This is a genomic window from Novosphingobium sp. HR1a, from assembly GCF_015594425.1.
GTDB classification, from domain to species: Bacteria; Pseudomonadota; Alphaproteobacteria; order Sphingomonadales; family Sphingomonadaceae; genus Novosphingobium; species Novosphingobium resinovorum_A.
The window spans coordinates 1-111656 of sequence record NZ_JABXWS010000058.1; the positions used below are offsets into that span (position 1 = coordinate 1).

Annotated in this window: 103 protein-coding genes, 1 tRNA gene and 1 pseudogene (1 of these 105 running past the window's edge); 34 read left to right on the forward strand and 71 right to left on the reverse strand. The window is 66.7% G+C overall.

Translation table 11 applies throughout. From position 1 onward, the window contains the following. The 3 genes from flgA to HWN72_RS15325 all read left to right on the forward strand — a co-directional run. Positions 1–280 (forward strand): flagellar basal body P-ring formation chaperone FlgA (gene flgA, locus HWN72_RS15315; protein ID WP_211150620.1); only part of this gene is annotated, 280 nt, incomplete at its 5' end. An 8-nt stretch (positions 281–288) separates the two neighbouring features. Next, on the forward strand, positions 289–1065 hold the full coding sequence (gene flgH, locus HWN72_RS15320; protein ID WP_036527348.1) for a flagellar basal body L-ring protein FlgH: 777 nt from the start codon (positions 289–291) through the stop codon (positions 1063–1065). Between the two features lie 338 nt (positions 1066–1403). Further along, positions 1404–2288, forward strand: a complete 885-nt coding sequence (locus HWN72_RS15325; RefSeq protein ID WP_211150621.1) for a flagellin — start codon at positions 1404–1406, stop codon at positions 2286–2288. 131 nt (positions 2289–2419) lie between these two features. Here the strand turns inward: HWN72_RS15325 and HWN72_RS15330 are convergent, their stop codons facing one another. The 6 genes from HWN72_RS15330 to HWN72_RS15355 form a co-directional block, all read right to left on the reverse strand. Further along, a complete protein-coding gene (locus HWN72_RS15330) occupies positions 2420–3541 on the reverse strand; it encodes a nucleoside hydrolase (protein ID WP_211150622.1) in 1122 nt (373 codons plus the stop codon). A 221-nt stretch (positions 3542–3762) separates the two neighbouring features. Beyond that, complete coding sequence (locus HWN72_RS15335) at positions 3763–6027, reverse strand: TonB-dependent receptor (RefSeq protein ID WP_375154523.1); 2265 nt, start codon at positions 6025–6027, stop codon at positions 3763–3765. Between the two features lie 606 nt (positions 6028–6633). Beyond that, entirely contained in the window at positions 6634–7101 is a 468-nt protein-coding gene (locus tag HWN72_RS15340; RefSeq protein WP_211150624.1) for a MaoC family dehydratase, read from the reverse strand. 1 nt (position 7102) lies between these two features. Then, positions 7103–8953, reverse strand: coding sequence for an acetyl/propionyl/methylcrotonyl-CoA carboxylase subunit alpha (locus tag HWN72_RS15345; RefSeq protein ID WP_211150625.1), 1851 nt, complete (start codon positions 8951–8953; stop codon positions 7103–7105). Then, the gene (locus tag HWN72_RS15350) at positions 8950–9258 is read right to left on the reverse strand and encodes a DUF3088 family protein (RefSeq protein ID WP_271182394.1); all 309 of its coding nucleotides are present in this window, start codon (positions 9256–9258) and stop codon (positions 8950–8952) included. The genes HWN72_RS15345 and HWN72_RS15350 overlap by 4 nt, the downstream gene beginning before the upstream one ends. Next, a complete protein-coding gene (locus tag HWN72_RS15355) occupies positions 9255–10856 on the reverse strand; it encodes a carboxyl transferase domain-containing protein (RefSeq protein WP_211150626.1) in 1602 nt (533 codons plus the stop codon). The genes HWN72_RS15350 and HWN72_RS15355 overlap by 4 nt, the downstream gene beginning before the upstream one ends. 129 nt (positions 10857–10985) lie before the next feature. Here HWN72_RS15355 and HWN72_RS15360 point away from each other — a divergent pair, with 129 nt between their 5' ends. After that, a complete protein-coding gene (locus HWN72_RS15360) occupies positions 10986–11876 on the forward strand; it encodes a LysR family transcriptional regulator (protein ID WP_211150627.1) in 891 nt (296 codons plus the stop codon). 98 nt (positions 11877–11974) lie between these two features. Here HWN72_RS15360 and HWN72_RS15365 read toward each other — a convergent pair whose 3' ends face one another. The 4 genes from HWN72_RS15365 to HWN72_RS15380 are packed head-to-tail and all read right to left on the reverse strand — an operon-like array spanning position 11975 to position 15337. Beyond that, positions 11975–13015, reverse strand: a complete 1041-nt coding sequence (locus tag HWN72_RS15365; RefSeq protein ID WP_211150628.1) for a zinc-binding dehydrogenase — start codon at positions 13013–13015, stop codon at positions 11975–11977. Beyond that, on the reverse strand, positions 13012–14025 hold the full coding sequence (locus HWN72_RS15370) for an LLM class flavin-dependent oxidoreductase (RefSeq protein WP_211150629.1): 1014 nt from the start codon (positions 14023–14025) through the stop codon (positions 13012–13014). Before HWN72_RS15370 ends, HWN72_RS15365 begins: the two co-directional genes overlap by 4 nt. Further along, positions 14025–14528, reverse strand: a complete 504-nt coding sequence (locus HWN72_RS15375; RefSeq protein WP_248006049.1) for a nuclear transport factor 2 family protein — start codon at positions 14526–14528, stop codon at positions 14025–14027. The genes HWN72_RS15370 and HWN72_RS15375 overlap by 1 nt, the downstream gene beginning before the upstream one ends. 5 nt (positions 14529–14533) lie before the next feature. Further along, positions 14534–15337 carry an SDR family oxidoreductase gene (locus tag HWN72_RS15380; protein ID WP_211150631.1) on the reverse strand — a complete coding sequence of 268 codons (804 nt, stop codon included), beginning with the start codon at positions 15335–15337 and terminating at the stop codon, positions 14534–14536. Positions 15338–15409: 72 nt separating this feature from the next. Between HWN72_RS15380 and HWN72_RS15385 the strand changes: the two genes are divergently transcribed. Then, positions 15410–15892: a GbsR/MarR family transcriptional regulator gene (locus HWN72_RS15385; RefSeq protein WP_211150632.1), complete on the forward strand. Its 483-nt coding sequence runs from the start codon at positions 15410–15412 to the stop codon at positions 15890–15892. A gap of 10 nt (positions 15893–15902) precedes the next feature. Here the strand turns inward: HWN72_RS15385 and HWN72_RS15390 are convergent, their stop codons facing one another. Genes HWN72_RS15390 through HWN72_RS15405 form a run of 4 tightly spaced genes read right to left on the reverse strand, consistent with a single transcriptional unit; the run spans position 15903 to position 20329 of the window. Next, positions 15903–16946: a DUF2889 domain-containing protein gene (locus HWN72_RS15390; RefSeq protein ID WP_211150633.1), complete on the reverse strand. Its 1044-nt coding sequence runs from the start codon at positions 16944–16946 to the stop codon at positions 15903–15905. 33 nt (positions 16947–16979) lie between these two features. Further along, positions 16980–18029 carry an NADP-dependent oxidoreductase gene (locus HWN72_RS15395; protein ID WP_211150634.1) on the reverse strand — a complete coding sequence of 350 codons (1050 nt, stop codon included), beginning with the start codon at positions 18027–18029 and terminating at the stop codon, positions 16980–16982. A 1-nt stretch (position 18030) separates the two neighbouring features. Then, entirely contained in the window at positions 18031–18846 is an 816-nt protein-coding gene (locus tag HWN72_RS15400; protein ID WP_211150635.1) for an SDR family NAD(P)-dependent oxidoreductase, read from the reverse strand. Positions 18847–18865: 19 nt separating this feature from the next. Further along, positions 18866–20329: an aldehyde dehydrogenase family protein gene (locus HWN72_RS15405; RefSeq protein WP_375154524.1), complete on the reverse strand. Its 1464-nt coding sequence runs from the start codon at positions 20327–20329 to the stop codon at positions 18866–18868. Between the two features lie 206 nt (positions 20330–20535). Between HWN72_RS15405 and HWN72_RS15410 the strand changes: the two genes are divergently transcribed. Then, positions 20536–21987: an NAD-dependent succinate-semialdehyde dehydrogenase gene (locus HWN72_RS15410; RefSeq protein ID WP_211150637.1), complete on the forward strand. Its 1452-nt coding sequence runs from the start codon at positions 20536–20538 to the stop codon at positions 21985–21987. Between the two features lie 87 nt (positions 21988–22074). Here HWN72_RS15410 and HWN72_RS15415 read toward each other — a convergent pair whose 3' ends face one another. Next, a complete protein-coding gene (locus HWN72_RS15415) occupies positions 22075–22521 on the reverse strand; it encodes a hypothetical protein (protein ID WP_211150638.1) in 447 nt (148 codons plus the stop codon). A 377-nt stretch (positions 22522–22898) separates the two neighbouring features. Between HWN72_RS15415 and HWN72_RS15420 the strand changes: the two genes are divergently transcribed. Continuing rightward, positions 22899–23573 carry a fumarylacetoacetate hydrolase family protein gene (locus HWN72_RS15420; protein ID WP_211150639.1) on the forward strand — a complete coding sequence of 225 codons (675 nt, stop codon included), beginning with the start codon at positions 22899–22901 and terminating at the stop codon, positions 23571–23573. 10 nt (positions 23574–23583) lie between these two features. On the opposite strand, the gene HWN72_RS15425 is transcribed toward HWN72_RS15420, so the two are convergent. The 7 genes from HWN72_RS15425 to hisS form a co-directional block, all read right to left on the reverse strand. Then, complete coding sequence (locus HWN72_RS15425; RefSeq protein ID WP_211150640.1) at positions 23584–25455, reverse strand: M3 family oligoendopeptidase; 1872 nt, start codon at positions 25453–25455, stop codon at positions 23584–23586. 272 nt (positions 25456–25727) lie between these two features. Then, positions 25728–26942, reverse strand: coding sequence for a methionine adenosyltransferase (gene metK / locus HWN72_RS15430; protein ID WP_211150641.1), 1215 nt, complete (start codon positions 26940–26942; stop codon positions 25728–25730). Positions 26943–26986: 44 nt separating this feature from the next. Continuing rightward, complete coding sequence (gene lnt / locus HWN72_RS15435; protein WP_211150642.1) at positions 26987–28636, reverse strand: apolipoprotein N-acyltransferase; 1650 nt, start codon at positions 28634–28636, stop codon at positions 26987–26989. A gap of 73 nt (positions 28637–28709) precedes the next feature. Continuing rightward, complete coding sequence (locus HWN72_RS31720; RefSeq protein WP_008831906.1) at positions 28710–29561, reverse strand: DUF4167 domain-containing protein; 852 nt, start codon at positions 29559–29561, stop codon at positions 28710–28712. A gap of 253 nt (positions 29562–29814) precedes the next feature. Then, positions 29815–30669 (reverse strand): peptide chain release factor N(5)-glutamine methyltransferase, encoded by an 855-nt coding sequence (prmC, locus tag HWN72_RS15445; protein WP_211150643.1) that lies wholly within the window; start codon positions 30667–30669, stop codon positions 29815–29817. Further along, positions 30662–31732 (reverse strand): peptide chain release factor 1, encoded by a 1071-nt coding sequence (prfA, locus tag HWN72_RS15450; RefSeq protein ID WP_008831904.1) that lies wholly within the window; start codon positions 31730–31732, stop codon positions 30662–30664. Before prfA ends, prmC begins: the two co-directional genes overlap by 8 nt. A gap of 139 nt (positions 31733–31871) precedes the next feature. Beyond that, the gene (hisS, locus tag HWN72_RS15455; RefSeq protein ID WP_211150644.1) at positions 31872–33116 is read right to left on the reverse strand and encodes a histidine--tRNA ligase; all 1245 of its coding nucleotides are present in this window, start codon (positions 33114–33116) and stop codon (positions 31872–31874) included. A 116-nt stretch (positions 33117–33232) separates the two neighbouring features. Here hisS and HWN72_RS15460 point away from each other — a divergent pair, with 116 nt between their 5' ends. Together HWN72_RS15460 and ppa are read left to right on the forward strand one after the other, a co-directional pair. Beyond that, positions 33233–35173: a M61 family metallopeptidase gene (locus HWN72_RS15460; protein WP_211150645.1), complete on the forward strand. Its 1941-nt coding sequence runs from the start codon at positions 33233–33235 to the stop codon at positions 35171–35173. 286 nt (positions 35174–35459) lie between these two features. Continuing rightward, the gene (ppa, locus tag HWN72_RS15465; protein WP_008832446.1) at positions 35460–36002 is read left to right on the forward strand and encodes an inorganic diphosphatase; all 543 of its coding nucleotides are present in this window, start codon (positions 35460–35462) and stop codon (positions 36000–36002) included. A 245-nt stretch (positions 36003–36247) separates the two neighbouring features. Here the strand turns inward: ppa and HWN72_RS15470 are convergent, their stop codons facing one another. Then, entirely contained in the window at positions 36248–36997 is a 750-nt protein-coding gene (locus tag HWN72_RS15470) for an SDR family NAD(P)-dependent oxidoreductase (RefSeq protein ID WP_036531055.1), read from the reverse strand. A gap of 334 nt (positions 36998–37331) precedes the next feature. On the opposite strand from HWN72_RS15470, the gene HWN72_RS15475 reads away from it, so the two are divergent. Next, entirely contained in the window at positions 37332–38183 is an 852-nt protein-coding gene (locus tag HWN72_RS15475) for a sulfurtransferase (protein WP_211150646.1), read from the forward strand. Positions 38184–38358: 175 nt separating this feature from the next. Further along, positions 38359–41247, forward strand: coding sequence for a CHAT domain-containing protein (locus tag HWN72_RS15480; RefSeq protein ID WP_289357479.1), 2889 nt, complete (start codon positions 38359–38361; stop codon positions 41245–41247). Between the two features lie 168 nt (positions 41248–41415). Here the strand turns inward: HWN72_RS15480 and HWN72_RS15485 are convergent, their stop codons facing one another. The 5 genes from HWN72_RS15485 to HWN72_RS15505 all read right to left on the reverse strand — a co-directional run bounded on the left by HWN72_RS15485 (position 41416) and on the right by HWN72_RS15505 (position 45190). Next, positions 41416–41961 (reverse strand): glutathione peroxidase, encoded by a 546-nt coding sequence (locus HWN72_RS15485; protein ID WP_211150648.1) that lies wholly within the window; start codon positions 41959–41961, stop codon positions 41416–41418. Positions 41962–42022: 61 nt separating this feature from the next. Then, positions 42023–42982, reverse strand: a complete 960-nt coding sequence (locus HWN72_RS15490) for an NAD(P)-dependent oxidoreductase (protein ID WP_211150649.1) — start codon at positions 42980–42982, stop codon at positions 42023–42025. 4 nt (positions 42983–42986) lie between these two features. Then, positions 42987–43673, reverse strand: coding sequence for a glutathione S-transferase family protein (locus HWN72_RS15495; RefSeq protein WP_036531048.1), 687 nt, complete (start codon positions 43671–43673; stop codon positions 42987–42989). 174 nt (positions 43674–43847) lie between these two features. Continuing rightward, the gene (locus tag HWN72_RS15500; RefSeq protein ID WP_036531046.1) at positions 43848–44483 is read right to left on the reverse strand and encodes a CoA transferase subunit B; all 636 of its coding nucleotides are present in this window, start codon (positions 44481–44483) and stop codon (positions 43848–43850) included. Then, positions 44483–45190, reverse strand: a complete 708-nt coding sequence (locus HWN72_RS15505) for a CoA transferase subunit A (RefSeq protein WP_211150650.1) — start codon at positions 45188–45190, stop codon at positions 44483–44485. The genes HWN72_RS15500 and HWN72_RS15505 overlap by 1 nt, the downstream gene beginning before the upstream one ends. A 196-nt stretch (positions 45191–45386) precedes the next feature. On the opposite strand from HWN72_RS15505, the gene HWN72_RS15510 reads away from it, so the two are divergent. Next, positions 45387–46277, forward strand: coding sequence for a LysR family transcriptional regulator (locus HWN72_RS15510; RefSeq protein ID WP_211150651.1), 891 nt, complete (start codon positions 45387–45389; stop codon positions 46275–46277). 7 nt (positions 46278–46284) lie between these two features. On the opposite strand, the gene HWN72_RS15515 is transcribed toward HWN72_RS15510, so the two are convergent. Beyond that, the gene (locus HWN72_RS15515) at positions 46285–46794 is read right to left on the reverse strand and encodes a DUF2141 domain-containing protein (protein ID WP_211150652.1); all 510 of its coding nucleotides are present in this window, start codon (positions 46792–46794) and stop codon (positions 46285–46287) included. Positions 46795–47039: 245 nt separating this feature from the next. On the opposite strand from HWN72_RS15515, the gene rpe reads away from it, so the two are divergent. The 6 genes from rpe (at position 47040) to HWN72_RS15545 (ending at position 52689) form a co-directional block, all read left to right on the forward strand. Further along, positions 47040–47702: a ribulose-phosphate 3-epimerase gene (rpe, locus tag HWN72_RS15520; protein ID WP_036525820.1), complete on the forward strand. Its 663-nt coding sequence runs from the start codon at positions 47040–47042 to the stop codon at positions 47700–47702. A gap of 3 nt (positions 47703–47705) precedes the next feature. After that, positions 47706–49580 (forward strand): heparinase II/III family protein, encoded by a 1875-nt coding sequence (locus tag HWN72_RS15525; protein ID WP_211150653.1) that lies wholly within the window; start codon positions 47706–47708, stop codon positions 49578–49580. A 453-nt stretch (positions 49581–50033) separates the two neighbouring features. Beyond that, positions 50034–51626 (forward strand): bifunctional phosphoribosylaminoimidazolecarboxamide formyltransferase/IMP cyclohydrolase, encoded by a 1593-nt coding sequence (purH, locus tag HWN72_RS15530; protein WP_211150654.1) that lies wholly within the window; start codon positions 50034–50036, stop codon positions 51624–51626. A gap of 36 nt (positions 51627–51662) precedes the next feature. Further along, the gene (locus tag HWN72_RS15535; RefSeq protein WP_211150655.1) at positions 51663–51860 is read left to right on the forward strand and encodes a hypothetical protein; all 198 of its coding nucleotides are present in this window, start codon (positions 51663–51665) and stop codon (positions 51858–51860) included. 171 nt (positions 51861–52031) lie between these two features. Next, positions 52032–52181, forward strand: coding sequence for a hypothetical protein (locus tag HWN72_RS15540; protein ID WP_197524372.1), 150 nt, complete (start codon positions 52032–52034; stop codon positions 52179–52181). 46 nt (positions 52182–52227) lie between these two features. Beyond that, entirely contained in the window at positions 52228–52689 is a 462-nt protein-coding gene (locus HWN72_RS15545; RefSeq protein ID WP_036525896.1) for a Fur family transcriptional regulator, read from the forward strand. Between the two features lie 11 nt (positions 52690–52700). Here HWN72_RS15545 and HWN72_RS15550 read toward each other — a convergent pair whose 3' ends face one another. Further along, on the reverse strand, positions 52701–53087 hold the full coding sequence (locus HWN72_RS15550) for a VOC family protein (RefSeq protein ID WP_069708517.1): 387 nt from the start codon (positions 53085–53087) through the stop codon (positions 52701–52703). Positions 53088–53181: 94 nt separating this feature from the next. On the opposite strand from HWN72_RS15550, the gene dxs reads away from it, so the two are divergent. Then, entirely contained in the window at positions 53182–55104 is a 1923-nt protein-coding gene (dxs, locus tag HWN72_RS15555) for a 1-deoxy-D-xylulose-5-phosphate synthase (protein ID WP_036525815.1), read from the forward strand. Positions 55105–55355: 251 nt separating this feature from the next. Here the strand turns inward: dxs and HWN72_RS15560 are convergent, their stop codons facing one another. From HWN72_RS15560 to HWN72_RS15575, 4 genes are all read right to left on the reverse strand, one after another. Next, positions 55356–55616, reverse strand: a complete 261-nt coding sequence (locus tag HWN72_RS15560) for a hypothetical protein (RefSeq protein WP_036525814.1) — start codon at positions 55614–55616, stop codon at positions 55356–55358. 166 nt (positions 55617–55782) lie between these two features. Then, positions 55783–57075, reverse strand: coding sequence for an amidohydrolase family protein (locus HWN72_RS15565; RefSeq protein ID WP_069708518.1), 1293 nt, complete (start codon positions 57073–57075; stop codon positions 55783–55785). Next, positions 57072–58454, reverse strand: a complete 1383-nt coding sequence (locus tag HWN72_RS15570) for an amidohydrolase (protein WP_211150656.1) — start codon at positions 58452–58454, stop codon at positions 57072–57074. The genes HWN72_RS15565 and HWN72_RS15570 overlap by 4 nt, the downstream gene beginning before the upstream one ends. 64 nt (positions 58455–58518) lie before the next feature. Beyond that, entirely contained in the window at positions 58519–60171 is a 1653-nt protein-coding gene (locus tag HWN72_RS15575) for a peptide MFS transporter (protein ID WP_211150657.1), read from the reverse strand. Between the two features lie 317 nt (positions 60172–60488). On the opposite strand from HWN72_RS15575, the gene HWN72_RS15580 reads away from it, so the two are divergent. From HWN72_RS15580 to HWN72_RS15590, 3 genes are all read left to right on the forward strand, one after another. Continuing rightward, positions 60489–60773, forward strand: a complete 285-nt coding sequence (locus tag HWN72_RS15580; protein ID WP_036525893.1) for an integration host factor subunit beta — start codon at positions 60489–60491, stop codon at positions 60771–60773. 69 nt (positions 60774–60842) lie between these two features. Further along, positions 60843–60926 (forward strand) — tRNA-Leu (locus HWN72_RS15585). Positions 60927–61092: 166 nt separating this feature from the next. Next, positions 61093–61707, forward strand: coding sequence for a PilZ domain-containing protein (locus HWN72_RS15590; RefSeq protein WP_211150658.1), 615 nt, complete (start codon positions 61093–61095; stop codon positions 61705–61707). On the opposite strand, the gene HWN72_RS15595 is transcribed toward HWN72_RS15590, so the two are convergent. Together HWN72_RS15595 and HWN72_RS15600 are read right to left on the reverse strand one after the other, a co-directional pair. Continuing rightward, positions 61704–62948, reverse strand: a complete 1245-nt coding sequence (locus HWN72_RS15595; protein WP_211150659.1) for an ABC transporter permease — start codon at positions 62946–62948, stop codon at positions 61704–61706. The genes HWN72_RS15590 and HWN72_RS15595 overlap by 4 nt on opposite strands. Next, positions 62945–63937 (reverse strand): ABC transporter ATP-binding protein, encoded by a 993-nt coding sequence (locus tag HWN72_RS15600; protein WP_051586835.1) that lies wholly within the window; start codon positions 63935–63937, stop codon positions 62945–62947. Before HWN72_RS15600 ends, HWN72_RS15595 begins: the two co-directional genes overlap by 4 nt. 79 nt (positions 63938–64016) lie before the next feature. On the opposite strand from HWN72_RS15600, the gene queG reads away from it, so the two are divergent. Then, positions 64017–65057, forward strand: coding sequence for a tRNA epoxyqueuosine(34) reductase QueG (gene queG / locus HWN72_RS15605; RefSeq protein WP_211150660.1), 1041 nt, complete (start codon positions 64017–64019; stop codon positions 65055–65057). Between the two features lie 109 nt (positions 65058–65166). On the opposite strand, the gene HWN72_RS15610 is transcribed toward queG, so the two are convergent. The 4 genes from HWN72_RS15610 to HWN72_RS15625 form a co-directional block, all read right to left on the reverse strand. Further along, positions 65167–66393, reverse strand: a complete 1227-nt coding sequence (locus HWN72_RS15610; RefSeq protein WP_211150661.1) for an NAD(P)/FAD-dependent oxidoreductase — start codon at positions 66391–66393, stop codon at positions 65167–65169. 93 nt (positions 66394–66486) lie between these two features. After that, positions 66487–67479: an LLM class flavin-dependent oxidoreductase gene (locus HWN72_RS15615; protein ID WP_211150662.1), complete on the reverse strand. Its 993-nt coding sequence runs from the start codon at positions 67477–67479 to the stop codon at positions 66487–66489. 10 nt (positions 67480–67489) lie between these two features. Further along, positions 67490–68371: a tetratricopeptide repeat protein gene (locus HWN72_RS15620; protein WP_211150663.1), complete on the reverse strand. Its 882-nt coding sequence runs from the start codon at positions 68369–68371 to the stop codon at positions 67490–67492. 5 nt (positions 68372–68376) lie between these two features. After that, positions 68377–69153, reverse strand: coding sequence for a carboxylesterase (locus HWN72_RS15625; protein WP_211150664.1), 777 nt, complete (start codon positions 69151–69153; stop codon positions 68377–68379). Positions 69154–69400: 247 nt separating this feature from the next. On the opposite strand from HWN72_RS15625, the gene HWN72_RS15630 reads away from it, so the two are divergent. After that, positions 69401–70738, forward strand: a complete 1338-nt coding sequence (locus HWN72_RS15630; protein WP_211150665.1) for a glycosyltransferase family 39 protein — start codon at positions 69401–69403, stop codon at positions 70736–70738. A gap of 152 nt (positions 70739–70890) precedes the next feature. Here HWN72_RS15630 and HWN72_RS15635 read toward each other — a convergent pair whose 3' ends face one another. From HWN72_RS15635 to HWN72_RS15645, 3 genes are read right to left on the reverse strand one after another with little or no spacing between them, the layout of a single operon-like run. Then, positions 70891–71073, reverse strand: coding sequence for a hypothetical protein (locus HWN72_RS15635; protein WP_156799861.1), 183 nt, complete (start codon positions 71071–71073; stop codon positions 70891–70893). Between the two features lie 14 nt (positions 71074–71087). Next, positions 71088–71282 carry a helix-turn-helix transcriptional regulator gene (locus tag HWN72_RS15640; RefSeq protein WP_036525793.1) on the reverse strand — a complete coding sequence of 65 codons (195 nt, stop codon included), beginning with the start codon at positions 71280–71282 and terminating at the stop codon, positions 71088–71090. Next, positions 71279–71863 carry a hypothetical protein gene (locus tag HWN72_RS15645; RefSeq protein ID WP_211150666.1) on the reverse strand — a complete coding sequence of 195 codons (585 nt, stop codon included), beginning with the start codon at positions 71861–71863 and terminating at the stop codon, positions 71279–71281. Before HWN72_RS15645 ends, HWN72_RS15640 begins: the two co-directional genes overlap by 4 nt. 402 nt (positions 71864–72265) lie before the next feature. Between HWN72_RS15645 and thrS the strand changes: the two genes are divergently transcribed. Together thrS and HWN72_RS15655 are read left to right on the forward strand one after the other, a co-directional pair. Further along, entirely contained in the window at positions 72266–74260 is a 1995-nt protein-coding gene (gene thrS / locus HWN72_RS15650) for a threonine--tRNA ligase (RefSeq protein ID WP_211150667.1), read from the forward strand. Beyond that, a complete protein-coding gene (locus tag HWN72_RS15655; protein WP_069708529.1) occupies positions 74257–74934 on the forward strand; it encodes a spermidine synthase in 678 nt (225 codons plus the stop codon). Before thrS ends, HWN72_RS15655 begins: the two co-directional genes overlap by 4 nt. Positions 74935–75167: 233 nt before the next feature. On the opposite strand, the gene HWN72_RS15660 is transcribed toward HWN72_RS15655, so the two are convergent. From HWN72_RS15660 to HWN72_RS15680, 6 genes are all read right to left on the reverse strand, one after another. After that, complete coding sequence (locus HWN72_RS15660; protein WP_036525786.1) at positions 75168–75392, reverse strand: hypothetical protein; 225 nt, start codon at positions 75390–75392, stop codon at positions 75168–75170. A gap of 10 nt (positions 75393–75402) precedes the next feature. Then, positions 75403–76290, reverse strand: coding sequence for a bestrophin family protein (locus HWN72_RS15665; RefSeq protein WP_036525784.1), 888 nt, complete (start codon positions 76288–76290; stop codon positions 75403–75405). A 22-nt stretch (positions 76291–76312) separates the two neighbouring features. Beyond that, positions 76313–76543: a hypothetical protein gene (locus HWN72_RS15670; protein ID WP_051586844.1), complete on the reverse strand. Its 231-nt coding sequence runs from the start codon at positions 76541–76543 to the stop codon at positions 76313–76315. Positions 76544–76738: 195 nt separating this feature from the next. Beyond that, positions 76739–76864 (reverse strand): hypothetical protein, encoded by a 126-nt coding sequence (locus tag HWN72_RS31590; RefSeq protein ID WP_256434585.1) that lies wholly within the window; start codon positions 76862–76864, stop codon positions 76739–76741. Positions 76865–76913: 49 nt separating this feature from the next. After that, a complete protein-coding gene (locus tag HWN72_RS15675) occupies positions 76914–77906 on the reverse strand; it encodes an agmatine deiminase family protein (RefSeq protein WP_211150668.1) in 993 nt (330 codons plus the stop codon). Beyond that, complete coding sequence (locus tag HWN72_RS15680; RefSeq protein WP_211150669.1) at positions 77891–79618, reverse strand: M28 family metallopeptidase; 1728 nt, start codon at positions 79616–79618, stop codon at positions 77891–77893. The genes HWN72_RS15675 and HWN72_RS15680 overlap by 16 nt, the downstream gene beginning before the upstream one ends. A gap of 228 nt (positions 79619–79846) precedes the next feature. On the opposite strand from HWN72_RS15680, the gene HWN72_RS15685 reads away from it, so the two are divergent. The 5 genes from HWN72_RS15685 to HWN72_RS15705 all read left to right on the forward strand — a co-directional run bounded on the left by HWN72_RS15685 (position 79847) and on the right by HWN72_RS15705 (position 85326). Then, on the forward strand, positions 79847–82561 hold the full coding sequence (locus HWN72_RS15685; protein ID WP_211150670.1) for a bifunctional [glutamine synthetase] adenylyltransferase/[glutamine synthetase]-adenylyl-L-tyrosine phosphorylase: 2715 nt from the start codon (positions 79847–79849) through the stop codon (positions 82559–82561). Next, positions 82558–83028, forward strand: coding sequence for a peroxiredoxin (locus HWN72_RS15690; protein ID WP_211150671.1), 471 nt, complete (start codon positions 82558–82560; stop codon positions 83026–83028). Before HWN72_RS15685 ends, HWN72_RS15690 begins: the two co-directional genes overlap by 4 nt. 104 nt (positions 83029–83132) lie before the next feature. Then, positions 83133–83921 (forward strand): ferritin-like domain-containing protein, encoded by a 789-nt coding sequence (locus tag HWN72_RS15695; protein WP_211150672.1) that lies wholly within the window; start codon positions 83133–83135, stop codon positions 83919–83921. A gap of 229 nt (positions 83922–84150) precedes the next feature. Next, on the forward strand, positions 84151–84753 hold the full coding sequence (locus tag HWN72_RS15700) for a M23 family metallopeptidase (RefSeq protein ID WP_051211578.1): 603 nt from the start codon (positions 84151–84153) through the stop codon (positions 84751–84753). Positions 84754–85053: 300 nt separating this feature from the next. Beyond that, positions 85054–85326: a PilZ domain-containing protein gene (locus HWN72_RS15705; protein WP_211150673.1), complete on the forward strand. Its 273-nt coding sequence runs from the start codon at positions 85054–85056 to the stop codon at positions 85324–85326. A 3-nt stretch (positions 85327–85329) separates the two neighbouring features. On the opposite strand, the gene hemN is transcribed toward HWN72_RS15705, so the two are convergent. The 10 genes from hemN to ccoN form a co-directional block, all read right to left on the reverse strand. Further along, a complete protein-coding gene (gene hemN, locus HWN72_RS15710; protein WP_211150674.1) occupies positions 85330–86643 on the reverse strand; it encodes an oxygen-independent coproporphyrinogen III oxidase in 1314 nt (437 codons plus the stop codon). Between the two features lie 31 nt (positions 86644–86674). Further along, complete coding sequence (locus tag HWN72_RS15715) at positions 86675–86893, reverse strand: hypothetical protein (protein ID WP_211150675.1); 219 nt, start codon at positions 86891–86893, stop codon at positions 86675–86677. Then, entirely contained in the window at positions 86890–87036 is a 147-nt protein-coding gene (gene ccoS / locus HWN72_RS15720; protein ID WP_008832429.1) for a cbb3-type cytochrome oxidase assembly protein CcoS, read from the reverse strand. The genes HWN72_RS15715 and ccoS overlap by 4 nt, the downstream gene beginning before the upstream one ends. Then, positions 87033–89189, reverse strand: a complete 2157-nt coding sequence (locus HWN72_RS15725) for a heavy metal translocating P-type ATPase (RefSeq protein WP_211150676.1) — start codon at positions 89187–89189, stop codon at positions 87033–87035. The genes ccoS and HWN72_RS15725 overlap by 4 nt, the downstream gene beginning before the upstream one ends. Further along, positions 89186–89773: a FixH family protein gene (locus HWN72_RS15730; RefSeq protein ID WP_036525764.1), complete on the reverse strand. Its 588-nt coding sequence runs from the start codon at positions 89771–89773 to the stop codon at positions 89186–89188. Before HWN72_RS15730 ends, HWN72_RS15725 begins: the two co-directional genes overlap by 4 nt. Continuing rightward, positions 89770–91221, reverse strand: coding sequence for a cytochrome c oxidase accessory protein CcoG (gene ccoG / locus HWN72_RS15735; RefSeq protein WP_036525762.1), 1452 nt, complete (start codon positions 91219–91221; stop codon positions 89770–89772). The genes HWN72_RS15730 and ccoG overlap by 4 nt, the downstream gene beginning before the upstream one ends. Positions 91222–91346: 125 nt before the next feature. Further along, positions 91347–92258, reverse strand: coding sequence for a cytochrome-c oxidase, cbb3-type subunit III (gene ccoP, locus HWN72_RS15740; protein WP_036525760.1), 912 nt, complete (start codon positions 92256–92258; stop codon positions 91347–91349). Next, on the reverse strand, positions 92251–92433 hold the full coding sequence (locus tag HWN72_RS15745; protein WP_008828422.1) for a cbb3-type cytochrome c oxidase subunit 3: 183 nt from the start codon (positions 92431–92433) through the stop codon (positions 92251–92253). The genes ccoP and HWN72_RS15745 overlap by 8 nt, the downstream gene beginning before the upstream one ends. After that, positions 92430–93179, reverse strand: a complete 750-nt coding sequence (gene ccoO / locus HWN72_RS15750; RefSeq protein WP_008828423.1) for a cytochrome-c oxidase, cbb3-type subunit II — start codon at positions 93177–93179, stop codon at positions 92430–92432. Before ccoO ends, HWN72_RS15745 begins: the two co-directional genes overlap by 4 nt. A 21-nt stretch (positions 93180–93200) precedes the next feature. Beyond that, a complete protein-coding gene (ccoN, locus tag HWN72_RS15755; protein WP_211150677.1) occupies positions 93201–94859 on the reverse strand; it encodes a cytochrome-c oxidase, cbb3-type subunit I in 1659 nt (552 codons plus the stop codon). A 423-nt stretch (positions 94860–95282) separates the two neighbouring features. On the opposite strand from ccoN, the gene HWN72_RS15760 reads away from it, so the two are divergent. Then, on the forward strand, positions 95283–95981 hold the full coding sequence (locus HWN72_RS15760) for an OmpW family protein (protein ID WP_008828425.1): 699 nt from the start codon (positions 95283–95285) through the stop codon (positions 95979–95981). A 638-nt stretch (positions 95982–96619) separates the two neighbouring features. Here the strand turns inward: HWN72_RS15760 and HWN72_RS15765 are convergent. The 9 genes from HWN72_RS15765 to cyoA all read right to left on the reverse strand — a co-directional run bounded on the left by HWN72_RS15765 (position 96620) and on the right by cyoA (position 104964). Further along, positions 96620–97066 carry a GtrA family protein gene (locus tag HWN72_RS15765; RefSeq protein WP_008831368.1) on the reverse strand — a complete coding sequence of 149 codons (447 nt, stop codon included), beginning with the start codon at positions 97064–97066 and terminating at the stop codon, positions 96620–96622. Positions 97067–97127: 61 nt separating this feature from the next. After that, entirely contained in the window at positions 97128–97829 is a 702-nt protein-coding gene (locus HWN72_RS15770; RefSeq protein WP_008831369.1) for a Crp/Fnr family transcriptional regulator, read from the reverse strand. A gap of 141 nt (positions 97830–97970) precedes the next feature. Next, on the reverse strand, positions 97971–98525 hold the full coding sequence (locus HWN72_RS15775) for a response regulator transcription factor (RefSeq protein ID WP_069708543.1): 555 nt from the start codon (positions 98523–98525) through the stop codon (positions 97971–97973). Continuing rightward, the gene (locus tag HWN72_RS15780; protein WP_008831371.1) at positions 98522–99871 is read right to left on the reverse strand and encodes an ATP-binding protein; all 1350 of its coding nucleotides are present in this window, start codon (positions 99869–99871) and stop codon (positions 98522–98524) included. The genes HWN72_RS15775 and HWN72_RS15780 overlap by 4 nt, the downstream gene beginning before the upstream one ends. Continuing rightward, a complete protein-coding gene (locus tag HWN72_RS15785; RefSeq protein WP_309141574.1) occupies positions 99856–100509 on the reverse strand; it encodes an SURF1 family protein in 654 nt (217 codons plus the stop codon). The genes HWN72_RS15780 and HWN72_RS15785 overlap by 16 nt, the downstream gene beginning before the upstream one ends. A 65-nt stretch (positions 100510–100574) precedes the next feature. After that, complete coding sequence (cyoD, locus tag HWN72_RS15790; RefSeq protein WP_008831373.1) at positions 100575–100967, reverse strand: cytochrome o ubiquinol oxidase subunit IV; 393 nt, start codon at positions 100965–100967, stop codon at positions 100575–100577. Further along, positions 100967–101608: a cytochrome o ubiquinol oxidase subunit III gene (gene cyoC / locus HWN72_RS15795; RefSeq protein WP_069708545.1), complete on the reverse strand. Its 642-nt coding sequence runs from the start codon at positions 101606–101608 to the stop codon at positions 100967–100969. Before cyoC ends, cyoD begins: the two co-directional genes overlap by 1 nt. Positions 101609–101611: 3 nt before the next feature. Beyond that, positions 101612–103624, reverse strand: a complete 2013-nt coding sequence (cyoB, locus tag HWN72_RS15800) for a cytochrome o ubiquinol oxidase subunit I (protein WP_211150678.1) — start codon at positions 103622–103624, stop codon at positions 101612–101614. 5 nt (positions 103625–103629) lie between these two features. Then, entirely contained in the window at positions 103630–104964 is a 1335-nt protein-coding gene (cyoA, locus tag HWN72_RS15805) for a ubiquinol oxidase subunit II (RefSeq protein WP_211150679.1), read from the reverse strand. Positions 104965–105152: 188 nt separating this feature from the next. On the opposite strand from cyoA, the gene HWN72_RS15810 reads away from it, so the two are divergent. After that, complete coding sequence (locus tag HWN72_RS15810; protein WP_069708547.1) at positions 105153–106466, forward strand: MFS transporter; 1314 nt, start codon at positions 105153–105155, stop codon at positions 106464–106466. Between the two features lie 131 nt (positions 106467–106597). Continuing rightward, a pseudogene (locus HWN72_RS15815) lies at positions 106598–107881 on the forward strand (MFS transporter); the annotation flags it as partial. Between the two features lie 56 nt (positions 107882–107937). On the opposite strand, the gene HWN72_RS31130 reads toward HWN72_RS15815, so the two are convergent. The 3 genes in view from HWN72_RS31130 to HWN72_RS15825 are tightly spaced (at most 15 nt apart) and all read right to left on the reverse strand, a layout consistent with a single transcriptional unit that may run on beyond the window. Then, on the reverse strand, positions 107938–108921 hold the full coding sequence (locus HWN72_RS31130) for a nuclease (protein ID WP_248006047.1): 984 nt from the start codon (positions 108919–108921) through the stop codon (positions 107938–107940). 15 nt (positions 108922–108936) lie between these two features. Beyond that, positions 108937–110100 carry a YdcF family protein gene (locus tag HWN72_RS15820; RefSeq protein ID WP_211150681.1) on the reverse strand — a complete coding sequence of 388 codons (1164 nt, stop codon included), beginning with the start codon at positions 110098–110100 and terminating at the stop codon, positions 108937–108939. A 10-nt stretch (positions 110101–110110) separates the two neighbouring features. Beyond that, a protein-coding gene (locus HWN72_RS15825) for a TonB-dependent receptor (RefSeq protein WP_211150682.1) crosses the window boundary here: on the reverse strand, positions 110111–111656 show its 3' portion. Its footprint extends 935 nt past the window's final position; only the last 1546 of its 2481 coding nucleotides appear in the window; the start codon falls outside the window, past its right edge; its stop codon occupies positions 110111–110113.

The following is a 111656-nucleotide window of genomic DNA, read 5'->3' on the forward strand; positions in this document are numbered from 1 at the left end:
CGCCCTCTCCCCGGCCGATGCCGCGGGGCAGGAAGCGACCCGCCGCATCATGGCAGGCTCCGCCGTGCGCGTCGCCGACGTCGCCGCGCCGCGCCTCGTGCGGCGGGGGGAGAACGTGACGATCGCGCTCGTTTCCGGGGCCTTGCGCATCACCTCGCCCGGCCGTGCGCTCGCCGATGCGGCGCGCGGCGAGCCGGTGCGCGTGCTCAACCTTGCCACCAACCGCACGCTCGAAGGCACTGCTGCCGCGACGGGCGAAGTGCGCATCGCGCTTCCGTAGGAACCCTCATGAACAAGCGTTTTGCTGCCCTCACCTGCGCCCTTCTCTCGGCCAGCCTGCTAGCGGGCTGTGGCTCGGTCGGCCGCCTCAAGAACGTCGGAAAAGCGCCGAAGATGAGCGATCCCGGCGCCCCGGTGGCCCCGCGCATCGAACCCTCGCTGGGCAACCACGCCAGCGCCGATCGCGCGCCGGACGGCAGCGACCCCAAGGTCGCCGAGGCCGATCGCGGCGCCTCCCTCTTCCGCACCGGCGGCGGCGCGTTCTTCCGCGACCAGCGCGCCTCGCGCGTGGGCGACATCGTCACGATCCGCATCAACATCGCCGATAATGCACAGGTCGCCAACAGCACCACGCGCACCCGCAACGGCAGCGAAGGCGGCGGAATCGCGGCACTTCTGGGCCTCGAAAGCCAGATCGGCAAAGTCCTCCCCGGCAACCCGGACCCGGGCAACCTGGTCAGCACCAATTCGAAGTCGAGTGCGGTCGGCGTGGGGAACACCGCCCGATCGGAGCAGATCAACATGACGGTGGCGGCCACCGTCACCAGCGTCCTGCCCAACGGCAACCTCGCCATTCGGGGCAAGCAGGAAGTGCGGGTGAACTTCGAACTGCGCGAACTGGTGGTTTCCGGCGTGATCCGGCCCGAGGACATCGCCCGCGACAACTCCATCCGCCACAGCCAGATCGCCGAGGCGCGCATCAGTTACGGCGGCCGTGGCCAGTTGACCGACGCGCAGCAGGCCCGCTGGGGCCAGCAGATCTACGACGCGCTGTTCCCGTTCTGAGCGGTACATATAGCGGCACTCAACGGCACTCAGGGGTGCCACAAGGGGGTGCTAACATGCCAACACCGTCATCCCAGCGAAGGCTGGGACCGCTATCGGTGTTTAGGCGAGAGTCCGCCGACAGCCATCCTGACGCGAAGTGCGCTGTTCACAGCGAGCGGTCCCAGCCTTCGCTGGAATGACGGGCTTTTGTCAGAGAGCCCGGGAAGCATTCCTATAGTTTTTCCACAGGCCGCAACCGTCCTTTAACAACTCCTCCTAGAATAAAGACGCACCCGTATCTTTCGGGATTGCGAGAGGCCGCAGAACCGGCCGGTAACCTAGAAGGGAAACAAGAAATGGCGTTTTCGGTCAACACCAACAGCGGCGCGATGGCAGCTCTCCAGAGCCTCAACGCGACCAACAAGTCGATGGAAACCACCCAGAGCCGTATCACCACGGGTCTGAATGTTGCCTCGACCAAGGACGACTCGGCGAAGTACACGGTCGCCCAGACGCTCCGCGGCGACCTTGGCAAGCTGGGCGCGGTCACCACCTCGCTCAACAACGCCAAGTCGGTCACGGACGTCGCCGTCGCCGGTGCCGAACAGATCTCCGACCTCGTCAACCAAATGAAGTCGAAGGCTCTCGAAGCATCGGATGCCGGTCTCGACGACGAAAGCCGCAAGGCGATCTCCAACGACCTGCTGACCCTCAAGAAGCAGATCAATACGGTGATCGAAGGTTCGAGCTTCAACGGCACGAACCTGCTTAAGGGCTCGGCTGCCACCGTCGATGACGATGGCAAGGTCAGTGCACTGCAGTCGATCAACGGTGATACACTGACGGTCGCCAACCAGGCACTGAGTGAGGCTGCGGAGACCGCTTTCGGCGATTCTACGACGGATGACGACATCACCAATGTCGGCATCGCCGATGACGGTACGGCGGACACCGGTTCGGGTGCGGCGGATGCGCTCTTGACCAAGCTCGACACCATGTTCGACACGGTCAAGACCAGCCTGTCCGACCTCGGCGCCGGTTCGCGTCAGATCGAAGGCCAGCTTAGCTTCAACAGCAATCTGAGCGACGTGATCACGACCGGCATCGGCAGCCTCGTCGATGCAGACCTCGCCAAGGAGTCGGCGAACCTTCAGGCCCTTCAGGTCCAGCAGCAGCTGGGCGTGCAGGCTCTGTCGATCGCCAACCAGTCGCCGCAGACGCTCCTGTCGCTGTTCCGCTAAGGACGGCGCCAGGCTCCTTCCGATTTCGGGAGGGGACCATTTCGAAAGGCCGGGACGGTTCGCCGCCCCGGCCTTTCTTTTTGGGGAAATCCTCAGCATATGCCTCCCCGAGCAAGCTCGGGGAGAAATACTCACCTCGCCGCGACCGACTTCACGATTATCTCGTCCAGCTTGCGCGGATCGATCGACATGACCACCCGGGCCTTCTGCTCGCCGAGGCCGGGCTGGTAGTGCTCGCGCCAGCTGAGCGTATCGCCGTAAGTCGCGCCGAACGCCGCGTCGTAATCGACGTAGAGGTCTTCGGCCCCGGTCACGATCGAGGGATCGAGCAGCACGGCGGCGACGATCTCGTCCCACAGCGGGAAGCCCGGTTCGAAGCCGGCGATCGCCTTGCCCAGTTCCGGCTTCGCGCCCTTCGCGGCGCGGTCGAGCAGCTTGCGGCTCAGCTGCGTCGCGGTCGAGGGATCGACCGGGATCACGGTGATCTGCTTCCACGGCGCGCGGCTGACGATGCTGGCGGCCTCGGGGTCGAGGCGGATGTTGAATTCGCGGCGCGGCGAATTGGCGAACTCGCGCGCGAACTCCACGGCCGAGCGGTCATCGAGCACGCGGTGCGGGTTGAAGCTGCCGCCCATGTAGATCAATCCTTTGGCAAGGCTGGCAAATTCGGGGTCGAGGCGCTGCGCCAGCGCGAGGTTAGTCATCGGTCCGCCCTCGACGATAGTGATCTGGCCGGGGTACTTGTGGACCATCTCGATCATGAACACCGCCGCCATCTTCGAGGCGACCTTGGTGCTGGGCGCGCCCCAGGGCAGGTTCGAGAGGTCGTAGGGCGTGTAATAGGGCGGCGTCGACTGCTGCGTGGGCTCAACCCACTGCTTCATCCACGCGCCCTTCCACGTCAGCTTGCCGTAGAGCGCTTCCCAGCGCTCGGTCGCCTTCTCGGTATTCATCAGCGGATCGATCGCGCCCTGTGCCACCGGAACGTCGGTGCGGCCCATGATCTCAAGGCCGCGCAGCTGCATCGCCGCCCCGCGCGGCGCCCACCAGTTGCCGGTCACGCTGGTCACGCCCACCACGTCGATCTGCGGCGAATTGAGCAGCATCATGTGCATGAGCGAGAAACCCTCGTCATCGATGAGGACTTTCTGCGGGGCGGGCTTATCCTCAGCCTGAGCAGGCAGGGCAAGGAAGACCGCCGCCGCCGTCAGCAGCGAGGAGACGAGACGGGTCACGGCATTCAGGGGGGTCATCTGTTGTCCTTGTTGGAACACAACACACTTCGTCATTGCGAGGAGGCCCAAGTGCGCTTTGGGCCGACGAAGCAATCCAGGGCAGTGCGCAACCGCCTTGGGTTGCTTCGCTACGCTCGCGGGTGACGAACGAAGGGAGCGGCCCCCTGCCCTCTCGCGGATGAACAGGCATGGGGGCCAAATAAAAAGGGCGCCGGTTTGACCCGGCGCCCTTCGCTTCATCAGAAGTTGAAGCGGAACTCGCCGCCGATGATGCGCGGTTCGTTGAGCATCGCCGTCAGGTTGTTGAAGTCGATCGCGCCGACGACGCGGATCTGGTTGGTGATGTTGCGGGCGAATGCCGCAACTTCGTAGCCGCGCTTGTTGTCGCGGTAGCCGACGCGCGCGCCGCCCTCGAGGTAGGCCTTACCCGTGAACTCGATCGAGTCGTACAGGAACAGGTTGATCTTCGAGCGGTAAGACCAGTCGGTGTAGGCGAAGATCTCGTTGTCGTTGCCCAGCGGCACGGCGTAGCGCAGCGTCGCGTTGCCGATCCAGCGCGGAGCCTGCGGCAGGCTGTTGCCATCGATCGAGGCCAAGGTGGTGCCGTTAACGGTCACCAACGGGTCGGTCACGGTGCAGCCGCCGCCGCAAGGTGCGACGTAGAGGTCCTTGTCCTTCAGCTCGGTGTAGTTGTAGCTGCCGCCCAGCGTCAGCACGAGGTTTTCGATCGGGGTCGCCGAGAATTCCGCCTCGACGCCGTAGCCGATCGCCTTCTTCGCGTTCATCAGCTGCGTGACGTTGGAGTTGCCACCCACCGCCGTCAGCTGGATGTTCTTCGTGTCGAAGTAGTAGCCGTCGACCGAGAAGTTGAACAGGCCGGGCTGCTCGGTCTTGAAGCCGACTTCGTACGAGGTGGTCGTCTGCGGGCGGGCCATCGTCGCGACACCGGCAGTGGTGTCGTTCTTCAGCGCCGCGCCAAGGTAGCCCGACGCCACGCGGGCGTAGATGCTGCTCGACGAGGAGAGCTTGAACGTCGCGCTGCCGTCCCACGACCACTTGGAGCCGTTGGTGCTGCCGGTCGAACGGCCGGTGGTGGCATCGATATCGTCGCCGTTCACAAGGATGGCATAGCGCTTATCATGCGACCAGCGCAGGCCGCCGCGCAGGATCAGCGCGTCCACCGGGGTGTATTCGACCGAGCCGAAGAACGCGTACGTCTCGTTGTCGAGGTGCGAGATGCTGGTCGGCGAGTAGACGTTAGTGTTGGACCACGAACCGCTCTCGCTCTCGAGGTTCTGGTTGAAGTAGTAGGCGCCCGCCTGGAAGCTGACGTCGCCGAACTTCTTGGAGGCGAAGCGCAGTTCCTGGCTGAATTCCTTCGGCGTGGTGTCGCCGCCGGTCTGGACCTGGAACGGGGTGTTCGCGGGTGTTCCGCCGTCGATATCACCGCGCGAGAAGACGCTGGCGCGCTCCCAGGCGGTGATCGAGTAGAGCGAACCGGCGCCGTCGAACTCGTAGCTGGCCTGGACGTTGGCGCCCCAGCTCTCCAGCTCCTGCGGGTTCGAGCCGTTCTGGTTGGCATGCTCGATGTCGTAGCCGGCGACGAGGTCGTTGGTGCCCTTCTGGATCGCATTGGCGCGGAACAGGCGCGCGGTACCCTTCAGCGAGCGGGCATGAGCGTTGACGAGGATGTCGAGGGGACCGTCCTCGTACTCCAGCTGGAAGCGACCGGCGTAGTCCTGGTAGCCCTCGAACTTCTTCTCGTTGATGGTCGCGGCGTTGTCGTTCTTAACCCAATCGTCACGGCGCTGGACGAGTCCCGCGACGCGGAAGCGCAGCTTGTCGGTCAGCGGCGCGCCGACGGCGGCTTCCAGGTTGACGGTGTTGTAGGTTGCCCACGAAGCGCTGACGTGACCGTCCACTTCCTCGGTCGGACGCTTGGAGGTCAGCTTGACCACGCCTGCCGGGGTGTTGCGGCCGAACAGCGTGCCCTGCGGTCCCTTGAGGACTTCGACATTCTCGAGGTCGAAGGCCGGGAAAGCCTTGAGCATCGGGCTTTCGAGCGCAACGTTGTCGTACACCACCGAAACCGGCTGCGCGGCGTCAGCGCTGAAGTCGGTGTTGCCCAGGCCGCGAATGTAGAAGCGCGGGAAGGTACGGCCGAACGAAGATTCGATCTGAAGGCTGGGCACGCGCGCAGCAAGGAATCGGATGTCCTGACCGCTGGAGTTCAGCACGTCGAGCTTCTCACCCGAAAGCGTCGAAACCGCGACCGGCACGTCCAGCGCACGCTCTTCGCGGCGCAGCGCGGTCACGACGATTGCGTTGTCTCCCTCTTCGGCCACCGGAGCGCCGCTCTGCGCAAGGGCAGGCGCGGCGAACGAAGCCGAAATCGCGAGGACCGAAACCGCCGTAAAACGGCGCGAACGAGCAGAATTCAAAATTACCCCCTGAGGTAGCCATGTTTTGGGATGGGGGGCCGATAAGCTGACCAGCGCTGTCATTCAACAGCAATGAACCGCACAGCGCGTTGCGAAAAATGGCGCGGCAATTTTGCAACGCAACATGGCAACCAGGCTCGGAGTCGCGCGCAAAGGGGGCTTGCGGGTTCACCAAGAAACCGGAGCGTCAGCAAAGGTTAAAGAGGTTATCACGGACTTCGTTAAAGAGGTTAAGGCTTCCTGCGACCGCACTGCAGCAAGCATATTTGGCGAGACTGGCGAAATGTCCGAGTTTGCCGTGCCCCGGCGCGTTCCCGTAGTGTCGAGGCCGCATGCCATCGCACGATTTTTGCATCAGGTTTTGCCGAACCTGTGCCAGCGACGTTCAACCAGGCAAGCTTTTACGGGGGCAATAATTCTGTCGTCCCGGTTCGGACACGACACTTCTGGAACGCGCCTCGCCAACTTGATCGGCGATGGTGCATTGCCCGACGACGCCGCCGCCGGATAGCCAACGCCTTTTCGTTATCGGTGAAGTGCTTGCCTGATCGGCACGATACCAACGCTTGAGCCGTTCATGAAGAACGCAAACCTTGCCTCGGCTACCTCGAGCAGTAAACTGCTTGCCCGGGTCCGTGACGTGAACGCGGGCGTAGGGCTCGCGCATCCTCAGGTTTGCTTCGCAATCACACCCCTTTTTTTCAGCAGCACGGTTCGGAGCATCGATAGAGCCACTTCCCCGCGCTGGTTGGTCAACTCGTGCCGGAACACGACGATCCCTTGTCCGGGCCGCGACCTGCTCTCGCGCATCTCGACCACTTCGCTCGCGCAGGTCAGGGTATCGCCGATGAAGGTCGGCTTGGGCGTAACCACTTTGTCGAAGCCCAGGTTGGCGACGAGCGTGCCGACTGTCGTGTCCGCGATCGACAGGCCCACCGCCAGGCTGAAGGTGAAGGTCGAATTGACCAGGATCTGCCCGAACTCGCTGGCTTTCGCGGCCTCAGCGTCGAGGTGCAGGGGCTGCATGTTGTGGGTCATCGCTGAGAACAGCAGGTTGTCGGTCTCGGTGACGGTACGGCTCGGCTGATGCGTCAGGCGGTCACCGACCTGCCATTCATCGAAAAAACGTCCGGCCATCTTATTCGGCCTCCTCGATCTGCACGAGTAGGGCATCGACCTGCACCTGCTGGCCGGGGCTCGCCGCGAGCGCCCTGACGATGCCATCGAACGGCGCGGTCAAGGTGTGCTCCATCTTCATGGCTTCGAGGGTCAGGAGTTTCTGTCCCTTGGTCACCGTCTGGCCCTGTTTTACCTCGACGGCGATGACCTTGCCCGGCATGGGTGCAACGATCGCGCCGGAACTGTCTGCCGCGCCATGCGCGCCGTCGCGTCGCCATGGCGCCAGCAGCCAGGCCTGCCCCTGTTCGGTGATGAGGACGCTGCTGGCAGGCTCGTCGCTCCCATCGTCAATCTCGAGCTCGATCTTCTCGCCATCGAGCAGGAACCACGCGGTTCGCCGCGGCGGCGCGTTCAGCCGCAGGCCCGGCGCGATGCCGGCCGGAACGAGTGACGAAGCGGCCGCACGAAGGGTATCGGCCGAAGGCACCGGCGGCTGCGCCAGAGCCTCGCCGTCGCGCCCGATCAGACCGGTATCGACTTTGCCCGCCGCGAAGTCGGGGTGCTGCAGTGCTTTGACGAGGAACGAGGCATTGGTACGTACCGGCCAGACGGCAGTGTCCTCGAGCATCGCGCCGAGCCGTTCCCGCGCCTCGTCGCGGTCGTCGCCCCAGGCGATGATCTTGGCAATCATGGGATCGTAGAAGGGCGAGACTTCGGCGCCTTGCGTGACGCCGGTATCGATACGCCCTGTTTCCTTGGCTCCCTCGACCTCGCCGAACTGCAGCAATTCGAGGCGGCCGATGCTGGGGAGGAAGCCCTTGGCGGGGTCTTCGGCGTAGAGCCGCGCTTCCATCGCCCAGCCGTCGATCGTCAGGTCATGCTGCGCCAGCGGCAGCGGTTCGCCGCTCGCCACCCGCAATTGCCATTCGACGAGATCGACCCCGGTGATCGCCTCGGTGACCGGGTGCTCCACCTGCAGTCGGGTGTTCATCTCCATGAACCAGATGCGGTCGGCCGAGAGTGCGCCAGAGCCGTCGGCAATGAACTCGATGGTCCCGGCGCCGACATAGTCGACCGCCTTTGCAGCGCGCACGGCGGCGGCGCACAGCGCCTCGCGCGTGGCTGCGTCCATTCCGGGAGCGGGGGCTTCCTCGATAACCTTCTGGTGGCGGCGCTGGAGCGAACAGTCGCGCTCGAACAAGTGGACGACGTTGCCGTGCCGGTCGCCGAAGACCTGCACCTCGATGTGGCGGGGCGAGGCGATGTATTTCTCGATCAGCACGCGGTCATTGCCGAACGAAGCGGCCGCCTCGCGCTTGCAAGAGGCGAGCGCATCGGCGAATGCGTCGGCACTCTCGACGAGACGCATGCCCTTGCCGCCGCCGCCAGCGACCGCCTTGATGAGCACCGGGTAGCCAACCTTGTCGGCCTCCTGGCGTAGCAAGTCGGGTTCCTGGTTCGCGCCCATGTAGCCCGGCGTCACCGGAACTCCGGCCTCGGCCATGAGCGTCTTGGCGGCGTCCTTGAGGCCCATAGCCGTGACCGAGGACGGGTTCGGCCCGACCCAGACCAGCCCAGCGTCGATGACGGCCTGCGCGAACTCTGCGTTCTCGGACAGGAAGCCGTAACCCGGGTGAATGGCCTCGGCCCCGGTCGCCTTCGCGGCGGCGAGAATTTTCTCGCCCACAAGATAGCTCTCGCGCGTGGGTGAGGGACCGATGTGGACGGCCTCGTCGGCCTCGCGAACATGGAGCGCCTGTGCATCGGCGTCGGAAAAAACCGCGATGGTGCGGATGCCCATGGCCCGCGCGGTACGGATGATGCGGCAGGCGATCTCGCCGCGATTGGCGATGAGCAGAGAAGTGATCATGGGTGACGCTCCGGGAAGCCGTGGCGGGTATGGAGCGCTGCCAACAGCGGCTCGATTGCGTTGACGAAGCCGCCTTCGGCAAAGGCCAGCGCAGGCAGGTTTTGGTTGTCTTTGCCCAGTACCGCGACGACTTCGCTGCGGGGGCGCGCCCATCCGACGCGCACGACCTCGATGTTCGCGGCGCGATCAGGGAACAGCGAAAGCAGGCCCTCCACCGTGACGCTGTCCTTGCAGTAGAAGCGGCGCCCTTCGTAGGCCGGATCCGGCCAGTCGAAGTCGAGCACGAACAGGGTATCCCTGCTCACATCCGGAACACCCCGAAGCGGGGCGCCTCCTCGATCGGGGCTTCGAGACAGACCGACAGCGCCAGGCCCAGCACGTCACGGGTTTGCACGGGGTCGATCACCCCGTCGTCCCACAGCCGCGCCGTGGCGTAGTAGGGGTTGCCTTCGTCCTCGTACTTCTGCCGGATCGGGGCCTTGAAGGCCTCGGCATCCTCGGGGCTCCAGTTGGCGGCATCGCGATGGACCGTCGCCAGTACCGACGCCGCCTGCTCGCCGCCCATCACCGAGATGCGCGCATTGGGCCAGGTAAACAGGAAACGCGGGTCGTAGGCGCGCCCGCACATCCCGTAATTGCCTGCTCCGAACGAGCCGCCGATCAAGACCGTCAGCTTGGGCACTTGCGCGGTGGCGACAGCGGTGACCAGCTTGGCGCCGTGCTTGGCGATGCCCTCAGCCTCGTACTTGCCGCCGACCATGAAGCCCGAGATGTTCTGCAGGAACAGCAGCGGGATGCCGCGCTGGCAGGCCAGTTCAATGAAATGTGCACCCTTCTGCGCGCTCTCGGAGAACAGCACGCCGTTGTTGGCGAGGATCGCCACGGGAAGTCCGTGGATGTGCGCGAAACCGCAAACCAGCGTAGAGCCGTAGAGCGCCTTGAACTCGTGGAACTCGGAGCCGTCGACGATGCGGGCGATAACCTCGTGGACATCGTACGGCGCGCGCACGTCCTCGGGAACGATCGAATAGAGTTCCTCGGCCGCGTATCTGGGCGGCCGGGGGTCCTGCACCGCAAGGCCATGGCGATGCGCGGGTCCAAGGTGGCTGGCGATGTCTCGCACGATGGTCAGCGCATGCTCGTCATCCTGCGCCAGATGATCGGTGACGCCCGACTTGCGCGAATGGAGATCACCGCCGCCCAAATCCTCGGCAGTGATGACCTCTCCCGTCGCGGCCTGCACCAGCGGCGGTCCGGCGAGGAAGATCGTTCCCTGATCCTTCACAATCACGCTCTCGTCGCTCATCGCAGGGACATAGGCACCGCCTGCGGTGCAACTGCCCATGACGCTGGCGATCTGCGGGATGCCCCGCGCGCTCATCTGCGCCTGGTTGAAGAAGAAGCGCCCGAAGTGGTCGCGGTCGGGGAAGACCTCTGCCTGGTTGGGCAAGTTGGCGCCGCCGCTGTCGACGAGGTAAATGCAGGGCAGACGATTGGTCGCCGCGATCTCCTGCGCGCGGATGTGCTTCTTGACGGTCAGCGGAAAATAGGTGCCGCCTTTCACCGTCGCGTCGTTGGCGAAGATCATGCATTGCCGTCCCGACACACGGCCGATTCCGGCAATGATCCCGGCGCCGGGCACCTCGTCCCCATAAAGACCATTGGCGGCAAGCTGGCCGATTTCGAGAAAGGGCGAGCCGGGATCGAGGAGCCGCTCGACACGGTCGCGCGGCAGCAGCTTGCCCCGGCTCAGGTGCCGCTCACGTGCCCTTGCGTCACCCCCAAGTGCCGCTTTCGCCACCCGTTCGTGCAACTCGGCGGCGAGCGCGCGATTGTGCGCGTCGCGTGCCCGGGCCTCAGGGCTGTCGAGATTCAGGGTGGTCTGCAGGACCGGCGCGCTCATGCCTCTTCCTTCCGTGCGGGCGGCGCCAGTTTGCCTTGGGCCTGCCTTGTCGATTTGCCGCATCTATCTAGACAGCCGTAAAGAAAAGCGGAAATTGAAAGTTTCCGCACCTCGTCATAGACAGTATCTATGATTGATCAGTATCTCCTGCGCTACTTCCTGGCCGTGGCAGAGACCGGCAACTTCAGCCGCGCGGCCAGGCGCGTGAGCGTGACTCAGCCTACCTTGTCTGTAGGGATCGCCAAGCTGGAACGCGAACTGGGCGCGAGGCTGTTTGACCGCGACCGCCAGCGCGTGGCCCTGACCCCCGCCGGCAGCCGCTTTCTCGTACGCGCCCGCCGCATCGCCGCCGAGTACGAGCATGCTCTTGTCGAACTCAGTGAAGTCACCGATCCCACCTTGCTGCGCATTGGCGTGCTCAACACGATTCCCACGCGCCTCGTTGAAGGCTGGCTCACCGCGCACCGCGCGCTAGGTTCAGGCGAGACGCTAGAGATACTCGACGGGTCTGAGCGCGACATCGCCGAGCGGCTAGAGCGCGGCCGCATCGACCTGGCGCTAAGCGTGATCCGCCCGCACCACCCCCGATTCGCACCCGAAGTGCTTTCCCGCGAACGCTACATGATGGTCCTGCCGCCCGATCATCCGCTGGCGGACGAGAGTGAAGTGCAGGCCGAACAGCTCGCCCGCGACCGCATGGTCCTGCGACGCCACTGCGAGGCCCTGCCCGAGATCAACCGCTTCTTCGTGGAGCGCGGCGTGAGACCGCGTTTCGTCCTCAAGACCACAAGCGACGAGCGAGTGCTGGCCGTTGTGCGTAGCGGTGCCGGGATCGGCATGATGCCCGAAAGCTTCGCCGCGGGTCCCGAGCGCTTCGTGCCGGTGCGCGACTTCAAACTTGTCCGCGAGATCGGACTGCTGCACGCCGCAGCGGCATGCGTGGAACAAGGCAGAGCAAGCCCGCTCATTGCGATGGTCAGAGCCCATTACGGCACAACTGATCTGAGGAGGTCAATCTGATCGCCAGCTATCGACCGTCTGCCGCACGGCACAGACCACCACCTTTGGGCTGTACCGCCGGATACCGCCACCTTGCCAAAAAGCTCTGCTAGGCTCCTCTACGAAAGCTGTAGGCGCGGATCTACGACAGTCCGTACCGACGTTCCAGGGCCGGAGAGATTGGCGATCGCTGCGGCCACGGAGCCGAGCCCGATACGCTCGCCAAGCCACGGTGCCACGTCGATCCGGCCCTCGGCTATTCTGCGCATCGCGAGGTCCATGTCCTGCGGCTCCTCGCCGCCGGCGAACTGGATGTTGAGCCGCTTGTTCTGGGCGGCGAAGACGTAGAGCGGCTCGGGCTCCATGCAGTAGCCGCCCATGACGAGGCGGCCGTCGAACGGCATGCTCTCGATGATCCGCTGCAACATGCCGGGCACGCCGACGTTCTCGTAGACGAGATTGACGCGCCGCCCGCCGAGATCGGGCAGCGGCCCGTAGGGATCGACTTCGCGCGGGTCGATGGCGATGTGCGCGCCCGCCTTCAGGGCCAGGTCGCGCCGGTCGGCGTGGAAGTCGGCCGCGACGATCGGCGCCGCTCCCGCCAGAGCAAGACCCGCGACAACGCCGAGCCCGATCGCCCCGCAGCCCAGCACCAGCGCCACGTCGTCCTTTCCGGGGCGGCCGCGCCGCGCATGTTCGAGGCCCACGGCAAGCGGTTCGATTAAGGCGGCATGATCATCCGGCAGACCCTCGGGCACCTCGAGCAGGAAGTCCTCGTCGAGCAGCATCAGTTCTCCGCACCCGCCCGGACAATCGTGGCTGAAACCGACAACGGCGTGCGCTCCGCCCTGCCGCATGATCGGCACCGACGTCACCCGCCGTCCAGGCGCGACCGGGCGGCGGCTACCGGCGCCGTAGTCGATGACCTCGCCGACGAACTCGTGACCCGGCACGAAGGGACGCGTCTCGTCGAGCCCCGCATAGGGCCCGCCCATGCGGCGCGACAGCTCGATGACGTGACGACCACCGGTCAGGAAGTGGGCATCCGATGCGCACAATCCGCAGGAATGCGTGCGTACCAGCGCCTGCCCCCGGCCCGGTTCCGGGTCGGGCAATTCGCGCACATGCACCGCGCCGTTCTCGATACAGGCCGCCTTCATGCCGCCATCGCCTCGCGCAGCGCCGGCATCGTCGCGGCAAGCAGCCTCAGGTTCTTCCACCCCTCCTCAGGCGCGAGGCCGCCAAGCAGGGGCTGGAAGCCGATGTTGCCACCTTCTGCCGCGCCCACCTTGTCGAGCAGCATCTGCGGCGTCCACGCCGCGAAGAGCCCGGCGTGCCGCAGCTTGGCGGGATCGGTGAGACCCTTGAAGGGCGAGTTGGAGCCGTCGCCCTCGGCTTCGGCCCACTTCGCGTATTCGGTGATCACGTGAACGGCATGCGGCGCGATGGCGTCCCAGCCCTGGTCCGGGTCCTCGCACAAGTGGATTGCCATCGGCATGCCGGGACGCGGGCGGAAATACCGGCGCGGGGCATGGCCGAGCCGCGCGCACTCGGCGAGGTAGATGTCGACGAGGTCGCCCTTCATCGGCCCGAACCCGACCCCGAATTTTGCCGCCCGCCTGGCCGACGCCGGCACGCCGCCGCCGACGAGGATGATGTCCTCCGGCTCCTGCACCGGCAGCGGGCGCACGAAGATCGGCCGCGCGCCGTTGCCGTCGTCATGCTCGAAGCGCTCGCCCTTCAGCGCGCGCAGGATGATCTCCAGCCCCTCGTCCATCCGCTTCGCCCGGTCCTTGAGCGACTGGCGGAACATCGCGAATTCGTGCGGCACGTAACCCGCGCCGAAGATCACCCCCAGCCGACCGTTCGACATGTTGTCGAGCACCGCGATCTGCTCGGCCAGTTCGAGCGGATCGTGGAGCGGCAGGATCACCGCGCCCAGCAGGAAACGGATGCGCCTGGTTACCGCCGCCATGCCGCCCGCGAGGACGAAAGGCTGCGGCAGGTAGCCGTCCTGCGAGCCGTGATGCTGCATCAGGCCGATCTGGTCGGCGCCGATCTCGTCGGCAAAGGCGGCCATCTCGATCGCGGCGCGGTAAAGCTGCGGCGTCGGGCTCGCCCACTGCGGCGAGCGCATGTCGAACGACACCGAAATCGTGAAGTCCTTCATCACGCCTCTCCCTGCATGCCATGGGCGAGCGCCGCGTAGGAGGGATCGCCCCCGTCCCGGCGCGCCCGATCGTGATGATACATCGCCGTCACCTCGCGCACGCCGTCGTAGTCGGTTACTGTGTCGCGGCGGTCGATGCGCCAAAGCCCGCCGCGCCGCGACCAGCGATCGCAGTAGCGCGACCATACTTCCATCTGGAGCAGCTTACCCTCGCGCTCCATACGCAGCGTCGCGGTGACGTAGGCCTCGCTCCCGGCCCGGTCGCCATCCACCTCGATCAACACGTTGGTGACCTGGTGCGAATGCGCGAGGAGCCCGCGGTGCGCCGCGCAGATCCAGTCGATCGCCTCGCGGCCACTGCCCTTGAAGCCCCGCTCACCGTAGTCCACGGTCGCATCCTCGTGGAACACCGCATGGCCCAGCGCCGTATCGAGGCGATCGACGCTGCGGCAATAGCGATAGAGCTGTTCAGTGATAGCCTGCTTGTCCGCCAGTTCGCGCATGTCGCTCACCCTTTCGCATGCGAGGAAAAAGTCGCGGAAATCCGGCGAATCCGCTCGCGCCGCTGGGCGGCCGATGACGCTGACATGCCGGCCACGTCGTCCGCTTCGCCCCAGTTGCAGACGGGGCCGAACGGCAGGCGCGCGAGGCCGAGCCGGGCCACCTCGTCGGCATCGGCAAGGCCGTCAGGCACAGCCATGCCGCGTGCCGCCATGAGTTCGCGATGCGCCGGGGTATCCGTCCGGCCAAGCACGAAGCTTAGCACATCGACACCGTGCGGCTCCAGTTCGGCCCAAAGCGCCTCGCACAGCACGAGATCGAACGCCTTGGTCGCCGCATAGACGCCGATGCCGGGCAGCCCGCCGTAGCAGGCGCCCGAGCCCACCACCATCAGCCCGCCCCGTCCGCGTACGCGCATCGGAGCGGCGAAGGCGTGGAGCGCGCGGGTCACCGTCACCACATTGCGTGCGACCAGTGCATCCCAGCTGGCGACCTCCGCATCGAGGAACATCGCGCCGTTGGGATCGGCGCCCGCATTGAGGATCAGCAAGCCCACCTCGCGTCCGGCAGCGATCCCCTGCAACTGCTCGGCCGCATCCACGGCGGCCAGATCGATCGAGGCGGTCACGCATTCCACCCTTGCGCGCAGTTCATCCGCCAGCGCCTCCAGTGGACCTGCGCGCCGGGCGACGAGGATGAGGTTCATCCCCTTGTCCGCCAGTTGGCGCGCAAAGGCCGCGCCGGTCCCTTCCGATGCCCCGGCAATGAGTGCCCAGGGACCATAACGCGCGGTGAACGTCGCCTGCTCCATGCCATCGTCTCCCTTGCGACACGCCCGGCATTTGCGCTGGCGTCCGACAATCAAATTCAGTAAATACAGAATATGCCGAACATCAAGCTGTCACAGCACGACGAAGCCTTTCTTGACGCCATGGCGATGTTGATGGCCCCCTGGGGCTGGCCACGGCCGGTCGGGCGCATCTACGCCTATCTGCTTCTGCGCGAGGAACCGGCGACCCTTGATGAGATCGCAGCCGACCTCGGCATGAGCAAGAGCAATGCCAGCGTGGCCGCACGCACGCTCGAGCATTGCGGCAACGCGCGAAGGCAGGGCGAGCCGGGGAGTCGCCGCATCTACTATTCGGTGCCGCCGGAGTTCAGCGGGCCTTTCGTCGCCAAGGCGCAGTTGCTCGATCGGCAGGTGCGCCTGTTCGCCGATCAACGCGAGCGCGACATTGCCGCACCGGTCGCCGAACGCTTTGCGCGCATCGGTGCATTCTATACCGCGATGCGCGAGGCGATCGAGCACGTGGTCAACGATGCGCAGCCGGCTCGAACCGAGGAAGCCGCAACACTCGTGCGGTAGGCAAGCCGCGTCAGCCCCCGGCCCCGGATCCGGCTCCGGCCTCGATCCGTGCCGCAAGGGCAGGCACGTCGGCAAGCGCACGCAGCGCATCGTTCAGGTGCGTGCACCCTTGCGGCCCCCTTAGCTGGGCCAGCACCTCCTCGCGGATCTGTGCAAGGTTGCGGCCTACCAGTCGCTGCGTGTTCGCGATCGCCCCGGGGCATTCGGAGAACGGCAGGATGCGCGCCTCCGGCTTGAGCGAGAGCAGTTCCAGCGTGGCTGCATCGGCGCGGGCGGTAAGGCGGTACTCGTGAATCGCCACGCGGCTGCCGTCGCGCCGCCTTGCGCTGTCCTGGAAAGCCGAATCGATGACGATCACGCCCGCATCGGCGTCCCGTGTCACGTCGATGCGCCGGGCGCGGCGAAAGCCCGGCCCTTCGTCCTCGGCCAGATCGTGCCAGCCGAGCGGGTCGCCCGGATTGCGCAAGTCGCCTGCATCCGCGTTGGCGACTTTTTCCGGATCGACGTCGTCCGTCATGCCGCTGTTGCCCTCCTGCAAGCCCCAGCACACGTTGACGCGCTGCGCCATCATCTGTGCGTGCCTTTCCTCGCCCAGCTTGTCGCGCAGGCGATCGGCCCAGTCGGGATGCCACTGCGACCACGCGAAGGAGCTGACCAGCGCCGTGCCGGACAGATCGTCGAGGACGATGTAGAGCGGATGCGCGGCCGCGACCATCCCGGGCATAATCTCGCGCAGCAGTCCGCGCAGATGCCCGCCCGCCCGCGCACCGACGAGTTGCCCGATCGCATCGCTGGAGGGCTGCGCGGTGATCGCGGTGATCGTCTTGTCCTCGGTCATGCGCGCTTCGTAGCGCCCCTCGGCAAGGGTCAGCCCGTCCTCTCCGGCAAGCGGCGTCCACAAGTCGCGCGCGGCGCCGATGAAGCGGCGCTGGCCGTCAAGACCATCGGGCCAAGAGACGTCGATGCTGGTAGTGCGCCGGACGGAACCCGCCGTGCGCAGCGGGGCGGGATTGGCCGTGCGGCGCGGCGGCGGCGGAATCGTGATCGTATCCATCACAGGGAACGCTGCACCCTACCGGGCCCGCGATCAAGCCCCGGGAGCACGCTCCGGCGCCACCCGCACCAGCAGCTTGCCGACATGGTCATGCCCCGAAAACACGCTGGAAAAGGCCGCAGGCGCCGCCTCGATGCCTTCCTCGATGGCCTGCGCAAATCGGATGCGCCCCTCCTTCATCCACCGGGCGATATCCTCCAGACCCTTCTGCCCGGCCAGCATTCCGGCAAAGCCCCTGATCTCGAGTCCCTTGTTCATGATCAGGCGATAGAAGCCGGGCAGACGGTCGGGGCCGGGTCCTTCCATGCCGACCCCGTAATAGGCGATGAACCCGCACATCGGCATGCGCGCGCCGCGCTTGAGGAGCGGCAGGACAGTCATCGTCACATCGCCGCCGACATTGTCGAGGTAGACGTCCGCCCCCTCCGGCATCGCCGCCTGAAGCTGCCGGGCAAAATCCGGTGCCTTGTAGTCGGCTACCGCGTCGAAGCCGAGGTCGAGCAGCGCCGCGCACTTCGCTGCGCCGCCCGCGATGCCCACCGCCCGGCCGCCGAGCACTTTGACGATCTGCCCCGCTATCGAGCCCACAGCGCCCGCCGCCGCCGAGATCACCACCGTCTCGCCCGCTTTGACCCGGCCGACATTGACGATCCCCTCGTAAGCGGTCTGCCCCGGCCCGCCGAGTGCACCGAGCGCAGTCGATACCGGCGCCAGTGCGGGATCGAGCTTGCGCGGCGGCCCGCGATAGTCACTCTGGTCCGGTGCCAGCACCGCATATTCCTGCCAGCCCGAGCGGCCTTCCACCACATCGCCCGGCGCGTAGTCAGGATGGTTCGAGGCGGCGACCTCACTCACTACCGGTCCGACCATGGGCTGTCCCAGCTCCATGCGCCCCGCTCCCGTCAGCACCGTCTCATCGACCGAGAAGCGCAGCAGCGGGTCCACCGCGATGTAAAGCGTCTTCAGCAGGATCTCCCGCTCGCCCGGCCGAGGCACCGGCACCTCCTCGACACGGAAGTCGGAGGGCCGGGGATTGCCCCTCGCGTAAGCGGCCAGCACCACCTGCTTCATCGTGGCCGCCATCTCAACCACCCGCCTTGCGCCCGGCGGATAGCCCACCGTCGACGGGAAGGTTCACGCCGGTGATATTGGAGGCGAGGTCGGAGGCAAGGAACAGGGCGGCCGAGGCGGTATCGCGCGGGTCGATCGCCTTGCCCAGCGGGTGCGCCCTGCCCATCCCTTCGAGGATGCGGTCGCGATGCTGGCTGTCGGGGTCCATGCCGGCGTAACGGGTCAGCATCCCGGCCGGGCACACGGCGTTGACGCGAATACCCTTGTCCGCCACCTCGATGGCGAGCGCCCGGGTCAGCTGGACGATCGCGCCCTTGGTCGCGCCGTAGAGCACGCCGCCATACCCCATCAGCCCGGCGACGGATGCGGTGGAAACGATCACGCCGCCCTCGCCCAACCCCGCTTCCCGCTGCTTATCGAACTGCCGGATAGCCGCCTGACAGCCGTAGACGACGCCGTTGATGTTGACGTCCTCGACCCGCTTCATTTCCTCGGGTTCGCATTCGACGAGTGAGCGCAGGCCCTTGCCGGGGATCGGGCTGATGGTGACGCCGGCGTTGTTGTAGATGATGTCGAGCCGCCCGAAGCGCTCCACGGCTTGCGCCACGGCGGCATCGACGCTGGCCGGATCGGCGACATTGCAGGTGACCGACAGCGCCTCGCCGCCCGCCGCTTTTGCAAGCGCCGCGGTTTCCTCGGCGTTGTCGCCGTCGATATCGGCAGCGACAACCTTCGCGCCATGCTCGCAGAACAGCAGCACTGCCGCGCGGCCGAGACCCGAGCCCGCGCCGGTGATGAGGGCGACTTTGCCCTGGACCAGTCCTTCCATCGTCCTTGCTCCCGTTCCCTCAGCCACCGATGTTGAAGGTGGTCATCATCTGGAATTCGCGCAGGCCCTCGACCCCGCGTTCGCGGCCGAGGCCGCTCATCTTGATGCCGCCGCCGCTGGCGTAGCTCGACATCACCGCGCCGTTGACGTTGACCGCCCCGCTGCGGATCTTCAGACCCACCTCCAGCGCCTTGACCTTGTCCGCCCCGTGCACCCAGCCCGAGAGGCCGAAGCGGCTGTCATTGGCCATCTCCACCGCGTGATCGAGGTCGCGATAGCCGATCACGCCGACCACCGGCCCGAAGATCTCCTCCTGCGCGGCGGGGTTGGAATTGTCCGGCAGGTCGAGCACCGTTGGCTCCCAGTAGAAGCCCTTGGCGATACCCTCCGGCCGCTTGCCGCCGCACACCACGCGGCCGCCCGCTTCCACCGCAGCCTGGGTGAAGTGCGCGCAGCGGTCGCGCTGGGCGGCGCTGATGACCGGGCCGAGCTGGGTTGCTGGATCGCTCGCCGGCCCGATCTTCACGTCCGCAAGCAATTTGGCCATGGCGTCGACGACTTCGGCCTTGGTCTCCTGCGGCACGAAAACCCGCGTCCCCAGCACACAGCCCTGTCCCGCGTGCGAAGTGCAGACCGAAAGCGCGGCAGAGGGTGCACGCGCAACCGCGTCGGGCAGGTAGATTTGCGCCGACTTGCCACCCAGCTCCAGCACCAGCCGCTTGAGCGTCGGCGCTGCCTGCTCGGCCACCTTGGCCCCCACGGTGCATGAGCCGGTGAACGAGACCATATCGACGCGCGGATCGGTGGTCATCGCAAGCCCGCCCGCGAGGCCCGGCTCGACGATCACGTTCATGACCCCGGGCGGAAGGCCCGCTTCCTCGGCCGCCTCGGCGAAAATCATGGATGAGATGGGGGTCAGCGGATTGGGCCGCAGGACCACCGTGTCACCCGCCATGAGCGCGGGAACGACTTTCCAGAACGCGGTATAGAACGGCACGTTGTAGGCCGAAATCGCCGAGACCACGCCGAGCGGCGACCAGCGCTTGAGGCTCTGCACGACGAAGTGCGGATTGACCCGCTCGTGGATCGGCAGAGGGTTTTCCTCCTGCTGCGGAAGGCGCAGGAACAGGTCGATGATCTCGTCGGTCATGCGCAGCGGCGCGTGGACCTGCGCGCCCATGACCGTCGCCGAGACCGGGCATCCCGCTTCCTCGATGGCGCATGTCTTCAGGAAATCCGCCCGTTTGCGCATCGCCTCCCCGAAGCGCGTCATGATTTTCGCGCGCTCCGTCATCGACAGGCCCGACCATGCGCCGGAATCGAAGGCCTGCCGCGCGGCGCCGATCGCCGCGTCGGCCTGCGCTGCTGAAACGCCGACCACTTCGGCGACCACCGATTCGTCGGACGGGTTCTGCACCTCGAACCGCTCGCCTTCGCCGCGCACGAAGCTGCCGCCGATATACCCTGCGTATTCCAAGCCCACTCTCCCGAACTTATTCGCATTAACGAATTATTGTTCGCATTAGAGACTAGCCGACACGCGGAGAGGCGTCAATCGCGCCACCCTCGCGCTTGTCGCAGGAGGCGCGGACGACTTGTAACCGCTAGGGCTCGTCCCTAGACCATGCCGGAACCCGCGAGTGTCCGTTCGAGACGCTCCACCGGCAACAACTGAGGAACCCGCACGAAATGGCCTACACCGATTTCCTGAAGCAGCAGTGCTACATCGACGGCGCGTGGGTCGATGCGGATTCGGGTGCTTCCTTCGAGGTCACCGACCCCGGCACCGGCAAGGTGCTGGGCACCGTTCCGAAGATGGGCGCCGACGAAACCGCCCGCGCGATCGACGCCGCCGAGGCCGCCCTCCCTGCATGGCGCGCCAAGACCGCCGGTGAGCGCGCGAAGCTGATGCGCAAGCTGTTCGAACTGATGCTCCAGCACCAGGACGATCTGGGCGAACTGCTCAGCCGCGAGCAGGGCAAGCCGCTCGCCGAAGGCAAGGGCGAGATCGCCTATGGCGCCAGCTTCATCGAGTGGTTCGCCGAAGAGGGCAAGCGCGCTTACGGCGACGTGATCCCCGGCCATGCCGCCGACCGCCGCATCGTCGTGATCAAGCAGGGCGTCGGCGTCGTCGCCGCGATCACGCCCTGGAACTTTCCCAATGCGATGATCACCCGCAAGCTCGGCCCGGCGCTGGCTGCAGGCTGCACCATCGTCATCAAGCCCGCCTCGGCCACGCCGTACTCGGCGCTGGCGATCGCGCAGCTGTGCGAGATGGCGGGCATACCCAAGGGGGTCGTCAACGTCGTCACCGGCAGTGCAGGGCAGATCGGCTCGACCCTGACCGCCAGCCCCAAGGTCGCCAAGCTGACTTTCACGGGCTCGACCGAGATCGGCCGCGACCTGCTGCGCGAATGCGCCGAGACGATCAAGAAGTGCTCGATGGAACTGGGCGGCAACGCGCCGTTCCTGGTGTTCGACGATGCCGATGTCGATGCCGCGATCGAAGGCGCGATGATCTCGAAGTTCCGCAACGGCGGCCAGACTTGCGTGTGCACCAACCGCTTCTACGTGCAGGACGGCGTCTATGACGAGTTCGTGACCAAGCTGGCCGCGCGCGTCAGCGGCATGAAGGTGGGCTACGGCCTCGACGCAGGCACCGAAGTCGGCCCGCTGATCGACGAGAAGGCCGTCGAGAAGGTCGAGGAACACCTCAAGGACGCGGTCGACGGCGGCGCCAAAGTGCTCGCGGGCGGCCAGCGCAACCCGCTTGGCGGCAGCTTCTTCAACCCCACCGTGGTGGCAGGCGTGAAGCCCGACATGAAGCTGGCCCGCGAGGAGACCTTCGGGCCGCTCGCAGGCGTGATCCGCTTCACCGACGAGGCCGACGCCATCCGCATGGCCAACGACACCGAGTTCGGCCTCGCCAGCTACTTCTACGCCCGCGACCTGTCGCGCGTGTGGCGTGTCGCAGAGGCGCTGGAAGCGGGCATGGTCGGCATCAACACCGGCCTCATCTCCACCGAGGTCGCGCCGTTCGGCGGCGTCAAGCAATCGGGCCTGGGCCGCGAGGGATCGCACTACGGCCTCGATGACTACATGGAGGTCAAGTACCTCTGCATGGGAATCACGCCGGCCTGAGGCCGGCGGACTTCGACAAGCTCAGCCTGAGCGGGACTGGAGGTTTATACAACCTCCAGTCCCGCTCAGGCTGAGCTTGTCGAAAGGTCAGGCGCCGGCCCTGCCTCCCTTGCACAACCTGAACGTACGCGCCTGAACCACCTGCGTCATCGGAATGCCGATAGGGATGCGCATCGTATCGTCATGCTCGAGCAGCAGCGCACCACGCCGCTCACCATCATTGAACATCATGGTCACAGGGAAGGTGTCTCCGCCCCACTTGTCCTTGCCGTACTTGACCATGACCCAGACCTGGATGCCTTCGTAGCGCGCTCCGCCGGCGCAGCTGTAACAGACATCGACCGGCAGCGGCCCTGCCTTGCCCGATGCGGTTTCGAGGAACACCCCCGCAGTGTTGACGACCACCCGCGGTTGCCGGGCACAATCGCCACCCGGCGCGTAGTTGCCGTACAGATTTTTTGGAACCGGGATCGACTGACTCAGTGCCGGAGTCGCAACGAGCAAGGCCAGCACGGCGGGCGAATAGCGAAACATCGACGAATCCCTCGATGAAATAGGTCCCGTCCCATCATCTCCGGTAGGAAAGCCGCTGTCATCCGGAATACTACGAAGGATTTTTCCGGACGATCGCGATGGGCTGCCGGACTTCCGGCAATTGCCCGTGATGCTCTATCCTTCACCGTCCGCGCGAACGAAAGCGAAGGGGAACGATGAAAATCTGCCGCTATAAGCTGCGACGCGGCGATCCGATCCACGTCGGCGTCGTGCGTGGCGATCGTGTCCATGATGTCACCGCTGTCACCTCCGAACTGCCATCACTCCGCTGGCCCATCCCTCCTGGTGACCAGTTTGTCACCCACCTAGACACCCTGCGACCGAAGATGGAGGCTCTGGCAAACAGTGTCGATGGCATGCCACTCACCGACATCCTGCTACAAAGCCCCGTCGCCAACCCCGGCAAGTTCGTCTGCGGAGCGGGCAACTTCGAAGAAGTCCTGGCCGCCGGCGGGCACCCGCGCCGCCTCGGCCTGCTGTTCAAGATGACCAGCGCGGCCGCCGGACCTGCCGACGGCGTGGTGCTCCGATGGCCCGAGCGCACGACCTTTCACGAGATGGAAATCGCCATCGTCATCGGCAGGCAGGGCACCGAAATCCCCGCCGCCAAGGCGCTGGACTACGTCGCCGGCTATTGCATCGGCCTCGACATGACGATGCAGGGCAGCGAATTTCCCAGCTTCGGCAAAAGCTTCGATACCTACGGAGTGATGGGCCCGTGGCTCACCACCCGCGACGAGATCACCGATCCCGATTGCCTAGACTTTAGCCTGACGGTCAATGGCGAGGACCGGCAGGTGGACAATACACGCCGCCTCGTCCTCGGCATCGCCGACCTCGTCGAACATGCCGCCTCGGTGATGACGCTGCATCCGGGCGACGTGATCTTCTCCGGCACGCCGCCGCGCTCGGTCGGGCCGGTAGTGCCGGGAGACACGATGCACGCCTGGGTGGAAGGGCTCGGCGCGATGACCGTTGCGGTCACCGGCGGACCGGGGCGCAGGACACCACTCGACGGAATGGTGCCCTGACGCCGCTACGTCACGCCATCAACGTCTCGATCTCGTCGATCGTCGCCTTGAAGTCCGCCACCAGCCCGCGATAGGGATCGGGCGCGGTCATATCGAGCCCGGCTTTCTTCAGGATGTCCACCGGATCGGCAGAACCGCCCGCGCGCAGCACGTCGAGGTAGCGTTCGCGCTCGGCCTTGCCGCCGTTCAGGATCGAGTGCGCGAACCACGTCCCCGCCGAGATCGAGGTGGCGTACTGGTAGACGTAGAACGTGCTGTAGAAGTGCGGGATATAGGCCCACTCGATCGCGTAGGGCGCGTCGATCACGAAGTTCGGGCCGTGATAGCGCTTCAGCAGGTCGAGATACACGCGCGTCAGGCTCTCGCCCGAGAGGCCCTCTCCCGCTTCGGCCATCTCGTGCATCTTCAGCTCGAACTCGGCGAACATCGCCTGCCGGAAGAAGGTGCCGCGCATGCCCTCCAGCCGCATGCCGAGGTAGTAGATCTTCTCTTCCTTGGTCTTCGCCTGCTTCAGCATGTACTCGGTCAACAGCACCTCGTTGCAGGTGGAGGCGATCTCGGCGGTGAAGATCGGGTAGTCGGACAGTTCGTAAGGCTGCACCGAATCGGCCAGCAGCGAATGCATCGCGTGGCCCCACTCATGCGCATACGTGGACAATCCCTCGTAGTTCTCGCCGAGGTTCAGCAGCAGGTAGGGATGCACGCCATAGGCCGAGCCGTTCATGTAGGCGCCCGGACGCTTGCCGGGACGCGGCCAGGGGTCCATCCACTTCGCCGCCGTCGCCGCGCCAAGGCGCTTGACGTATTCGGGGCCCAGCGGCTCCACCGCCTTCAGGGTGATGTTGCGCATGTCGGTCAGGGTGAACTTGCGCTCCAGGCTGACCAGCGGCGGATAGATGTCGTAATAGTGCATGTCCGGCAGCTTCAGCATCTTGCGACGCAGTTCGAACGAGCGGTGGAGCTGCGGCAGACCGGCGTTCGTCTCGGCCACCAGCGTGCGGTAGACGCCCTCGGGCACCCCACCGGGGGCGAGCGCCATGGCAAGGCAGCTTTTGTAGCTGCGGGCGCGGGCATCGAACACGTCGCCCTTGAGCTTGGCCGCCATCGCCGCGCCGAGCGAGCTTTCGAACTTGCCCATCTGACCGAAGAAGCCATCCATCACCGTCTTGCGGTCATCGCGGTTCGGCGCGTCACGGGTCAGGGTGTACCCCTGCGCGTCGAGCACCTGCTTGCGCCCGTCCGACAGGGTGACCTCGGGCCAGGGGATGTCGGAGGAGAACAACTGCTCGCGGATCGTCTGCGGGCCGGACAACGGGGAAGAGACCGCCGCCAGCAAAGCCTCTCCCCTGGCATCGAGGGTGTGTTCGGCCTCGCGCAGGGTCTTGCGCAGGCCGAAGGCGAAACGGGTAGCGAGCGTCTTGTCAGCGGCGATCAAGCCTTCGACCTTGTCCTTGCCCAGCTTCAGTGTTTCCGGCGCGGTCCACGCGGTCGCCTCGCCGAAGGCAGCGTACAGGTCCATGACTTGCGCGTTGCGCTCCTGATTGGCGGACACGCGCACGTCTTCGTCCGCCTTCAGCGAGGCGTAGACGTAGACGCGCGCGAACGTCTTCGAGACTTCGGAGATATCCTCCAGCGCCTTGAGCATGGAGGGCGCGTCGGCGCCGAAGCTGTCCTTGTAGCCGGCAAGGCGCGGCAGCGCGGCGGCGACCTGCTTTCGCGCGGCGTCCCAAACGTCGAGGCCAGGGTAAAGGTCGGTGAGGTCCCACTGCGCTGCGGCCGCATCGGCGGCATGGGCCGTGCCCGCCAGCATCGAGGGCAGCGCCGAGGCGAGAGGAAGCGCGGCGGCAAGGCCGAGTGCGCCGCGACGGTCGGTTTCGATCATGGATGTGTCCCTTGCATCCCTGCGCCCGGAAAAGCGCGGGGGTCGATCGGCCGAAGCTATCGCCTTGGCCCATCGTTGCAAGAGAAACGCCGACGCTGATCGAACAGCGTCGGCGGTTGGTCGAAGGGGTTACGTAACCCCGCTCGTTCATTTTCTTCCATCGTCATCCCCGCGAAGGCGGGGACCCATCTGATGATCGTGCAACACGAAAATTCAGGAGATGGGTTCCCGCCTTCGCGGGAATGACTGGAAGAATACGGTTGCCCTCCAGATCAGGCCAGCGCGGCCTTCAGCGCATCGGCGAGATCGGTGCGCTCCCAGGGGAACAGGTCACCCTCGGGCTGGCGGCCGAAGTGGCCATAAGCGGCGGTCGGGCCGTAGATCGGCTTGTTGAGACCAAGGCCGACGCGAATGCCGCGCGGGGTCAGTCCGCCCAGCTTCTCGGCCGAGACCTTCGCGATCGCGGCTTCCAGCACGGCATCGTCGACGCTGCCGGTGCCATGGGTATCGACATAGAGCGAGAGCGGTGCAGACACGCCGATCGCGTAGGACACCTGAATAGTGCAGCGCGTGGCGAGGCCGGCTGCGACCACGTTCTTGGCAAGGTAGCGCGTCACGTAAGCGGCCGAGCGGTCCACCTTCGTCGGGTCCTTGCCCGAGAACGCGCCGCCGCCGTGCGGCGAGGCACCGCCGTACGTATCGACGATGATCTTGCGGCCGGTGAGGCCCGCGTCGCCGTCAGGACCGCCGATCTCAAACGAGCCGGTCGGGTTGATGTGGAACACCGTCTTGTCGGTGACGAAGCCTTCGGGGAGAAGCTCGGTCACGACCGTCTTCACGTAGGACTTGAGTTCGGCCTCCTGCTCGCCCTTGTCGTAGCCCGGCGCGTGCTGGGTCGAGACGACGATCGCGGTCGCTTCTACCGGCACGCCGTTCTCGAAGCGCAGGGTAACCTGGCTCTTGGCGTCGGGCTCCAGGAACGGCGCGGCGCCCGAGTGGCGGTCTTCTGCCAGCTTGTGCAGGATCTTGTGGCTGTAATCGAGCGTCGCCGGCATCAGGTCGGGCGTTTCGTCGCAGGCGAAACCGAACATGATGCCCTGGTCGCCGGCGCCTTCGTCCTTGTTGCCCGCCGCATCGACGCCCTGCGCGATGTGCGCGGACTGGGCATGCAGGCGGTTGATGAACTCGAAGGTTTCCCAGTGGAAACCGTCCTGCGCATAGCCGATCTTCTTGACGACGGCGCGCACGGTCTTCTCGATTTCCTCGAGCGCGCCTTCGGCCCACTCACCGTTCTCGAACACGCCCTTGCAGCGAATTTCGCCTGCGAGGACGACGAGCTGGGTGGTCGTCAACGTCTCGCACGCGACGCGCGCTTCGGAATCCTTCGACAGGAACAGATCGACGATGGCGTCGGAAATCTGGTCGGAAACCTTGTCCGGATGGCCTTCGGAGACGCTCTCGGACGTGAAGACGTAGTTGCTGCGCATGTGATCCCTTGGGATATAAAGGAAGCTTTATGTGAGTGCGCGGTCTAGACCCGACGGCGCCCGAGTGCAACCACGCAAAGCACAACCGCCATCAGCAGTGCGGCAAGCGCGAGCGGAAGAACGTTACCGAGTTGGGCAAAGAGCGTGGGTTCATGGGCCTGCGGGATCAGCCCGTCGAGACGACCCGCCTGGTGCCGCGGCACGAAGGCTCGCACGATCCCGTCGGCATCTATCACCGCACTGATCCCCGTAGTGGTCGAGCGCAGCACCGGCAGCCCCTCCTCGATCGCGCGCAGCCTCGCCTGCGCGAGATGCTGGGGCGGCCCCCAGGCGCCGAACCAGCCGTCGTTCGAGGGGTTGAAGATGTAGTCGGGCCGGTTGGCGGGATCGACGACCTCGCCGCTGAAGACGATCTCGTAGCAGATCTGGATTCCGGCCTTGCCATAGGCGCCGAAGTCGACGGTGCGCGGCCCCGGTCCCGGCAGGAAGTCGAGTTGCCCCGCGACCAGACGGCTGAGCCCGATCGGCCCGAGCAGAGAGCGCATCGGCAGATACTCGCCAAAAGGCACGAGGTGGGCCTTGGAATAGCCCGCCAGGATCGCCCCGTTTCCATCGATCGCGGTCACCGAATTGCGCGCCGCCTTCTCCTCCTCGCCCTCCATGACGAGATCGACGGCGCCGGTCATCAGCAGTCCGTAAGGCCCGACCACACGGCCGAGGCGGCGTCGGGCGATCTCCGGATCACCGGCATACGTATAGATGCGGTAGAGATAGCTCGGATAGCCGTCGCGCAGGAAATCGCCGAGCCCGGATTCGGGCCAGAACACCGCCCGCCGGTCCCCCGGCGCGCGCGGCAGCGACAGCAACGCGAGGCGCTGGAAATTGCGTTCGAAATAGCGCGGGTCGTCGATGAACTCCTGCCGGATGTCGGGCTGGACCAGCGTGTAGCGCACAGGGCCGGGCTGCGGAGCCGGAGGGGGCGCATGCATGGCGAAACCAAGCCCGCCCGCCAGCACCGCGACGGCGGTGGGCGCAAGCACCTTGCCGGAGGGCAGCCGGGCCATGATGCCGGGTACGCCGGACAGCAGCACCAGCACGCCCGAGAGGCCATACGTCCCGATCCACGGCGCCAGAATACCGAGCCCCCGGCTCTCGAACCCGCCCAGCAGCGCGATACCCAGCGGGTTCCAAGCAAAGCCGGTGAACAGCCACGCGCGGATCCACTCCGTCACGATCCAGGTTGCGGCGAAAGCGAAAGCGAACGCGGCGAAACCGCGCGAACCTTCGCGGCGGTCAGGCCGTGCCACCAGCCAGGCAGCCAGCACCGCCACCGCCGGGAACAGCGCGAGGTAGAGCGCCAGCAGAACAACGGCGATCATCCCCAGCCATGCGGGCATGTTCGCCTGATAGGTGAAGGCGGTTGCGATCCAGTTGTTGCCGAGGGTGAAGTGGCCGAGCCCGAAGCACCAGCCGAGCAGGAAGACCTGCCGCCCCGTCCTTGCCCGAACCACCAGTTCGAGCAGCCAGGCGACGCCGATCAGGGTCAGCGGCCAGAGCGCAAGGGGCTGGAAGCCGCAGGCCGCGAGAACGCCGGCGGCCATGGCCGCCAGCGCACGCGCACCCGGCCGCGGGGGCACGGCCAGGGCAAGGGTTCTAAGGAAAGGCGAAGCGTACCGGTCGGACTGCATCGCCATGGGCTTGTAAGCCCGGCCCGGCGCGACGCAAGGGACCAGTTACGGTCCCGTGCACGCGCGCCGGGAAGGAGGGTCAGCCCTCGACAGCCTCGGGAGCGGCCTCGTCACCCGCGGCAGCCTTGCGGGTGCGGCGGCGGCGCGGCTTTTCCTCGGCGGCAGGCTCGGCCTCGGGAGCCGGAGCAACGGCTTCGGCGGCGGGCTTGGGCGTGCGCTTGCGGGCCGGCTTGGCCGAGATCGCGGGCGGAAGCACTGCGGCGTCGAAGCCGGCAGGCTCTTCCTGAGCGACGGGGGCCGGAGCCTGCTCCGCCTCGCCCCGGGGCTCTTCGCCTTCGTCCCGGCGCGGGCCGCGCGGCTTGCGCTGCTTCAGGCCGCGCGAGGCGCGATTGTCGCGCACGAAAGGATTTTCGGGCGGCTCGTAAGGATTGGCCGACGCATCGCCAGCGTCCGCAACCGGCTCGGCGGCATCCTCGACGGCAGCGGCGGCGGGCTCCGGAGCACGCTGTTCATGCCGGGGCTCATACTGGCGCTGCTCGTACTGGCGCGGTTCACGCTCGGGGCGCGGGGCGCGTTCGACGGGAGCCGACGGCGCTTCGCCGTAGGGATCGTCGTACGAACCGTAATCGTCGCCGTAATCGTTCTGGCGATGATCGTCGCGGCGCGGCTGATTCGGCTGGCGAGCGTCTTCCTGACGCTGCTTCTGGTCGGCAATGACACGGAAGTAGTGATCCGCGAACTGGAGGTAGTATTCCTCCGTCACGCGGTCGCCATTGAGGTGGGCGTCGTGCGCCATCTTCCGATACTTTTCCAGAAGCTGCGGCGCATTGCCACGTGCCCTGCTGTCGATCCGGTTGGTCTGCTGGCCGCCCTGCTGGCGGTTGTTACCGCGGCCGCGCCGACGGTTGTTACCACGATTGTTGTTATTCAAGGGATGACTTTCCTCAAAACCCCGGGCTTTAAAACCCTGGCACGCTCCGGTCCCGATCAACCGGACTGCCGTACGTCACATGATCCCGACCGGCCCCCCGGCCGCCGCGATTTTCCCCATCTGCCCTGTCGGTTGCGTTGACGCCGCCGACCGCTTGCAAATGCTGGAGGCGAACCGGGTATGGGAAATCATCGTCCATCGGCCGGTTCGCGGTAATCATTAGGGATTGTAGAGGACGATTCCAAGCGGAAACTTACGCCCCAAGTACGTTTGTCCCCGAAAACGCGACGACCCGGTCGCGCCCGCCCAAATCGCGATGAACCCGGGACGACAGCCCGGCAGCCGCGCCGATCCCCGCCACGGCGTCGGCCTGCCGCCAGCCGATCTCGACCATCGCCACACCGCCTGGGGCCATGAGGCCGGGAAGCTGGGGCACGAGGACGCGGTAGTCGTCCAGTCCCTCGGGCCCCGAGAACAGCGCGCCCGCAGGCTCGAAGGCCCGGACCGAAGTGTCGAGTTCGGCCGCATCCTCGACGTAAGGCGGGTTGGTGAGGATCAGGTCGAAGCGGCCGAGATCGGCCGACCAGCCGGGCTTTGTCCAGTCGGCCACCAGCAGCCGGGCGGCCGGAGCATGGCGATCGGCATTCGTCTGCGCGACCGCCAGCGTCTCGGCCGAGCGGTCGATGGCGACGCCTTGCGCCTCCGGCCATACCGACAGCGCCGCCAGCAGCAGCGCGCCGGTTCCGGTGCCGAGATCGAGGATGCGGGCGGGCGGGCGGGCGGCCAAAGCCTCGCGGGCGGCCTCGATCAGTGTCTCGGTATCGCCGCGCGGGATCAGCGTGGCCGGGGTGACCGCGAGTTCGAGGCCGTAGAACTCGGCCGTGCCGGTGATGTAGGCCACCGGTTCATGCGCGGCACGCCGCTCGACCAGCGCGGCGAAGCCCTCGGGCGCCGGATCGCGCATGCGGCCGAGCAAAAGCTGCGAACGGGTGACGCCCAGCGCATGGGCCATCAGGACTTCGGCGTCGAGGCGGGCAGTATCGCTGGTTTCCGAAAGGCGTGAAGCCGCATCGCGGATGGCTTCGACTACGGTAGTGCCGTCAACCATCCATCGCTGCCAGACGCTTGGCCTCGTCCTCGGCGATCAGCGCATCGACCAGTTCCGCCAGCCCCGGCCCTTCGAGCACTTCGGGCAGGCGGTGGAGCGTCAGGTTGATGCGATGATCGGTGACGCGCCCTTGCGGGAAGTTGTAGGTGCGAATGCGCTCCGAGCGGTCGCCGGAACCGACCATGGCCTTGCGCGCCTCTGCCTCGGCGCCCTGCGCCTCGTCGCGCATCTTCTCGTAGAGGCGCGCGCGCAGGACCTGCATCGCCTTGGCCTTGTTCTTGTGCTGGCTGCGCTCGTCCTGACAGGTGACGACGATGCCCGACGGCAAGTGGGTGATGCGCACCGCCGAATCGGTGGTGTTGACGTGCTGCCCGCCCGCGCCCGAGGCGCGGTAGATGTCGATCTTGAGATCCTTGTCCTCGATCGCCACGTCGACCTCGGTGGGTTCGGGCAGGACCGCGACGGTGGCCGCAGAGGTATGGATGCGCCCGCCCGATTCGGTCACCGGCACGCGCTGGACGCGGTGGACGCCGCTTTCGAACTTCAGCTTGGCGAAGACGCCCGAGCCGGTGACGTTGGCGACGACTTCCTTGAAGCCGCCGACATCGCTGGCATTGGCGCTGACCATCTCGACCCGCCAGCCCTGCTCGGCGGCGTATTTCTCGTACATGCGGTAGAGGTCGGCGGCGAACAGCGCCGCCTCGTCGCCGCCGGTGCCCGCGCGGATTTCCAGCATCGCCGGGCGCACGTCGGCGGCGTCACGCGGGAGCATGGCGATGGCGAGGCGGCGCTCGGCCTCAGGCAGCTCTGCCTTGAGGCGTGCGGCTTCCTCGGCTGCAAGGGCGCGCATCTCGGGGTCAGGGTCTTCGAGGCCAAGCAGCGATTCGAGTTCGCCGCGCATCGAGACGACCTCGGCCGCGGCGCGCGCGACGGGTTCCAGCTCGGCATAATCGCGGCTTGCAGCGACGAAAGCCTCACCTTCGAGAGTGCCGGAAGCAAGGCGCGCCTCCAGTTCGGCCAGACGGCCGCCGAGCTGGGCGAGGCGAATGTCGGAGATCGCCATCAGCGTGCGCCTTCCGGGGCTTCGAGAGGCTGCGCCTGCCCCTTCGACAAGCTCAGGGTGAGCGGAGTTAGCGTAAAACTCCAACCCCGCTCAGGCTGAGCCTGTCGAAGCCCTCCGCGAAGTTGTGGCCATACCTCCATCACGGCTGGATGGTCACCAGCACCTGCTCCACCGCCAGCCGCGCCGGGGTGGTTTCACCCGCGCGCAAGTTGGCGGTGGGCACGCCGTCCTTGACCACGAATGAGACGATCGCCTTCGCGTTCGACTTCACCGCCTTGTCGAAGCGCTTGCGCGGGCTTCCCGTGGCAATGATCTCGGCATCGATGCCCTGATGGCGCAGCGCGGTCAGCGTCTTGAGCGCGAAGTGCAGCGCCGCATCGTCCTCGACCGCGAGCATCGCCGTCAGCGGCGCTTCGGTGGTCTGGCCCGCATCGGCCACCAGCATCGCAAGACGCTCGATCCCCGCTGCCCAGCCGACCGCCGGGGTCTCGGGACCGCCGAGTGCGGACATCAGGCCATCGTAGCGACCACCGCCCAGCACGGTCCCTTGCGCACCCAGCCGGTCGGTCACGAACTCGAAGGCGGTGTGACGGTAATAATCCAGCCCGCGCACCAGCGCCTCGGCGCGGGTCCAGGCGACGCCCGCCGCATCGAGGCCCGACGTCACCGCGCCGAAGAAGTCCTGCGCCTCGGCCGAGAGGAAGTCGTCGATCTTGGGCGCATCGGCGGTGAAGGGCTTGTCGCGCGGGTCCTTGGAATCGAGGATGCGCAGCGGGTTGCGCTCGAGGCGGTCTTGCGAATCCTCGGACAATACATCCTTGTGGCCGCGGAAGTATTCGACCAGCGCCGCGCGCCATGCCTCGCGGCTCTCGCCGTCGCCCAGCGTGTTGAGCTGCAGAGTCACGCCGTCCGCGATGCCCAGTTCCTTGAGCAGCTGGTCGGCCATGACGAGGAGTTCCACGTCGGCCATCGGCTCGGCCGCGCCGATCACTTCGGCGTCGATCTGGTGGAACTGGCGATAACGGCCCTTCTGCGGGCGCTCGTAACGGAACAGCGGCCCGTGCGTCGCGACCTTGAGCGGCGCGAACTGCTTCCAGCCGTCGGTCAGGTAGGCGCGAGCGATGCCGGCAGTGAATTCGGGGCGCAGCGTCAGCGATTCGCCGCCGCGATCCTCGAACGAATACATCTCCTTGGAGACCACGTCGGTCGTCTCGCCGAGCGAGCGCGAGAACACGGCGGTCTTCTCGAACACCGGCATTTCCACGCGGCGGAAGCGGTAGAGCTTGCGCACGAGCTCGAAGGTCTCGACGACGTGGGCGAAAGCCTCGGCATCGGCGCCGAAGATGTCCTGGGTTCCGCGAATGGCCTGTGGTGTGGTGTTCATGACGCGCGCGTCTAGCCGCAATGGCGCACTTCGTGAAGTGGCCCCGCCATTTTGAGAGGCCAAAACGACGGCATCAATGGTTGCCAAATGCGGTAACAAGCGCAAAGACCTGCGCAATGAAGAATCTGCTCAAGGGCGCGACCCTCCTCACCTCCCTGCTGCTGTCGACTTCCGTTTTCGCGCAGGATGCCAACCGCTCCACCCCGATGGCCCCGCCGCTTCCGCCGGAAATGCCCGCCGCGAAGGACGTGCCTTATGCCGGCACCATCGGCCTGAACATCGACGCGAGTGACATTTCGCGCGGCGTCTACCGCGTCACCCAGACGATCCCGGTCGCACCCGGCGCGCGCGATCTGATCCTGCTGCAGGCGGGCTGGCTGCCCGGCAACCACTCGGAAACCGGACCTTACGGGCTGCTGGCCGACATCCACTTCTATGCGGACGGTAAGGAAATCGCCTGGGTGCGTGACACGGTCGCGGTCAACGCCTTCCACCTCGCGCTGCCCGAGGGGACAAAGGCCGTCACCGCGAAGTTCGTCCACACCTCGCCGCTGCAGACCAGCGAGGGGCGGATCACGATGACGCAGGAGATGCTCAACCTCCAGTGGGAGAAGATGAGCCTCTACCCGGCGGGCTATTACACGCGCGGCATCCCGTACAAGCCGACGGTCACCTTCCCGCGGGGCTGGCAGGTGTTCACCGCGCTCGACGGCTTCCAGCGGACCGGCGACACCGTCACCTGGAACACCATCGACTTCGAGCGCCTCGTCGATTCGCCGATCTTCGCCGGCATCCATTCGCAGCGCTGGGACCTGGGCCAGAACGTCTTCATGGACGTCGTCGCTGACGAGCCGGACCTCCTCGCGATCAAGCCCGAGAACCTCCAGACTTACCGCAACCTCGTAAAGGAGGCGACGACCACGTTCGGCTCGAAGCACTTCGATCATTACGACTTCCTGCTCGCCCTCACCGACCGCATGGGCGGCATCGGCCTCGAGCACCACCGCTCCAGCGAGAACCAGCAGGAACCCAAGTCGTGGACCGACTGGGCCGGGATGGACTGGGACCGCAACGTTATCGCGCATGAATTCGTGCACAGCTGGAACGGCAAGTTCCGCCGCGGCGCCGATGCCTGGACGCCGGACTACCAGCAGCCGATGCAGAACACGATGCTGTGGGTCTACGAGGGTCAGACCCAGTTCTGGGGCTATGTGCTGGCCGCCCGCTCGGGCGTGCAGTCACGCGACACGGTCATGGCGATGTTCGCCACCGCTGCGGGCAAGTATGCCGAGGGCACTCCCGGCCGGTCGTGGCGCTCGGTCGAGGACACCGTCAACGCGCCGCAGCTGATGCGCCGCCGCCCGCTGCCCTACACCTCGCTCACCCGCTCGGAAGACTACTACGTCGAGGGCGCGCTGACTTGGCTCGAGGCCGACCAGATCATCCGCAAGGGTACGGGCGGCGCCAAGGGGCTCGACGATTTCGCCAGGGCCTTCTTCGGCGTGCGCGACGGCGACTGGGGCGAAGTGACCTACGACTTCGACGAAGTCGTCAAGGTGCTGAACGGCGTCTACCCCTACGACTGGGCCGCCTTCCTGCGCACGCGCCTCTACGACACCAACCAGCCCGCACCGCTGAACGGCGTGCAGATGGCCGGCTACAAGCTGGTGTGGAAGGACAAGCCCAACGCCTACGAAAAGGGCATCGCCGAGGAGCGCAAGACGCTCGACCTCACCTACTCGCTCGGCGTGACGCTGAACAAGGACGGCGACGTCACCGCGACCTTGTGGGACGGCCCGGCCTACAACGCGGGCATCGTCAATTCGACGAAGATCGTCGCCGTGGGCGGCCGCGCCTATTCCTCCGACGTGATGAAGGACGCGATCACCGCCGCCAAGACCGCCAAGGCGCCGATCAGCCTGCTGATCAAGCGCGGCGAGCGATATCAGACGGTGGCGATCGACTACCACGGCGGCCTGCGCCACCCCTGGCTGGAGAGCACCACACCGGGCAAGGTCAACGGCTTCGACAAGCTGCTGACCGCGCGCGCCAAGTAACGGGCATTTGGAAATCCGCTGAAGCGGATTTCGCGGCACCGGCCCTCTCCCCCACCCGACCACCCAACGATAGTACCCTATGGGTGGTCGGGTGGGGGAGAGGGCCGGTGCCGCTCCGAAAATGCCCGCCCGGGCATTTTCGAACAGACTCTTACCTCCGTATTCGCGCAATCATCGCAGTATCGTCCGAAATGGCTGTTGCGACGCAATAAACGCGACGCTAAGCCCGCGCCCAACGTGTGGCCCGCCACGCAGACGAACAGTGCGAAAATAAAGAAGGACCATTATGCGCATCGACATGATCCCCGTCGGCGACAACGCGCCGAAGAGCCTGAACGTCATCATCGAAGTTCCCGTCGGCGGCGAGCCGGTCAAGTACGAGTTCGACAAGGCCTCCGGCGCGCTCTTCGTCGACCGCATCCTGCACACGCCGATGCGCTATCCGGCGAACTACGGCTTCGTGCCGCACACCCTCTCGCCCGACGGTGACCCGCTCGACGCGCTGGTCGTCGCCCGCTCGCCGTTCATCCCGGGCTGCGTGGTCAAGGTGCGCCCGATCGCCGTCCTCAACCTCGAGGACGAGCACGGCGGCGACGAGAAGCTGCTCTGCGTGCCGATCAACTCGACCTTCCCCTACTATTCGCACGTGAACGAGAAGGAAGATCTGCCCGACATCGTCTACCAGCAGGTCGAGCACTTCTTCACCCACTACAAGGACCTGGAAAAGGAAAAGTGGGTTCGCGTCGGCACCTGGGGCAACGCCGCCGATGCCGCCCGCATCGTGGAAGAGGCGATCGAGCGCTACGAGGCCTCGAAGACCGAAGCCTGAGCCAGAACGATTTACCGCGTTTTCCCATTCATCAGGTGATCCCACCTGATTAGAAAACGCTCTAGAGTTCACTTCCCATGTGGACGGGGGCCGGCAGCGCAAGCTGTCCGGCCCCTTGGCTTATGGGGAGGCTCGAATCGCTCGAACGGAGCGAGAAAACCCTCCGTCATTGCGAGCGCAGCAAAGCAATCTAGGGCCGCGTAAACCGCACTGGATTGCTTCGCTGCGCTCGCAATGACGAGGACTCAGCTCACCACGCGGCCACCGTTGACGCCGATGGTCTGGCCGGTGACGTAGCCCGAAGCCTCGTGGCACAGCCATGCGCAGGCATTCGCGATATCGGCGGGCTCGCCCATGCGGCGTACCGGAATCGACTGGAGCAGCACTTCGGTCGGGACCTGGAAGCGCTCGCGGTTGGCCTCGGACATGATCGTGCCCATCACCGATCCGGGCGGGATGTTGTTCACGGTGATCCCGTAAGGCCCGAATTCCTGCGCCATCGAGCGCGTCATCGTCACCACCGCGCCCTTCGACGAGGAATAGCAGATCATGTTGAGCGCGCCGGTCTGCGCCGATGAGGACGAGACGTTGACGATCCGCCCCCAGCCGGCGTGCTTCATGTCCTTGATGACCAGCTGCGTCATCACCATCGGCCCGCGCACGTTGATCGCATAGACGAAGTCCCAGCGCTCGTCGGTCAGTTCCTCGAACGGCGTGAAATCGGTCACGCCCGCATTGTTGACGAGGATCGAGATCGGCCCCAGCGCATCGCGGCACTTCTCCACGGCGGCGGCAGCCTGTTCGCGGTTGGAGATGTCGGCGCCCAGCGCGATGGCGGTGCCGCCCGCATCCCTGATCGCCTTCACCGTATCCGCGCAGCGCGCCTCGTCGAGATCGAGCACGCCCACCGCGATGCCGTCCTGCGCCAGCCGCTTCGAGCAGGCCGCGCCGATCCCGGCAGCGGCCCCGGTGACGATGGCAACACGATACGTCATGCATTCTCTCCCGAAGATTTGCGCGCAGGATTACCGGGAATTGCGCCACGCAGAAGCAGTGCTTGGTGGCAGAGAAGCAGAATCCGCCACGGCGACGTCACAGGTCGTCCCGTGCCTGTTCGGGACGACGGCAATGCAAACCCCGATCCAGTCCCTGCGTCGAGCCTTCGCGCCTATCCGTCAGCCCGCCACATGCACCTGTTCGACACGTGACTTCTTTCGACGAACGACATACGAAGTAACATCTAAGCAATCGACATATAGTGTTCGTCACGCCTATTGTCCCTGCGTTCACCACAACACATTTCCAGTGGCCCACAGGGCAAGGACAACGATGACTTATGATACGTTGATCGCGGTCGACGCGCTCAAGGACATGCTCGCGTCAGGCGCGGACGTACTGATCTTCGATTGCGAATTCGAACTCGGCGCTCCGGACAAGGGGCATGACATTTATCTGAAGGGCCATATCCCCGGCGCGCGCTACGCCCATCTCGACGAGGACCTCGCCTCCCCGCCCGACGGCAGCAACGGTCGGCACCCGCTTCCCGCCCCCGTGGCGATGGTCGCCTGGCTGCGCGCGCAGGGACTGCGCAAGGGCCAGCAGGTCGTCGCCTACGACAGCAACGGCGGCGCCTGGGCGGCGCGGCTGTGGTGGTTGCTGCGCTGGCTGGGCCACGCCCCGGTCGCGGTGCTCGACGGCGGCAAGCCGGCCTGGGTCGATGCCGGACTGCCGCTGGAGACGAGCACCCCGCAAGTCGCCGCCTCGGGCGATTTCGAGCCGGGCGATCCTCTCGTGCCCGGCCCTGTGAACGCGGCCGAAGTCCGCGCGAACATCGACACGCGCGCCGCGAAAGTGCTGGACGCCCGCGATCCTTCGCGCTTTGCCGGCACCCCCAATCCGCTCGATCCGGTGGCCGGGCATATCCCGGGCGCGCGCAACCGTTTCTTCCGCGACAACCTCGGTGCCGACGGCCGTTTCCGCCCGGCCGGGGACCTCGCCTCCGAATTTATCGCATTGCTGGGCGAGGCCCCGGCGATCCTTCAGTGCGGCTCGGGCGTGACCGCCTGCCACAACGCGCTGGCCATGGCGGTGGCGGGATTGCCCGCCGGACGGCTCTATCCCGGCTCCTGGAGCGAGTGGATAGCCGACCCTGCACGGCCCGTGGCGACAGGGTCCGATTAAAGGACTGCAACCTGCGATATGACAGCACTTGTGAATTGCATTACGGCGAAAAAACGCGTCCCCTGAACATCTTGGCGCGGAGGCTTCGGCGCCGGGACGGGTTTGGTCCTCGGGAACAGAGACAGGCATGCAAGAGGCGCGGTGCGCGGGTGTTCTGAGGGGTCTCCTGGCGGCGGTGCTCACAGTTACCGCCCCCGCACCGGTCCTTGCGGCAACACCGACAGCCCCTTCGCCCTCGGAACTGCGCGACTTGCGCGGCTACGATACCGGCGGCGATCCCGAAGCGGCGCTGCGCCACGTCGATGCGGTGCTCGCCCGCGCGGGAACCGCGCCCCGCGTCGATCCGGTGGACCTGCTCTATGCGCAGGCGGTGAAGGCGAGGGCACTCTCCTCGCTGGACCGGACGGAGGAGGCACTGACGCTGCTGCGCGCCGTCGATACCGGCCTCACCGCCCACAAGGCCCCGCTCACGCCCGAGCGGGCCAGCCTGCTGCTGCATATCGGCTCGGAACTCGGCGCCCTGGGCCAGCTGGACGAGGCGCAGGACTATACCGCCCGTGCACTGAACCTCGCCGAAAAACTGGGCGGCCGCCAGAGCCCCGAATATGCCGAAGCGCTCTACGGCATGGCCTTGCTCGACTACATGCGCGGCGCGCAAGGGGCGGCCATTCCCAAGATCGCCGAGGCGCTGGCGATCGCCCGCGCCCACGCACTGGCCACCGGGGAGAACCTCGACGGCCCGGCCGAATTCGGCATCAGCCTCAGCGCGCTCCAGCTCAACGTTTCCGACGGCGACAGCGCAATTCTCACCGCGCGCGAAGCGCTGGCATGGGCCGAAGCGCGCTTGCCCGAAAACCACCGCGTGCGTGTGCAGGCCGTGCAGCAACTGGGCGCGATCCTCGCCGAGACCGACCAGTACGCGCAGGCGATCCCGATCCTGCGTGCAGCCCTTGAAAAGCGCCGCGCGATCCTGCCCGCCAACGACCCGAAGCTGGCGCTCTCGCTCCACGCCCTCGCCTTCGCGCTCGACAATGCAGGAATGCGCGCGGAAGCCGGGCCGCTCTACGACAAGGCGGTGGCGATCTTCGAGGGCAACCCCGATCGCATCCAGGCCAACAGCCTCGCCACCATGATCGGGCAGCAGGCGCGCATGGCCCAGTGGGAGGGCGACCAGACGCGCGGCCTGGCCCTGCGCGAAAAGGCGCTGGCCGTAGCCCGCCGCTATTCCGCTTCGCCGGAGGACCTGGCGGTGCTGACCGCCGAGTACAACCTCGCCTCCGCGCTCGTCAGCGCCGGGCGGGTGGACGAGGCCCGCCCCCTGCTCGATCATGCGCGCAAGGGCTTCCTCGCCGGCACCGGGCCGACGAACAAGCGGCGCTTCACCGCAGCCTCGCTGGCCGCCCGCATCGCCGTCAGGGAGGGCCGCAATGCCGAGGCTCTGGCCACCCTGACCGACGCGCTCGCGCCGCTGCGGACCCGCCTGCTCGACCGCGCCACCGCCCGGCGCGACGTCGTGACGATGGCAGCCGAATCGCGCGCCGCCTTCATGCAACTGGCCCGCATCGCCATCGACACCGACGCGCCGGACCGCGCCTTCGACGCCTTGCAGATGGCCAACCTTGGCGACCTGCAGGGGGCCTTCTCCTCGCTCGCCGCGCTTCGGGACGACTATGGCCCCGAGGCGCGCGAGGCGATCCGCAGCTACCTCACCCTCGCGGCAGAGGGGCGACAGCTGCGCAAGCGCCTCGACCGCGCGCTGATCGCCGGGGATCGCGCCGTCATCGCAGACCTCGAAGCAAAAGTCGCCGAAAGCGATGCGCGTGCGCGCGAAGCGGACGCGCGCCTTGCCGCTCTGGTGCCGGGCTACCGTTCGCTCACCGCCGTCGAACCCGCGCGCCTCGCCGATGCCCGCGCCCGGCTGAAGCGCGGGCAGGCGCTGCTGCTCGTCGGCGCCGACGAAGGCGGTCTGGTGACCCAGCTGGTCTCGCATGATGGTGTCGTCTCGGGCGATGCCGAGGTCTCGGGGCGGCACCTGATGCAGCTGCAGCAGCGCCTGCGCGCCTCGATCGAGAACGGCCTGCTCGACGAAGGCCGTGCCGGGTTCGACCGGCAGGCGGCGTTCGAACTGTTTCGCCTGATCTTCCCGGACCCTGTCCGCAAGGCGCTGCGATCGGTGCGCGAACTGGAAATCCTCGCCCCCGGCAGCCTTGCCACCCTGCCTTTCGCTGCACTGGTGACGCGCACGCCCGAGGGCGCGGACACCGATCCTCAGGCTCTGCGCAATACGCATTGGCTGGCCCGCGATCTTGCCACCAGCGTGATGATCCACGCCGATCCCCTGCCCCGGCGGGCGGAGACAGGAAAGGGAACAGCCACCTTCGCGGGCATCGGCGCCCCTCTGCTGGGACCGCCGACCATGCTGGCGACGCGATCCGCCTCGGCGCTCAAAGTGGGCGACGTCAGCGTGGAATCGCTTGCCCGGCTCGGCAGCCTGCCCGATGCCGAGCGTGAACTGCGCACCATGGCCAGTCACTTCGCGGGCGACAGCCAGCTCCTGATCGGCCCGCAGGCGACCGAGGCGGCGGTAAAGCAGGCCCCTCTCGACCAGGCGCGGGTGATCGCCTTTGCGACGCACGGCCTCGTCGGCGGAGGCTTGCGGGGCCTGGCGGAGCCGGCCCTCGTCATGACCCCGCCCAAGCTCGCGACGCCCCTCGACGACGGGCTGCTGACCGCCTCGGAGATTGCGCGGCTGCGCCTCGATGCGGACTGGGTGATCCTCTCCGCCTGCGACACCGGCGCGGGCGACAGCGAGAATGCGCCGACCTATTCGGGGCTCGCCCGGGCCTTCATCTCGGCGGGATCGCGGGCGCTGCTGCTCTCGCACTGGCCGGTGCGCGACGACGTGGCCGGACGGCTGACGCTGCGCACGCTCGAAGGAGCGCATGGTAAGGTTTCGCGGGCGGAGGCGCTGCGGCGCGCGCAAGTCGAGGTGCTGAAGGCACACGACGTGCCGGGCGGGGCGCATCCTGCGACGTGGGCTGCGTTCGTGCTGGTGGGGGATTGAGGGGCGGGCTTTCGGCCCACCCCGTCCGGCTAAGCAGCAAGCTGCCAAGCCTCCCGCCCCTCCCGCAAGCGGAAGGGCGTTCTCTCTGCTCCCTCCCGCAAGCGGGAGGGCGCTCGCCTCTTCTCCCGTCCCGCTTGCGGGAGGGGCTGGGGGTGGGCTTCCTTCCGCTTACTTCGCCAGTTCAGCCTCGATCGCACCCACCAGCAGCGGGTCCTGCGGCGCGGTGCCCGGTGCAAAGCGACCAGCGACCGAACCGTCGCGCGCGATCAGGAACTTCTCGAAGTTCCACAGCACTTCGGGGTCGTCGTTCGGGGTCATGCCGTAGCCCTTGAACTTCTCCTTCATGCCCTCGACGTCGCCCTGCTTGGTGGGCACCGCCTCGGTCAGCGCGGCGTAAAGCGGCTGCTTGGCCTCGCCGGTAACGTCGGCCTTGGCGAAGAGCGGGAACGAGACGCCGTAGTTGATCGAGCAGAACTCGGCGATTTCCTCATGCGTGCCGGGCTCCTGCGCGCCGAAGTCGTTGGCCGGGAAGCCCAGCACCTCGAAGCCCTTGTCCTTGTATTCGCCGTAGATCGCCTCGAGGCCCTCGTACTGCGGGGTGAGGCCGCACTTGGACGCGACGTTGACCACCAGCAGCACTTTGCCGGCGTGATCGCCGAGGGTGTCGGGCTTGCCGTCGATGCGGGTGAGCGGGATGGAGGCGAGGTCGGCCATTGGATGTTCTCCCATTAGAGTTCGGGCGGGTTATGCGCACGACTGGATGACCGCCGCAAGACTATGCAGGCAAACCGCCAAGGACCGGAGAAATCCACTCCGGGTCATGCGCGAAGGGCATCTCCGCGCCGCCGTGCAGGGCGGTGAGGATCGCGGCGAAATCGGTTTCGGCACGCCAGCCGAGCAGGCGCGCGGCCTTGGCGGGATCGTAGACGCGCTCGATCCTCTCGGGCAGAACCCAGCCCGCGCGGGCGTAGAGGTCGGCAGCATCGGGATGGTAACGGGCGATCACGGCGCGCGCATCGCGGGCCAGTTCCGCTGCATCCTCGCGCGCGAAAGGCGGCGGGGCGGAGAGCACGAAAGTCTCGCACCCCTCGATCCGCTCCAGCGCGGCAAGGTGGGCGAGCGCGGCATCACCAACGGTCAGGCGGCGGTTGAGGAACTCGTTCGCCTTGAGGTTGGGGCCGGAGGGGACCACGTGCGTATCGTCGTCCTCCGGGAAGAAGCGCCCGGTGCGCAGGATCGCCACCGCCATGCCGGTTTCGCGCGCGACGAGGCGGCACAAGTCCTCGGCCGTGCGCTTGGTGATGCCGTAGACATTGCGAGGGGCGAGCGGGCCGAACGCCTCGTCCATCCACCACGCGCCGTGTTCACCCGCCCCGGCGCGCACGTCGTCGCGAACCATCAGCGAGGTGGTCGAAGTGAACACGAAGCGCGCGTGTCCCGCATCCATCGCCGCTTCCAGCAGGTTGAGCGTGCCCGTCACATTGACGTCGACGAAGGCCTGCCGCCCGAAGCGCGCGATGTCCGGCTTGTGCAGAGCGCCCGAGTGGATCACCGCCTCGATCCCGTGGTCCGCGACGGTGCGGAACACCAGCGCGCGGTCCGCCACCGAACCCAGCACCGTCGTCGCCGCGCCCGTCGCCACGTCGAGGCCGATCACCTCGTGCCCGCGCAAGGCCAGCAGCGGTGCCAGATGCCGACCCAGCCAGCCGGAAGAGCCCGTCAGCAGGATGCGCATGGGATCAGGCAGGGGCGCGGTAGTCGGCGATGATCGCGCCGGCTTCGGCCAGTTCGGCCTCGTGGCTTTCCTCGCGCCAGGTCTCGGCGAGGGCTTCCTCCTCCCACTGGCGCATGGCGGGGTGGGCGAGCATCGCATCGACCCAGGCCTGCCCGCCGCCGACGTCGAGGCCATACGTGCGGATGCGGAAGGCCACCGGCGCGTAGAAGGCATCAATGGCGGTGAACTCGGCGCCCGCCAGCCAGGGGCCGCCGAAGCGGTCCAGCCCTTCCTCGAACATCTCGCGCAGGCGGTGGATCTCGCGGACCAGCGCGCCGCTCATCGGCCGCAGTTTCACGCGCACGCCGACGTTCATCGTGCACACATTGCGCAAGGCGGAGAAGCCCGCGTGCATCTCGCATACCGCGCTCTGGGCGAAGGCGCGGGCGTCCGGGGCCTTGGGCCAGACGGTAGGATGGCGGTCGGCGAGATAGAGCGTGATGCCGAGCGAATCCCACACGGTACGCTCCTCGTCGATCAGCGCGGGCACCTGGCCGGTGGGGGAAAAGCTGCGGAACGCGTCGTAGTTCACCGGCATGGTGAAGGGCTCAAGCTCATCCTCGAACGGGATGGCGAGCGCCTTCATCAGCACCCACGGGCGCAGCGACCAGCTCGAATAGTTCCGGTTCGCGGTGATGAGGGTGTAAGTCATGGATGGTCCCTTGCGAAGAGTGCGCGAGGGATAGCGTGATCGGCGGGTTCTGCCCACCCCGTCCGGCTAGTTCGCTGCGCTCTCAAGCCTTCCGGCCCTCCCGCAAGCGGGAGGGCTTGGTCGTTCTTCTCCCCTCCCGCTTGCGGGAGGGGTCGGGGGTGGGCCTTCCCGCGGTCAGCTCACGTAATGCGCCGTCGTCTTCGCGGCGACTTCCTCGGCCGTCACGCCGGGTGCCAGTTCGATCAGCCTGAACGGGCTATCGTGATCCGGACGCTGGAACACCGCAAGGTCGGTGATCACCATGTCCACCACGCCCACGCCCGTAAGCGGCAGGGTGCAGGCGGGGATGAGCTTGGGATCGCCGTTCTTGGAGGTGTGCTCCATGACGACGATGATCTTCTTCACGCCCGCGACGAGGTCCATGGCGCCGCCCATGCCCTTGATCATCTTGCCGGGTATCATCCAGTTGGCGATGTCGCCGTTCTCCGCCACTTCCATCGCGCCCAGCACGGTCAGGTCGATGTGCCCGCCGCGGATCATGCCGAAGCTGGTGGCGCTGTCGAAATAGGCCGAGTGCGGCAGCTCGCTGATGGTCTGCTTGCCCGCATTGATGAGATCGGGATCGACCTCGTCCGGGTAGGGGAACGGCCCGATGCCGAGCATGCCGTTCTCGCTCTGCAGGGTGACGGTGATGTCCTCGGGCACGTAGTTCGCCACTAGCGTCGGAATGCCGATGCCGAGGTTCACGTAGAACCCGTCCTGAAGCTCCTTCGCCGCGCGCGCGGCCATTTCGTTACGATTCCAGGGCATCAGACGGCCTCCCTTTCGCGCGTCGTCGTGAACTCGATCTTCTTGTCGTAAGGCGCGCCCACGACGATGCGCTGGACGAAGACGCCCGGCAGGTGGATCGCGTCCGGATCGAGCGAGCCGGTGGAGACGATCTCCTCAACCTCGACCACGCAGACCTTGCCGCACGTGGCGGCAGGCACGTTGAAGTTGCGCGCGGTCTTGCGGAACACGACGTTGCCGGTTGCGTCCGCCTTCCACGCCTTGACGATCGACAGGTCGGCGAAGATGCCTTCCTCGAGGATATAGTCCTCGCCGCGGAACTGCTTCACTTCCTTGCCCTCGGCGACTTGCGTGCCCACGCCGGTCTTGGTGTAGAAGCCCGGAATGCCCGCGCCGCCCGCGCGCATGCGCTCGGCCAGCGTGCCTTGCGGGCAGAACTCGACCTCGAGTTCACCGGCGAGGTACTGGCGTTCGAATTCCTTGTTCTCGCCCACGTAGGACGAGATCATCTTCTTCACCTGCTTGGTGCGCAGCAGCTTGCCGATGCCTTCGTTGTCGATGCCGGCATTGTTCGAGGCGAACGTCAGGTCCTTCACGCCCGCATCGCGGATCGCGTCGAGCAGCCTTTCAGGGATGCCGCAAAGCCCGAAACCGCCACTGGCGATCAGCAGGCCGTCCTTGAGCACGCCTTCCAGCGCGGCCTCCGCACTGGGGTAGATCTTGTTCATCGAGGCAGATCCTCTTCTTTTTTAGCGAGAGGCGGCACCGGCCCGCGCCCCCACCCGGCCACCCATAGGGTACTATCGTTGGGTGGCCGGGTGGGGGCGCGGGCCGGTGCCGCCTCTACTTCGGCAGACAAAACCTAGACAGCTTCTCCCATCACGAATAGCGATTGTTTTTTATCGGTTCCGATAGACACTGGTTATGAAACGCATCGCCCTGTTCCATCTCGAAACGCTGATGTGGATCGACCGCCTCGGCACCTTCGCGGCGGCAGCGGCGCGGCTCAACACCACGCAGCCCGCCATCTCGGCGCGTGTGCGCGAGATCGAGGAGCAACTGGGCGTGCCGCTGTTCCAGCGTGAGGGACGGCGCATGGTGCTCTCCGCGCGCGGACGGCGACTGGTGCAGGCGAGCGAGCCGCTCTACCACGGCCTCGAACAGGTGCTGCTGGAGGCGAGCGACTTCGCGGGCGCCACCGCCGCCGTGCGTATCGGCGCGGGCGAGATCGCCGCGGCCAGTTGCCTGCCCGCCTTCATCCAGGCCATCGAGCGCGACCGTCCCGGCGTTGCCATGGAGATCGAGATCGACCTCACCGCGCCGCTGCTCCAGCAATTGCTGGCGGGCACGCGCGACATCGTGTTCCTCGCCGGGCCGGTCGCGAGCCCCGGGATGCGCACGGCCTCGATCGGCTCGGTGGAACTGGTATGGTGCGCGGGCGCCGAAGTGGCGCAAGACGGCGGTTTCGCGAAAGCGCTGCCGGTCTGGTCCCTGCCCGATCACTCGCCGCTCCACGCGGTGACGCACGAGACGCTGGAGGGCCACGGCATCGTCCCGCGCGCGCTGCACACCTGCAACAACGTGCGCACCCTCATCGAGATCGTCGCGAGCGGCCAGGGCGCCGCCGTGCTGCCCGAGACCATGGTGCACGACCGCCTCGCCGCGGGAGACTTGCGCGAGGTGCTGCCGCGCCCCCGCCATCACGTGCATTTCGAGGCCGCGATCCGCACGCGCGAACGCGACCCCGTAATCCTCGACCTCTTCGCCCGGGCGAGCGAACTGCGCATAGAAATGTCAGCCCCGACGCGGGCCTGACCGGGACTTACATATACTTCATCTGGATGCGGATCGACTTCACGCCCTCGCCAACCGGCACGCCGACCTTGGTGTAGCTGGGCTTGCCAAGGTTGAAGATGTTGATCGACGGGTTGTTCGACATCGCACCGCCATCGGTGCGGATATCGGTCTCGCCATTGCCATTGACGTCATGGCGCACCGCGACGCCGTATGTGCCCGAGGCCGGAAGCGGCACGCAGAAGGTCATGGACCCGGCGCGGGCCGGAACCTCGATGCGCGAGAGCCACTTGCCCTTGACCAGCCACTCGCCCGAAGTCGCGCGGTAGGACTGGACGCGCACCTTGCCCGAGGACGACTTGATGCCGTCCACGGTGACCATCATCGCCGGCCCCTTGTCGGACTGGCAGCGGCGTATCTCATTGGGGATCTCGTTGCGATATTGGGCCAGCGCCGGAACCGGCGCGGCGAGACCGGCCATCGCGACAAGCGCGGCGGCGGTGCTGGTACGGCGAAGCAAGGCGTTGGTCTTGATCATCTCTTTTCCGTCTACTGGGTTCTTGGCAAATTGGCAGCCTGAAACCCTCCTGTGGCGCCCAAGTGCCCGAAAAGCGGTGAACCCGCACTGAACTTTCCGTTAGACCACGCGAAAGCCCCGGCTGGACGCAAACGCCGCTCCACGCGTCTTGCCACAAGATCGCGTGTGGAAAACGCACCCCCATACGCTTGTCGCCCCAAGATGTAGTGGCGTATCGCTGGGAAAAGGAGCGTTCGTTTCCCGCCATGACAATTCCGCTGATTTCCCCTTCGATCCTGTCCGCCGACTTCGCCCGGCTCGGAGAGGAAGTGCGCGCCATCGACGAGGCAGGTTGCGACTGGATCCACGTCGACGTCATGGACGGCCACTTCGTCCCCAACATCACCATCGGTCCGGCCGTGGTGAAGGCCCTGCGCCCGCACAGCGCCAAGCCCTTCGACGTCCACCTGATGATCTCTCCGGTCGATGCCTATCTCGAAGCCTTCGCGGACGCGGGCGCGGACTACATCACCGTCCACCCCGAGGCCGGGCCGCATGTGCACCGCACGGTGCAGACGATCCACAACCTCGGCAAGAAGGCTGGCATCTCGCTGAACCCGGCGACGCCCGCCAAGATGCTCGACTACCTGATCGACGACATCGACCTCGTCCTGATCATGAGCGTCAACCCCGGCTTCGGCGGCCAGAGCTTCATCTCCAGCCAGCTTCGCAAGATCGAGGCGGTGCGCAAGATGATCGACAAATCCGGCCGCGACATCCGCCTCGAAGTGGACGGCGGCGTCGATGCCAAAACGGCGCCGCTGTGCGTCTCGGCCGGTGCCGACGTGCTGGTGGCGGGCTCCGCGACCTTCAAGGGCGGGCCGTCGCAGTACGCCGCGAACATCAAGACCCTCAAGGGCCTCGAATAAGGCATGGGCGCCGACACCCGCTTCAGCCCGGCGGCATGGAACCCGGACAATGCCCGGGCGCTTCCCCTGTCGCGTGAGACTGAGGAGGGTGTGGTGACCGGAATTGCTGACAACCGCGCGCCAGCTCCGGCCGAAACGCCCCATATCGAGCCCGGTCGTGCGCTGGCGCTGGTCGATTTCTCTCCGCCGTCTGTGGGCGTCGGCGAGCGGCTGATCCGCATGGCCTATCGCCTCGGCGTGCCCGGCGCGATGCTTTCCGGGCCGATGGGCAAGAAGGCGCGCACCCGCCTGCTGGCGACCGTCAACAACACCCTGCCCGGCAGCCGTGCGGCAGGCACCGCGATCCGGGCCGGGCACTTCCTCGTCCACGGCGCCAAGACGCCGATCGCGCAAGTCGATTTTGCAGGCGCCGCGCGGGTCACGCCGCCGCTGGAGAAGGTGGTCCATTCCTTCTCCTGGCTCACCGACTTGGAAGCCTGCGCCGCGCGCGAACAGGCCGCGCCGGTCGCGGAACGCGTGCTCATGGCCTGGCTTCAGGCCAACCCCAAGCCGCCCGCCAAGCCGGGCAAAGGCCCGGCGTGGAGCGTGGGCAACACCGGCGCGCGCCTTGCCAACTGGCTGGCCCATGCCCCGCTGATCCTTTCGGGCGAGAAGGCGCTGCGCATCCGCACGCTGGCGCACATCGCCGCCACCGCGCGCTGGCTCGACCGCCACGTCACCAATGCCGAGGACGGTCTTGCCGAAGTGGCGGGCTGGGTCGGCATCGTCGCCGCCGGCCTACTGCTGCCCGACGGCCGCCCCCGCCGCCTCTATGGCGAGGCCGGCCTCATCAAGGCGCTCGGCGAACTGATGGGCGACGACGGCGGCGTCCTGTCGCGCAGTCCGCTCGCGCAGATGGAAGCGATCGCGCTTCTGGTGCGGCTGCGCGGCTGCTATCACGCCACCCGCCGCGATGCCCCGCCCGCCGTTGAGCGCGTGGTCGAACTGCTGGTGCCGCCGCTGCTGGCGCTGACGCACGGCGACGGCGGCCTCGGTTCGTGGCAGGGCGGCTGGGCCGTCGACGGCGCGGACGTCGAGGCGCTGATCCAGGCCAGCGGCGTGCGCACCCGCCCCTTACGCGACGTGCGCCAATGGGGCTACCAGCGTGTCTCCGCGCACAAGTCGATCCTGCAATTCGATACCGCGCCGCCGCCGATGCCCGCGCAGGCCCGCTTCGGCTGCGCCTCGACGCTCGCCTTCGAGTTCTCCCACGGGCCGCATCGCATCGTCGTCAACTGCGGCGGCGCGGCGAGCGGCGGCGGGCTGGTTCCCGTCCGGCTTGAGCAGGGCTTGCGGGCGACGGCGGCGCACTCGACGCTGACCCTCGATGACGCGAATTCCACGGCCGTGTTGATCAACGGCATGATCGGATCAGGCGTCACCGAAGTGGCGGTTGACCGCAAGACCCTGCCGCAGGAAACCGGCTCTAACGCCACCCGTCTGGAGGCCAGCCACAACGGCTATGCCACCCGCTATGGCCTGACCCACCAGCGCATCCTGCTGCTGCGCGACGACGGCAGCGAACTGCGCGGCGAAGACCTGCTGCTTCCGGCGGGCAAGAAGGGCAAGCGCGGCAAGGTCGGCTTCGCGGTGCGCTTCCACCTCGGCCCGGAGGTGGACGTCAACCTCACCGCCGACGGCAAGGGCGCCGGGCTCTCGCTGCCCGACGGCAGCTACTGGCAGTTCCGCTCCGCAACCGACGAGGGCGAGATGACGGTCGAGGATTCGCTGTGGGTCGATGGTCAGGGCCGCCCGCAGGCGACGCAGCAGATCGTCGTGCAGGGCATGGTCTCGCGCGGCGGCGGGACGTTCGGGTGGATCATCAAGAAGATGAATTGATGGTAACCGCGCCTTGAAGCCCCCGATGGGCCGTGTATATTGGCATTGTTGTTTCTGGTTTGATGAAAATCACCTTCGAACAAAGAAAGGCGCGCCATGCCAGTGGCGCGCTTTTCGCCGTTCGGGGGACAGGTGCCAGCCCATCCCCCGCCCGTCATCACTTGTTGCGGCTCATCTCCACGATCTTGAGAACAAGCGTCGTGAAGGCCAGGCACGCCATGATGATCAGGATTGTTGTTTCTACTTTGATTTCAATCACCCCCCTCTGCAGCCAGAATTCGGGTTTCCCCGCGCTGCTCCAGCGGCTTAGCCGAAAACGGCGGGCGGCAGCGGTTAACGCTCCTTCACCGCCCCGCCCAACCCGCGCCCCGGAAAGCGGCCCCGCCCTTGCCCCCGTGGCCCTGCCGTCCTAAGGGCGCGCGCAAAGAGCCACTCGCCAGGGAAGCCCGCCTCATGACCGATTCCGTCCAGATCCGCCGCGCCTTGTTGTCCGTGTCAGACAAGACCGGCCTTGCCGAACTGGGCAAGGTGCTCAGCGACCGGGGCGTTGAACTGGTCTCGACCGGCGGCACTGCCAAGGCGCTGCGCGATGCGGGCCTGACGGTGAAGGACATCTCCGACATCACCGGCTTCCCCGAGATGATGGACGGCCGCGTCAAGACGCTGCACCCGATGGTCCACGGCGGGCTCCTCGCCGTACGTGACAACCCCGAGCACGCCGCCGCCATGGCCGAACACGCCATCGGCGCGATCGACCTCGTCGTCGTCAACCTCTACCCCTTCGAGGCGACCGTGGCCAAGGGTGCGAGCCGCGACGAGATCATCGAGAACATCGACATCGGCGGCCCCTCGATGGTGCGCTCGGCGGCCAAGAATCACGCCTTCGTCACCATCGTCACCGACCCCAAGGACTACGAAGGCCTGATGGTCGAGCTGGAAGCGACCGATGGCTGCACCACGCTGGGCTTCCGCAAGCTGATGGCCGCGCGCGCCTATGCGCAGACCGCCGCCTACGATTCGATGATCAGCCAATGGTTCGCCTTCGCCGACCAAGGCCTCGAGTTCCCCGAGATGCTCAGCGTCAACGGCCGCCTCTCGACCACGCTGCGCTATGGCGAGAACCCGCACCAGAAGGCCGCGCTCTACACGCCGGTCGGCCCGTTCACCAAGGGGCTGGCGCAGGCCGAGCAAGTGCAGGGCAAGGAACTTTCCTACAACAACTACAATGACGCCGACGCCGCGCTCGAACTCGCCGCCGAGTTCCGGGGCCAGAAGCCCGCCGTCGTCATCGTCAAGCACGCCAACCCCTGCGGCGTCGCCCAGCGCGATACGCTGCTGGGTGCCTGGGAAGGCGCGCTGGCCTGTGACGACGTCTCGGCCTTCGGCGGCATCGTCGCGGTGAACCAGACGCTGGACGGCCCGACCGCCGAGGCCATCTGCCAGATCTTCACCGAAGTCGTCGTCGCGCCCGACGCCGACGAGGAAGCGCGCGCCTTCTTCGCGAAGAAGAAGAACCTGCGCCTCCTGCTGACCGGCGAGCTGCCCGATCCGCGCCGCGCTGGCCTGACCGTGCGCCAGATCACCGGCGGCCTGCTGGTGCAGGGCCGCGACAACGGCGCCATCGGTTTCGACGATCTCAAGGTCGTCACCAAGCGCGCGCCGACCGATCGGGAACTGGCCGACTGCCTGTTCGCCTGGACCGTGGCCCGCCACGTCAAGTCGAACGCGATCGTCTATGCGAAAGACGGCGTCACCGCCGGCATTGGCGCGGGTCAGATGAACCGCCGCGATTCCTCGCGCATCGCCGCTATGAAGGCTGCCGAAGCCGCCGAGAAGTTCGGCTGGGCGCAGGCACGCACCGTCGGTTCAGCAGTTGCATCCGACGCCTTCTTCCCCTTCGCTGACGGCCTGCTCGCTGCTGCCGAGGCGGGCGCAACGGCGGTGATCCAGCCGGGCGGCTCGATTCGCGACGACGAGGTCATCGCTGCGGCCGACGAGGCCGGTCTCGCAATGGTCTTTACGAACATGCGCCATTTCAAGCACTAAGGGTAATCCAGTAACCCGGCAGGAGAAGCAGCGACGATGATGGTAACCGGACTCGGCCCCCTCGTCGTCGTCGGCTTCCTTGCCGGACTTACCCTCGCGGCCGTGCTTTTGAGGCTGGGCCGCCTGAACTCTCCGCTGAGCGCCATGGGAGCCGCCGCTCTGCCCTTCGGCTGCGCGGCCCTGCCGGTGCTGGTGCTGGTGGCGATCTCCGTGGCCGCAGCATACTCGTACTGAGATCGAACGTTCCCGCCGTTCATCGCTGGCGATCAACCGTTCATCGATAATTGCACTTGTTAACGGTTCCGTTCACTGGACGGCAACCCATTTGCGGCCAAAGGGGCGCAACACATTTTCCGGACCGGTATCACGCCGTTCCCCAAAAGAGACATTTCGAAAGCAGACGTCATGGGTATCTTCAAAGCCGACTTCTACCGCTACTTTGCCTTCGGGTTCGCCGGTGGCGCGCTGCTGGTGATCGGCGCGATGGGCATTGGCCATGTCTCACCGCTCTCGAACGATCTCGTGCCGCCTGCACAGGCCGCCCAAGCCGAGTAAGCCTGCACTGATTGCACAAGTCCGCGACAGGCCCCATATGGGCGCCATGTCCGGCAACCATCATCACCACGAACATTCCGGCGACAGCCTTGTATCGGCCGCCCGCAACGCCCTCGTCGAAGCGGGCGAGCAGTGGACCGAGATGCGCGCCGACGTCTTCGGCGCCCTCGCCGAGCGGGAACGCCCCGCCTCCGCCTACGATCTTGCCGAGAGCGTCTCGGCCCTGCGCGGCAAGCGGGTGGCGCCCAACAGCGTCTACCGCATCCTAGACCTGTTCGTGCGCACCAACCTCGCCCGCCGGGTCGAGAGCGCCAATGCCTATGTCGCCAACAGCCACCCGGGTTGCCAGCACGACTGCATCTTCCTGATCTGCGACAGCTGCGGCCAGGCCGTCCACATCGACGACGACAAGCTGACCGGCGCCCTCATCGCCGCCGCCAAGGGCGCGGGCTTCGCCGACGTGCGCCCGGTCGTGGAACTGCGCGGCATCTGTGCGCAGTGTAGCTAGCGGAAGCCCCCTCAGCTCGTCTGCGTCAGGCTGAGCAGGTTGCCATCGGGATCACGGAACCACGCGGCCTTCATCGCGCCGTCCACCGACGTCCAGAGCCCCGCGACGTTCTGATTCTCCTCATCGAACACGAGGAACTCGACCCCCTTCGCGCGCAGCTGCGCCATCGTCGTCTCGATATCCGGGATCGACCAGCCGAGCACGGTATACTCGTGCGATTCCCATTCCCGGTTCGAGGTCAGCCGCAGGATCGCCCCGCCGCCCATGTCGTAGATCGTCGCGTACTCGTCCAGCGACAGTTCCGGCAGTTCCAGCACATCGCCATAGAACGCTTCGGCCCGCGCGCGGTCGGTCGTAGAGATGAACGTAATCGCGCGTGCCTCAGGAACGATCGCCATTGTATCCCCTTTCATTCCAATCGCCTGCTCTTGACGCAGATTAACGGTCACGGTCAATCGACACGCAAGTCTCAAAGGTGTAAGGGGCCGACAAATGAACGCCAATCCGGCCACTCCTTTGCTCGACACGGTTTCGACTCCCGATGACCTGCGCAGGCTGAAGCCCGCGCAGCTGCGCCAGCTTGCCGACGAACTGCGGACCGAGATGATCTCGGCCGTGGGTCAGACCGGCGGCCACCTCGGCTCCGGCCTTGGCGTGGTCGAACTGACCGTGGCGATCCACTACGTCTTCGACACGCCCGTCGATCGCCTGATCTGGGACGTCGGCCACCAGGCCTACCCGCACAAGATCCTGACCGGCCGCCGCGATCGTATCCGCACCCTGCGCCAAGGTGGCGGCCTGTCCGGCTTCACCAAGCGGTCGGAGAGCGAGTACGACCCCTTCGGCACCGCGCACAGCTCCACCTCGATCTCCGCCGCGCTGGGCTTCGCGATGGGCAGCAAGATCAAGGGCCAGCCCGGCCGCGGCATCGCCGTGATCGGCGACGGCGCGATGAGCGCGGGCATGGCCTACGAGGCGATGAACAACGCGCGCGAGGCCGGAAACCGCCTCGTCGTCATCCTCAACGACAACGACATGTCGATCGCCCCGCCGGTCGGCGGCCTCTCGGCCTATCTCGCGCGTCTCGTATCCTCGGGCCAGTTCCTGGGCCTGCGCGAACTTGCCCGCAAGTTCGCCCGCAAGCTGCCCCGCCCGCTGCACCTCGCCGCCAAGAAGACCGACGAATTCGCGCGCGGCATGGCCATGGGCGGCACCCTGTTCGAGGAACTGGGCTTCTATTACGTCGGCCCGATCGACGGCCACGACCTCGACGCCCTCGTCCCGGTACTGGAAAACGTGCGCGACGCCGGCGAAGGCCCGATCCTCGTCCACGTCGTCACGCAGAAGGGCAAGGGCTACGGCCCGGCCGAAAGCGCGGCGGACAAGTACCACGGCGTCCAGAAGTTCGACGTCATCACCGGCGAGCAGGCCAAGGCCCCCGCCGGTCCGCCCAGCTACACCGGCACGTTCGCCAAGGCCCTCGTCGCCGAAGCGGAAAAGGACGCCACGATCTGCGCGATCACTGCCGCGATGCCGTCGGGCACGGGCCTAGACAAGTTCGCGCAGATGTTCCCCGAACGCAGCTTCGACGTCGGTATCGCCGAACAGCACGCCGTCACGTTCGCGGCGGGCCTCGCCGCGCAGGGGATGCGCCCGTTCTGCGCGATCTACTCCACTTTCCTGCAGCGCGCCTTCGATCAGGTCGTGCACGACGTGGCGATCCAGAACCTGCCCGTGCGCTTCGCCATCGACCGCGCCGGGCTCGTCGGTGCGGACGGCGCCACCCACGCCGGCTCGTTCGACGTCACCTACCTCGCCACCCTGCCCAACATGGTGGTCATGGCCGCGGCCGACGAAGCCGAACTTGTCCACATGGTCCACACCGCCGCGCAATACGACGCAGGCCCCATCGCCTTCCGCTACCCGCGCGGCAACGGCACCGGCGCCGCCCTGCCCGAGACTCCCGAACTGCTGGAGATCGGCAAGGGCCGCGTGGTGCGTGAAGGTACCAAGGTCGCCCTCCTATCGCTCGGCACCCGCCTCGGCGAAGCCCTCAAAGCCGCCGACCATCTGGAGGCCAAGGGCCTGTCCACCACCGTGGCCGACCTGCGCTTCGCCAAGCCGCTCGACACCGACCTCATCCGCCGCCTGATGCTGTCTCACGAAGTCGTGGTGACCGTGGAGGAAGGCTCGATCGGCGGCCTCGGCGCCCACGTGCTGACGATGGCCAGCGACGAAGGCCTGACCGACGCCGGGCTAAAAATCCGCACCATGCGCCTGCCCGACACCTTCCAGGACCACGACAAGCCCGAGACGCAGTACGACGAAGCAGGGCTGAACGCACCGCAGATCGTCGATACGGTGCTGAAGGCGCTGCGGCATAACAGCGCAGGGGTGAACGAGGCGCGGGCTTAACGTTTTATGGGAAGTCCTGGGGCCATCGCCCCAGACCCCGATACTGTCGGCGCCGCGCGCGCAGCCGCGTTGAACAGGATTTCCAGCCTTGCGTGATTATTTGCCCAGCTTTCGACGTAGACGAATAACTCAGAAACCTGGTTAATCGCACTTCGTCATTCCCGCGAAAGTGGGAGCTCAACTGATGCCCGGGCAACACAAGCCGTCAGGAGATGGGTTCCCGCCTTCGCGGGAATGACGATAAAGGTTGGCTAGCTGCCGTTCGGCCTATCGCGCCAAGAACGGACTTTTGCGATCAGCAGATTGACGCACAAGGCAAGTCCGATTGCGACCGCAATTACAGCCCCCATCATGATCCACATGGGTGTGTAGTCGCCAACGCAGGGCGGTTTCCGTCCTTCGCACCCGCCACCGCCCATGATGCTCGCGATGAACAAGATAAATGCGATAGGAGTCATCAGCACAAAAGCGGTGAGACACCCCCAGTTCGTTGGACGGTTTGCGTAGCTCATTCTGCGATCCTGACTGGCGAGGTTACTGTCCGCAATGGCGGCGAAAGCTGCCGTGGCGCCTCTGACAACTGCCGCAGGCCATCAATATGCACGCAGCCCCGCCTCACGCGCGACGACGCCAGTAACGGGGTGCAGGGGGCGATGGCCCCCTGCCTTACCTTCTCTCTTACCAGTCGTAGGCTTTGGGCAGATAGGTCTCGTCCAGATCCTTGTACCGTTCGCGCAGCCGCGCCTGATGGCTGTCCACGGGCTGCTTCACCCCGTCGATCCACACCGAGACCGGCGCGGAAGACAATTCGAGCGGGTCGCCGTCCCACAGCACCACGTCGCCCGCCGCGCCGGGGGCGAGCACCCCGGCTTTTCCGCCGAAGCCGCTGATCTCGGCCGGGATCGAGGTGATCGCCGCCAGTGCTTCGCCCCAGGTGAGGCCCGAAGCGCCGGGGATCTTCGTCAGGGCGACGAGGTTGCCGGCCTGCTGCGGGGCGTTGCGGGGCTGGTCCATGCCCATGAACATGCCGATGGCGACCTTGACGCCGGCCTTCTTCATGCGGCCGACGTTGGACATGGTGGCGGCCAGCGTCTCGAAGGTGGCGGGCAGGTCGCGCATCGGCATCGTCACGACGGGAACGCCCGCCGCCGCGATCTCAGGCGCGACGAGCCAGCCTTCGGTGGCGCCGACGAGGACGAGGTCGAGCCTGGGAAACTCGGCCTTGAGCGCGAGGACGCCGCGGATGTCCGAGGCGCGTTCGACGCCGACGTAGAGGGTCTGCGTGCCGTCTATAACTTTCGCCAGCGCGGCGGCGTCGGCGCGGGTCAGCAGGACGTCGCCCTGTCGCTGCGCGCCTACCGGCAGCGCGGCGACTTCGCGGGCTTCGCGCAGGGCGTTGCGCAGCGCGGTGTGCGCCGCGACGCGGCTGCCGCCGGAGAGACGCGCGCCCGATTCGCCAAGCTCCACGTACTGGAACGCGCGCGGCTTCATGACGATCGCCGCGTCCTGGCCGAGGTCGATCACGGCGCCTTGTCCGGCGAAGATCGAGGCTCCGTTCATCGGCGCGACGCTGGCGCGGGTGACGCCCCCTTCGCGGCTGACGGCGATGTGTTCGCTGGAAGGGTTGAGCGCGGTGGCGACGTCGAGCGCGGCGTTGAAGGGGGACTTTTCGGCCGAGGTGTCGTTGCTGTCGTCGACCGCTTCGACGTCCCACAGGCCGAGGTCGGTGACGGCGGAGAACAGGCCCGGTGTGACCCACTTGCCCGTCCCGTCGATCACTTGGGTGCCGCCCGGTGCCGCCGTGTCCCGTCCTACCGAAACGATCTTTCCAGCCCGGACGACGACGGTTGCGTGTTCGATCGGGGCGCTGCCGTCGCCGGTGCCGACGGTCGCGTTGGTAATGGCAAAATCCTGAGCGGAAACGGAAATCGGCGCGGCGCCGAGAAGGATGGCGAGGATCAGGCGATTCATTTCACGTCTCCTTCGCCGGGCTGGCCAAGCTCGAAATCGCTGACCGGCTTTCGCTTGGGGTCATCGGCGTCGTAGAGCAGCGCGCCATCCGACCAGACCTTCTCCGGGCGCGAATAGACCGACAGCGGGTTGCCGTTCCAGAGCACCACGTCGGCCATCTTCCCGGCCTCCAGACTGCCGGTTTTCTCGCCGATTCCCATGGCCTTGGCGGCATTGTAGGTGAACCAGCCGACGACCTGCCCGTCGGGCACGTCCACCCCGATCCGCCTGCCTGCCGCCTGCGCGCGCGCCGCCGCCTGATTGAGCCGCTGAATGCCGTTCTCGTCATCGGAATGGATCACCACGCAGGCCCCCTGCTTGGCCAAAAGCGCCGCGTTTTCAGGGATTCCGTCGTAGGCTTCCATCTTGAAGCCGTACCAGTCCGCCCAGATCGCGGCGCAGACGTCGTTGGCCTTGAGCAGGTCGCCGATCTTGTAAGCCTCTACCGCGTGGTGGAAGGCGGTGACCTTGTAGCCCATCTCCTTGGCCATATCGAGGACCTGCGCCATCTCGTCGGCGCGATAGCAATGATTCTGAACGAGAATCTCGCCCTTCAGCACGCCTTCGAGGGTGTCCTTGCCGAGATCGCGATCGGCATGGTCACCCTCCATATACTTCTTCGCATCGATCCACGCCTGCCGGTCGACCGAGAAATTCCCCATGCGAGTCATGGGCTTCTGGTTCCTGGCGCCATAGACCCGCTTGGGATTCTCGCCGCAGGCCATCTTCAGCGAATAGGGCGCCCCGGGGTACTTCATGCCCTGCACGGTGCGGCTGGGCACGTTCTTGAGCGTCACCGCCCGCCCGCCGATGAGGTTGCCGGAACCGGGGAGAATCTGCAGCGTGGTGACGCCGCCATTGATGAGCGCCCGCGTGAAACCGGGGTCCTGCGGCCAGACCGAATGCTCGGCCCAGACGTCCGGCGTGGTCGGGCTGGTCATCTCGTTGCCATCCGACAGCGCATCGACCGAAGGGCTGGGATAGACGCCGAGGTGCGAGTGGATGTCGATCACGCCCGGCGTCACGAACTTGCCGGAGCCGTCCACGCGATCGTAACCGGCCGGAATCGCTAGGTCCGCCGCCCCGACGGCGACGACTTTGCCGTTCTCGAACAGGACGGTGCCGTTGTCGATCCGCCCACCGCGCCCGTCATAGACCGTCGCGCCGACCAGCGCCGTCGGCCGGCCCGGATAGGGCTTGTAAGTCGAAGCATAGGGTGCTGGTCCGGACTTCGCGTCCTTGTCCTTCTTCTTCGCATCGGCGGCCTGCGTGGTCATCACGAGAGCGGCGCTCATGGCCAGGCCACACAGCAGACGCCGCTTCCAAGGCGTTTCCCTCATTGGCAATTTCCCCTGTTGCAATACGAAACCGGCCCGGGGAGCATCCCGGGCCGGTCAGTCATTCTCAGTGCCTGATGGTCGGGTGGAGGCCCGCTTCCTGTGCCTCCAGCCCGATCCCGGCCTGCCCCTCAAGGTCGGCGTCCATGCCCCGATCCGCCAGCGTGTCGAGGTGCATCCAGCGTCTGACCAGCGGCGAGACCGCCAGCACCACGACCGCCACGCCCAGCGTGATCCAGCCGATCTTCGAATAGATCGAGAGGGTCAGCGCCTTGTCCATGGTGCCGCTTTCGCCGCCGGTGGCCTCGCCGATCTTGCCCGCCACGAAGTTGCCCACGGCGGTCATGTAGAACCACGCGCCCATGATGAAGCTGCCCAGATGCAGCGGCGCCAGGCGCGTCATCGCCGAGAGCCCCACGGGCGACAGGCACAGCTCGCCGGTCGTGTGCAGCATGTAGATCAGGAACACGAAGACCACCGAGGTCATCACCGCCGGATCGCCGGTTCCCGCACCCCATACGAAGACGAGGAAGCCGAGGCCGACCTGCGCCAGCGCCAGTGCGAACTTGGCAGGTGCGCTGGGCTCAAGGCCCTTCTTGCCGAGCCAGGCCCACAGGCCCGCGAAAATGGGGCCGAACAGCACGATGTAGATCGGGTTGATCGACTGGAAGAGGCTGGTCGGCACTCCGCCGCGATCGACGAACTTGTCGGTATAGAGGCTGAGGCTGCCGCCTGCCTGCTCGAACAGGCCCCAGAAGATCGGGTTGAGCGCGATCAGGAACAGGATCGCGAAGATACGCTCGCGCGGTTCCTTGGGCAGCTTGAACGCTTCATAGAGCGTATAGGCCAGCATCGCGACGCCCGAGACCATCAGCAGGGTCTGGATCACGGAGACGTACTGGATCAGGAACCAGATCACCCCCACCGAGGCGATGGCAATGCCATAGAGCACGAACTCGCGGTTCTTCGTCAGCGGCTTGGGCGGCTCACCCCGGCCCTTGAGCGCAGGGCGACCGAGCACGAAGATGACGAGGCCCAGCAGCATGCCGATGCCCGCAAGGCCGAAGCCCCACGACCAGCCGATCGTCTCGCCCAGATAGCCGACGAGGATCGTGCCCAGCGTCGCGCCGGTGTTCACGCCCATGTAGAAGATCGTGTAGGCCGCGTCGCGCCGGGTGTCGGTCATCTTGTAGAGCTGCCCGACGATCACCGAGATGTTCGCCTTGAGGAAGCCCGAACCGACGATGATGAGCGCCAGCGCCAGCCAGAACACGTTGATCGCCGGGTCGGCCTGCTTCGTCGCCGGGTCGGTGACGCCCTGCAGGCCCTCGTAGGCCATAAACAGGTGGCCCACCGCGAGCACGATGCCGCCGAACAGCACGGCCTTCCTCTGCCCCAGCCAGCGGTCGGCGATGTAGCCACCCAGTACCGGGGTGATGTAGACGAGGCTGGTATAGGCCCCGTAGATCAGGTTCGACTGACCATCGGAGAACAGCCAGAACTTGACGAGGTAGAGGATCAGCAGCGCCCGCATGCCGTAATAGGAGAAACGCTCCCACATCTCGGCATAGAACAGCACGAAGAGGCCGCGAGGGTGGCCGGCGAATTCCTCGCTCTTGCGGGTGGCGATGATGCCGCCCACGGCGAGCACGGCGAAGAGGAAGACCGCGCCCGCGGCGCCGATCCAGTCCCCTTCCGTCCAGAGTGACATGTCTTTCATGGTGCTGATGCCTTCGCGCCCTGAATGTTTGTATATTGTTTCTTGGTCCCGCGGGCCACCGGCCGCGCGTGAAGGAACAGGAGGTTAGCGCGCTATTTTCCCCTGTAAATGGGGCGAGGCCGCCACGGATGGGGCTTGTCCCACGCTCAAATGATCACTTTTGCGCATCTCACGCGAGGCATTGCGCGAAGCGCACGCTGGTGGCATTTTCACGACAGGCCATGGGGAGGCCAGACGTAATTTTCTGTTTCGGTGCGCGGGTGAACAATTTTTAACACCCTGCCGCCATGGGCACGCTTTTTTGGGGGAAAGTCGCGATGATCAGGTCCGAACTGCTTCAGGTACTGGGCAAGGACAACCCGGAACTGCGTGCCGAGGACGTCGAACGTGCCGTCGATACCTTCTTCGAGGAGATCAGCCAGCGCCTCGCCGACGGCGGGCGCGTGGAACTGCGCGGGTTCGGCGCCTTCTCCACCCGCCACCGCGACGGCCGCAAGGGCCGCAACCCGCGCACCGGCGAAAGCGTCGAAGTGCCGGAAAAGCGCGTCCCCTACTTCAAGCCCGGCAAGGAAATGCGCGTCCGCCTCAACGTCGGGGAATAGAAGACCACGTTCAGAAGATTGCGCCGCCGCTCACAGGCGGCTAGACGCTGCCACGCCCAGCCGGGCCGTGCGGGCGTGGCGGAATGGTAGACGCTGCGGACTTAAAATCCGCTTGGGATTCCAGTGCGGGTTCGAGTCCCGCCGCCCGCACCAGATTTTCGATACCGACGAATACTGCGCATTTATTCGGCGAGCGATTTTGTTCAATCGTTTGCGTTTACAAATGCGTAACTTGAGAACTGGTATCAATTACTAAGTACCCACCTTCCATGGTATCGTCCGGACGCCACGGCTTGGGTACTTAGGGGTGATCTTTCGCATGTCCTTCCCGGAAAGCCTGTCCGCCGGCAGCAAGCCGAGCTACGAGGACCAGCGCGCCAGTCCGCGCTTCGCCTTGCTGCTGCGCGCCGCGAAGCTGATCGGGGCACATGGCGAATACCTTTGCATCGTGCGCGACGTGTCCGAGACCGGCGTGAAGCTGCGCCTGTTCCACTCGCTCGCCGCCGAACGCCGCCTTGCGCTGGAAAGCGCGGCCGGGGATCGGCTTGCGGTCGAGAAGGTCTGGGAGAACGGCGGGGAAGCGGGCTTCCGCTTCGACGTCCCGATCGAGGTCCAGCGCTTCATCGCCGAGGCCGGGCCCTACCCCAAGCGCCCGATCCGCGTCTGCGTCGGCCATCCGGTGCAGGTGACGATCGCGGGGGAAACTTCGGTCGCCAAGGTGCGCGATCTCTCGCGCCAGGGCGCCGGAATCGAGACCGAACATTATCTCGCGATCGGGCAGCATTTGCGCATCGGCTCCGCCCTCATGCCCGAATTCGAGGCCACCGTATGCTGGCGCCGGCACCCCTCCTACGGCATCGTCTTCCGGCAGTTGATGAGCCTCGAGGAACTGGCGGTCCGCGCCTTCCACATGCAGGAAGCGGGCGCCCGCTAGCCTTCGGAAACGACGCGCCGCCACCACTTGCGACCTGCCCCCTGTGGCCCCGACTTCATCGCCCGCCTGCGGAACAGCATCGAGCCGCCGCGAACCAGCACCACCACCCACATCACCTGCCACCCAAGCGCCGCGACATGCGGCCAGAGCGCCGGTTCCTGCGCGGCGCGGGCCAGCATCGCGAAGGGCGAGCTGAACGGCAGGACCACCGCCAGCATCTCGACCGCGCTGCCCGGCTGGGTCATCGCGTAAGTGGCGAAGAAGAACAGCATGAGCTGCATCATCGTCACCGGCATCGACAGCGTCTGCACCTCGCGCACCGTGTTCGCCAGCGAGCCGATCGCGAGGAACACCGAGCCCAGCAGCAGGTAGGCCATCGCGAAGTAGATCACCCCAAGCCCGACCAGCATCGGCCAGCCGACCGCCGGTTCCGGCAGCGCCACGAGCGATCCCGCCGACAGGTAGATCGCTCCGCCGACGCTACCCCACACCGCGATGCCGACCAGCGACACTCCGAGCATGGCGAAGAGCTTGCCGAAGAACACCGACTCCATCGGGATCGCGGCGGCCAGCACCTCGATGATCTTGTTGCCCTTTTCCTCGACGAGGTTGGACAGGACCATGCCAGCCAGCATCATCGTCAGCAGGAACAGCAAGGTCTGCGCGCCCTGCGCCGTACGCAGGCGGCTGCGCGAATCGCCCGGCACCGCCACCGAGGTCCTGGCCAGCTTCACCTGCGGCCAAAATGCCAGAGATCCGTCACGAACCTCGGCCGCGATCAGTGCGACATCGCCCCGCCAGTCCTTGATGAGCGGTCCCGGCCCGGTCAGCACCGGCGCGGCGGGAGAGCCCGACAGCACGCCCGCGAAAGCACCCTTGCGTGACGCCAGCACCACACCCGGATCGGCCTGCTCGGCCGGGGTCAGGTCCTTGACCACATGCATGTCCGGCAGGCCGCCTCCGAGCCGGTCGGCCAGTGCATCGCGGGCACGGACCATCGCCTTCGCGTCGGCCTCGGCCATGACCACGCCGATCGCGGGCGCCTCGCCGCTCTGATCGACGCGCTGGCCGACGCTGCCCGCCAGCAGTCCGACGATCACCGGGAACAGCGGACCGAGCAGGAAGAAAAAGAACGTGCGCGAGAACAGGATCGCGGTGAAGTCGCGCCGGGCCACTACCCAGGCGGCAGCCAGCATCGACAGGCGGCCGCGATGGCCGGGCGCGGAAAGATCGAAGTTCATCGGCGCGGCTCCTCGGGCTTTTCCGCTTCGAGAGCGCGGGCAGCAGCCTCCCCGGCGATGGCGACGAAGGCATCGTGCAGTCCAGCGCGCTCGATGGACAGCGACAGGATGCCCGCCTCCCCCGCGATCAGCGCGCGCAGCAGCGGTTCGATCCCGCCTTCGGGCAGCGCGAAGTGCCAGTACCGCCCCTCGCGCCGCGAATCGGTCGGCAAGGCAGCGCGCCACAGCCCCTCGTCGGCCTGCGTTTCGAGCCGGACCTGCGCGGGGATGCGATCGCGCGCGACGTCGACCGGCCCCGCGAACGGGACGCGACCTCCCGCGATGATCGCGACCTCGTCGCACAGGCGCTCGGCATGCGCGATGACGTGGGTGGAGAAGATCACGGTCGTGCCGTCCTCCGCCAGACCGCGCATCATCGCCTCCAGCTTGCCCTGGTTGAGCGCATCGAGGCCGGAGAACGGCTCGTCGAAGATGACCAGGCGCGGGCGATGAACCAGCGTGCCAAGGATCTGCACCTGCTGCGCCATGCCTTTGGAAAGCTGGCGGATCTGACGATCCGCGGCATATCCGAGGCCATGCCGTTCGAGCAGTTCGTGCGCGCGGCGGCGGCCTTCCTTCAGCGGCAGGCCCCGCAGCGCGCCGAGAAAGGCGATCGCCTCCGTCGCCTTCATGGACGGGTAGAGGCCGCGCTCCTCGGGCAGGTAGCCGATGGCGTGGGCGACGTCGTGCGGCCGCTCGGCGCCGAGAATGCGGCGGTAGCCCGAATCGGGCTCGATGATACCCAGCAGCATGCGCAGCGTCGTCGTCTTGCCCGCACCGTTGGGGCCGAGGATGCCGTAGACCGAGCCCTGCGGCACCGAGAGGTCGACACCGCCCACGGCAGTGGTCCCCTCGAACCGCTTGACGAGCCCCCGCGCCTCGATCGCCAGGGGGCAATCGAAACCTGACACATTGCCGGTCAACCGAGGATCTCCTACTTGCGCATCCATGAAGCCCCCTGGGTCTAGCACGTGCGCCCCTGATGGCGCAGTCCCGGTTAAGACCGCCCTAAGCAATTTTGCCGAGGCGGTGGAGGGAGAGGCGCGCGCTCTCGGCTTCTGCGCCTTCGGCGTGGCTTCGGCCGCGACGGACGAGGACCGTGCGGCGCGGCTTGACGCCTGGCTGGCGGCAGGGATGCACGGCTCGATGGGCTGGATGGAGGAGCGCGCGCACCATCGCCGCAGTCCGCAGGGGCTCTGGCCCGAAGCCCGCAGCGTCATCGCGCTGGGCATGAGCTATGCGCCAGCCACCGACCCGCTAAGGCTGGCGGAGGAAGGAGGGATCGGGCGGATTTCGACGTATGCGCAAGGCGCCGATTATCACGACACGGTGAAGAAGGCGCTCAAGAACCTTGCCCGCTGGATGGTGAGCGAGGGGGACAAACGCGGGCTGGGGCCGGTCGGGGTGAAAGTCTTCACCGACACCGCGCCGGTGATGGAAAAGCCGCTCGCCGCTGCCGCAGGGCTCGGCTGGCAGGGCAAGCATACCAATGTCGTCAGCCGCGAACATGGATCATGGCTGTTCCTCGGCGAGATCTACACGACACTGGACCTGCCGCTCTCGGCCCCGGCGCGCGATCGCTGCGGATCGTGCCGGGCCTGCCAGGACGCTTGCCCGACCGATGCCTTCCCGGCGCCCTACCGCCTCGATGCGCGGCGCTGCGTCAGCTACCTCACCATCGAGCACAAGGGGCCGGTGCCCGAGGACATGCGCGAGGGGCTGGGCAACCGCATCTACGGCTGTGATGACTGCCTCGCGGTCTGCCCGTGGAACAAGTTCGCCGAGACGGCGCATACGATGAAAGCGTTCCTGCCGCGCGCGGAACTGACGGCGCCGGAGCTGGCGGATCTGCTCACGCTGGACGATGCGGGGTTTCGCAAGCTGTTCTCGGGAAGTCCGATCAAGCGGATCGGGCGGGACCGGTTCGTGCGCAACTGCCTCTATGCGGCGGGCAACAGCGGCCGGAAGGTGCTGCTGGCGCAGGTGGAGCCGCTGCTGGCGGATGCAGACGATGCCGTTGCAGATGCGGCACGATGGGCGAGAGGCAAGCTGACGTCGTCCCGGACTTGATCCGGAACCGGTGGCGGTCTTTAGGCGCGACCTCGGGTAAAGGCGCCCTGCCGACAGCAAGGCGGTTCAAGGCCAGCGGTCCCGGATCGGGTCCGGGACGACGCCATTGTCAGACCAGTTCCTTGAGCGGCACGCCCGCGTCGGCGAGGCGCTCGACGTCCGGCGTGGCGCCCGCTTCCACCAGCTTTCGGCCCTGCACGTAGTCCTTGACCATGTTCACGCAGTCCAGCGCCACGACCTTGCCCTGCTTGAGATAGACTACCGAGAAGCTGCGCCCCTCGACGTCGCCGCGCGTCACCGTCTGGTCGAAGCCCATGTTGATCCCCGCCGTCTGCAGCTTGAGATCATACTGGTTCGACCAGAACCAAGGGAACGCCTTGTAAGGCTTTTCGTCCCCGCAGATCGCCTTGGCCACGCACGTCGCCATGTCGTTGGCGTTCTGCACCGATTCCACGCGCATCACCGTGCCGCCTGCATAATCGCAGGCGAAGGCCGCGCAGTCGCCGATCGCGTAGATGTCCGGCAGCGAGGTGCGGCAGAACTCGTCCACGTCCACGCCGTTTGCGCCCGAGGCACCCGCCACGATCAGCGGGCCGACGGCGGGCACGATGCCGATGCCGACGATCACCGCCTCGGCCGGGATCACCTCGCCGTCGACCAGCTTCACGCCCGTTACCCGGTGGCCGTCGCCTTCGAGACATTCCACCGCAACGCCGGTGCGCAGATCGACGCCGTGGTCGCGGTGTTCCTTCTGATAGAACTCGGACAGTTCCTCACCCGCGACGCGCGCCAGCACGCGCGGCAGGGCTTCGAGCAGGACCACGCTCAGCCCCATCTTCGACAGCACCGCCGCCGCCTCGAGCCCGATGTAGCCGCCGCCGATGACGACGATGTTCTTCGTCCCCGCATCGACTTCGGCCATCAGCGTGTCGCAGTCCTCGCGGGTGCGCACCGCGTGGACGCCCGCCAGATCGGCGCCGCCGCACGAGAGGCGGCGCGGATCGCCGCCGGTCGCCCAGACCAGCTTGCCGTAGCCGAAGGTCGTGCCGTTCGAGAGCGTAAGTTCCTTCGCCTCTGCGTCCACCTTGGTGACTTCGGTGGAGAGCTTGAAGGTCACCTCCTTCTCGGCCCAGAACGTCGGCGGGCGGATGTAGAGACGATCGAAGGTCTTCTCGCGCGCGAAGTATTCCTTCGAAAGCGGCGGCCGCTCGTAAGGATGCTCCGGCTCGCGGCCGATGACGGTGATGGTTCCGGTGAACCCGTTCTGGCGCAGGGCGAGCGCACATTGCGCTCCCCCATGTCCCGCTCCCACGATGACGACGTCTGATTTTTCCATGGCGCGTTGAGTTCCGCAATTTAACCGCGCGGTCAATGCCCCAGACGAAATCTAGTTACCCCGACAGCCAACATCGCATTGCTGGACAAACGTTCAGCCTACAGGCTGCTTCATCGCGTCCATCGTCAGTTCCAGCGAGCGAATCTGCGCCTCGGGATCATACGTGGCGATGCTGACGATCAGCTCGTCCGCCTGCGTGCGGGCGACGAAGTCCTCGATCCCCTTCCGCACCGTCGCCGGGCTGCCGACCGCGCTGACCGAGCGCACCTGCTCCAGCATCGCCTGCGCCGCGCCGGGAAGACCGGCGCGGTAATCGCGTACCGGCGGCTTCAGGCGGCCCGGATTGCCCGAGCGCAGCGCCACGAAGCTCTGGTCGGTTGAAGAGGACAGGTAGACCGCCTCCTCGTCCGTATCGGCGGCGACCACGTTGATCGCGGCCATGAAGTGCGGCTTGGACAGCGTCTCGGATGGCTCAAACCGCTCACGGTATACCCGCGCGGCATCATCCAGCGCGGCGGGCGCGAAGTGCGAGGCAAAGGCGTAAGGCAGGCCCAGCATCGCCGCCAGCTGCGCGCCGAACAGGCTGGAGCCGAGAATCCACATCTCGACATCCGCCCCCGCAGCCTGAGGCGAAGGAACGCCGCCCGCCGCCTGCCCCTGGAACCGGGCACGCAGTTCCACCACGTCGTTGGGGAAGCGCTCGGACGCGGCGTGGATGTCCTTGCGCAGCGCATGGGCCAACCGCCCGTCGGCGCCCGGCGCGCGGCCGAGACCGAGATCGACGCGGCCGGGGAACAGCGCCGCCAGCGTGCCGAACTGCTCGGAGATCACGTAAGGCGTGTGGTTGGGCAGCATGATGCCACCCGCGCCAATGCGGATCGTGCTGGTCGCATTGCCGAGATGCGCGAGCACCACCGAGGTCGCGCCGCCCGCGATGCCGTCCATGCCGTGATGCTCGGCCACCCAGTAGCGCCGGTATCCCGCGCGCTCGGCCGCCTGCGCGGTCCGTACGGAGATATCGAGCGCCTCGGCGACAGTGCCGTCTTCGCGGACGGTGACGAGATCGAGGACGGACATCGGGATCATGGGAGAAACCTTATTTTGCCGGATCAGGAGAGCCGAGCTGGGATAGGTACTGCTTCGCCGTCACCGCAGCGTCACTGGAAGGCGCGGCCGCAACGACCGATTCCCAGCTGCGCCGCGCGGCGGCATCGTTGTGCGAAAGCATGGCGATGACGCCCGCCTCCAGCCCGATCTCGGGGTCTTGCGGAGCGAGGCTCGCAGCTTTCTCGATCTGGGTCTGCGCCTGTGCCAGCTTGTCCTGACGGCGCGAAAGCGTGGCCGAAAGCAGCCACGCCTGCGCATTGTCCGGCTGCGCGGCGCGCGCTTCGGCAAGGGCGTTGGCGGCCTCGTCGGGCTGCTTCACGGCGACCAGCCCGCGCGCACGGTCGAGCGCTATCGAGGCGGTGAGGTCCGCATCGCCGACGATCTTGGCGTCCGTCGCTGCAGGGGCGAGCAGCGAGAGCGCCTGCCCCGCCTGCCCGGCGGCGAGCGCGGCATTGCCCGCCATCGCGCCCAGACGCGCACGGCTGGCGTGGTCAGCGGGATCGGCGGCATCGCGGGCATTGGTGAAGGCGGTTCGCGCCTCGTCCCAGCGGTCGAGGTCACTGAGCGCCACGCCGAGGCACAGGCCCGCACGCACCCGCTCGCGCCCGATGGCGTCGGCCAGCGCGCTGCGGGCGAGTTCGGCGGATTTCTCCGGGTTCGCCTCGACCGCGCTCATGCAACCGGCGCTGCTACGGGCGGCAGGCATCGCGACGTTCTGCGCCTCGCGGGCGCGGCGGTCGCGGTCTTCCTTGTCCTTCTTCTCGATGATCTCCAGCGGCAGCTGCGAGGCATAGGGCCGTGCCGAACTCGGCAGGCTGGAAGCAGGGCCGACCTGGGCCATCAGCGGAAGGAGGAGAAGCAGCGAGGACATGGGGATCAGGACTCCGGGGTGCCCTCTGCGCGCGGCCCTGCCAACGGAAGCACCAGTTCCGCGACGGTGCGCAGGAGCAGGCGAATGTCGGCATCACGCGAGAGGCGATGATCGCCGTCCTTGATGAGCGTGACCTGCACGTCGGCTGAACGCAGTTTCTCCGCCAGCCTCATGGAGATTTCGAAAGGCACGTCCGGGTCGCGCTGGCCGTGGAGCAGGCGCACCGGGGCGTCGATGGCGATCTCGCCCTCCAGCATAAGGTTGGCCTGTCCGTCTGCCCAGAAACCGGGGTGCGTGGGGGTCGGCTCGGGGCCGTAGGGATTGTCCTCGAAGAGGATTTCCCCGTCCGCGAGCAGCGCCTTGTCCATCTGGGGGATGCCCCATTCGGTGAAGTCCGGCGCCGGTGCGATGCCGACGAGGCCCGCCAGCCGGTCCCCCAGCGCGAGGCCCGCCATCAGCATCAGCCAGCCGCCCATCGAGGAACCGACCAGCACGATCTTCTCGTCCGTCTCCAGCGCGGCGACGAGCGCGAGCACTTCCTGCTTCCAGCGCGTGAGCGTGCCGTCGGCAAAGTCGCCCGGCGATTCGCCGCAGCCGGAATAGTCGAACAGCAGGCAGGGGAGCCCGCTGGCGCGCGCCATCTCGAACAGGGCGGCGGCCTTGGAACCGGCCATGTCGGACATGTAGCCGGGGAGGAAGACGATGACCGGGCCAGTGCCGGGAGTGAAACGGTAGGCGATCGAACGCCCGTCGGAGAGATCGAGATAGCTGGTCGAAGTCATGGTGCCCTTAGTGGGAAGTGGTTGGCTGCAGGGCAAGGCGACGGTGTGAATTAAGAGAAGGCCCACCCCCAACCCCTCCCGCAAGCGGGAGGGGAGCAGGACGTTTCACCCTCCCGCAAGCGGGAGGGCCGGGAGGCTTGGCCCGCAGGGCCTAGCCGGACGGGGTGGGCCAGATTGGTATCGAAACCTCTGGACGCCCTCACCGTAATGCGATCTTAAGTCCCGACCGCTAACCGTTCGGGCCGATATGAGCGCCAAGGTCATCCACTTCCCTACCCGCCCGTCCCGGCTTGCGCTGCGGCTCGAATGGTTCGCCACCGATCGCTCGGTACTGCTCGGTATCTGGGCGCTGTATTTCGCCCTGCGGGTGGCGGTGCTGCTGATCGACGTGGCGCCAACGTCCGATGCGGAGTGGTATTTCACGCGCGCCGTCAGTCTCGCGGCGGGCCAAGGCTATCTCGACAACGAAGGGGCGCCCACCGCGTTCTGGCCCGCAGGCTGGCCGATCGCGCTGGGGCTGGTGTTCGCCAAGTTCGGCGCCGGCCAGGTTTCGCTCGGCCTGTTCAACCTCGTGAGCGCAATGCTGATCGGCGCCATGGCGCTGGCGCTGGGGCGCCGCCTGTTCGGCTCGGAGGGCGCAGCGCGCGCCGGGCTGTTGCTGCTGGCGGTCTACCCCAACGCGATCGGCTACGTCCCGCTGGCGCTGACCGAGGTGTTCTACACCGCGCTGCTGATGGCGGGATGCTGGGTGATCGTGACGCGCACCAGCCGCTGGCACCTCGTCAGCGCCGGGTTCCTGTTCGGCGTTGCCACCATGGTCAAGGCGCAGACGCTGGTGGTGGTGCCGCTGCTGTTCGCGATCGAGTGGCTAAGGATGGGGCAGGTGTGGAAGCGCTTCCCGCGCCTTTTCGGTGAGGGATTGCTGGTGCTCGCGCTCGCCGCGCTGACGGTGCTGCCCTGGACGATCCGCAACGAGATCCAGCTGGGCCACTGGGTCGCGGTCTCGACCAACGGCGGCTATACGCTCCTCACCGGCAACCACGACACCGCGACCGGCGACTACACCCCCGACGCGCCGGTGGTGAAGGAGCTGATGGCCCGCCCCGGCCTCGACGAAGTGGCGCGCGACGCCGAGGCGCGGCGACTGGGAATGGCGTGGATCACCGCGCATCCCGACCGCTTCGCCAAGCTGCTGCCGAAGAAGTTCCTGCGCCTCTGGCTGCCCGATGGCGAGGCCGAGTGGGCCTATCAGGGCGGCGCGACGGGCTATGCGCGGTTCGAGATGGTCTATCGCGCGGTGCGGGTGCTCAATCAGGGGTACTACGTGCTGCTGATGGCGGCTTTTGGCGCCGCGTTCTTCGTGATGATCGCAAGGCGGCGCCGCGACGGGCAGCGGTGGATCGGCTGGTGGCTGCTGCCTTACGGGATCGCGCTCTATCCGACGCTGATCTGCCTCGTGTTCTCGGGCCAGTCGCGGTTTCACTATCCGGTGATGCCGTGGGTCTGCATGACGGCCGGGTGGCTGGCGATGACGGCGCTGGGCAAGCTGAGCGAACGCGGAACGCACGTGCATACCCTGCACTGAAGGGCTCGAGCCCTGGACGGGTGGTTGTGAACCGGCAACGTGGCAGCGTGAGGCGCAGGGGCTTCGACAAGCTCAGCCTGAGCGGATTTCAGGAATACCCCTATTCCCGCTCAGGCTGAGCTTGTCGAAGCCCCCCCGCGCAGAAAGCACCGCTAGTAAAGGATCGGCGCCACGACCCGCAGGATCACCTTGCCATCGGCACGGATCGTGCCGAAACCGGTCTCCTCACGCGGCCGGGCAGGTTCGGCGGCGGACTGGAACAGTCCCAGCGACACCGCGACAGCCGCCGCGATCGCCACCGCCACGCCGACCCGTGCCCCACGCCTTCGCTTCAACGGCCCGCCAGCCATCACTCGCCCCTCTGGAATATCTCTTCGATCGTCATACCAAAGAGGTCGGCAATGCGAAAGGCCAGCGGCAGCGAGGGATCGTAGCGCCCCGTCTCGATCGCGTTGACGCTCTGGCGCGAGACTTCCAGCCGCTCGGCCAGATCCTGCTGGCTCCAGCCGCGCTCGGCGCGCAGGACCTTGAGGCGGTTCTTCACGCCTCCCTCCAGCGATTGACGATAGAGCTGGCGCCCAGTCCCACCGCCCACACCGGCACGGCGGCCCAGCCGGGAACGTGCGGGACCAGTTCGAACGTCTCGAGGAAGCCCCAGACGGTCGCCACCGCCAGCAGCAGCCCGGTGGCCCAGAGAGCCGCGTTGATGACACGCATGCGAAGATACTCGTCGGTCTCCTCCACCAGATAGCGCGCCATCGTCCACAGCATGAAGAAGATCGGCAGCGCCGGCAGCAGCGCCAGCAGCCAGAGCAGAGGCCCGGATGCGCCGGACTTGGCCCCGAAGACGGCCACGAACAGGAAGATCACATAACCGAACGCCCAGATCAGGCCCCGGCGATTGTAGCGCCGCGTTGCGGGAGACAGCGCTCCGCACGCTGCCTGTGCCTTCTCGGAAGCGCGGACCAGCGGGATCAGCAGCAGCATCGGTGGGATCATCACCAGCGCTGAGGGAATCGACCCCAGATCCAGCGCACGCGCGGCGAACCCTGTGCCGAACATGCCTACGAAAAACGCGCCACCCCAGAACCAAGCGGGTCCGCGCGACAGGGTTTGGTCCGTCATGACAAGCCTCCTTGCTTATGTGTAAAGGACGTTTGTCACTCTAGTCATCATAAGTCAAGCAACATTGACATTATGGAAAGTAACCTCGTCGTCATCGGGTGATCCCGGGACCACGCTTGGCTTTCCGCGCCCGAATCGCTACATTGCGCTCATGCTGTTGCGCACCGCCAAGACTACGACCCAGACTACTCGGCTCGTCCGGGCACGGTTGGTCGCAGGCTGAGCAAGAACCGCCGTCGCCCGGATTTCGGGCGAGATTGGCGTCTCTCGTTTCCGAAATAGAGCCATTTCAGCCGACGCCGCACCTTCACCCGGAGGCGCGCCTGTGCCATGGCGCCCCCAAAGGTTTTCCGCCCACATGCTCTGGTATGGCATGGGGCAAACGAGAGAATGAGTTCGTCCATGTCCGAAATGTTCAAGATCAGCCTGCCCGACGGTTCCGTGCGCGAGATGCCGCAAGGCTCGACCCCGGCCGACGTCGCTGCCGCCATCGGCCCCGGCCTCGCCAAGGCCGCCCTCGCCGCGAAGATCGACGGTGAACTGGTGGACCTCAGTCGCCCCTTCACCGGCGACGCCAGCCTCGCGCTCGTCACCAGCCGCGACGAGGCCGAGGCGCTGGACCTGGCCCGCCACGACTTCGCGCACGTCCTTGCCGAAGCGGTGCAGGCGCTGTTCCCCGGCACGCAGATCACCTTCGGTCCTTCGACGAACGACGGCTTCTACTACGACTTCGCCCCGGCAGAGCGCCCGTTCACGGATGAAGACCTGCCCGCGATCGAGGCGGAGATGCGCAAGATCATCGCCGCCAACAAGCCGCTGCGCCGCGAAGTGTGGGATCGCGAACAGCTCATTAGCCGCTGGAAGCAGCAGGGTGAGAGCTTCAAGGCCGAATGGGCCGCCGAACTGCCCGGCGACGAGCCGCTGACGGTCTACTGGTCGGGCGACGACTGGCTCGACATGTGCCGCGGCCCGCACCTGCCCTCGACTGGCAAGCTGGACCCCGCCGCCTTCAAGCTGACGCGCGTGTCGGGCGCCTACTGGCGCGGCGACCAGAACAACGCGATGCTTTCGCGCATCTACGGCACCGGCTGGCTCAACAAGAAGCAGCTGGCCGAGCACCTGACGCGCCTCGAAGAAGCCGCCAAGCGCGACCACCGCAAGCTCGGTAACGAGATGGACCTGTTCCACCTCCAGCACGAGGCGCACGGCTCGGTGTTCTGGCACCCCAAGGGCTACGTGATCTATCGCGCGCTCGAAGACTACATGCGCCGCGCCGTCAACGACGCGGGCTGCAAGGAAGTGAAGACGCCGCAGGTCATGGACGCGCGCCAGTGGGAGCAGTCCGGCCACTGGGGCAAGTACCGCGAGAACATGTTCGTCATCCCCGACGAGGTGCCCAACACCGAGGACGACGGCCCGATCATCTCGGACGACGCGCAGTGGATGGCGCTCAAGCCGATGAACTGCCCGGCGCACGTCCTGATCTTCAAGCAGGGCATCAAGTCCTATCGCGACCTGCCGCTGCGCATCGTCGAGAACGGCTGCTGCCACCGCAACGAGCCGCACGGCGCGCTCCACGGCCTGATGCGCGTGCGCCAGTTCACGCAGGACGACGGCCACATCTTCTGCCGCGAAGACCAGATCGTCGGCGAAGTGCAGGCGTTCTGCGAAATGGCGGACAAGGTCTATCGCGACTTCGGCTTCACCTATGCGATCAAGCTGGCACTGCGCCCGGACAACCGCATCGGCACCGACGAGCAGTGGGACAAGGCCGAGGCCGAACTGCGTGACGCCGTGGTGCGCGCAGGGCTCGCCACCGAGGAATACGGATGGGAAGAACTGCCCGGCGAAGGCGCGTTCTATGCGCCCAAGCTGGAATGGCACCTGACCGACGCGATCGGCCGCACCTGGCAGGTCGGCACGATCCAGTCCGACCGCATGCTGCCCGAGCGCCTCGACGCGCACTACATCGGCGAAGACGGCGAGAAGCACCGCCCGGTCATGCTGCACCGCGCGATCTTCGGTTCGTACGAGCGCTTCATCGGCATCCTGATCGAGCACTTCGCGGGCAAGCTGCCGGTGTGGCTGGCCCCGGTTCAGGCCGTGGTGACGACGATCGTTTCGGACGCCGACGGCTATGCCGCCGAAGTCGCCGCCAAGCTGAAGGCGGCGGGCGTGCGCGTCGAGACCGACGTGCGCAACGAGAAGATCAACTACAAGGTGCGCGAACACTCGCTCAAGAAGGTCCCGCATCTCGTCGTCGTCGGCAAGCGCGAGGCGGAGGAAGGCACCGTCGCCCTGCGCACGCTCGGCGCCGAGCACCAGAAGGTCATGTCGCTGGACGAAGCCATCGCCCTGCTCACCGCCGAGGCGACCGCGCCGGACCTGAAGGCATGATCCAGCGCGAACTCCTCGACAGTGCATGGATTCCGGACGGCGAGAAGCTTGAGCTGTTCCGTCACGACAAGGACTTCATGATCGTCATCGGCCACAACGAGCTGATGAGCACGCGTAAGTGGGGCTCGGAAGAAGCTCTTGCGACGATGGCCTACGACCGGATCAAGGGCTCTTCCAAGCGCCCCCACTTCCTGATCGGCGGCTACGGCATGGGCTTCACCCTGCGCGCCGCGCTTCGGGTGCTGCCCGCCGACGCGAAGATCACCGTCGTCGAACTGGTGCCCGAGATCATCCAGTGGGCGCGGGGCCCGATGGCGCACCTGACCGGGGACTGCCTCGAAGACCCGCGCGTCAACCTGGTGATGGGCGACGTCGCGCAGGCCATCGTCGACGGCCATGGTGACTACGATGCGATCCTGCTCGACGTCGACAACGGCCCCGATGGGCTGGTCCGCGAGGACAACAACGTCATCTATTCCAAGGTCGGCCTTCGCGAGGCTTACGGGGCGCTGACCCCGGACGGCGTGCTGGCGATCTGGTCGGCCGGTGCCGATCCTTCCTTCACCCGCCGCATCGAGCGGGCGAGGTTCGCGGTGGACGAAGTGAAGGTCCACGCGCGCAGCAACGGCAAGGGGCCGAAGCACGTGATCTGGTTTGCGTCCAAGAGCGAATAAGGGAAGTCCTGGGGCCATCGCCCCAGACCCCTGAACTGTCGTCGTAGCGCGCGCAGTAGCGTTTCGTATGGACTGCAGCCTTAATAATGGCCTGCGGCGCATCACCTCAAGTTCGTCATTGCGAGCGTAGCGAAGCAATCCAGGGCAGTTTCATACCGCGCTGGATTGCTTCGCTACGCTCGCAATATCGAGGTGATAGCCTCACAATGAGCGTGCGGCGCCGCTGCCCGCAATCAGCTCGACGGTAACGGGGGTGCAGGGGGACCATGCTCCCCTGCTTTCTTCTTCGAACCCTTCGAAACCGCCACGATCACCGCACTGCCGAGCAATATCCCGGTAACCATGGTCCCAACCGCCAGAAGCCCAACCGGACTGAAATCCGCCCGGGCTTCCGCGCTGAAGACCTTGCCGAAGCGCAGCGCAGCGCTGGTGACCTGACGATCCTTGTAGAGCTTCATACCCCCAAGATTACCACAGCACCCCGTGCTTGTCAGGCTGGACGGGTGCGGGCGCTGGCTCGCCGATCGCCTGCAGCAGGTCGATCTCGATCGTGCGGCACATGGAATTGAGCGGCAGGTCGTGGACGTCGTTGGCGAAGGGGTCGACGAGATCGTCACCGATCGCCAGCACCGCGAGGAACATCAGCCCTGCGATCGTCGAGCCCAGCGGCGTCGCGAACTGCAGCGTCTCGACCAGCCCGATCGGCAGGAGGACGCAGAACAGGTGGGTGAACACTTCGGGGATGAAGCGGTACTGGAACGGCAACGGCGTGTTCTTGAGCCGCTCCATGCCGCCCTGAGAGTTGGCAATATCGACGAGGACCGCCTCCATCTGCGTCTGCTGGATGGTGTCGATCCAGCCCTTGCGGCGAGCCTGATCGATGCGGCGGCCGGTGCCGTCGAGAATGCCGTTGGCGACGTTGACGCGGCTGAATGCGGGGTCCTTCTCGTCACCGGGAAATACGCGAAGGACTTCCTCGTCCTGCGGCAGACGGCGGAGCTGGCAGCGCAGCGCGTTGACGTAGGCGATCTGGCGATAGACGATCTCCCGCTTCAGCTCCGACGCCTCGGGGTCGGGCATGAAGTTGCGGGCCGCACGCGCGATGTTGCGGCTGGCGTTGATCATCAGGCCCCACAGCCCGCGCCCTTCCCACCAGCGCTGGTAGGCCGAGTTGCTGCGAAAGCCGAGGAACAGCGCCAGCGCCGAGCCGAACAGCGTGATCGGCAGCTCCGGCGCCTTGAACGGGAGTATGTAATAGGTGATCGTGACGATCACGTCCCACACGAAGAGCAGCGTCAGCGGCTTCCAGATCTCCTGGATGACGCGGGTGGAACTCGGTATCTTGGCGACGATCATTGGGTCCTGGCAGGCTCCGTTGTCACGGTTTCGGGCTCACGGGCTCGGCAGCGGCGGGGCCGACCTTGGGAGCACCCTCGGTCGAACGGGCCATCGCGATCGAAGTTCCGGTGGCGGGCCGGATCGAGAACCAGTCTACACGGTCCACGGCGACCAGAAAGGCCAGAACGCCGCAGCCGAACAGAAAAAGCAGGCCGTTGCCGATGAACGATTCGCGCACGCGGGCGCGGTCGGCGTCAGTCATGTTGCGCATTGTCATCTCCATCAAAGGGTCGCCTTAAAGATTGGGGACGCCCGATTTCGATTGCATCATCCCAATGCGACAAAACTTTGCTGCAACGCAATATCTAGGTGTGCAGTGCAACAAGCGAGACAAGACGCAGCCACGCTCTGTCACGAAACGTTGAATTTGTTTGAAAAGATTGCCGGCCGATGAACGGCATGGCGCTCAGAAGGGCAGTGCGTCGCGCGCGAGGATGAGCGCCAATGCGCAGCCGCCCACGATCAGCGGGCGCAACCATTCGCTCCCGATGACGGGACGATGAACCTGCGCGAGAGCGACGATGCGAGCCATGCGCGCGACTATGCACGCGCAGTGGTTTCCAAAGCGTTAAGGCAACGTCTCAGACCGACGGCATCTGCTGGCTGGAGCAATGGAACGAACCGCCGCCCGCCAGCACCGCATCGGCCATGACGCCCAGAGTGTCGCGGTCCGGGAACAGCGCGGCGATGGCGGCAACGCCCTCCTCGTCATGTTCGGTGCCGTAGATCGGCACGACCACCAGCTTCGAGGTGATCGCGAAGTTCATGTAGCTGGCGGGCTCCACCCGGCCATCGGTCTCGACCCGGCCCGGCGAAGGGACCTCGGCAACCTTGACGCCCATCGCCTCGGCCCGCGCCTTCGCGTCGGCATAGATCGCGGCGTTGGGATCGTCCTTGCCGGTCGCGCGCGGCACCGCCAGCAGGTTCGGCGCCACGAACCGGGCGAGGTTGTCGACGTGACCGTCGGTATGGTCGTTGATGAGACCGTCGCCCAGCCACAGCACGCGCTCGTAACCGAGATCACGCTGCAACCGCATGTCGAGGTCGGCGCGCGTCAGATGCGGGTTCCGGTTGGGGTTGAGGAAGACCTGCTCGGTCACCGCCACCAGCCCGGTGCCGTCACCATCGATCGCCCCGCCTTCGAGAATCCAGTCGGCCATCTCGACGTCGAGACCCGCATCGCGCGCCAGTTCCTCGCCGATCTCCTGATCGCCGTCCATCAGGTACTTGCCGCCCCAGCCGTTGAAGCCGAAGCGCATGCCCTTGCGGTTACCATGCGAGTCCACGGTGACAAGCGGCCCGGTATCCCGCAGCCAGACGTCGCCGTAGCGGCGGGTTTCAAGCTTCACCTTTTCGGACACCAGCTCCAGCGCGCGGGCGCGATTGACCTCGTCGCGCACGATCAGGCGCACTTCCTGTCCGCTCTCGGCGACGGCGCTGGCGAAATCCGCCATCTGTTCCTGCGCGCGTTCCAGGAAGCCGGGCCACTCGACCGGATCATGCGGAAAACCGATCCACAGCCAGTCCTGCGCGGCCCATTCGGGGGGGAGAGTGAAAGTCACTTGGTGTTGCATCCCTTGGTTGCAGCGGCGCAGTCCCGGTCTTGGATGGCCTTGTCGCGGATCGCGCGGAATTCGTCGCCTGCGCGCCAGTTCGGCCACATCGTGCCGTCCGCCAGCGTGCGGCCGAGGTCGTAGAACAGTTCGACGTCCTGGGTGATGCCGCTCCAGTCCCAGTTTTCCGAGTATTCATCGGCCGGGGCGTGGTAGCGGTTGTCGGTATAGTCCTGCGCGGCCTTCTCGCCCGCCGCCGTGCCGCCGTTCATGAGGTCGCCGCTGCGCTCGACGTTGAACATCGGCACGCCGCGCTTGGCGAGGCTGAAGTGGTCGGAGCGGTAGTAGCCGCCGCGCTCGGGGTGATCCTCAGGCACGTCAGTCAGACCGCGCGCCTTCAGCGCAGCGAGGTAGAGATCGCCCAGCTCGGACTTGTCGCCGCCGGTCTGGGTGTAGGACTTCGCGCGGCCCGCAGGCAGCAGTGCATCCATGTTCACTCCGCCGACGGTGTGGTCGAGCGGATAGATCGGGTTGGCGCCGTAGAACTCCGAACCGAGCAGGCCCGATTCCTCCAGCGTCAGTGCCACGAAGACCTGGCTACGCTCGGCAGGTCCAGTCTCCGCGTTCATCTTGGCGATGGCGGTGAGCGCGGCGACGCCGTCGGCATTGTCGACCGCGCCGTTGCAGATGTCGTCGTTCGGCTTGCCACCCTGCGGCGTGCAATGCCCGAGGTGGTCCCAGTGCGCCGAATAGAGCACGACCTCGTCCGGCCGCGACTTGCCCGGCAGCACGCCGACGACGTTGTTGGACGTCGAGCGGCGGATGGCATTGTCGAACCCGAAGCTGACCTTGAGGCCAAGCGGGACCGGCCTGAAGCCCTTGGCCTGCGCCGCTTTCGTCAGCGCTGCGAGGTCCTTGCCCGAGGCTTTGAGAATCGCCTCAGCCACGGGCTTCTGGATCCAGCCGTTGGCGACGGTCTGGTCCATCGCGTCGTTCGGGGTCTGCACCGAATACTGCGCGCCGGTCCAGCTGGAGTTGACGACGTTCCAGCCGTAGGCCGCCGGGAACGTGTCATGCACGATCAGCGCGGCGGTCGCGCCCTGCCGGGCGGCTTCCTCGAACTTGTAGGTCCAGCGGCCGTAGTAGGTCATGCGGCGGCCCTTGAAGAGGCCCTGCTCGCCTTCCATCGCATAGTCCGGGTCGTTGACGAGGATCACCGCCGTCTTGCCCTTCATGTCTAGCCCGGCATAGTCGTTCCAGCCGAGTTCGGGCGCGTTGATGCCGTAGCCGACGAAGACCAGCTCGCTGTCCTGCACCTGCGACTTCGGTGTCACCCGGTAGCTCGACGCGACATAGTCGTCGCCCGGCTTGAACGAGAGCGAGGCCGCCGCGCCGGAAACCTTGAGCGGCGTGTAGTCGCTCGCGGTGATCGCCACGGTCGGCACCGGCTGGAGCCACTGGCCCTTGTTGCCCGGCTGCAGGCCCGCCGCCTTGAACTGGGCGACGATGTAGTCGAGCACCTTCGGCTCGATCGCGGTGCTCGGCGCGCGGCCCTCGAAGTCGTCGGCGGAGAGGCGCTTGGTGACGGCCTTCATCAGGTCCACCGGCACGTCCGGCTGCGCGCCTGCATCGGCGGGCGGCTTCAGCGCGGTGCCTTTGGGCAAGGGTTGGGCCGAAGCGGCGAGCGAAACGCCAAGCGCGGCCAACGCGACGAGCGGCAGGTAAGGCTTCATGGGGGGACCTCCAGACGAACGGGCGCACAGGTGCCAGACGGCGCGGGTGGGGGCAAGTATGCGCCGACGTCGTCCCGGACTTGATCCGGGACCGCTGGCCGTGAGCGGCCCACATCGCGTTCGAACGCCCCGACGCAAGGCCTCACCTAAAGACAGCCAGCGGTCCCGGATCAAGTCCGGGACGACGAAATCTTGCCCAAACCGCAAGCCGAGGGCAGAACGCCGGCCATGAGTGCCGACTGGACCAGCGCGATCGACCGCGCCCGCGCCCATGCGCCGTTCCTTGCGAACGCGCTCGATCGCCTTCCCGCCGTGACGGAACTGCTGCAGGCCGGCGATGGTCAGGCCGCCCTCGCGCTGGCCCGCAAGGCAGGGGAGGGCGTCGCCGACACCGCCTCCGCCCTGCGCCGCGAGAAGCAGGCGCTCGGCCTTGCTCTCGCCATCGGCGACCTTGCGGGTGCCTTCCCGCTGCTGGAGGTGACCGGCGCCCTCTCCGCCTTCGCCGACCGGGCACTCGACACTGCGATCGTCGCCGGAATCCGCCGCCGCGTGCCGGACTACGACCCTGCCAAGCCAAAAGGCTTCTTCGCCCTCGCACTGGGCAAGCACGGCGCCGGGGAGCTGAACTACAGCTCCGACATCGATCCGATCCTGCTGTTCGACCCGAAACTCCTGCCCCGCCGCGAGCGCGACGAGCCCGGCGAGGCCGCCCAGCGCATCGCCCGCGCGGTCGTCGAGATCCTCTCGCACGTCGGACACGAAGGCTACGTCTTCCGTGTCGACCTGCGCCTGCGTCCGGCCTCCGAAGTCAGCCCGCTGGCGATCCCGGTCGAAGGCGCGCTGAGCCATTACGAATCCTCCGCCCTGACCTGGGAACGCGCCGCCTTCATCCGTGCCCGGTCCTGCGCCGGGGACGTCGCGGCGGGCGAGGCGTTCCTCGCCGCGATCCGCCCCTTCGTCTGGCGCCGCAGCCTCGACTTCGGCGCCATCGCCGAGATCGGCCGCCTGACCGCGCAGATTCGCGCCAGCACGCGCGGCTCCCCGCAAGTCGGCCCCGGCTTCGACCTCAAGAAAGGCCGCGGCGGCATCCGCGAGATCGAGTTCTACGCCCAGACGCACCAGCTGATCCACGGCGGCCGCCACCCGGCCCTGCGCCTGCGCGGCACCCGCGCGACGCTCGACGCGCTGGCCGAGGCAGGGCTGGTCCCGGCCGAAGAGGCACAGCTTCTCGGCGAGCACTACGACCGCCTGCGCACGATCGAGCATCGTCTGCAGATGCAACACGACCAGCAGACCCACAGCCTGCCGAAAACCGCCGAGGGCATCGAGGCGGTCGCCCGGCTCGACGGCATGGCGAGCGGCGAGGCCCTGCTCGACGAACTCACCGCCATCACCGAGGCGGTGGGCGAGCGCTACGACACGCTGATCATGGCGAATACGCCCACCGGCGCGGTCGCAGTGCCCGACCAGTCGACCATGCCCGAGGACCTCGAAGCACTGGGCTTCGCCGATCCCGCTGCCGTCGCCCAGCGCATCGAGGGCTGGCTCGGCGGCAAGGTCCGCGCCCTGCGTTCCGATGCCGCGCGGGCGGCGTTCGTCGCGATCGCCCCGGACCTCCTCGCCGCGCTTGCCGCCGCGCCCGAACCGGATCGCGCGCTCGCCCGGTGGGAGCAGTTGCTCGGTAACCTGCCCAGCGCGATCAACCTGTTCAACCTACTGCAGGCCCGCCCGGCGCTGATCGAGATGCTGGCGCGCATTCTCGGCCTTGCCCCGCCGCTGGCCGATGCCCTCGCCCGCCGCGCCGACCTGCTCGACCCGCTGATCGACGCCAGCGCCTTCGACCTGCCCGGCAGCATTGCGGAACTGGTCGCCGAACTGACGCGGTTCGAGGCGGGCGACGACTACGAACGCAAGCTCGACGCGGTGCGGCGCAAGGTCGGCGAGCTGCGCTTCAAGCTGGGCGTACAACTGATCGAGGGCGCCAACGATCCCGTCGCGATCGGCCACGCCCTCGCCCGCATCGCCGAGGCCGCACTGGTCGTCCTTACCGATGCCACCGCCGAGGAATTCGAGGGCACCCATGGGCATATCGCGCAGAGCGAGATGCTGATCCTCGGCCTCGGCCGCATGGGCGGCGGAGTGCTGACGCACGCCTCGGACCTCGACCTTGTATACTTGTTCAGCGGTGACTTCCGCCGCGAATCGGACGGCCGCCGCCCGCTGGGCGCCACGCATTATTACAACCGCCTGTCGCAGCGGGCGATCTCCGCGCTGTCGGTGGCGACCGCGCAAGGCGCATTGTTCGAGGTCGATACCCGCCTGCGGCCCTCCGGCGAGCAGGGGCCACCCGCAGCCAGCCTCGAAAGCTTCGAAACCTACCAGCGCGAGCAGGCGTGGACGTGGGAGCACATGGCGCTGTGCCGCGCCCGCCCGCTCTACGGCTCGCCCGAAGGCCGCGCGGCGCTGGCCGAAGTCGTGCACGCCGTCCTCACCGCCCCGCGCGAGGCCGAAAAGCTGCGCGCCGACGTGCTGGAAATGCGCGAGAAGATGGCCCGCCACAAGCCGCCGGGCGGCCCGCTCGACGTCAAGCTGATGCGCGGCGGGCTGGTCGATCTGGAGTTCATCGTCCACTTCATCCAGCTGCGCGAACGCGGACCCGGCCTCGATCCCGATCTCGGCGAGGCGGTGCGCGGACTGGCCGCAGCGGGACTCGTCGATGCCGCGCTGGTCGAGGCGCACGACGCGCTTACCCGCCTGCTCGTCGCCGGACGGCTGCTGGCGCCCGATGCGCAAGTGCCCGGCCCTGCTGCGCGCTTGGCACTCGTGCGCGCATGCGGCTATGGGGACTGGGAAGCGCTCGAAACGGGCCTCGCAACGGCGCGCCGCCACATCGCGGATGCCTGGTGCGCGGCCTTCGACGAAACCCTGGAGATAGACGCATGACCCGCCCGCACATCGGCGACCCGTTCCCCGACATTGCCCTTGAAACGCCGGACGGCGGCAGCGTGAAGGCCTCCGACTTCGCCGGTCGCAAGCTGGTCGTGTTCTTCTACCCCAAGGACGCGACCCCCGGCTGCACCACGGAAAACATCGAGTTTTCCGCGCTGCAGGGCGAGTTCGAAGCGGCGAACACCGCTCTGCTCGGCGTCAGCAAGGACTCGGCGAAGAAGCACCAGAACTTCATCGCCAAGCACGACCTCAAGGCCCCGCTCGCGACCGATGCGGAGGAGAACGGTCTCTCCGACGCGCTCGGCATCTGGACCGAGAAGCAGAACTATGGCCGCACCTACATGGGCATGGTCCGCACCACGTATCTGATCGGAGCGGACGGCAAGATCGCGCAAGTCTGGGACAAGGTGAAGGTCAAGGACCACGCCGCCAAAGTGCTGGAAGCCGCAAAGGCGCTGTAACTCACTCTTCGTCATTGCGAGCGCAGCCAAGCAATCCAGGGCGGCTTGAGACTGCTCTGGATTGCTTGGCTGCGCTCGCAATGACGAAACTTGGGAGAACTGCAATGCAGACCACCATCGCCGCCGCCATCCGCGCCGCCCTGCTCGAGTGCGATCCGCACGCCAAGGTGATGGCGACGCGCAAGGTCGCGCGCGACTGGCGGCTCGGGAGGCTCGCCTTCGCGTTCGACGCCGCGATGCCCGAGACCCCCGGCCGTCCGGACGCGCCCGAACTGCTGCCGCCCGGCAAGATGCCCCGGCGCAAGGGAGGGGGCGAACGGGGCCGCATCGCCCTGTGGCACGCGCTGGCGCATATCGAGTTCGTGGCGATCGATCTCGCGCTCGACATGGCCGGGCGGTTCGGGGAATCGATGGGGCGGCAGTTCGTGTCCGACTTTCTCAAGGTCGCGGCGGACGAGGCGATGCATTTCTCCCTGATCGACAGGCATTTGCGCACGCAAGGCAGCCACTACGGCGCCCTGCCCGCCCATGACGGACTGTGGAGCGCGGCGCACGAGACTCGGGGTGATGTCGGCGGCCGCCTCGCCGTCGTGCCGATGGTGCTGGAAGCCAGGGCGCTGGACGTCACCCCAGCGGCGATCGAGCGGGTCCGCACGATGGGCGACGAGCGCGGCGCACGCATCCTTGAACGCATCCTTGACGACGAAATCGCCCACGTTCGATTCGGCGCAAATCATTTCGCCGACCACGCCGAACGGTTGGGCGACGAGCCCGGAGAGCTGTGGAAATCCTTGGTTTTTCGTTACTTTCACGGCTCCGTTAAACCGCCGTTCAACGACTCGGCGCGCCTCGCTGCCGGTTTGTCGCGCGATCTGTATACCGCGCTTGCCTGAGTCAAAACTAACGGCATAAGTCACACTCACGAGACGGCGGGGGGTTCCGACGATCTCCATACTCCTTGGCGCGACCGGTTTCGGCGTGCTCAAAATAGCGTCGCTTTCCTCGGAATGACGGCGGATAAGCAAGGTATTGCGAGTGGTCGTAACGAAATTTTTCGCCAAGTTCCGCGCAGTGACCGGCGTTTTCGTCGCAGCGGGACTGTCCATTGCAGCGCAACCTGCAATGGCCAACAGCAGCGCTGCCGCTGCCGACATTTCCTCCACCCTGCGCACCAGCCAGGCCGCGAACCAGTCGGTCACCGGCGGTGAGGACGAGCAGTTCAGCCAGCTGTTCAGCTCCTGGCAGAACTATGAGGAAACCGGCCTTGCCGCCGCCAAGCCCAAGGCAGCCGTCGGCGGTATCGCCACCGTCGCCATCCCCTCGCGCAACCCCCTCGCTCAAGAGCGCATGACCAGCACCTTCGGCATGCGCGAACATCCCATTCTCGGCGGCCGCCGCGCCCACAAGGGCGTCGATCTCGCCGCCCCCACCGGCACCCCGGTCTACGCCACCGCAGACGGCACCGTGAGCCGCGCCTCATGGTTCAGCGGCTACGGCCTGTTCGTCAGCCTCGAGCATGGCGGCGACATGCAGACCCGCTACGGTCACATGTCGCGCCTCAACGTCGCCGACGGCCAGCGCGTCCACAAGGGTGACATCATCGGCTACGTCGGTTCCACCGGCAACTCGACCGGCCCGCACCTCCACTACGAAGTGCGCGTCGACGGCGAGGCCGTGAACCCGGTTCCCTACATGCAGCAGCCGAGCCTCGCTTCGGCCAACTGACCAGAGTTTTCCTGTTGAGAGGAGGAAGAGGCGGCTCGCAAGGCCGCCTTTTCTTTTGCCTGTGTTCCGCGATGCGCCAAAAAGGGGCCAAAAAAATGGGGCGGTCCGTCACGAGGGTGGGCCGCCCCTTGAAGTTGGGGAGAAGCGGTTACCGCACCGGGGCTCCGCCGGAGCGGAAGGGGTTGGTGCGGTGGACCGGCAAGACGGTCTTCGCACTTGCGGCCGCGTCTCGCATTGATCGCGGTCAAATCCGCCAGAGCCCGCTGAATTTCTGCTGCGCGCCGCCGTTCTTGGCCTGAAATGGACACGTCCCGCTTCCGGCCCACCCCGATCCTGCGCGAGCGCCGCCGCCGGCGCTGCACGCGCTTTGCGCTGACCGATTCGCGCGGGGGGGAAATTGCCGTGATCGTACGCGACATATCCTCGCGCGGGCTCAGTGCCGCTGCGGCGGGGGAGCCGCCCCGCCTCAATGAAGTGGTACGCGCCACGCTGGAAGACGGCCGCGAGGTCTGGGGCCTCGTGCGCTGGCGCGAGGGCAACCTGTTCGGGGTGGAGTTCGATACGCGGGGGTGACGCTCACACCGCCGAACTGAAGCGCCGCAGCGAATCCTTGCGGTAAGGGTCGAACCGCGCCGCGATCGAGCGCGCGTAAGGCAGTCCGCCCGGCAGCACGACGAGGTCGCCGCCATCGGTCTCGCACAATCCGGCATCGAGGTAGGGGCGCAGCAGCGGCCCGGCCTCCTGCCACAAGTCCGCCGCCACAGGCGCGCGGCCCTGGCACAGCAGCGCCTCTATCACCGCGCCGCGCCGCTGGTCCTCGGCGCTGCGCACGATGCCCCGCGTCGCGGTCAGGCGGTCCTGCGAGAGCATCATGCGATAGCGCCCGGTGTTCTTCTCGTTCTGGACGAGCAGGTCAGGGAAGCCGCCGATCGCCGAAGCTCCCAGCCCCAGCAGGACCGGCGCCTGATCGTCGGTGAAGCCCTGGAAATTACGCTTGAGATGCCCGGTCAGCGTCGCCTGCGCCAGCGGATCGCCGGGCAGCGCGAAGTGGTCGAAGCCTACCGCGACATAGCCCCGATCCATCAGGAAGCCGTGCCCGTAGGCTGCCATGGCGAAGCGCGCCTCGGCACCGGGCAGTTCGCTCGCATCGATCTTGCGCTGGCGGGGGATCAGGTGCGGAACGTGGGCATAGCCGAACAGCGCGATGCGATCGGCGCCCAGCGCGACGGTGCGCTCCAGCGAATCCTTCAGGTGCGCCATGGTCTGGCCGGGCAACCCGTACATGAGATCGAAGTTCAGCGATCCCACGCCCGCGCCGCGCAGCATGGCGACGGCCTGCTCGATCATCGCCGTGGGCTGCACGCGGCCGATCGCCCGCTGCAACGGCTCCGCAAAGGTCTGCACGCCGAGGCTGGCACGCGCGATCCCGACCGAGGCGATCACCCCCGCCCACCCGGGGCCAAGGGTGCGCGGGTCCAGTTCGATCGAAGTGACCGGGTGCGAGGTCTCGAACTGCAGCGTCAGTGCATCGACCAGCCGCACGAAGTCGATCGGCGAAATGCCGTTGGGACTGCCGCCGCCAAAAGCGATGCGCGTCACCCGCGCTCCTCCGGGCAGGCGTTCGGCGACGAGATCGATCTCGCGGTGGAGCGCATCGAGATAGCTGGCTACCCTGTCCCGCCGGTTGGCGACGCTGGTGTTGCAGCCGCAATACCAGCAGATCTTCTCGCAGAATGGGATGTGGACATAGAGCGATACCTCGCCCTGCGTGCGCTCCAGCGCCTCCTCGTATTGGCCCGCGCCTATCCCGCCAGCGAACTCGGCGGCGGTGGGGAAGCTGGTGTAGCGCGGCACGGGAATCGCCAGCAGTTCGGGGTGATAGGTCCACATGGCCGCAACTTTGCCTTATCCCTCCGCGCCGTCATTGCGATCGATCATGCCGCTTTCGTTTGGAATCGGAATGGCAGCCCTTGGCGCAACATGGCCCCTGCGGCGGTCCCGGAGGTGCGGGGACCGGCACACTCAACACGCCGCCCCCGCAGGTCATGGCGACGAAGTCACGCGCCTCGGCCTGCAGCGGGCCGACCATTGCCGGGACCAGCGCCAGCGCGCCGAACAGCGCGAGCGGGCGCCGCGTCATGGCGCGTCCTCGTCGATCAGGATGCGGTTGGCGGCGCCGTCCATATCCTCGTACTGGCCCGAGCGCATCGTCCAGAAGAACGTGCCCAGCGCGCAGAGCCCCATCGCCAGCGAGAGCGGGATCATGAAGCCGAGAATCGTCATTGCGCTTCCTTCCCTGCCGCGCGCGCCAGCCGCAGCGAATTGCCGACCACCAGCAGCGAACTTCCCGACATCGCCAGCGCCGCAACCAGCGGGGTGACGTGGCCGAGGATCGCCAGCGGCACCGCCAGCACGTTGTAGCCCACCGCCATCGCGAAGTTCTGCCGCACCACCCGCATCGTGGCGCGCGCGACCTTCACCGCCGTCGCCACCGGCATCAGCCGCTCGCCGACGAAGACGCCGTCGGCCGCCTGCTGCGACACGTCGCTCGCCCCGCCGGGCGCGAGGCTGACGTGGGCGCCTGCCAGCGCCGGGCCGTCATTGAGCCCGTCGCCGACCATCAGCACCTTGTGCCCAAGCCCCGCGCGGCGTTCGAGCAGCGCCAGCTTGTCCGCCGGGCGCATCGCCGCCGTGGCGAACAGGCCCAGTTTCCGCGCGACGCCGCCGACCGCCTCCACCCGGTCGCCCGAGGCGATCGCGGCGATGAGGCCTTGCGCCTTCAGCGCCGCCAATGTCTCAGTCACGTCAGGGCGCAGGCTGTCGGCGAAGGTTATGCGGGTCCGGGTGCCATCGACCAGAAGGTCGACGGCGAGAGTGTCCGTCTCCACCTCGGGCCGCAGCAGCGCGACTTCGGCGCCGTCGCATCGCCCGATCATGCCGGAGCCGGGAGCCTCGCGCACCAGTTCGACGGCTGCGGGCTCCGCGCCTTCGCCGCGCAGCGCATGGGCGAGCCCACGGCTCAGCGGATGGCGGCTCGCCTGCGCCAGACCCAGCGCGATGGCGCGGCTGCGCGGGCCGAGCATGGCCAGCGTGACCGGGCGCGGTTCGCCCAGCGTCAGGGTGCCGGTCTTGTCGAGCAACACTTCGTCCGCCTCGGCCAGCCGCTCCAGCGCCGAGCCGTCCTTGATGAGCAGGCCCCGCCGCATCAGCGCCCCCGCCGCGACGACTTGCGCCGCCGGAACCGCAAGGCCGAGCGCGCAAGGGCAGGTGATGATGAGGACGGCGGTGGCGATCGTCAGCGCCTTGTAGACGCTCGCCCCTGCGATCAGCCAACTGCAGAAGCTGAGGAACGCGAGGGTGTGGACGGCGGGCGCATAGAGCCGCGCCGCGCGGTCCGCCACGCGCACGTAGCGCGAGCGGGACTGGCCCGCCTCGTCCATCAGCCGCGCGATGTCGGCGATGGCGGTGTCCTGCGCGGCGGCGGTGACGCGCACCCGCACCGGGTTGCCGAGGTTGATCGTGCCCGCGTGGACGAGGTCGCCGGGCACGGCGGGGCGCGGGGCGCTCTCGCCGGTCAGCATCGCGGTGTCGATGGTGGTGCGGCCTTCGACGACCTCGCCGTCGGCGGCGAGCGCTTCGCCTGCCGCCACCAGCATCGTCATGCCGGGGCGCAGCTTGTCGGCCTCGACATAGCGGGCAGTGCCGTCCTCGTCGAGAACGTGCGCGCCCCGCCCCATGCGACCGAGCAGGGCGGCGATGCCGGAGCGCGCACGGCCGCGCATCATCGCGTCGAGCGTGCGGCCCGCGAGCAGGAAGAACAGCAGCATCACCGCGCCGTCGAAGTAGGCGTGCTCGCCCCCGGTCAGCGTTTCGTAGAGGCTCATGCCCGTCGCCAGGATCACGCCGATGGAGATCGGCACGTCCATGTTGGTTCGCCGGTACTTCAGCGCCATCCACGCCGAGGCGAAGAACGGGCGGCCCGAATAGACCACCACCGGGATGCCGATCAGGGCGCTGATCCAGTGGAACATGCCGCGCGTCACCGCGTCGGTGCCCGACCAGACCGAGACCGAGAACAGCATGATGTTCATCATGCCGAAGCCCGCCACCGCCAGCGCGCGGATCAGGCGCTTCGTCTCCACATCGTCGCGGGCGAGCGGGTTGTCGGCGGCGCGTTCGGCCTCGAAGCCGAGTTTGCGCAGCTCCTCGATCAGCGTCTCGGCATCGAGCGTCTCGGCATGGCTGACAGCGACGCGCTTGGCGGAGAGATTCACTCGCGCCGAAGCCACGCCGGGGACGAGCCCGAGGCCGCGTTCGATCTTGCCGATGCAGCCGGCGCAGCGGATGCCGGGGACGGTGAAGCGGCTGTCGATGCTGGGCGCGGTATCGAGTGCGGTTTCGGCAGGGACCGACGGCGGGGGTGTGATCGCGTTCATGCGCCGATCTCCTGTTCGGTGCGCCATTGGCGGCCATCCGCCTCGATATCGAAGCGCAGGGTCCAGCGGCCTGCGGGCAGCGGCTGGGCGCTGATCCACTGCGCGCCCTCGCGGCGGAAGGTGAGCGCGATGTCGGGCAAGCGGCCGAGGGGGTGGCGGGCCACGGCGGTGAGCACTTCCCGTCGTCCGGGACTTGATCCGGGACCGGTGGCTGTCTTTAGGCGCGCGCCATCTGCGGGCGCCTTGCCGGCCGTGGGCGCCTCGCCGGAAGGTGGGCTGGTCATGGCCAGCGGTCCCGGATCAAGTCCGGGACGACGAGGGGTGGTCAGGTCCACCACCACCCGGCCCTCGGCCCCGCGCCGCGCCTGCAGTTTCCAGCCCAGCGCCTTCTCCTTCGCCGCCTCGTCGAGCCAGCGGTTGAAGTCCTGGCTGGCGACGTAGGAGTTCTCCACCACGATCCCGCCGAAGGTGGTGCTGGCGAGCGTCGCCATCGTCACGTTGACCGCCAGCACCACGCCGAACCCGGCGACGAGGATCGCAGTCATATGCTTTCCGTTGAAAGGCTTGCGGGTCTGCACGGTCATGGGTTCGCCTCCTGCGGGGTGTCGAAGGTCACTTCGGATAGGGCGGTCTCGCGCGCCTCGCCCTCGGCGGTGACGCGGAAGGTGAAGTCCTGCGCGGCGGTTGTCGGCGGGGCGACGACGTAGACGCGCAGAGGCAGCGTGGCGTCGGCGGGGATCGTGCGGGTGAGGGTACGGGCGGCGTCGGCGCGGGCGCTGTCGTCGGTCCACATCACCGCGCCGGGGAGGCCGACGAGGGCGATCTCCATCTTGCGCGGGCGGCCCTCCATGTTACGCAGGCGCAAGGTGTAGGCGCCCCGCACAGAGCCGTCGCTCAGGAGGATGTACGGCGGGTTGCGATCCTTGGCGACGGTCAGCCCGGTGTGGACGCGGGTGCCCAGCGCGAACAGCAGGGCAAGGCCGATGCCCGCCCAGACCGCGAGATACGCCAGCGTGCGCGGGCGCCAGATCAGCTTCAGGTGGCGCGTCGGCGGCTGTCCCGCCTTCTCGCGCTCGGCGTCGTCCAGCGTGGCGTAGTCGATCAATCCGCGCGGGCGGCCGATGTCCTGCATCACCCGGTCGCAGGCGTCGATGCACAAGGCGCAGGTGATGCAGCCGACTTGCGGGCCCTGCCGGATATCAATGCCGGTGGGGCAGACGGCGACGCACTGGTTGCAGTCGATGCAGTCGCCGAACACGTCGGGCGCTTTCTGCGACTTCTTGAGGCTGGCGCGCGGTTCGCCGCGGAAGTCCTTGTAGGTGACGGTCAGCGATTTCTCGTCGGTCATCGCGGTCTGGATGCGCGGCCAGGGGCACATGTAGATGCACACCTGTTCGCGCATGAAGCCGCCGAGCACGAAAGTGGTCGCGGTCAGCGTCGCCACGGTGGCGTAGGCGACGGGGTCGGCGGTGCCGCTCCAGAATTCGGTCCAGAGCGTAGGCGCGTCGGCGAAGTAGTAAATCCACGCGCCGCCAGTGGCGAGGCTGATGGCGAGGTAGATCGCCCACTTCACCAGCCGCCGGGCGATCTTGGCCGGTCCCCACGGGGCCTTGTAGAGCCGCATTCGCGCATTGCGGTCGCCGTCGATCAGGCGGTCGACGTGCTGGAACAGGTCGGTCCAGACGGTCTGCGGACAGGCATAGCCGCACCACGCCCGCCCCACCGCGCTGGTGACGAGGAACAGGCCGATGCCCGCCATGATGAGCAGGCCCGCCACGAAGTAGAACTCGTGCGGCCAGATCTCGATGCCGAACATGTAGAAGCGGCGATGGGCGAGGTCGATCAGCACCGCCTGGGTTGGCGCGTAAGGGCCACGGTCCCAGCGCAGCCACGGCGTGACCCAGTAGACCGCGAGGCACAGCGCCATGATCGCCCACTTGATGCGGCGGAACTTGCCGTCGATGCGGCGATTGAAGACGGGCTCGCGCTTTGCGTAGAGCGAGAGCTGGGTCATGTCGGGGGGCTTGTTCATGGTACTTGTCCCGCCTGGGAGTGCTTCCTTTTTCTCCGTCATCCCCGCGAAGGCGGGGACCCATCTCCTGAACTGGCATGTTGCACGGTCATCAGATGGGTTCCCGCCTTCGCGGGAATGACGGGTCAGGGGGTGGCGGCAGCTTCGGGCTCGGGCGCAGGCGTCTTTTCCCCCCCGCCGAGCGAGTGGACGTAAGCCGCCAGCATCTTGATCGTCACCGGGTCGAGGCGGCCGGTCCATGCGGGCATCACCCCCATGTGCGGCTTGCTGACCTGCGCGACGACATCGTCCTTCGTGCCGCCGTCGAGCCAGATCGCGTCGGTCAGGTTCGGCGCGCCGAACTGGCGGCTGCCCTTGCCTGCCGGGCCGTGGCAGACGGCGCAGTTGTCGGCGAAGAGCTTCGCGCCCTCGGCGTTACCGCGCGCCTTGCCCGAAAGCGAGAGGACGTGCCCGGCCACCGCATCGATCTGCGCCGCCGTCAGCAGGCCGTCGCTGCCGAAGTTGGGCATGATCGACTGCCGCGTGGCGTCATCACCGGGCTGGCGGATGCCGTGCAGCAGCGTCGTCTCGATGGTTTTCAGATCGCCGCCCCAGAGCCAGTCGTCGTCGTTGAGGTTGGGGAAGCCCTTCGACCCGGCCGCACCGGCGCCGTGGCACTGGACGCAGTTGATCCTGAACGCCGCCGCGCCGCCCGCCACCGCCGCGCGCATCAGTTCGGGGTGCTTCGGCAGCTCCTCGATTCTCATGTCCGCAAGCGCCGCCACGGTCTTCGCGCGAGCGGCGGCGGCGGCCTTCATGTCCTTGTCCAGCTCGCCCCGGCTGGTCCAGCCGAGCGTGCCTTGCGTCGCGCTCGAAAGCATCGGCCATGCCGGGTAGACCACGCTGTAGCCCAGCGCGAAGACGATGCAGGCGTAGAAGGTCCAGAGCCACCAGCGTGGCAGCGGGGTGTTGAGTTCCTCGATCCCGTCCCACTCGTGGCCGACGGTTTCCGTGTTCGTGGCTTCGTCGAGGCGTCCTTTTGGATGATGCTCAGCCATCGTTCTCGTCCTTGAAGATCATCGTCGCGGCGGCGTCGTTCTTCGCGCGGTGGCCGGGCCGGAAGGGCCAGGCGATCAGCACGACGAACACCACCAGCATCGCCAGCAGGCCCCAGCTGTCGGCCAGATGCCGCAGCATGTCGTAGGTGGAGTGAGTGCTGAGAGAGAAGGTCATCGGCCCTTCTCCTTCGCCAACTGCTCCTGCGCGGCGGCGGCGTTGACGTCGACCATGGTGCCCAGCACCTGCAGATAGGCGACGAGCGCATCCATCTCGGTCACGCGGCTGGGGTCGCCGTCGAAGTCGCGGATCTGCGCCTTGGGGTAGCGCTTGAGCAGGTCGCCGGGATCGGCTTCCGGGTCGGCCTGCGCGTTGAGGTCGGCCAGCGCACTGGTGATGTCGCGGTCGGTGTAGGGCACGCCCACGCGGCGCAGCGCCGTCAGGTTCGCGGCCGGGTCGGCGACTTGCAGGTCACGCTCGGCGAGGAAGCCGTACTTCGGCATCACCGATTCGGGCACGACGCCTTCGGGGTTCGTCAGGTGCTGGACGTGCCAGCTGTCCGAATACTTGCCGCCCACCCGCGCAAGGTCCGGCCCGGTGCGCTTGGAGCCCCACTGGAACGGATGGTCGTACATCGATTCCGCCGCGAGGCTGTAGTGGCCATAGCGCTCCACCTCGTCGCGGAAGGGGCGGATCATCTGGCTGTGGCAGACGTAGCAGCCCTCGCGCACGTAGATGTCGCGGCCCGCCTGCTCCAGCGGGGTATAGGGGCGCACGCCCTGAACTTTCTCGATGGTGTTGTCGATCCAGAACAGCGGCGCGATCTCGACGATGCCGCCGATGGCGACGACGACCAGCGCGCAGATGCCCAGCAGGGTGATGTTCTTCTCGAGCGTCTTGTGGCGTTCGACGATGGTGGTCATGGTTCTTGTCCCTGTTCGTCGTCAGTTCGCGAGGATCGGGCGGCCAGAAATCGGACGATCCTGCGCCGCGTCGTAGGCGGCATCGCGCAGGGGCTTTTCCTCACGCAGCTTGCCGAGGATCGTGGCCCAGACGTTGACCGTCATGATGACCCCGCCTGCGAGGTAGAGCGCGCCGCCGAAGGCGCGCAGCGCATACATCGGATGGAGCGCCGCCACGGAGTCTGCGAAGGAGTTCACGAGGTAGCCGTCGGCCCCGTATTCGCGCCACATCAGGCCTTGGGTGATGCCCGCCACCCACATGCTGGCGGCGTAGAACACGATCCCCAGCGTCGCGAGCCAGAAGTGCCAGTTCACCATGCGCAGCGAGTAGAGCCGCTCCCGGCCCCACAGGCGCGGCACGAGGTAGTAGATCGCGCCGAAGGTGATCATCCCGTTCCAGCCCAGCGCGCCGGAGTGGACGTGGCCGATCGTCCAGTCGGTATAGTGCGAGAGCGAGTTGACGCTCTTGATGCTCATCACCGGGCCTTCGAAGGTGCTCATGCCGTAGAAGGCCAGCGCCATCACCATCATGCGGATGATCGGATCGGTGCGGACCCTGTCCCAGGCGCCGTTGAGCGTCATCAGGCCGTTGATCATGCCGCCCCAGCTCGGCATCCACAGCATGATCGAGAACACCATGCCCAGCGTCTGCGCCCAGTCGGGCAGCGCGGTGTAGTGCAGGTGGTGCGGCCCCGCCCAGATGTAGAGGAAGATCAGCGACCAGAAGTGGATGATCGACAGTCGGTAGGAATAGACCGGCCGCTCGGCCTGCTTGGGCACGAAGTAGTACATCATGGCCAGGAAGCCGGCGGTCAGGAAGAAGCCCACCGCATTGTGGCCGTACCACCACTGCACCAGCGCCCCCTGCACGCCCGCGAACAGCGGGTAGCTCTTGGAGCCCAGCAGGCTGACAGGCAGGTCGAGGTTGTTGACCACGTGCAGCATCGCCACGGTGACGATGAAGGCAAGGTAGAACCAGTTGGCGACGTAGATGTGCGGCTCGGAGCGCCTGACGATCGTGCCGACGAAGACCGCGAGGTAGCAGACCCACACGATGGTCAGCCACCAGTCGACGTACCATTCGGGCTCGGCGTATTCCTTGCCCTCGCTGATGCCGAGGAGGTAGCCGGTGGCGGCCAGCACGATGAACAGCTGGTAGCCCCAGAACACGAAGCGGGCGAGGCCGGGGAAGGCCAGCCGCGCGCGGCAGGTGCGCTGGACGACGTAGAAGCTCGTCGCGATCAGGGCATTGCCGCCGAACGCGAAGATCACCGCCGACGTGTGCAGCGGACGCACCCGGCCGAAGTTGAGGTAGGGCTCCAGATTGAGCCAGGGCCAGGTCAGCTGCGCGGCGATGAACACGCCCGCGAGGAAGCCCGCCATGCCCCAGAACACCGTGGCGATCATGCCCCAGCGGATCGGGTCGTCGTCATAGCGGCCCTGATCGGGGAAGCGCAGCACGCCGCGGGCGATGCCGTCGTAGTCGGCGCCGCGCAAGGTGAACCACAAGGCGGTCATCGCCGCGATGGCGACGATCCCCATGTGGATGGCGAAGCCCTGATCCACCGCCAGCGCGGAGGCCATCACGGCAAGGAAGAGCACGGCAAGCCACACGCCTGCCCGCGCCAGCACCGAAACCATAAGCTGTCTCTTTTCGAGATGAGTTGCTGATCAGGGTCCGCCTTGGGCGCTGGAGCCGGGAGTCGCATTGACGGGGATCAAAAACCCTCGTCGTTCCGGACCTGATCCGGGACCGCTGGCCGTGAACGGCCCGCCTCGCGGTGCGCGCAGCAGGGGCTTCGACAAGCTCAGCCTGAGCGGTGTTGAGAGGAGAGGTTATCAGTCCCGCTCAGGCTGAGCTTGTCGAAGCCCCCGCCGGGCAGCACGCGCCTAAAGACAGCCACCGGTCCCGGATCAGGTCCGGGACGACGGGGCGACAGCAAAATTCTCCCCGACTTGCGCCCGATCAATTCATCCCGGTTGCATGAAGCGCAAACCGCAAGGGCCGCTCAAGAGGGGGGACATGCATGGTGCAGCCCCGGCGGTCATTCGAAAGACAGCGATATGCGCAAGATCACCCTGCTCGCCGCCGCGCTTGCGGCCACTGCCTTCACCACGCCCGCGATGGCCGGAAGCCCGGACGGCAGGTTTCAGGTCAAGGTGCTGGGCACGGCAGTGCTGCCGGACGGCGGGATCGACAAGGTCAAGTCGATCGATTCGGGCCTTGCCACCACGCTCACCGGCATGGGCGTCACCGACGTCGACGCGAAGGCGAACGACAACGTCGTGCCCACCCTCGCGGTCGAGTATTTCTTCACCAAGGCCGTCTCGGTCGAGACGATCTGCTGCTTCACCCAACATCACGTGGGCGGTGCGGCGGACCTTGCGGGCACGCGGCTTGTCGATCACGTGCTGATCCTGCCCGCGACCGTGACCGCCAAGTACCACCTCGACACCGGCACCCCGATCAAGCCTTATGTCGGCGCCGGCCCCGCGCTGTTCTTCGTGTTCGACGAAAAGCCCGGCGCCACCGCGCAGGCGCTCGGCGTGGACAAGGTGAAGATGTCCAATTCCTTCGGCGTCGCGCTGCAGGCGGGCGTGGACATCGCGCTCGGCCAGAGCGGCTACGGCGTGACGCTCGATGCCAAGAAGTACTTCATCAAGCCGACCGCCAGCTTCTATGCCGATGGGGCGAAGGTGCTGGAAACGAAGCACGACCTCGACCCGTGGGTGCTGAGCGCGGGCCTGTCGTACCGGTTCTGAGCGCGCTCGTCCTTGACAAATATAACCACATGGGTTATATAGCCCAGCATCCGGAGCGGCGAATGATCACGTCGCTCCGGTGTATCGGGTCGGCGTCGTGGGCCGGGATGCGGTTTCAGCCGCGATCGCGCAACCCACGCGTCCGTTCGAAGACCCGGACTGTCTCTGCGCTACCGGAAACGCCGTCCATACGTTCCTGCGACACACGGCAGGACTTGGGACGGCCATCCCGGATAGCCTTCGGCCGATAACGCTGCGAACCCTAACGACGGCCACATGGGACTTTCCGATGGAATACAGGTCGAGCCGGGCTGCACCGTGAGTTACCCGGCCGCTCGCCAGAGCTTCACGGAAAACAAAACCCCGCGTCCCGGTGAGGACGCTCCCGACGCCGACCCGATGTTCACTTCGGATGCGTTGATTTCCCCGGCGTAATGGCCCGCACTCGCCAGCGGGTATTTTTGCGTGACCCCGCTGCACGAACGACATCGTCATCCCAGCGAAAGCTGGGACCGCTGGCCTGTTACGGCCAACTATCGTTCAAACGCCCTGCCGAGGGTTGGGCTTTACTCGGCCAGCGGTCCCAGCCTTCGCTGGGATGACGGTGTTGGGTGACGGCGTTCCCGCATCCTACCCATTCACACTTCGTGGAAGTTCAGCGTCGCGTTCAGGATGAACACCAGCGTGCCCGAACACAGCGAGACGATCACCCGCGCGAGCAGATAATGCGCATCGAACACCGTCGTCAGCAGCGCGAAGCCGCCGAGGATCACCGCCAGCCCCACCAGCGCGTTGGTGAGGTAGTAGACATAGCCGGTGAAGATCCCGCGATCGCTCTCCCGAAACACCCAGACCCGTGCAAGGCCGTAATTCAGCGAGTTGGCGAAGAGGAACCCCACCGTCACCGCCACGAACTTGTCGATGCCAAGCTGCGAGACCATCAGCCAGATCAGCGCCATGTCGATCGCGAAGCACAGGCACGAGGCCACGGCATTGCGCACGAACAGCACGGCCGTGTGCCGACTGAACAGGCCGTAGTGCGGGTGAGCGCCAAGGGAGCCCGGCACGATGGGCGAATGAAACATGCCAGTGGCAACGCCGCCGCCTCGCCATGGTTTCCCGCGAGCCGGTAACAGGGACGAACCGTTACCCTGCCTCGGCGACCAGCGTGTCGAAATCAAGGATCGTCACTTCGCGGCGCGAGGGCAGGTCGATCACGCCCTCGTTCTTGAGCCGGGTGAACTGGCGGCTGACGGTTTCGATCGTCAGGCCCAGCACGTCGGCGATCTGCTGGCGCGAGAACGGCAGGGTCAGGATGCGCCGCCCCGGATGCTCGAAATCGATCCGGCAGCCGGCGCCGCCGAGCCGTTCGGTCATCTCGACGAGGAAGCTCGCCATCTTCTCCGCCGCCGACTTGCGGCCGAGCAGCAGCATCCAGCGGCGCGTGCGGTCCAGTTCGCCCAGCGTGCGTTCGAGCAGCTTGTGCTCCAGCGCCGGATGCTCGCGCGCGAAGGCGTCGAAGTCGCGGCGGGAGAACACGCAGACGCTGGCGTCGGTCAGCGCCGTGACACCGTGCCCGGTGGTGCCGCCGAACGGGCGTCCGATGAAGTCGGAAGGATAGACCACGCCGACGATCTGCTCGCGCCCGTCCTCGGTGTTGGTGGAGAGCTTGAGCACACCGTCGATGACATTGGCGACGAGGACCGAATCCTCGCCCTCCCAGATGATCGATTCCCCGGCGGTCAGCTTGCGCGTGCGCCCGATCGCATTGAGCGCATTGAGTTCGCCGGCGTCGAGCGCGGCACAGATCGCCCGGTTGCGGACGACGCAAAGATCACAGCTGGACATGGTTTCCGATCACCGGGGGCTTCTCGTGGGTTGTATAGCGTATTGGCGGCTCGCGGGAAACTGCAGGGGCTTCGACAGGCTCAGCCTGAGCGGGGTTGGAGGTTTACGCTACCTCCGCTCACCCTGAGCTTGTCGAAGGTGTCAAACCTGCCGCTTCTCGAGCTTGCGCGCCAGCGTGCGGCGGTGGAGGCCGAGGCGGCGCGCGGTTTCGGAGATGTTGAATTCGCACTCCACCAGCGTCTGGTGGATGTACTCCCACTCCAGCGTCTTGATCGAGGTCTTGCGGCCCTCCACCGGCACGCTGGCATCGCCGCGCAGCGACGCGAAGGCCGCCTCGATGTCGTCGGTGTTGGAGGGCTTGGCGAGGTAGTGCGAGGCGCCCAGCTTGATCGCCTCGACGGCGGTGGCGATGCTGGCGTAGCCGGTCAGCACGACGATGCGCGTCTGCGGCGCATGGGCATGAAGCGCCTCGACCACGGTGAGGCCGGAACCCGCGCCGAGTTTCAGGTCCACCACCGCGAACTCGAAGCTGTCCGCCAGGAACAGCGCCTCGGCCTCTTCGGGGCTTGCAGCGGAGGCGACGCGGTAGCCGCGTCGTTCGAAAGAGCGGCGCAGGGTTCGCGCGAAAGTGGGGTCGTCCTCGACGATGAGCAGGCTGGCGCCCGTCGCGCCGATGGCGGAGGGAGTGTCGGTCATTGCTTCTCCTGCCGTTGTTCTTGTTCTTCGAGCGCCAGTGTAGCGAGGGGGATCGCCAGTTGCACGCTCGCACCGCCGGTTTCACGGTTCTCCACCGAGACCGCGCCGCCCAGCTTGCGGATCACGTTGACGACGAGGAACAGGCCGAGCCCGCCCCCGTCGCGCCCCTTGGTCGAGATATAGGGCTGGCCGATGCGGCGCAGCACTTCGGGCGCGAAGCCGGGGCCGCGGTCGCTTACGGTCAGCATGACCTGCCGTGCGGCGCCCTCCCCTTCCAGCCAGACCTCGATCAGCACGAGGTCGGGCGAGACCTCGATGGCGTTGTCGATGACGTTGCCGACGATCTGGCGCAGGCCCGGATCGGCGATGATCTCGACGTCACCCGCCATGCGGTCGATCACGCGCAGTTCGCCGGGGATGCGGGTGCGCCATTCCTCGGCGAGATCGTCGATGAAGCCGCGCACGGTGGTCACCGCCGGATCGACGCCGCGCACTTCGCCCGCCGACATCAGGATGCCCGATACGATCGTCTTGCAGCGCTCCAGCTCGCGGCGCACGTCGGCAAGGTCGGCGGCCATGTCGGGGTCGTCCCTGATCGTCGGCTCGTGGCTCCAGTCGCCCAGAATCACCGAGATCGACGAGAGCGGCGTGCCCAGTTCATGCGCCGCGCCAGAGGCGAGCAGGCCCATGCGGATGATGTGGTCCTCCTCCGCAGCCTGCTGGTAGTAGGCGGCGAGGCGCGCATCGCTTTCGCGCCGGTTGCGGTCGAGCCGCACGACGAAGACGATCAGCAGCACGGCGGCCAGCACGAAGCAGAACAGGCTGCCGTAGATGTAGAGGTGGAAGTGATCGCCCGCCAAGCGATCGGGCAGCTGCAGCGGCTCGTAGAAGAAGGTCAGCAGCGCCATGCACAGGCAGGCGTTGAGCGCGACGAGCCAGCTCCAGCGCGCCTCCAGGATGATCGCGCCGATGACGATCTGGAGGAGGAACAGGAAGGTGAACGGGTTTGTCGCCCCACCCGAGTAGTAAAGCTGCCAGCACAGCGCGACGACGTCGATCATCAGCGCCGAGAACATCTCGCGCTGGGTGAACGATTCGCGCTGCAGCACGACCCGCGCGATGGTCAGGTTGATGACGATCAGCAGCAGCGGCGCCAGCAGCAGCGGCGCCAGCGGCAGGCGGACCTTGAGCACGGCAGAGACCACGACGATGGTGGCCAGCTGCCCGAACACCGCCGTCCAGCGCAGCTGGGTGAGCAGGACGACGCTGGAACGGCTCGGCGTACTGCCCGGCACCTCCGGCGGCGCGAACAGCGCCGCCAGGCGCTCGATCACGCCCGGCGCCATGTATAGGCGAGCGCGACCAGCGACAGCGCCGCCATCGCGAACCAGGTCAGGGCATAGCTGAGATGGCTGTCGGGGAACGTGATCTGGGTGAGGCCGGGTACGGGCTTGAGCGCAGGCGCGGTGCTCGCCTGCTCCACTTGCACATCGACGAAGGCGGGGGAGACGGCGCCCACCTTGCGCGCCTGCGCCAGTGCGGCGGTATCGCGCGAGTACCAGCGATCGTCCTGCGGGGCGTTGGACTGCAGGATGCTGCCCCTGGGCTCGGGCAGGCGCAGCAGGCCGACGATCGACACCTTGCCCGCAGGCGCCGAGGCTCCGGCGGCGGCGCGGGTGGTCCTGGCGGGCACGAAGCCGCGGTTGATCCACAGGAGCCTGCCGTCTTCGAGGCGCAGCGGCGTCATCGTCCAGTAGCCTGTTCCGCGTTCCGTGGCGGCCCGCACCAGTGCGGTCGCAGGCCCGTCATAGACTCCCGAGACGCGGACGCGAAGATATTCGAGATCGGGGCCGAGCCTGCCGTCCACCGGCAGCGCCTGTGGAGCGGCATGGACGCGCGCATCGACGCGGGCGATCAGCGCGTGCTTCCAGTGCATCCGCTGGATCTGCCAGATGCCCAGGCCCACGAACATCGCGAAGGCCACTAGCAGAAGCGCGGCAAGCCCGATGGGCCGCCGCGCTCCTTTTGCCGCCGTTGTGCGGTCCTCGGTCAGGGCAGCTGGCCCATGTCGTGGACGCTCATCGGCATCATGTTGGTGTTGAGGTGGAACATGACCCACAGCGAACCGGACAGCGTGATGATGACCAGAACGATCGTGAAAATCAGCGCCATGACCGTCCAGCCGTTCTCCGACTTGGTGTTCATGTGCAGGAAGTAGATCATGTGGACCACGATCTGCACCACGGCGAAAGCCATGATGACCAGCGCGGTGGTCTGCTTGTCGGGGATCGCGCCCGTCATCACCAGCCAGAACGGGATCGCGGTGAGCACGACCGACAGCAGGAAGCCGACGACGTACTCGCGCATCGAGCCATGGCTCGCGCCGTGCTCGTCGTGGTGATCGTGCGCGGCGGGGTTGGGGTGGGCGTGTTCGTTCGCCATCACAGCATTCCCATCAGGTAGACGAAGGTGAAGACGCCGATCCAGATGACGTCGAGGAAGTGCCAGAACAGCGACAGGCACATGAGGCGGCGCTTGTTGGCCGGGATCAGGCCCTTCTTGCCGACCTGCACCACCAGCGTGAACAGCCAGATCAGGCCGAAGGTGACGTGCAGACCGTGGGTGCCCACCAGCGAGAAGAACGCGGTGAGGAAGCCCGAGCGCATCGGCGTCGCACCCTCGTGGATGAGGTTGCTGAACTCGTAGAGTTCGATGCCGAGGAAGCAGGCGCCGAACACGGCGGTGACCAGCAGCCAGGCTTGCGTCGCGCCCTTGTTGTTCTTCTCCATGGCCAGCATGGCGAAGCCGTAAGTGATCGACGAGAACAGCAGCATGGCGGTGTTGAGCGCCACCAGCGGCAGCTCAAACAGGTCCTTCGGCCCCGGCCCGGCGGCCAGGCTGCCGCCCAGCACGCCGTATGCCGCAAAGAGCATGGCGAAGATGAGACAGTCGCTCATCAGGTAGACCCAGAAGCCCAGCATGGTGCTGCCGCCTTCGGGGTGGTCATGCTCGTTCAGGTCGTAGAACGCGGCCTGAAGCTGCGCCTGATCGAGATCGTGGGTCGGTGCGGTCGTAGCGGTCATGTCTCAGGCTCCCGCGGCGGCGAGCTGGCGGGTGCGTTCCGCCTCGGTCGCTTCGACCGTCTCGACGGGGATGTGGTAGTCCCGCTTGTAGTTGAACGTATGGAAGATCGCATAGCCGATGATCCCAGCGAACGAGACCGCCGCAAGCCACCAGATGTACCAGATCATCGCGAAGCCGAGCGCCGTCGACAGACCCGCCAGGATCAGGCCGGTCCCCGTGCCGCTGGGCATGTGGATCGGACGGAAGCCGGAAGTCGGGCGCTGGACGCCGCAGCGCTTCATGTCGTCCCAGGCGTCGAGGTCGTGGACCAGCGGCGTGAAGGCGAAGTTGTACTCCGGCGGCGGCGACGAGGTCGACCACTCCAGCGTACGGCCGTTCCACGGATCGCCCGTCTCGTCCTTCAGTTCCTCGCGCTTCCAGATGGAGACGGCGAACTGGACCAGCATGGCGCCGATGCCACCGGCGATCATCACGGCGCCAAAAGCGGCGATGACGAACCAGATCTGGATCGACGGATCGTCGAACACGCGCATGCGGCGGGTCACGCCCATCAGGCCGAGGATATAGAGCGGCATGAAGGCGAACCAGAAGCCGGGAACCCACAGCCAGAAGCTGACCTTGCCCCAGAACTGGTTGAGCTTGAAGCCGAAGGCCTTGGGCCACCAGAAGTTGATCGCCGCGAAGATGCCGAACAGCACGCCGCCGATGATCACGTTATGGAAGTGCGCGATCAGGAACAGCGAGTTGTGCAGCACGAAGTCCGCAGGCGGCACCGCGAGCAACACGCCGGTCATGCCGCCGACCGTGAAGGTCAGCATGAACGCGACGGTCCACATCATCGGCAGTTCGTAGCGGATACGGCCGCGGTACATCGTGAACAGCCAGTTGAACAGCTTCGCGCCGGTCGGGATCGAGATCACCATGGTGGTGATGCCGAAGAACGAGTTGACGCTCGCGCCCGAACCCATCGTGAAGAAGTGGTGCAGCCACACGAGGTACGACAGGATGGTGATGACCAGCGTGGCGTAGACCATCGACGAGTAGCCGAACAGGCGCTTGCCCGAGAAGGTCGAGACGACTTCCGAGAACACGCCGAACAGCGGCAGGATGAGGATGTAGACCTCGGGATGGCCCCAGATCCAGATCAGGTTCACGTACATCATCGGCGAGCCGCCGAAGTCGTTCGAGAAGAAGTTGAAGCCGAGGTAGCGGTCGACGGTCAGCATCGTCATCACCGCCGTCAGCACCGGGAAGGCGGCGACGATCAGGATGTTGGTGCACAGCGAGGTCCAGGTGAACACCGGCATGCGCATCATGGTCATGCCGGGCGCGCGCATCTTGACGATGGTGCACACCAGGTTGACGCCCGAAAGCAGCGTGCCGACACCCGCGATCTGCAGGGACCAGATGTAGTAGTCGACGCCGACCCACGGGCTGTACGCCAGGTTCGACAGCGGCGGATAAGCCAGCCAGCCGGTCTGCGCGAACTCACCCACGAACAGCGACATCATGGTGAGCACCGCACCGGCGGTGGTCATCCAGAAGCTGAAGTTGTTCAGGAACGGGAAGCTGACGTCACGCGCACCGATCTGCAGCGGCACGATGTAGTTCATGAGGCCCGTGACGAAAGGCATCGCCACGAAGAAGATCATGATCACACCGTGCGCGGTGAAGACCTGGTCGTAGTGGTGGGCGTTGAGGTAACCGTCGTTGCCGTTGAACGCCATCGCCTGCTGGGCGCGCATCATGATCGCGTCGGCAAAGCCGCGCAGGAACATGATGAGGCCCAGGATCATGTACATGATGCCGATCTTCTTGTGATCGACGCTGGTGAACCACTCCTTCCAGAGATAGCCCCAGAGCTTGAAGTAGGTCAGGCCCGCGACGAGCGCGGCGCCGCCGAGCATCACGACCACGAAAGTCGCGAGCACGATCGGCTCCTGCGGGATGGCATCCAGCCACAGGCGCCCGAGTAGCGGGCTCCAGTGGTTATGGGCTTCGGCTTCGATGGCCATGAGTGTCAGTTCCGCGAATTCAGGGAAATGTGAGCGGGCTTCGGCGAAGACGCGGCGGGCGCGTCCTCACCGCCGAAGCCGATCGACTGCGGCGCGGGGATTCCGGCGCCGTTCAGCGAGCGAAGGTCGGAAGGCGCCTTGACGGAACCGTCGCGCACCTGACCGGGCATCTGCTCGCACAGCGCACGGACCCAGGCCAGTTCGCGCTTGACCGCATCGGTCGGGTTCGCGCTCTCGGCAACCGCGCTGTCGCGGCCGTCCTTGTCGTACGACAGCATCTGCACGTTGCGGATGCCCGCCTTGCCCAGACCACCGCGCGCGTCGAGAGCCATCATCTCGCTCATGCACATCTTGCCCGGCTGGACGCACATGTTGACGACGGCGTCATAGAGCTTGGGATCGACATTGGCGAAGCGGATCGCCGGAACCTTCTGCGTCGGCTTCTCGAGTTCGAGGTAGGCCGCGCGGTCGAGGGTGCCGCCCATCTGCTTTGCGGGAACGCCGGTGAACGATTCGGCGGCGATCACGTCGCCCGCAGGCTGCGGCCTGGTGCCGGTGGTCTTCACGTCACCGACCCACTTGGCGAAGTCCGCGTCCGAAACCGACCGCATCTTGAAGCGCATATGGGTGAAGCCCGCGCCCGAGTAGTTGGCCGAGAAGCCGACCGACTCGACGTTCGAGTTCATCACCGCGTGCAGGCGCGTTTCCATGCCCGGCATCGCGTAGATCTGGCCCGCCATCGCCGGAACGTAGAACGAGTTCATGACGTTCGCGGAAGTGATCTTGAAGTTCAGCGGGCGGCCGCTCGGCACGACCAGTTCGTTGACGGTGGCAACGCCCTGCTCGGGGTAGATGAACAGCCACTTCCAGTCGAGCGCGACGACTTCGACCTCGAGAGGCTTCGCATCCTGCGAAACCTGGGTCTGGGCGTCGATGCGGCCGATGGTCCGGTAGGGATCGAGAAGGTGGGTGCTGGTCCAGGTCACGGCACCAAGGCAGATGATGATGAGCAGCGGCGCGGCCCAGATCATCAGCTCGAGCTGGGTCGAGTGATCCCAGTCCGGCTCGTACTTCGCGTCCTTGTTGTTGGCGCGGTAGCGCCACGCGAAGATCACCACCGCCAGCATCACCGGCACGACGATGAGCAGCATCAGCAGCGTCGCGACGACCACGAGGTCGCCCTGCTGCTGTGCAACATCGCCCGACGGCTTGAGCACGAGGGTGTTGCACGCCGACAGCGCAGCGGTCAGCCCGAGGGCGCCCACGACGCGCATCGCGCGGTTACGGAACGGGCCGAAACGACGGCCGGGCGGGTTCAGACGTGACTCGGGCGGTTGCATGGCGCGTCGCCTAGGCCCGTGCTGCGGATGCGAACATAGGACATTTTGTCCAATCCCCTTACGGCGTTTCAGATACAATAGGGCGGCCAATTGTGAAGCCGCGCGTCCGTCGCGCCGGTGCGATTCGCGGACGGGCGGGACTCTCGCTTATTCCCGTGTTATACCAGACGAAGGCCGAGATACGCCAGATGAGCACAACCACGACCCCGACCCGCGAGGAACTCGGCCTGCCGACGTTCAAGCCGCACCACGCGATTTCGCCCGGCGAGATCGCGATCGGCGTGATCATCGGCCGTACCTCGGAATTCTTCGACTTCTTCGTCTACGCCATCGCCTCGGTGCTGGTGTTCCCGAAGCTGTTCTTCCCCTTCGTCGATCCGCTGACCGGCACGCTCTACAGCTTCGCGATCTTCGCGCTGGCCTTCATCGCGCGCCCGTTCGGTTCGCTGTTCTTCATGGCGCTCGACCGTGCCTACGGCCGCGGCGTCAAGCTGACGATCGCGCTGTTCGGTCTCGGCGGCTCCACTGCCGCGATCGCCTTCCTGCCGACCTATGAGACCATGGGCGCCACCGCAATCTGGCTGCTGGCGATCTTCCGCATCGCGCAGGGCTTCGCGCTCGGCGGCACCTGGGACGGCCTGGCTTCGCTGCTCGCGCTCAACGCCCCGGAAAACCGCCGTGGCTGGTGGGCGATGGTGCCGCAGCTCGGTGCGCCGTTCGGCCTCATCGTCGCCAGCGCGCTGTTCGCCTACATGATCGCCGTGCTGCCCGCCGCCGACTTCCTGGAGTGGGGCTGGCGCTATCCGTTCTTCGTGGCGCTCGCGATCAACGTCGTGGCGCTCTTCGCGCGCCTGCGCATCGTCGTCACCGAGGAATTCCAGACCCTGTTCGAAAGCCGCGACCTGCAGCCCGTCAGCGTCATGGGCACCGTGAGCAAGGAAGGCCGCACCGTCCTGATCGGCGCCTTCGCCCCGCTCGCCAGCTTCGCGATGTTCCACATGGTCACCGTGTTCCCGCTCTCGTGGGTGTTCCTCTTCACCAAGGAAGCGCCGACCCGCTTCCTGCTGATCGAAGTGCTGGCCGCCGTCTTCGGCCTCGTCGCCGTGCTGTTCTCGGGCCGCCTCGCCGACCGTTACGGCCGCCGCACCCTGCTCGGCACTTGCGCCGTCGGCATCGCGGTGTTCAGCGGCTTCGCGCCGCAGCTGCTCGACGGAGGTACGGCCGGTGAGCTGGTCTTCATGATCGGCGGCTTCATCCTGCTGGGTCTGTCGTTCGGCCAGTCCTCGGGCGTCGTCGCCTCGGCTTTCCCGACCGATCACCGCTACACCGGCTCGGCGCTCACCAGCGACCTTGCCTGGCTGTTCGGCGCCGGCTTCGCCCCGCTGGCGGCGCTGCTGCTCTCCACCCACTTCGGCCTGATCGCCTCGGGCGGCTACCTGCTCTCGGGCGCGCTGGCGACCCTGCTGGCCCTGTGGCTGAACAAGGAACTCGCCAGCCGCTAACTCCGGCGCGAGGATCGATACCGGAAAGGGCCGCCATCCACCGGGATGGCGGCCCTTCTCTTTTGTTGAACGGCCCCTAACACGGCCCTGTGTCGCACAGCCGTCATGATCCGCCGCTAGCGGCCGGTTCCATGCCCAACCCAGGCCACACTCTGGCCGTCATCGCGCGTGAGGCGCGGCTGTTCGCCTATTCCTCGGGGAATTTCGGCAAGGCGCTGGTCTTTGCCGGGGCGGACATGACGATCCTGTTCCTGCTGACCGACCTGCTCGGCCTGAGCGCGACGGCGGCCGGGTCGCTGATGCTGGTCGCGCTGGCGGGCGACCTCGTGTTCGATCTGGTCGCGGCCGCGCTGGTGATCCGGCTGCGGCGCAAGGGGCGCGGCTATCGCTGGCTGGTCGCGACCGGCACGGTGCCCTGCGGCATGGCCTTCGCGATGCTCTACGCCATGCCTGCTTCCGGTCTCCATCAGGGCTGGCTGCTGGCAGCGGCGATGCTGGTGTTTCGCGGCGCCTACGCGGTGATCGACGTGCCGCACAACGCGCTTATGGCGCAGATGACCAGCGACAGCCGGGCGCGCGGGCGCGTATCCGGCTATCGGCTGTTGTTCAGCACCGCCAGTTCGCTTTGCGTGGCGATGGTGCTGACCCCGCTCGTGCAGCATGCCGCGCGCAGCCGCGCCTTCGATGCGCTGGCGGTGACCGGAGCATTCGCTGCAGGGCTTTTCGCGCTGACCATGATCCTGTGCGTCGCGACCTCGGGGCGCCAGGCCGGGACGTCAGCGGATGCCGCCGGACAGGACGCCATCCGCGTGCCGCTGCGCGATCCGCTGGTGCTGGGCATGGGCCTTCTGGCGCTCGTCACCGGCTTCGCGATGCCGACGTTCGGGCGGATGATCCTGTTCATCGGCACATACGTGGTCGAGCGGCCCGATCTGGTCGCCACGCTGCTGCTGGCGATGACCTGCGGACAGTTTGCCGGGGTGCTGTTCTGGACCGCCCTGACGGCGCGGATGGATCAGGCGCGGGTGCTGGCGATGGGCCACGGCGTCAGCGCGGTGGGCTTCGTGCTGTTCGCCCTGTGCCTGGATCGTCCCGATGCCCTGCTGGCCTGTGTGGCGGTGATCGGCTTCGGCCTCGCCTCGGTGTTCATGCTGCCCTGGGGGCTGCTGGCCAACGCGGTGGACTTCGTGGCGCTGCGCCATGGGCGGCGACTGGAGACGGGTCTCTTCGCCTTCTACCTCGTCGCGGTGAAGGCCAGCGGCGCGGCGGCGACGGCGTTGATCGGGTGGTCGCTGGGTTGGTTGGGCTACGTGCCCGGAGAGCACCAAGGCACTTCGGTCGAAACCGGCATGCTGGCGCTGGGACTGGGAGTGCCGCTAGTGGGAGCCTTGTCCGCCGTCGTCCTGCTACGCCGCTTCGACATCGGCCACGCGCGGCACGCCCGGGTACGCGCCGCGCTGGATCGGAAAGTTCAATCGGGCGCCGAGCCGGTTTCCGGGTTGAACTTCGGGTTGGCGAAGTCGATCGACGAAGGTTCGACCTTGGCCGGAGGCGCGGCGCTCTCGGCCCAGGCGCGGCAGAGCATGTCGCGCAGCATCGTCGCCCCCGCAGCCGTGCGTTCATAGACCATCTCGCGCACGCGCTGGTCGGTGAAGTCGGCGAACTGAGCGCGCTTTTCCAGCGCGAAGACCTCGCCCACCTTGTCGCCCGAGTGGTCGAGATAGGCCAGCACCGCGTCAAACATGTCGCCCGAGGTCCGGCCGGGCTTGCCGATACGCGGGGCGATGTCGGCCACCGTCAGCTTCATGCCGTCGACGAACTGGCTCTCGAAGCGGCCGTGGACGGTGCGGTCGGTCGTGTAGCCATGCGGGTTCGGCCCACGCCAGCCATCGCTGCTGACCGAATCGTGCATCGGGTTGGCCCCGTCGCCGATGTAATGGCCGAGGCGGATGACGTCGAAAGCGCAGTTCTGCTCGGCCACGGAGGCGTCCTTGCCTTCCGCGTTCGCCGCGCGGATGCGGCGCATGCACACGACGATGCGGTCATAGGCCTCGATCGCGGCATAAGGCAGCGTGCCGGTCCAGCGCACATTGGTGCGCGCGGCGGTTTCGGGATCGCTGTCCTTGATCTTCTCGTACTGCTTGTAGAGCGCGATCACGAACTCGTAGCGCGAGCGGGGGATGGGTTTGAGGAACGTGAATTGCTCGCGGAACCAGCCATGGTTGGGGTCTTCCTCGATCTTGGAGAAGTTCTCGGAGTTGCCCCGCCAGCTGTCGGGGAGCAGCGAGGAGGCACCGATATAGTCCTCGTACTTGCGCAGGAACACCGGGCCGTCCTCGGGGATGGCCTCGATCGCGGCGCGGTCGATGACGGTGTGGGCAGTGCCGCCCCAGGCCAGTGCGGCAGTGGGACTGAGGCCGAGTGCGGCGATGGTGGCGAGGAGGATGTTACGCATGGGGAACGGCTCCGATCAGGGATCCAGCGGATCGCGCGGGTCCACGCGCGCAGAAAGGGCGGATGGGCGAAATTCCAGATCGGTCGGTGAGACGCGCGCACCGATGGCGCCAGGCTGATAGCCCAGTTCGCGGTTGTTGCGCGCCGCAAATTCGGGGTTCTCGATCATCGCGCTCTGGTCCGGGTTGCAGACGATCAGCGTGTCCTTGTCCAGCGGGGCGCCCATGGCCATCAGCACGCGCGAGGCATTGCGCAAGTTGGTGGTGGTGTGGCGCGCATGCGGTTCGATGACGATGGCCTCGGCGGGGACGCCGTAGCGCTCGATCAGGGCGCGGCGCATTTCCTCGGCTTCGGCGAAGGCGGTGGCGCGCGGGTGGGCATGGCCACCGGTGAGGATCAGGAACGGCGCGTCGCCTGCCGCGAAGCGCTGGGCGGCGAGGCGCACGTGGTACTTGCCGTAAGGGCTGAGCGGCATGCCCGCGACCTCAGGCCCGACGCCGGTGACGATCAGTGCGCTGTAGCGGTAGCGCTTCCAGTCGAGGCCCTTTGCGCGCCTGAAGGCCGGGGCGTTGAGGTCGCCGGTGAGCGGCTCGTAACTGATGGCATCGCGGCGGTCCGCGGCATCGAGCAGCGCCAGCGCATAGTCCAGGCTGGGATCGAGCGCCTGCACCGAATTCGCACGCACCGTCTGCGACAGCCATGTCGCCGCCTGCAGGCGCGAGCGGGCCTCCTGCGGGTCGACCATGCCGGCACCGTCGATGCCGGGGTACGGCGGCACCTGACCCAGACCATACGTGCGCACGATCGTGTTGATGCCCGCGATCTCGCGCCCGGCCTGCGCGGCGGGGCCGTCGTCCGCGGCCTTTCCGGAGGCGGCAGCGGCGAGGACTTGCGCCTCTCCGTCAGTCCAGACCATCGCCTGCGCCACGCAGCCGAGGTCGGTGCCGCAGGCCGCCCGCCGGTCGAACCGGGCGCGCAGCATCGCGGCTACTTCGGGGCGAGCCTGCAGCGCATTGAGCGCCGCAGGATCGCGGCCCAGCGCGTCGAACAACGGGAACAACCGCTGCGACAGGCTCTCCGTCACCGTGTCCCTGACGGCCTGCGCATGGGCGCAGACCGTCGTGAGCGAGAGTGCCGCAGCAACGGCAACCGCTGCCATGCGCGCCGGACCTTTCCGCATTACCCCGCCCTTACCAGGACTTGCCGATGACGAGGCGGAAGTTGCGGCCGAAGATCGGGCGCCCGTAGATCGCCTCGGCGCTGCCCTGGCCTGCCAGCGAGTCGGTGCGGGTATTGCCTTCGGTCAGGCCGTGGGCGTTGAACAGGTTGTCGCCGACGACCTGCAACTGCCACGTGCCGTGCTTCACCGTCACGCCCGCGCCCACCGTGCCGTAAGCGGGCAGCGCAGTGTTGTTGTAGAGATCGACGAAGCGCTTGCCCATGTAGGTGTAGCGGCCATAGATCGACACGTCGGTGTCGCCCGTGGTGAAGTCGAAGCTCGGACGGATGTTGCCGTAGACCTTCGGCTGGCGGACGATCTGGTTGCCCTCGGCCTGCTCCGGGTCGGCGCCGGTGCTGCTCTGGAAGTTCTTGTACTTGGGATCGCTGACGGTCAGCGCGCCGTTGAGGGTGAACCACGGGGTCACGCTCCAGGCGCCGTCGAACTCGATGCCCTTGACCTGCGCTTCGCCGATGAAGGGCACGTTCACGTCATTGCGGCCCGTCGTCGGATCGTAGGCCAGGAATGAGGCGTTGAGCGGGTCGAAGTTGGTGTAGAAGCCCGTGACGTAAAGGTACGATCGGCCCATCGACAGCTTGAGGCCCGCCTCGAACTGGTCGGCGACGGTGGTGATGATCGTCGGGTTGATGCTCATCACGGTCTGGACGTTGGGCGGCGTCTCGAGGTGCGAGGCGCGGCCGTAGACGCCGATGTGGCTGGAGAAGTCGTAATTCGCGCCGATCGTCCAGTTGGTGACATTGGGCTTGAGCTTCTGGTTCAGGATCACGCCGGTGAAGGCGCGGGTGCTGTCGTCGGCCAGCGTGGTGGTGTCACCGAGGTTCGCGGCTTCGGTCAGCGCGGCCCAGCCCTTGTAGCTGTAGCGTTCGTGGCGAATGCCGCCGTCGATGCGCAGCCCGGGCACGATTTCCCAGGTGTCGTTGGCGTAGAGCGCGAACATCTTGGCGTCGCTGTCGCCCTGGTTGAGCGTCGCGGCGTAGTTCAGCACGCCGTTGTCGGTGACGCGGCCCAGTTCGGAGCCGGCGGCGTTGTACGCGACGAGGTCGAGCGTGCGGGGCTTGCCGGACACTTCGATCAGGTAGTTCTGGTAGAGGGTGCGGCTGTCCTCGCCATAGAGGCTGCCGTAGACGCCAAGCTTGATGTCGTGGGTGCCGAAGCCGGTGTCGAACTTGCGTGCGACCGAGAGGTTGGCCTGACCCGAATAGAACTTCGAGTGGATGTCGCGGTACTGGCCCTGCATGACGAGGCCGGAAGCGGCATAGGGATCATAGACGGTGTTGGTCCCCGCCAGCGTGTAGCCGAAGTGGTCGACCGCGCCGAAAGCCGTAGTGGCGCGGGCGAGGTAGCCTGCCGCGAAGGCGTTGCCGTCGGCCGGGTTGGTGGTCGAGTAGAACGCGGTGAAGTCGTTCTTGCCCTGCGTGTAACCGGCAGCGGCGGTCACCAGCCACCCGTCGAAGTCGCCTTCGTAATGCGCGCCGAAGTTCACCATCTGCATGTGG

What these genes read in the sequence shown, in the direction of transcription:
- HWN72_RS15625 (WP_211150664.1), bottom strand. Translation starts at nt 69,153, where the DNA reads ATGACTTCGACCAGCTATCTCGATCTCTCCGACGGGCGTTCGATCGCC.
- HWN72_RS15695 (WP_211150672.1), top strand. Translation starts at nt 83,133, where the DNA reads ATGCAGACCACCATCGCCGCCGCCATCCGCGCCGCCCTGCTCGAGTGC.
- HWN72_RS15355 (WP_211150626.1), bottom strand. Translation starts at nt 10,856, where the DNA reads ATGAGCGCGCCGGTCCTGCAGACCACCCTGAATCTCGACAGCCCTGAG.
- HWN72_RS15595 (WP_211150659.1), bottom strand. Translation starts at nt 62,948, where the DNA reads ATGAACTTCGATCTTTCCGCGCCCGGCCATCGCGGCCGCCTGTCGATG.
- HWN72_RS15660 (WP_036525786.1), bottom strand. Translation starts at nt 75,392, where the DNA reads ATGAAGCTCTACAAGGATCGTCAGGTCACCAGCGCTGCGCTGCGCTTC.
- HWN72_RS15375 (WP_248006049.1), bottom strand. Translation starts at nt 14,528, where the DNA reads ATGCGCGAACTGGCGGACAAGCAGGCTATCACTGAACAGCTCTATCGC.
- cyoB (WP_211150678.1), bottom strand. Translation starts at nt 103,624, where the DNA reads ATGGCCATCGAAGCCGAAGCCCATAACCACTGGAGCCCGCTACTCGGG.
- HWN72_RS15820 (WP_211150681.1), bottom strand. Translation starts at nt 110,100, where the DNA reads ATGCGGAAAGGTCCGGCGCGCATGGCAGCGGTTGCCGTTGCTGCGGCA.
- HWN72_RS15745 (WP_008828422.1), bottom strand. Translation starts at nt 92,433, where the DNA reads ATGACCTTCTCTCTCAGCACTCACTCCACCTACGACATGCTGCGGCAT.
- HWN72_RS15730 (WP_036525764.1), bottom strand. Translation starts at nt 89,773, where the DNA reads ATGACCGTGCAGACCCGCAAGCCTTTCAACGGAAAGCATATGACTGCG.
- cyoD (WP_008831373.1), bottom strand. Translation starts at nt 100,967, where the DNA reads ATGGCGAACGAACACGCCCACCCCAACCCCGCCGCGCACGATCACCAC.
- HWN72_RS15415 (WP_211150638.1), bottom strand. Translation starts at nt 22,521, where the DNA reads ATGTTTCGCTATTCGCCCGCCGTGCTGGCCTTGCTCGTTGCGACTCCG.
- HWN72_RS15775 (WP_069708543.1), bottom strand. Translation starts at nt 98,525, where the DNA reads ATGACCGACACTCCCTCCGCCATCGGCGCGACGGGCGCCAGCCTGCTC.
- HWN72_RS15410 (WP_211150637.1), top strand. Translation starts at nt 20,536, where the DNA reads ATGGCCTACACCGATTTCCTGAAGCAGCAGTGCTACATCGACGGCGCG.
- HWN72_RS15685 (WP_211150670.1), top strand. Translation starts at nt 79,847, where the DNA reads ATGAGTGCCGACTGGACCAGCGCGATCGACCGCGCCCGCGCCCATGCG.
- HWN72_RS15515 (WP_211150652.1), bottom strand. Translation starts at nt 46,794, where the DNA reads ATGATCAAGACCAACGCCTTGCTTCGCCGTACCAGCACCGCCGCCGCG.
- HWN72_RS15565 (WP_069708518.1), bottom strand. Translation starts at nt 57,075, where the DNA reads ATGAATCGCCTGATCCTCGCCATCCTTCTCGGCGCCGCGCCGATTTCC.
- flgH (WP_036527348.1), top strand. Translation starts at nt 289, where the DNA reads ATGAACAAGCGTTTTGCTGCCCTCACCTGCGCCCTTCTCTCGGCCAGC.
- HWN72_RS15705 (WP_211150673.1), top strand. Translation starts at nt 85,054, where the DNA reads ATGGACACGTCCCGCTTCCGGCCCACCCCGATCCTGCGCGAGCGCCGC.
- ccoN (WP_211150677.1), bottom strand. Translation starts at nt 94,859, where the DNA reads ATGGTTTCGGTGCTGGCGCGGGCAGGCGTGTGGCTTGCCGTGCTCTTC.
- HWN72_RS15460 (WP_211150645.1), top strand. Translation starts at nt 33,233, where the DNA reads ATGAAGAATCTGCTCAAGGGCGCGACCCTCCTCACCTCCCTGCTGCTG.
- HWN72_RS15600 (WP_051586835.1), bottom strand. Translation starts at nt 63,937, where the DNA reads ATGGATGCGCAAGTAGGAGATCCTCGGTTGACCGGCAATGTGTCAGGT.
- HWN72_RS15500 (WP_036531046.1), bottom strand. Translation starts at nt 44,483, where the DNA reads ATGCCCTGGAATCGTAACGAAATGGCCGCGCGCGCGGCGAAGGAGCTT.
- HWN72_RS31590 (WP_256434585.1), bottom strand. Translation starts at nt 76,864, where the DNA reads ATGGCTCGCATCGTCGCTCTCGCGCAGGTTCATCGTCCCGTCATCGGG.
- cyoA (WP_211150679.1), bottom strand. Translation starts at nt 104,964, where the DNA reads ATGCAACCGCCCGAGTCACGTCTGAACCCGCCCGGCCGTCGTTTCGGC.
- HWN72_RS15495 (WP_036531048.1), bottom strand. Translation starts at nt 43,673, where the DNA reads ATGACTTACACCCTCATCACCGCGAACCGGAACTATTCGAGCTGGTCG.
- HWN72_RS15490 (WP_211150649.1), bottom strand. Translation starts at nt 42,982, where the DNA reads ATGCGCATCCTGCTGACGGGCTCTTCCGGCTGGCTGGGTCGGCATCTG.
- HWN72_RS15540 (WP_197524372.1), top strand. Translation starts at nt 52,032, where the DNA reads ATGGGTATCTTCAAAGCCGACTTCTACCGCTACTTTGCCTTCGGGTTC.
- HWN72_RS15760 (WP_008828425.1), top strand. Translation starts at nt 95,283, where the DNA reads ATGCGCAAGATCACCCTGCTCGCCGCCGCGCTTGCGGCCACTGCCTTC.
- HWN72_RS15630 (WP_211150665.1), top strand. Translation starts at nt 69,401, where the DNA reads ATGAGCGCCAAGGTCATCCACTTCCCTACCCGCCCGTCCCGGCTTGCG.
- HWN72_RS31130 (WP_248006047.1), bottom strand. Translation starts at nt 108,921, where the DNA reads ATGCGTAACATCCTCCTCGCCACCATCGCCGCACTCGGCCTCAGTCCC.
- HWN72_RS15645 (WP_211150666.1), bottom strand. Translation starts at nt 71,863, where the DNA reads ATGACGGACCAAACCCTGTCGCGCGGACCCGCTTGGTTCTGGGGTGGC.
- HWN72_RS15395 (WP_211150634.1), bottom strand. Translation starts at nt 18,029, where the DNA reads ATGGCGGCCACGATGAAGCAGGTGGTGCTGGCCGCTTACGCGAGGGGC.
- HWN72_RS15550 (WP_069708517.1), bottom strand. Translation starts at nt 53,087, where the DNA reads ATGGCGATCGTTCCTGAGGCACGCGCGATTACGTTCATCTCTACGACC.
- HWN72_RS15715 (WP_211150675.1), bottom strand. Translation starts at nt 86,893, where the DNA reads ATGACGCGGCGCCCGCTCGCGCTGTTCGGCGCGCTGGCGCTGGTCCCG.
- HWN72_RS15545 (WP_036525896.1), top strand. Translation starts at nt 52,228, where the DNA reads ATGTCCGGCAACCATCATCACCACGAACATTCCGGCGACAGCCTTGTA.
- ccoP (WP_036525760.1), bottom strand. Translation starts at nt 92,258, where the DNA reads ATGGCTGAGCATCATCCAAAAGGACGCCTCGACGAAGCCACGAACACG.
- HWN72_RS15335 (WP_375154523.1), bottom strand. Translation starts at nt 6,027, where the DNA reads ATGACAGCGCTGGTCAGCTTATCGGCCCCCCATCCCAAAACATGGCTA.
- HWN72_RS15475 (WP_211150646.1), top strand. Translation starts at nt 37,332, where the DNA reads ATGACTTATGATACGTTGATCGCGGTCGACGCGCTCAAGGACATGCTC.
- ccoG (WP_036525762.1), bottom strand. Translation starts at nt 91,221, where the DNA reads ATGAACAAGCCCCCCGACATGACCCAGCTCTCGCTCTACGCAAAGCGC.
- HWN72_RS15420 (WP_211150639.1), top strand. Translation starts at nt 22,899, where the DNA reads ATGCCACTCACCGACATCCTGCTACAAAGCCCCGTCGCCAACCCCGGC.
- HWN72_RS15525 (WP_211150653.1), top strand. Translation starts at nt 47,706, where the DNA reads ATGGGCGCCGACACCCGCTTCAGCCCGGCGGCATGGAACCCGGACAAT.
- HWN72_RS15345 (WP_211150625.1), bottom strand. Translation starts at nt 8,953, where the DNA reads ATGATCACTTCTCTGCTCATCGCCAATCGCGGCGAGATCGCCTGCCGC.
- HWN72_RS15610 (WP_211150661.1), bottom strand. Translation starts at nt 66,393, where the DNA reads ATGGAAAAATCAGACGTCGTCATCGTGGGAGCGGGACATGGGGGAGCG.
- cyoC (WP_069708545.1), bottom strand. Translation starts at nt 101,608, where the DNA reads ATGACCGCTACGACCGCACCGACCCACGATCTCGATCAGGCGCAGCTT.
- ppa (WP_008832446.1), top strand. Translation starts at nt 35,460, where the DNA reads ATGCGCATCGACATGATCCCCGTCGGCGACAACGCGCCGAAGAGCCTG.
- HWN72_RS15370 (WP_211150629.1), bottom strand. Translation starts at nt 14,025, where the DNA reads ATGAAGGACTTCACGATTTCGGTGTCGTTCGACATGCGCTCGCCGCAG.
- HWN72_RS15400 (WP_211150635.1), bottom strand. Translation starts at nt 18,846, where the DNA reads ATGGAAGGACTGGTCCAGGGCAAAGTCGCCCTCATCACCGGCGCGGGC.
- HWN72_RS15810 (WP_069708547.1), top strand. Translation starts at nt 105,153, where the DNA reads ATGAGCACAACCACGACCCCGACCCGCGAGGAACTCGGCCTGCCGACG.
- dxs (WP_036525815.1), top strand. Translation starts at nt 53,182, where the DNA reads ATGAACGCCAATCCGGCCACTCCTTTGCTCGACACGGTTTCGACTCCC.
- lnt (WP_211150642.1), bottom strand. Translation starts at nt 28,636, where the DNA reads ATGGCGATGCAGTCCGACCGGTACGCTTCGCCTTTCCTTAGAACCCTT.
- HWN72_RS15575 (WP_211150657.1), bottom strand. Translation starts at nt 60,171, where the DNA reads ATGAAAGACATGTCACTCTGGACGGAAGGGGACTGGATCGGCGCCGCG.
- hisS (WP_211150644.1), bottom strand. Translation starts at nt 33,116, where the DNA reads ATGAACACCACACCACAGGCCATTCGCGGAACCCAGGACATCTTCGGC.
- HWN72_RS15510 (WP_211150651.1), top strand. Translation starts at nt 45,387, where the DNA reads ATGAAACGCATCGCCCTGTTCCATCTCGAAACGCTGATGTGGATCGAC.
- HWN72_RS15380 (WP_211150631.1), bottom strand. Translation starts at nt 15,337, where the DNA reads ATGGAGCAGGCGACGTTCACCGCGCGTTATGGTCCCTGGGCACTCATT.
- HWN72_RS15325 (WP_211150621.1), top strand. Translation starts at nt 1,404, where the DNA reads ATGGCGTTTTCGGTCAACACCAACAGCGGCGCGATGGCAGCTCTCCAG.
- HWN72_RS15675 (WP_211150668.1), bottom strand. Translation starts at nt 77,906, where the DNA reads ATGCAACACCAAGTGACTTTCACTCTCCCCCCCGAATGGGCCGCGCAG.
- HWN72_RS15615 (WP_211150662.1), bottom strand. Translation starts at nt 67,479, where the DNA reads ATGATCCCGATGTCCGTCCTCGATCTCGTCACCGTCCGCGAAGACGGC.
- HWN72_RS15670 (WP_051586844.1), bottom strand. Translation starts at nt 76,543, where the DNA reads ATGCGCAACATGACTGACGCCGACCGCGCCCGCGTGCGCGAATCGTTC.
- HWN72_RS15725 (WP_211150676.1), bottom strand. Translation starts at nt 89,189, where the DNA reads ATGAACGCGATCACACCCCCGCCGTCGGTCCCTGCCGAAACCGCACTC.
- HWN72_RS15330 (WP_211150622.1), bottom strand. Translation starts at nt 3,541, where the DNA reads ATGACCCCCCTGAATGCCGTGACCCGTCTCGTCTCCTCGCTGCTGACG.
- HWN72_RS15580 (WP_036525893.1), top strand. Translation starts at nt 60,489, where the DNA reads ATGATCAGGTCCGAACTGCTTCAGGTACTGGGCAAGGACAACCCGGAA.
- ccoS (WP_008832429.1), bottom strand. Translation starts at nt 87,036, where the DNA reads ATGACGATTCTCGGCTTCATGATCCCGCTCTCGCTGGCGATGGGGCTC.
- metK (WP_211150641.1), bottom strand. Translation starts at nt 26,942, where the DNA reads ATGCGCAGCAACTACGTCTTCACGTCCGAGAGCGTCTCCGAAGGCCAT.
- HWN72_RS15770 (WP_008831369.1), bottom strand. Translation starts at nt 97,829, where the DNA reads ATGTCCAGCTGTGATCTTTGCGTCGTCCGCAACCGGGCGATCTGTGCC.
- thrS (WP_211150667.1), top strand. Translation starts at nt 72,266, where the DNA reads ATGTCCGAAATGTTCAAGATCAGCCTGCCCGACGGTTCCGTGCGCGAG.
- HWN72_RS15425 (WP_211150640.1), bottom strand. Translation starts at nt 25,455, where the DNA reads ATGATCGAAACCGACCGTCGCGGCGCACTCGGCCTTGCCGCCGCGCTT.
- HWN72_RS15690 (WP_211150671.1), top strand. Translation starts at nt 82,558, where the DNA reads ATGACCCGCCCGCACATCGGCGACCCGTTCCCCGACATTGCCCTTGAA.
- purH (WP_211150654.1), top strand. Translation starts at nt 50,034, where the DNA reads ATGACCGATTCCGTCCAGATCCGCCGCGCCTTGTTGTCCGTGTCAGAC.
- HWN72_RS15700 (WP_051211578.1), top strand. Translation starts at nt 84,151, where the DNA reads ATGGCCAACAGCAGCGCTGCCGCTGCCGACATTTCCTCCACCCTGCGC.
- HWN72_RS15535 (WP_211150655.1), top strand. Translation starts at nt 51,663, where the DNA reads ATGATGGTAACCGGACTCGGCCCCCTCGTCGTCGTCGGCTTCCTTGCC.
- ccoO (WP_008828423.1), bottom strand. Translation starts at nt 93,179, where the DNA reads ATGACCACCATCGTCGAACGCCACAAGACGCTCGAGAAGAACATCACC.
- HWN72_RS15680 (WP_211150669.1), bottom strand. Translation starts at nt 79,618, where the DNA reads ATGAAGCCTTACCTGCCGCTCGTCGCGTTGGCCGCGCTTGGCGTTTCG.
- HWN72_RS15365 (WP_211150628.1), bottom strand. Translation starts at nt 13,015, where the DNA reads ATGAAGGCGGCCTGTATCGAGAACGGCGCGGTGCATGTGCGCGAATTG.
- HWN72_RS15665 (WP_036525784.1), bottom strand. Translation starts at nt 76,290, where the DNA reads ATGATCGTCGCCAAGATACCGAGTTCCACCCGCGTCATCCAGGAGATC.
- HWN72_RS15620 (WP_211150663.1), bottom strand. Translation starts at nt 68,371, where the DNA reads ATGTCCTCGCTGCTTCTCCTCCTTCCGCTGATGGCCCAGGTCGGCCCT.
- HWN72_RS15765 (WP_008831368.1), bottom strand. Translation starts at nt 97,066, where the DNA reads ATGTTTCATTCGCCCATCGTGCCGGGCTCCCTTGGCGCTCACCCGCAC.
- HWN72_RS15655 (WP_069708529.1), top strand. Translation starts at nt 74,257, where the DNA reads ATGATCCAGCGCGAACTCCTCGACAGTGCATGGATTCCGGACGGCGAG.
- HWN72_RS15390 (WP_211150633.1), bottom strand. Translation starts at nt 16,946, where the DNA reads ATGGATACGATCACGATTCCGCCGCCGCCGCGCCGCACGGCCAATCCC.
- rpe (WP_036525820.1), top strand. Translation starts at nt 47,040, where the DNA reads ATGACAATTCCGCTGATTTCCCCTTCGATCCTGTCCGCCGACTTCGCC.
- HWN72_RS15385 (WP_211150632.1), top strand. Translation starts at nt 15,410, where the DNA reads ATGCCGAACATCAAGCTGTCACAGCACGACGAAGCCTTTCTTGACGCC.
- HWN72_RS15590 (WP_211150658.1), top strand. Translation starts at nt 61,093, where the DNA reads ATGTCCTTCCCGGAAAGCCTGTCCGCCGGCAGCAAGCCGAGCTACGAG.
- HWN72_RS15485 (WP_211150648.1), bottom strand. Translation starts at nt 41,961, where the DNA reads ATGGCCGACCTCGCCTCCATCCCGCTCACCCGCATCGACGGCAAGCCC.
- hemN (WP_211150674.1), bottom strand. Translation starts at nt 86,643, where the DNA reads ATGTGGACCTATCACCCCGAACTGCTGGCGATTCCCGTGCCGCGCTAC.
- HWN72_RS15340 (WP_211150624.1), bottom strand. Translation starts at nt 7,101, where the DNA reads ATGGCCGGACGTTTTTTCGATGAATGGCAGGTCGGTGACCGCCTGACG.
- HWN72_RS15780 (WP_008831371.1), bottom strand. Translation starts at nt 99,871, where the DNA reads ATGGCGCCGGGCGTGATCGAGCGCCTGGCGGCGCTGTTCGCGCCGCCG.
- HWN72_RS15570 (WP_211150656.1), bottom strand. Translation starts at nt 58,454, where the DNA reads ATGAGGGAAACGCCTTGGAAGCGGCGTCTGCTGTGTGGCCTGGCCATG.
- prfA (WP_008831904.1), bottom strand. Translation starts at nt 31,732, where the DNA reads ATGGCGATCTCCGACATTCGCCTCGCCCAGCTCGGCGGCCGTCTGGCC.
- prmC (WP_211150643.1), bottom strand. Translation starts at nt 30,669, where the DNA reads ATGGTTGACGGCACTACCGTAGTCGAAGCCATCCGCGATGCGGCTTCA.
- HWN72_RS15360 (WP_211150627.1), top strand. Translation starts at nt 10,986, where the DNA reads ATGATTGATCAGTATCTCCTGCGCTACTTCCTGGCCGTGGCAGAGACC.
- HWN72_RS15470 (WP_036531055.1), bottom strand. Translation starts at nt 36,997, where the DNA reads ATGACGTATCGTGTTGCCATCGTCACCGGGGCCGCTGCCGGGATCGGC.
- HWN72_RS15560 (WP_036525814.1), bottom strand. Translation starts at nt 55,616, where the DNA reads ATGAGCTACGCAAACCGTCCAACGAACTGGGGGTGTCTCACCGCTTTT.
- HWN72_RS15505 (WP_211150650.1), bottom strand. Translation starts at nt 45,190, where the DNA reads ATGAACAAGATCTACCCCAGTGCGGAGGCCGCGCTGGAAGGCGTGCTC.